Genomic DNA, 114610 nt, shown 5'->3' with positions numbered 1-114610 from the left:
CACCGCCCTGTGTGTTTTGAGTTTTGCTATCAATGCTTTTATATCGGATGTTTGTATATGTTCATTACTCTTAAATTTAATTTCGAAAGAATTAAACAGAGGATTTTCGCCAAAACCTTTTAAAATAAAATCATCTGACTTAAATATCTTTTTCAGGTCATCCATAGCTTTTTCCTTTGGTATGAATTCAACGGATTTTACAAACTTACCTCGTTTGGCTTCACTTTCTATGGAGGTTATCTCATCCCTTGCAGCATCATCTTTGAGCACAACAAGGGTTGAAAGTTTTTCCGGTATTTTTGAAGTAAGCATCTCAACATTGTACAGGACAAGTAGGGTGGCAAAAAAAATAAACAATAAAACGCCCAGCGTTGCCATTGTCAGGAAATTTATCCATTTTTCCCTGAAAATACTCTGTAAAGCCATTTTAAGTGAAAACATTTACGTAATCTCTTCTTTAACCAGTGCGCCCTCTTCAAGGAAAAAAACTCTTTTACCGGTGTTGGTAAAAAGTGACCTGTTGTGGGTAGCTATTAGTATTGTTGTGCCCTTGTTGTTTATATGCTTAAATATTTTCATAATGTTTTCTTCATTTTCCGCATCAAGATTACCGGTCGGCTCATCGGCAAGCATAACGGTAGGTTCACCCACTATGGCACGAGCCAGGGTTATTCGTTGCTGCTCACCTCCTGAAAGTGTTGCAGGGTAGCTGTCTGACTTGTGCCGGAGGTTTACCAGCTTCAGCACATTGTGGACACGCTCTTTTGTTTCCCGCTCCATTATGCCCCTTATCCGTAGTGTAAGGGCGATATTGTCAAAAACAGTTTTATTATTTAATAACTTAAAATCCTGAAACACAACACCGATGTTACGCCTTAAAAATGGAATTGTGGCCTCCTTGAGGTTAGAGGTATTAAACCCTGCTATTGTAATAGTTCCCTCATCCGGAGCCTCGGCAAGGTACAGGAGTTTAAACAAAGTGGTTTTCCCCGCACCACTGGGACCGGTAACAAAGGCAAGCTCCCCTTTTTTTATTGAGAAACTGACATTTTTTAAAGCTACCTGTGCCTCGTAGTACTTAGAAGCCCTGTCCAGTACTATCATCTATGCCTGTTTTAGTCCTTTCGCCATTTAAGCATTTATTTACCAATAAACTATATTATAACAAATTATGTTTAGTAATTATTAAGTTATGATTTTTTTATTTTTTTAGAAGAGAGTTTCTTTGGAGCGCCCTATTGCCCGAGACCATGGTTTTTTTAAAAAATTCTCATACAAATTTCCGGGCAAGTCTGAAGAGGCCGTAGAGTTTCAGGTCAATGTATGTATTTTCGTTTTCAAGGGCATATACGTTTTCATAAAAGTTTTTGACCGGCAGGGTAATGATTTCTATTTCCTCTGTGTGGTCAAGGTTTTGGCCGGATGTTTTTTCCGCATCAGTTGCAACAAAAACAGTAAGTATCTCGGTTGAGGCGCCGGCGGAAAGCGGTCCGGTTGCAATTGATTTCATATTTGGAGTACTGTAACCTGTCTCCTCAAGAAGCTCTCTGTGTGCCACAGCCGCCAAAGATTCCCCTCTATCGCTTAATCCGGCAGGGAATTCTATTACGTATTTTTCAACAGGAGGTCTGAACTGTTTTACTACCACTACCTGTCCATCTTTTGTAAAAGGCACCACTGCTATGATACCGTTACAGTTATGCCGTTGAAAGGCCTCCCAGATGAAATGTTCGCCTTTTGAGTTCTCCAGTCCGATTAGAACAGTTCTCAAAAACCTGCCTGTCCATGCTATTTTTTTATTTGTTACCTTAGGCACGCCGGCATCCTTTTTTTAATATATTGTTATTTAGCGATTTCAGAATCAGTATAACAGCTTTTGAAAAGTTTTTAACAGCCGTCGCTATATCCCAGTTGTCCTTATTTCTGTCAGCGACAATATTGCTGATACCTCTGACCTCTATAACAGGGATATCGTACTTAGTGCAAACATGGGCAATTGCCGCTCCCTCCATGTTTTCACAGATTACTGCATGTTTGTTTTTGAGCATAAGCGCCCTTTCGATGTCACCGGTGCAGGAAGAAACGGTTAAAAAGTTGCCCTTTGCCGTGTGGATTCCCGACAGACCTTTTGAAATTACATCATAAGTTTTTTGGGTAAGGAGGTTGTTCATGTCAAATGTGTTATAAAAAAGTTTTTTACCTTTTTTTACCAAGGGAATGCCCATCTGGAATGTATCTAAAAATCCGTCTCTTAACAAGACTCCTTCATCGCCGTATATCTCGCATGTTGAAACAGCCACATCACCAACATTGAGGCCGGAGTCAGGGTAAGCTCCTCCGATACCTGTAGAAATAACAACATTGGGCGCATACGTTTTTATGGCCAAAGACGTCTCACATGCAGCATTTACTTTGCCCATCTGCGTTTCAATGCAGAACACTTTTACGCCGTTTATGCTCCCATGACAAACACTACCGGAGACCGGACGGCTTTCTGAAGAAAGGGCCCTCCGTATGTTTTTGCCCTCAAACGAGACAGCATATAACACTACTGCCACCAGATTCTGCGGCCAACCAAACACCATATTGTAATATAGCATTATTTTGACAAAACGATAAATCTGGTGTAATTTATGGATAATGACCATGGACGATGTTGATGTAAGGCTCATGGAGTTTTTATATACTCTTACCCAAAAACTCCTTCAACTCATCTACCGAACCGGCTTTTTTTATGAGATTTTTAAACTCTTCCAGCTTATCCACAGTACTTAGAGCTCTAACCATATTCATTAGCTCAAGTCCACCAATACCAAATTTGAGTTCAAGTCCTAACTCTACAGCCTCAAGCAACCCCTCCAGCTTGCCCTCAAGTTTGCCCTCAAGCTTGCCCTCAAGCTTGCCCTCAAGTAACCCCTTTTCTACACCTTCCAAATAAAGTTCATCTTTAGTTATGTCAATAGTTACCGGCATTTTATTAACCTCCCTTATTATGGATTTTGTCAAACCTCTTAGCCTTGACAATTGTAGTAATTTCATAACATAGCTTTCTCTGTCCTCAGGTGGTAATTCTAATAACTTTGCAAGAATTCCCTTTATGGTTTCATCAGCATTGTCTGTTTTGCAGAGTATTGCTAAAATATTATCGCCTGGGTCATTACTTTCAAGCAGTTCCGTGCAATCAATATCCCGTATGTCAATTATCTTATAGGTGAAATGCAGGCCTGGAATTTTAATTTCGTTTCTCATGTTTAGTTTCGCCTCACCTACGTACAAAACCAATTGAGTAACAGGTTTCCTATATTCGCAGAATATCACACACAGGTAATCCAGCTCTCTGCAATCCATATTTTGGTCATTTTGTGCTTGTATCTCCATATGAAACAGTGATTCATCAGGAAGCTCCACCAGCAAATCGGGTTGTCTGTATTTAACTTGTGGAAATTGAACGTCCAGAAATTTTGCCGTTTCAAATCCTGTCAACATCTTCATGAACCTTCGCGGCAACCCTTTCATAACGCTCTTTAATGTAATGTCGTGATGCTGCGGCATTTAAAATCCCTTATCTTTCGTTTTTCTATAATAACATAATTGTTTAAGAAAAAACGTTGACGCTCTAATCAATCGGCAGTCGCTGTGTTTATTTCTGACTGCAACTTGGTACTAATAGCAGCAAAGATATAAAAACAACGTGTTCATGTCTTGACCGGGCAAATCCATGTAAGCACATAGTGGGGGGGTATATTACTTCATTACAAGGGGGCCCACTCAAATGCCTATTATTGAAATACCGGCGGCATTGGCGGCCTCAACCATCGCAGCTCTTTGAATCATCAGGGTGTGCTCCGCCTCTAAAGCCAGTACACGCGCTTTAACCTCAATCATTGCATTTATCGTGTTGAGGCCGCAGGCCGGATAATCAAATCTTTTATCCTGATTCGGTTTGCTTACCTTTATTATGACGGCCCCCGGGCCTGCAAGCGTCCCACCCCGTGTAATTGCCATATCTGTGCCCTCTATCGCCTCAACCGCCATGACGGCCATGTTTCTCACCACCACCGTTTGACCTATATCCAGTCTGCCAATCTCCTTTGCCATAGTAAAACCAAATTCCACATCTTTTACCTCTGCATCAGTAAGACCCTTTTTGGTCACCACCGCCTTTGGCGTCAAAAGCTCCGATGTAAAATCCGTAACATCAAGCATCGTGATGCCCTCTTTAGCAAACTCCGCCACCAGCCCAAGCAGAATAGAATCATCACTGCGGTCTTTTAATTTCACAAGAAATGTCACTGCTCTCAGGTCAGGTTTGATCTTGCCTTCATAAAGAAGCGATTTAGGCACCTTGCCCCCCATTACCGCCTCCTTTACTCCTGACTTTTTCAGCGTATCTATTATTGTGCCAAGCTTACCCACACTTACAGGTTTAAAATGCTCGACATAATCACCCAATCTCTCATCCACAAGCGGCTGCAGGCCAACAGCAAACACCTCATACCCTTTTAGATGCGCCCCCTCGGCTATTGCCCTGGGTAAGTCCCCCTTGCCTGCTATTAAACCTAAAAGCTTCGCCCCCACTTTACCTGCAAATCCCCCGCTTATTTCTTGAAATAAACTCTGTCAACATAACAATATCCTCATTATGGCCTAATTCAATTTGTACTTTCTCCAGCGCCTCTTTTAGTGTGAGTTTATCCCTGAAAAGTATCTTATATGCTCTCTTTAAATCCTGAATCCTCTCATCTGTAAAACCATGCCGCTTCAGTCCTATAACATTAGGGCCATATAACCGTGCCCGCGGCCCCGAGGCCATCATAAAAGGGGGAATGTCCTGCCCGATTCCACTAAAACCCCCTACCATCGCATATGCCCCTATCCGTGTAAACTGGTGCACAGCCACTATCCCGCCAAATACAGCAAAGTCCTCCACCACCACATGCCCTGCAAGCGTTGCTGCATTGGCCATCACTATTGAATTACCCAGCTTACAGTCATGGGCTATATGAACGTATGCCATTATAAAGTTACCGTTTCCTATTACAGTAACCCCGTCTCCACCGATTGAAGCTCTGTGAATCGAGGTGTATTCCCTTATTATATTGTTATCGCCTATGACGATTTTTGTCGGTCTGCCGTCATATTTCAAATCCTGAGGAGGAAGTCCTATGCATGTGTAAGGATAAATCCGGCAATTCTGTCCTATCTCCACTATCCCGTCTAAAACAATGTTTGACATCAGTTTTGTACCGGCGCCAACTGTTACATCATCCCCTATTATGCAGTTAGCACCAACCACTGTATCCTCAGCAAGCCTTGCCCCCTTTCCCACTAAAGCACTCGGATGAATATCAGGCTTCATGCTCATGACTCCTTTTCTATGACCATTGCAGTAAATTCAGCCTCTGATACAACCCCGCCATCTACCGTAGCTTTGCCGATAAACCGCCACACTGTACCCCTCTTTTGTGTTACTTTTACCTCCAGAACCAGCGTGTTTCCAGGAACTACCGGTTTTCTGAATTTGGCTTTCTCTATACTCATAAAATAGACGGTGTTTCCCTTTACTCCGGATTGAAAAGCTAAAATGCCCGATAACTGCGCCAGTGCTTCTATTATAAGCACTCCGGGCATCACAGGATTATCCGGAAAATGTCCCTGAAAAAACGGTTCGTTTATCGTAACATTTTTTATACCACGGGCACTTTCATTAACCACTATCTCATCCACCCTGTCAACCATCAAAAAAGGATACCTGTGAGGTAATGTCTTAAGTATTCCCGATATGTCTATCATGTTGTCACCCTCCGATAGGTTTTAATGAGATTTATGCTTTTAAATTTTGATGCGCCCTCAGGCGGCATCCCCTGACAGGCTGTTAAGCTTTCTCTCAAGTTCCTGAAGTTTTTCATAAACTTCAGGAAGTTTTGTAAAAATAATGTGGGCTCTCTTATACCGGCTATGAGAAAAACACGGAGACCCCATGTACATGCCTTTGGAAAGTTTTCCCTTGACCCCTGACTGGGCGGCTATCATCGTGCCGGATGAAATCTCCGCATGGTCGGCCACTCCCACCTGCCCGCCCAACATCACATAATCTCCAATAACAGTGCTACCTCCTATCCCCACCTGTGCCACTATTATTGAGTTTGCTCCTATTTTTACGTTATGGGCAATCTGGACAAGGTTATCTATCTTTGTGCCGGCCCCTATTACCGTCTCACCGGTTGTGCCCCTGTCTATTGTTGTATTAGCCCCTATTTCCACATCGTCCCCTATTTTTACTGTGCCGACATGCGGCACTTTCACGTGCTTGCCACCATCCTGCTCATACCCAAATCCATCCGAACCGATTACCACCCCGGGATGGATTATCACACGGCTGCCTACTGTAACTCTTTCACGTATTGTTACATTAGGATAAATCAGACAGTCGTCACCTATCTTGCTTCCCGCACCTATGAAAACACCAGGATATACAACCGTCCCGTTTCCTATGGCCGCCCCACTGCTGATATATGAGGTAGGATAGATAGTTACCCGCCCCCCCAGTAATACATCAGATGCCACAAAAGCTCCATCCATCACACCCTTAAACTCATGTGCAGTTATATAGAAAAACTCCAGCAGCTTTGCAAAACTTACAGCGGGGTTTTTTACAATCACCTGGGTTTTATTCAGCCCCGGTATTTCCTCCCTTACAAGAACCGCCGATGCCTCTGACTCCCTGAGCCGTTCTATATAATTACTCCGGCTAATATAGGTTATATAGCCTGCTTTAGCCTCATCTATACCTGCTGCACCATCTATTTCAAGCTCTGCATCACCCGCTGTAAAACCACCGGTTACACGCACTATTTCCTTTAATTTCATCTAAATAAAATATTTGTTACTTTTTCTTTTCATTGAGTTTTTTGATTATTTTATCGGTAATATCTGCAGCGCTGTCTGAGTATATCACCATAGAATTGTCAAGAATTGCCGAATATTTTTCTTCTTTGCCTATTGTCAATACAAGCTCTTTTACAGATTTAAAGATATCCTTGGTTATTTCCTGTTCACGCTTTCTTACCTCATCCTGAGCCTCTGACGCTAATCTCTTGTACTCCCTTACCATAGACTGAAGATCATCCTGTTTCTTCTTCTTTGCGTCCTCTGACAACACGCTGGATTTTTTTTCAAGTTCCTCTTTGGCTTTTTCGATGGCTTTTTCCTTCTCATCTATTTTCACCTGATGGGATTTTACATACGAATCCAGTGTCTCTTTTGCTTTTTTACCTTGTTCAGACTCGGTAAATACCTTCTGAATATCTACAAACCCTATCTTAGAGTCAGAAGCAAATACTTTGCCCGCGGTAAAAACCACAAAAACTGACACTAAAACCAACAACAAAAGTCTCTTCATCACTACCCTCCTAAGTATGTTTTGTTTAAAGCCTGTTTTAATGTTAAACCTTTTTTAACTAAAAGAAACTACCAAAACCAAATTCCACTCTGCCCGTGCTCTCCCCCTCTTCTCTTCTGAGATTATAGCCATATTCCACACGTAGAGGACCAAAGGGTGATATCCACCTGATCCCCAGACCGGTTGTGTATTTCATGTCGCTTAAAGTCTTAGAGCCGTCCATAGCAGTTCCAATGTCAACGAAATACACCCCTTTAAGTTTAATCTCGGGAAGTAACGGAAAAATTATTTCATTGTTATTTAATATCTGGCTTGTACCTCCGATATAATCTCCATACTCATCCTTTGGCCCTGCATCTCCAAATGCTACACCTCTTATTGTGCTGATTCCACCGACATAAAAGCGCTCATAAACCGGCAGTGTTTTACCGAATAACCCTGTTCCATAATCATACCGAAACCTTGTCGAAAATGTAGTCTGCCCCACGAAAGGAAAAAACCATAAAGAATTCACTCCGGCTTTAAAAAATCTGTTTGTACCCAGCAAGCCCGCCCCTGTTACATAAGCGGAGTTCACTGAGCCGGTGGTAGGGTCAATATGGTTATCTCGTGTGTCTCTGCTTATTGAGGGTGTCAAACTGCCTGTTGTAGCACTTCCGTCCTGATCTTTTATTAATCTCGACGCTGAATTTTTAACATCAAATACGGTGGCTTTTTCAAATTTATAGGTTGCCCCTATAGTATAGTATTCAGCAAATCTCTTACCCAAACCAAAAGTTATACCGGCAGCCCTTCTGCTGTATAGTGAATAATCCCTGTCCATTTTATATATGCTTGATGTGAAAATCCATGGTTTATCCAAAAACCACGGATTCTTATAAGTTATCTCATAAAGAGAGGACTTTCCTCCGATTTGTGCACTCACCTTAGCTGAATTACCTGTGCCAAATAGGTTTGTCTGGGTTACGGAGACGATACCTATGAGCCTGTCAACAGAGCTGTAACCACCGCCAATGTTTATGAAGCCCGTCATTTTCTCCTTTACTTTTACATCTATATTGGCCACATCGCTGTCAGGCTCCGGTTTCGGTGAAAACTCCACTGATTCAAAAAAATCAAGATTATTAATGTTCTCATAACTTCTTTTGAGTTTTGCGCTGTTAAACAAGCCGCCCTCATCTAAAGTTATCTCACGCCTTATAACTTTATCACGGGTTTTGGTATTGCCTGAAATTTCAATCCTACCGATATGGTAAACCTTGCCTTCCTCAATGTTGAGCGCTATACTGACCGTGTGGTCTTCCTTCCTGGGCATAAACTGCGGCGTTACATTTGCCGTGGCAAATCCGCGTTCGGTGTAGTAGGAAGCCACAGAACTTATGTCCTTTGAGAGTTTACCCTTACTAAACATATCGCCTGGTTTTAATTTAATACGCTCCTTCAGCACATCCTCAGGATATGTCTTGTACCCGGAGAGGGTTATACCGGTTACCTTATACGGCTGCCCCTCCGAAAGCTCAAAAACAATTGTTATAGCCTGATCTTTTTCATTTACCTGCACCATGGGCTCGCTTACTTTTATATCCAGATAACCATTGTCAAGGTACAAGTCCTTAATTTTTTGGATATCCTCATTAAGCACATCTTTTTTCAGATAGCCGGTGCCGGTAAAAAAGGAAAAGATATTCCACGTCCCTGTATCAATGGCTTTTTTAACCTTACCAGCGGAAATGTCCTTGTTTCCTGCAATTTCTATCTTGCGGATTTTTATCTTCTGGTTTTCCTTTATTCTGAAGGTTACCGTAACCTCATCTTCCTTTTCATATCTTATTACTGGATATATCTCTGAAAGGTAGTATCCCTCCTCGTTGTAGAATGCCTTCAGCTTTTCAGTGTTGTCCTCAATCAGAGAGTAGTCGGCAAGCGTCCCTACATTTAAGGTTGCCTTTTCTTTAAGCTTATCATCATCAAATTTTTCATTTCCATCATAAACAATCTTAATTATGGTAGGTTTTTCTTTAAGCTTATATATAAGCTTAAGGCCACCCTCGTAAAAAACCATGTCAACATTGACATCATCAAAATACCCCATCCTGTATATAATCTGGATGTCCTCGGAAACCTTCTCCCTCGCAAGAGGTTGATTGATTTTTTGGGTCAGTTTGTTGCGCACTGCGCCGTCCTCGATTCTCCTCAGGCCGGTTATGTCTATGGATACAACGAGAGGTTCCGCACAATAACCCCCCACCGCCGATGCTATTATCAGCATCAACGTTATAACTATTACTCTTTTATTCATAATTGCTCCCTTGCCATATTAAATATTCTCAGACATGCCATTATAAAGCATACATTGTCTTTGTGTAAAGTAGGTAAATTTATTTTTTCCAAAAAACTTTACTTTTTTAGCAAAGCACTTGTTTTTTTCTTTGAAATTTTGTATATTGTCATTCTGTAACCATATAACTGTAAGAATCTTTAAGAATAGATTAATAAAAAAAGGAGGTTTTAAAGTCAGTATGTCCATATTGGAAAAATACACGACAGAGCCAAAGATAGCCTATTTTACTATGGAGATAGGTCTCAAAGATGACATACCCACCTACAGCGGTGGGTTAGGCATATTAGCAGGCGATACGATTAAATCCACCGCTGATTTGAGGCTGCCTGTGGTTGCCGTTACCCTTATGCACAGAAAGGGTTATTTCACTCAGGATTTTGATGACAGCGGCTATCAGATAAGCAACCCGGTGCAATGGGACCCGGCAACATATATGACTCTTACCACCGAGAAAGTCACTGTGAGAATTGAGGGACGCGATGTCTATGTACAGGCATGGATTTATTTTGTTGAAAGTCTGAGGGGTGGTGCAGTTCCCGTGTTGTACCTGGATACGGATATGCCGCAAAACTCTCCTCAAGACAGAGAGCTGACTCATTGTCTCTACGGCGGGGACACATCATACAGAATCAAGCAGGAGATAATACTGGGTATCGGCGGTGTCAGAATGCTCAGGGAACTCGGCTTTACCGTTAAGAAATACCATATGAATGAGGGGCACGCATCGTTTCTGACACTGGAGCTTTTGCACGAATTCAAAAAAGACATCGAGAGCGTATGGGATGAGTCACTCATCTGGGATTTCGAAAAGGTTAAGGATGTCTGTGTCTTCACCACACATACTCCTGTAGAGGCCGGCCACGACAGGTTTACCTATGAGCTTTATAATAAAGTGATGGGGGATTATTTTCCTGAAAGAGTTCTTAAAGCACTTGCAGGGGATGAGATTTTAAACATGACTTTGCTGGCTTTGAATCTGAGTAATTTCGTAAATGGCGTGGCCAAAAAACACGGGGAAGTCTCACAAAGCATGTTCCCAGGTTACAGGATTAATGCTATCACAAACGGAGTTCACTCCTACACATGGACCTGCGAACACTTTAAAAATGTCTATGACAAATATCTCCCCGGCTGGGCAAATGAACCGGAGATTTTTGTCAGGGTGGAGACAATTCCTGATGACGAAATCTGGAATGCACACATGGGGGCTAAAAAAGAACTGATAGACTATGTTAACAAGAACTGTAATGCCGGTATGGACTATGACACTCTGACAATTGGTTTTGCAAGAAGGTTTGCCACATATAAGAGGGCAAACCTGCTCTTTAGCGACATAGACAAACTTATAAAGATAGCCGCCGGAAAGGTTCAGTTTATATTTGCCGGTAAAGCTCATCCAAGGGATGACGCAGGGAAACTTCTGATTCAAAGCATATTTAACTATGCGCGTGACCTCAAAGATAAAATAAAAATATGCTTTGCAAAAAACTACAAGATGGACCTCGGTCTGTTGTTAACCGCAGGGGTGGATGTGTGGCTTAACAATCCCCTTCGGCCACTTGAGGCCTCCGGCACCAGCGGCATGAAAGCAACACACAACGGAGTGCCAAACTTCAGCGTTTTAGACGGCTGGTGGATTGAGGGACACATAGAGGGATATACGGGCTGGTCCATAGGGCCTCCCTCCACAGAGCTTGAGCCCGATGAGAAAATGAATGACATAGACGCCGCAGACCTCTACTACAAGCTCGAACACGTTCTGATTCCTACCTACTACGGTCCGAGAAAGAACTGGATTTTCGTTATGAAAAACACTATAGGCAAAAACGCCTATTACTTCAACACACACAGAATGATGAGAAGATACGTCACTGAAGCCTATATAAGGTAGTGTTGACGATAATTTTTTTAAGGGGGGGTGGAGATAATCTGAATCCGCCCCCTTTTTTGTTTTTTGTCCTTTAGTTTATAATTATAGTGCTTATCATACTTTAGGGGAGAGTACGCCACGGAGCTTGTGACGATGCCGACAAAGTTAGACGATTGAAGGCTGCTTGGTATTAGCTGATTATTTACACAAATAAAACAGATAGTTTCTCAAAAAACTCTTCAAAAACAGATACTTACGATGAGTTCCTTAGGAGCAGGAGAGCAGGAGAGAATGGCTGAAAAAAGATTTTACATACTCTATCCACCCATAACGAAGATGGAGAGGTATTCCTCTAAGGTGGGCAGTGTAGGGGGAGAGCAAATCCCCCTTGGGATATACTACATAGCCTCATACCTGCGTGAAAACAGCTATGAGGTCGCCGTAACCGACGCTGAGGCACTTAAACTTACCGAGGATGATATCATCAGGGAAATCAGGGACTTTGCTCCCTCCTTTGTAGGAATAAGCTCAACAACGGTAGCCTTTCACAGGGCATTAACGGTGGCAAAACTTATAAAGGAAACTTTTCCCGGCATAATTACAATATTAGGCGGCCCTCATGTTACCTCAAATCTGCAGCATGCCATGTCTTTCGACGCCTTTGACTATGGAGTCTGCGGCGAGGGTGAGGCAACAGCTCTTGAGCTGTTAAACGCCCTGTCAGAGGGAAAATCTATAGAGGGCATTAATGGCATATCGTATCGCGCCAAAAACGGAGAAATTATCAGCACAGGCCGGCGTGAGTACATCGACAACCTTGATACCCTGCCATACCCTGCATTTGATCTGATTGCCGACATTAATCTCTATAAGCCGCCGCCTTCAAATTATAAAACCCTGCCCGTGGTAAATATAATCACATCACGGGGCTGCCCAAGCGGCTGCACATTTTGTGATAAAAACATATTCGGCAGAATGTACAGAAAACGCTCGGCTCAAAACGTTTTTGACGAAATTCATTACCTGTGGGAAAAGTACCGGATACGGGAGATTGCCTTTGTTGATGATACTTTTTTAGTCAATAAGCAGCGCATTTACGACTTGTTTAACTTAATAAAAGCCACCGGATTGTTTTTTCACTGGACGTGTATGGCAAGAATAAATAACGTGGATTTTGAATTTTTGAAGTTTCTGAAAGACAACGGCTGCTGGAACATTGCCTTTGGCATAGAATCCGGAGATGAGGAAATATTAAAGGTGATAAAAAAAGACATATCACTGGAGAAAACCCGGCAGGTAATCGGCTGGTGTCATAAGCTTGGTATCAAAACCAAAGGGTTTTTCATAATAGGCCACCCGCTTGAGACTATTCAAACAATGAACAAGACAATAGAGTTTGCCCTGAGCATTCCTATAGATGCGGTAGTTGTGACAATAAACACTCCTATACCGGGCTCACCCCAGTACGCAGAGGCGCACAAGTACGGCTCTCTTGATACAGCGGACTGGTCACAGTTTAATTACTGGCGTCCGGTTTTTGTCCCCGCCGGATTAACAAAGGAAATCCTGCTGGAAAAACAAAAGGAAATGTACACACGGTTTTATATGAGGCCGCATATCTTGTTTGAATACTTCAAAAGCCTCTTTGGCAGAGGCGGCATTAAACGCCTTAAGGCTATTTTACCGTCGTTTTACCTGCTGATTCAGAGTAAATTCAAGAGGACTTATACTAAGTAGCGTTCATAGACGTAATACCAAGTTGCAGTCAAAAGAGTAACGAGGCGGCTGGGAGAAGGGGACACCTCCCCTTACAGGGGATTCCCATTTAGGGGAGACGCAGCGGAGTTTTCGACGATGCCAACAAAGTTAATCGAATGACTGCAGCTTGGTATTACCATTTAACTAAAGCGGACGCCCATGTGAGGCCGCCGCCGAATGCCTCAAGGAGTATATAATCACCGTCTTTTATGCGTCCGGTTAGTACCGCCTCATCGAGAGCGATAGGAATTGAGGCGGCTGAGGTGTTGCCGTATCTGTCAAGATTTATCATGACTCTGTCAAGACCAAGGCCAAGGCGGCTGGCTGTTGCAGATATAATTCTGAGATTTGCCTGATGGGGAATAAGCAGTGCTAAGTCTTTTGGATCAACACCGTTTTTTTCAAGGGCGTCAACAACGAGTTTTTCAAGTGTTCTGACTGCTACCTTAAATGTCTCGTTTCCCTTCATTTTTATGTAATGAAGCCTGTCATTTATGGTTTGAGCGGAGGTCGGGTGCTTGGAACCGCCTCCCGGCAAAAGTAAAATATCCGACAGCGCACCGTCTGAGTGGATGTCAACTGAGAGCACTCCGTTGTCACCCTCGTGTGCCTCAAGAATAACCGCTCCCGCTCCGTCACCAAATAAAACACAGGTGTTTCTGTCCTGCCAGTCTGTAAACTTTGTCAAGACCTCTGAGCCGATCAGAAGAATTCTCTTGTATAAACCGGCCTTTATATAGGCATTAGCGGTTGAAAGCCCAAAGATAAAACCGGAGCATGCGGCATTTACGTCAAATGCTGCGGCAGTGGCGGCCCCAAGCATTTTCTGAACATAACATGCCGTGGCAGGTATCTGCATATCACCGGAAATTGTTGCTACAATTATCAAATCAAGAGTGTCTGCAGTAAGACCGGCACGCTCAAGAGCAAGCTTCGACGCCTCATAGGCCATATCTGATGCCGTCTCGTGTTGCGCTGCAACTCTGCGTTGCCTTATTCCGGTTCGCTCCACTATCCAACTGTCTGAGGTCTCAACCATTTTTTCGAGGTCATTGTTAGTCAGAATTTTTTCAGGCAGATAAGAACCTGTTGAGATTATTCTTGCTTTAAGCAAATTTACATCCCTTCTACATCAGTTTTTTCTGAGTTATTAGAGGCTATTTCATAGGATATTATTTTATTTATATCCTGCAGTGCTAGTTGATATGTCATATTCAACGCATTCTTTATGGCTTTTGCAGTAGATCTTCCGTGACAAATAACACATGTGCCGTTTATTCCTAAAAGTGGAGCGCCTCCGCTCTCGTCATAGTCTGTGTGTTTTTTAAAATTTCTAAATGCCGGCCTCAGACACAAGAAACCCAGCTTGCCAAGGGTTAGATTGGATATTTCATTTCTCAATATTTGAATGACGGCCTCTGCCAGCCCCTCGCTCACTTTTAATACCGTGTTGCCGATAAAACCATCACAAACAATCACATCGGCAAGACCCTTAAAAATATCCTTACCCTCAATGTTTCCTATAAAGTGGATATTTGCCGATTTTAATAACTTAAAAGCCTCCTTGGTCAGCTCATTGCCCTTTGTGTCTTCCTCCCCTATGCTAAGAAGAGCAACCTTAGGCTCTTCAACGTGATAGACTAACTTATAATAGGCACTTCCCATAAGTGCAAACTGAAGTAAATTAATTGGCTTACAGTCAACATTGGCGCCGGCATCAATAAGTAGAAAACGTCCTTTAATTCTTGGCATTAGCACAGCTATTGCCGGCCTGTCCACACCAGGGGCTTTCTTAAGAATTGTCAGTGAGGTTGCCATGGCAACACCGGAATGCCCTGCGCTTAAGGCGGCATGCGCCTCACCGGATTTTACTAATTCAATCGCAACTCTTATAGATGAGTTCCTCTTTTTTCTCAGCGCAAACGCAGTGGATTCATCCATACCAACCACCTCTGAGGCGTGTCTTATTTCGATGGCTCCGCTGCGGTATTTCTTCTTGGCAAGGTGTTTCTCTAAAACATCTGCTTGCCCGACAAGGATAATCCCTATTTCCGGCAGCTCGTTTACAGCCTCCACCGCTCCGTCAACATTTATTCCGGGAGCATTATCTCCCCCCATTGCATCTAGGGCTATTTTCATTTCTCTTACTCTTTAAATTCTTATTCTTTTTCTTTTACTGCCAGGATGCTTTTGCCGTTGTACTTCCCGCAGCTCATGCATACACGGTGTGGAACTTTTACCGCCTTACAATCAGGGCACAGTATCAGCGCCGGAGCTTTACCCTTCCAGTTAGCTCTTCTTTTGTCCCTTCTTGATTTGGAATGTCGCGATGTAGGATTTGCCATTAACCATACTCCTTTTAATTTGTTTTTACTTTTGTCAGTAAATCTTTTAGTTTAAAAAAACGCTCCTGTTCATGTACTCTTTTGCAATTACAACTCTCAGTATTTAGGTTTATTCCGCAACCGGGGCACAGCCCGCGGCAGGTATCTGAGCATACTGCACTAATAGAAATATTGAGAATTATCTGTTCCTGCAACAGTGCAGTTATATCTATCTCATCGCCGCTATAGAGGCACAAATCCATCTCGCCTCTGGTAAGCTCAACACTGTCCTCTGTCTCCAGAGCCCTTTGCGGACAGTATAACAAATTAAGGTCAAGTGACAACTCACTTGTAAATTCAGTTAAACACAGTCCGCACTGAAACCCTAACAACACTCCCGTATGTCCGCTTACCATTACCTCTGTGCCGTTTCGTTGTAAATATATCCGCCCCTTTACAGGGCCTCTCGTCTCCACTCCTTCCATCTTTACAGTCATATCTATATCAAGACTCATCCCCTCATCGGGGATATCCATCACTCGCACTTTCATGTGAAACACCCTCTTACAATAATCGTATCTCTAAACTGTAGAGATGAATTATAATTTTAATAATTAAAACTTGTCAAGGTAAACAATAAATGCTATAATCTGTTCAGTGAATTTTTAAAAAATAAAATTTAAAGACGGCTAAGAGATGGAAGAAATAAACGAACTGATAGAGCAGAGAAAGAAAAAACTATATGAGCTTCGCTCCCTTGGGGCTGACCCATTCAATGAAAGATTTGATCCAAAGGACTCGGCAAGAGATTTAGCGGCAAAGTATGAAGTAAAAACACATGATGACTTTGAGGCACAGCGTATTAACTGTAGTGTGGCAGGCAGGATTGTAGCAATAAGAAACTTCGGTAAGGCCTCGTTTTCTCACTTACAGGACGGCTCCGGCGAAAAGATTCAACTGTATTTTGCTAAAAATATTTTATTCGATAAATACCAGATATTTAAGAAAACAGATATCGGGGATATTTTAGGAGTCACTGGAAGGATTTTTAAAACCAAGACCGGTGAGCTGACTATAGAGGTGGAAGATTTTAAAATTCTTTCTAAATCGTTGCGCCCATTGCCGGAGAAATGGCATGGGCTGAAGGATGTTGAGATTCGCTACAGGCAGAGGTACGTTGATTTAATAGTTAATCCGGATGTGCGTAAAACCTTTGCCATTCGTAGTAGATTAGTGAAAGCTATACGTGATTTTCTTGAAAGCCGCGGTTTTATTGAGGTAGAGACCCCCATGATGCACCCTATACCCGGAGGGGCTGCTGCAAAACCGTTTAAAACCCATCATAACGCTCTCTCAACGGATTTATATCTGAGAATCGCCCCTGAGTTATATCTAAAAAGACTCCTTGTCGGCGGGTATGAGAGAATATTTGAAATTAATAAAAACTTCAGAAACGAGGGAATCTCTACAAAACACAATCCTGAATTTACCATGCTGGAGTTTTACGCGGCATACAAGGACTATAATTTCCTTATGTCTTTTACCGAGGAGATGTTTTCATATGTGTTAAACAAGGTGGTTGGAGCACAGAGGCTTAATTACGGCGATGTAGAGCTTGATTTTACGCCACCGTGGAAACAGCTGTCTTTTTTTGATTCACTAATAGAAAGTGGGGTTCCTGAGGGGGTACTCAAAGATGCCGGTAAGGCAATGGATTGGGGCAGGAAAGCGGGCATGGATATTCCATCTGGAGCGTCATACACAAATATAATAGATGAGATATTTAAGGTAAAGGTGGAGCCGGAGTTAGTTCAGCCGACTTTTATTACCGATTATCCTGTTGAGATATCCCCGCTGGCTAAGAGACGCCCTGATAAGCCGGAGTTGACAGAGCGTTTTGAGCTTTTTATTATGGGACGTGAAATAGCCAATGCCTTTTCAGAGCTAAATGACCCGATTGATCAAAGACAGAGATTTACGGAGCAGGTAAGGGCAAAAGATAAGGGGGATGAGGAGGCGCACTGGATGGATGAAGACTTCTTACGTGCACTGGAATACGGCATGCCGCCTGCCGCCGGCGAGGGCATAGGTATTGACCGCTTTGCCATGCTGGTAACTAATTCCCACTCCATACGGGATGTTATCCTGTTTCCTTTGCTCAAACCAGAGAAGTGAAACTCCCTTATTATTTTACTATAGCGCTTAGATACCTTAAGTCTAAGAAAAAACATAAGAGTGTTTCTTTTAACACGGTTATATCCATCGGCGGTGTGGCCCTTGGCGTTATGGCATTAATTATAGTGCTCTCGGTAATGAGCGGATTCCATGAGGACCTGCAGCGGAAAATCCTTGGAGTTAACACCCATCTGCTGGTACTAAGCCATGAGGGCAAAATCCCCATGTATGAGGAGTTGGCGGCAAAGATAAGGACATACCCTAATGTTGTAGCCACGGCTCCGTTTGTGCTAGGCCAGGTGATGGTAGCACAGGGGAAGCGTGCTCAGGGGGTGTACTTGAGAGGGGTTATTCCTGAGCTTGAAAAAGACGTAACGGATTTAAGGAAATATGTTAAAAACGGCTCAATTGATGCTCTTAACACTACAGAAAACGGTATTGTGATAGGCACTGAACTTGCAGGAAATCTGGGTGTAACAGACGGGGACTTTGTAAACATCATATCTCCAATAGGGGATATAGGCCCGTTGGGGATGGTGCCAAAGGCAAGGAAATTTCAGGTAGTGGCTGTTTTTGAGATTGGAATGTTTGAGTATGATTCAAGCCTTGCGATAACAAACATGTTGGCGGCACAGAATTTTTTTGGTCAAGGAGATACGGCAAGCGGCGTACAAATTAAACTGGATGATATATACAAGGCGGCAGAGGTACGTGAGAAGTTAAATACAACACTGGGGTATCCGTACAGGGCACGGGACTGGATGCAGATGAACAGGAATCTGTTTTCGGCACTTAAGCTTGAGAAATTTGCCATGTTTGTTATTTTAACCCTGATAGTGATAGTGGCAGCGTTTAACATAATATCCACCCTTATTATGAATGTGATGGAAAAGGAGCGTGAGATAGCAATTTTGAAAGCCATGGGAGCAACGAATTCCGGCATTATGGCGATTTTCATGTTTCAGGGTTTTCTTGTCGGCGCAATCGGCACGCTTATCGGAGTGACGGCAGGAGCTGTAACCTGCTATCTGCTGGATTCCTATGAATTAATTAAACTTCCTCCTGATGTTTATTACTTGAGCCACTTGCCGGTTAAGTGGAAATTGTGGGATTTTGTGCTGGTATCCGCATCTGCGTTAAGCATTAGTTTTCTGTCAACAATTTATCCGGCGTGGCAGGCGGCCAAATTAGACCCTATCGAACCGCTGAGGTTTAAATAACAGTGTTTAAGCTGATAAAGCGTATTATATACATGGCGATATTTTCCCTAATAGGGTTTTATGTAATAGCGTACGTATCCGGAGGTGAGAATTTCCGGTGGTTTGGCCAGAAGTCGGAAAGCACCGGTAAGGTCATTAAAGATTTATCCGAACGGGCGGCAGAGAAGGCTGATGATATGAAAAAATCAGACGGATTATTAAAAGGAATCGTAACAAGCGCTTTCAATAAGATAAAATCTGAGCTCAATCCCAGGCCTGCCGTCAAAGAGGAAACTAAAGACAACAGTACAGCGAATGAGGACAACAACACAGCTCCGCAAAAACCCCGCAAACGGCACCCTAAATCTGAAACGGATGAGAAAAAACATGGTTACAATATCTGACCTTACAAAATCCTTTCAAACCGATGCAGGGGTGCTTGAGGTTTTAAAAGGGATTCACATGGAGATTGCTGACGGCGAGGTGATTTCCATAATGGGAGCCTCAGGAGCCGGCAAAAGCACCCTCCTTCACATAATGGGCACGCTGGACAGGCCAACCTCAGGCTCAATCGTCTTTAACGGGCAGGATGTGTTCAATCTTGACGATAAAAAACTGGCCTCATTCAGAAATAACACTATAGGATTCATCTTTCAGTTTCACAACCTTTTGCAGGAGTTTAACACGCTTGAAAACACGATAATGCCTGCACTCATCTCCGGTCAAAACAGGGCGCTTGTTACAGAAAAGGCAATTGATTTATTAGGCGGCCTAGGGCTGAAAGAACGTTTGCATCACAGACCGGCTGAGCTTTCAGGCGGTGAGCAGCAACGGGTTGCCGTAGCACGAGCATTAATTTTAGACCCTCTGGTGGTTCTTGCCGATGAACCAACGGGTAATCTCGACACTAAAACAGGTGAACATCTGATAGAGCTTCTGCTTAAAATGAATCAGGACAAGGCAACTACATTTATAATCGTCACTCACAACGAGACTTTCGCCAAAAAAACTAAAAAAATTTATCACATGGAAGATGGACGGTTGCTGGACTAGGAAAAGAGAAAGAAAAAAAAAGAAAGAAAAGAAAGAAAGAAAAGAAAGAAAATAGTTAAGGGAAAGGGCTTTGCCCTTTCCCTTAAAATCCCTTTCCCACAAGGGGAAATGATTTCCCCTTGACCCCTCAGTTAGACGATTGAAGGCTGTTCGGTATAAATTCTACCTATCTGTTATCTTAATTTCTTTTATTGTGATTTTACCTAAATTTGATTTAAATTCCGCATCAAACTGAAGTGTTTTTATGTTCTTAATATTAACCGGCATAAAGTCTTTATCGTCACCGACAAATTTCTTTATTGGTATTTTGATTATAACACCGGCTTTGGGATCACCGCCCATATAAGACTCAACATTTACAAGTGGTGTACTGGATCCGTCAAAGTCTAAAAATTTTATTTCGGGTGAACCTCCTTGGAAATCCCCGCTGAAACTTATAACCAGATAACCGTTTAGGTAAGCTGATAAGTCTTTCTCAGGAAGACTTTCAGTTCCCCACCCACACCATACATTACTTTTATTGTCCCATTTCCATTTTATTGTTCCGTTTTCCTTGTCAACTTTAACCAGATGTATAGGAGCATTAGTGCCACATTTTGAATATGCTATGTCTATTGTTCTTCCGTTGTTAAATATCACGCTTTCTTTTGCATAAGAATTACCATTAACTACAAGGAATGCAACAAATAGTACTCCTGTTATAAAGACATTCTTTTTAACCATGACGTTACCTCCTGTTTTTTAGTTATTGCTTTTTAAGTAGTTTTTTTAAGTCTGATATTTTCTCATTTGCCTCCCTATCATTTGCATCTAGTCTTATAACTTCTAAGTAGTCATCCAATGAATCCCTATAGTTTTTTGTATCAAACTCTGTTTTTGCAAGATTTTTGTAGAAATTAATTCTCTCTTCTAATTTGGTACTTGACAGAGAACTGATAAATGGCTCCTGCTTTGCGATGTTAACAGTATTTGTTTCCTCAACTTGTTTTTTTATAATTTGATTTGGTATTGAGTCTATCTTGTCAAAGCCAAAGATAATTAATAAGATCATCCAGATCGCATCAAATAATGTTTTTACATAGTTCTCCTTAATGAATTTCAAAACATCATCGCTAAAAGTTTTTATTAAACATTTCAATCTGCCGATAATGTTATCGCTTGTTGATTTACTATTTTTTCCTGTACTTTCAGATTTCACGTCCTCAGCCATCCTCTCAACCTCCTAATTTGAAATTTATACCAAGTAGCAGTCAAAAGAGTAACGAGGCGGCAAGGAGAAAGCGACCTCCCCTTACAGGGGATTCCCCTTTTAGGGGAGCGTACGTCAAGGAGCTTTCGAGCAAGCCAACAAAGTTAATCGAATGAATGCAACTTGGTATTAGAAACAATTTACAGAAATATACCCATTACCTTTTACCGTTAAAACTACAGACTTTATCAATTATGGATACAGTGCCATATTATAGGAATTATTATACATAATTGTCAAGCCTGCGAATTGCCTCATCAAAAAACTATACGAAAGAGAAACGTTGGCTTAAGTAAAAAACTTTACGAAAAAACAGTATCAATGGGTCAGAGAAAATGGACGGTGGAAGAAAACTTATACCAAGTAGCAGTCAGAAGTAAACACAGGCGGCAAGGAGAAAGCACTATGCTTTTAAATTAGAATTGGACCTCTAAACGTCCTGCCCGACCGCAGGGAAAAATACTTTTATTGTTGTGTGGTCATGTTCTGAACTTTCAATTTCAATTGTACCTTTATGATTTTTTATAATGCCGTAACTTATTGAAAGACCCAGCCCTGTTGCCTGCCCGACTTCTTTTGTTGTAAAAAACGGTTCAAGCACACGTTCTCTCACACTTGGAGACATCCCCATCCCATTATCGGCAACGACGACAACAACAGAAGCCGTTTCGGTATTATATTTAACGGAAACATTAAGGTGTTTAATGTACTCGGAGGCTTCAATAATTTTAGCATATATCAACCTGTCCTTTTCATCCATCGCATCTCTTGCGTTAGTGATAAGATTTATCCACACCTGCTCAAGCTGGTAAGGCTCTCCGATAATTGAGGGAAGGGAAGGCTCAAAGTCTTTTATTACCTCTATCTCATGAAGGCGTAACTGCTCATCCAAAAGGCTGAACGCCGCATCAATTGTATCAACAACATCTACTTTTATAAATTTTAAGGTGTCTTGTCTGGCAAAAGTTCTGATATGTTGAATTATCTTTGTCATTCTTTTTACCGACTGCTCTATGTCATCAAGGCCGGATTCAATTTCGGCCTCTGTCAAGCCGCCTTTTTCCAGCAGTTTGCGAAAACTCTTGGCAACCAAAGCTATGCCACCCAGCGGTTGGTTAATTTCGTGTGCCAGCCCGGCTGACATCTCACCAAGGGTGGCAAGTTTTGATGTTTGAAAAAGCTGCATCTGCATTTGGTTAAGCTCACTGGATCTTTCCTGTATCCGTCTTTCCAGTTCCTCATTCATCTTGGAGATAATTTCCGAGGATATCTTCAGCTCCCTGTTTCTGTATAACCGGGTTCTGTTGAGATGTATTCTCTCTATGGCTTTCTTAACAGAGAAAAGCAATTCGTCGAGATTGACGGGCTTAGTTAAATAATCTATGGCCCCGGCACGAAGTGACCTGATGGCATGTTCATTATCATTAGCACCGGTTACCATAATACCCTCGATGTCCTGATAGTATTTTCTTGCCGTGGTTATCACCTCTATGCCGTCCATATCACTCATGTTTATATCTGAAATGACAACGTCTATTTTACTGAATTCTATTATCTCCAATCCGCCCAATCCGCTTGTAGCAGTAAAAACCTCATACCCTTCCGCCTCAAAAAACCTCCTCAACCTCTTTACAACCAGCTCATCATCATCAATCAGTAAGAGAGTGTTCTTGTTGGAGAGGGTGCTTTTTTCTGTAAGCTTCTCCTGCGCCCTTCCCAGTGCCGCAAAAAGCTCCTCAATATTTATAGGCTTTTCTATATAATCTATAGCACCGTGCTTTAACGACTGAATGGCTATATCCTGAGTCCCAAAACCTGTAATTACTATTATTTCACAATCCGGTTTATTTTCTTTAACTTTTTTGATAAGCTCAATTCCGGTAATATCGGGAAGATTAAAATCAACAAGAATAATGCCGGCATTTGTTGTATTTATTTTCTCAAGGGCGGTTTTACCGTCTGCTGCAGTGAAAACTGTAAAAAAACCTCTTAACAACTCTTTCTCCAACAGATTGGTAAGCATCTTATCGTCATCAACAATAAGAACAGTTTTTGCGCTGGAATTCATGTTTTATCTCCTGCTACGCACGCTCTCCACGCACAGCCATTAAAACATAATTTTCTTTTACCTCACCGACTATTGTAATCAGTGTAAGGGTTATGAATGAGTATAAGCCGGTTTTTATAGTTTCCAGCCGTCCGGGTGTCATAAAAAGAAGGTCTATTGAATCAGATATCTGCTTGATGGAAATATCTTTTATACCTGTTTTTTTCATATTCTCAAGCAGTTTTTCATCAATCTTCTCAGGGCTATAATCTATCATGTCAAGCATTGCCTTGTTTATATAAATCAATGTAAGGTCTTTTTTTATAACCATGATAGACATCGGAATGGAATCTAATAATCTTTGGGCAAAACTCATAGCTTGCTCTACAATGGTTTTATGAATATTTATTATTACCTCTTCCTCATCAGTAATCTGGGCTATAATCTGTCTGGCCAGTTCAAGTTCGCGGGTGCGGTATTTTAATACTCTGTCACTGTTGAGCTTTTCTATCGCCTTTTCTATTGACACTATCAACTGGTCAAGGTCAACCGGTTTTCTCAGAAAACTCATCGCTCCGTCTCGCATTGCCTGTATGGCACTTTGTTCATCACCGTAACCGGTAAAAATTATTGCCTCAAAATCATCACTGAGTGCTCTCATTCTATGCAGAGCCTCAAGACCATCCATTTTAGGCATCTTGATATCTAAAAGGGCTATGTCTATTTTTGTCTGTGAAAAGAGACTTAGTGCCTCCTCACCGTTTGCAACATCGAAAATTTTCCAGTTTTCCTTTTCCAATACTCTCTTAAGCCGCTTACGAGGCACTTCCTCATCCTCGGCAAGAAGAATGTGAGGCGAGACTAGTTCCTTTTGTCTCATGTCGATCCTTTCTTTTGCTCTCCCAAGAGCCATACTTAAAATGTCAAGGTCTATCGGTTTTTTCAAGTAGTCCAGAACACCTTCACGAATAGCTGCAATGGCCGTATCAACCTCTCCGTAGCCGGTAAAGACAATTACCTCCGTCTCAGGGCAAAGGCGCTTTACTGTATGGATTACCTCCATGCCGTCAATGTCAGGCATTTTCAGGTCAGTTAACACTATTTGAGGGTTCTCCGACTGAAAAAGCTCTATTCCGATACGCCCGTTTTCCGCCTGTATTACCTCAAAGCGCTCTTTTTGAACGTACTTTGTTAATTGCTTCCTGGCTGTTTCATCGTCCTCTATTAACAATACTTTATACATAAAGTACCTCCATACTGTGCTGTTAAGTTTGTAATTCCACAGCAGGCAGCACTATTTTAAATGTTGTTCCGCTGCCGGCCTCACTCTCTGCCGACAACAACCCGCCGTGTTCTTCTATTATTTTTTTTGACACTGACAAGCCTAATCCTGTACCCTTTCCAGGCTCGTTGGTAGTGAAAAACGGTTGGAATATTTTGTCTTTAATTTCTGAAGGAATTCCTGACCCGTTATCCACAACATCTATAACAACAGCGCTTGTACCTGAGGACAGCCTGAAACTATCAGCCTGGTATGTACTGATTTCAAGTAATTTTTCCGCTTTACCGCTGCTCTTCAGTGCATTTTTTGCATTAGAAACTAAGTTAATTATAACCTGCTCAAGCCTTATTTGGTCGCCTTTTATTTGCGGCAGGTTTGGTACAAAGTTTGTCTTTATTATTATATTATTAGACCTCAACTGTTGCCCTAAGAGTTTAAAAGACCCCTCTATTATCGCATTAATATTTAACAGCTCTGTTACCATGTCATCAGAGCGTCTCGTAAATATCCGCATATGGTCAATGATAGCAGCCATTTTGTCAACCTGCTGTACTATGTCGGCAAGATCGGAACTAAGCTCCTCAGCATTATGCCTGCCCTTTTGTATATCTTTGATGATTGACTGACATATTATTTTTATGCCGTTTAACGGCTGGTTAAGTTCATGGGCAACACCTGCGGTAAGCTCTCCTAATGCCGAGAGCTTTGCAGTTTGGACAAGCTGCGCTGTAGCCTCCTTTAATTCATTATTGAGGTTTTCCAAATCCACCGCCTTTTTCTCCAGTAAATCTTTTGATTCCACTATTTTGTCAAAAAGACGGTGAAATCTGCGCTCCAAAGCACGTATCTGATCACCCCTGATTAATTCCGGAAGTTCTATCCCTAACTGATGTTTTGAAACACCTGCTATAAAACCGTCCAGCCTCTTTATGTGCCTCATCATGTAGATCATTATAATAATAAATGACACAATGAGAGTGAACGCTGTAATTATATTATATCTGAGGCTGCGGGAGAGTATATTTACACTGAGCCCTGCAAATGTGTTTTTTGATAACAACGAGACAAACGAATACCTGTTTTCGCTCTCACCATAATCTAAGAAGGACTTTCCGGTAAACATATACTCCACACTTAGATCATTGAGGCTCTTACCAAGGGGTATTTTCTCCGGCGTATTAGTGGCTATGATGCTGTTTTCATTTTCGCTAAATAAAGCTACAATGTTGTTTTTATCATCAAAACCGACGGAATCTTTCAAAAAGCCGTCATTTACCCTGTGAACAATTACGAGTGTGCCGGTTCCTTTTCTGTTTTCATCCTCTATGTCTTTTGAGGCAATGACATAATTGACGCCATCCAGATATGTCATATAGGAATGACCGCTTGAGGCCTCTATCACATAATTACTCAAAGAAAGCAGAGAGGCCGGGACAGGGTCTGAATATTCCGTATATGCCTCTCTTATCTCTCTGTTGCTGTCAAAGAGCATGGCATACTCAATTTCCGGATAATATTTTAGAACAGACACTTTGGGAAGCCATGGCGGAATTTCCCTGTAATACACTTTAAGCGGTATTTCATCGCTCCACCGGGGTTGTTTAATATAACTGATTAAGGAATGGAAGTTGGCCAATGCCTTAACACTACGGTTATAACTATAAAAATGTTCATCAAAGTTCTTTCTGTCCTGCCGATGTTGAATCTCTAATTTTTCAAACAGTTGTGTATTTAATAACTCCTTTAACGCCCTCCTGTGAAAATGATCCAACACGGTGCTAAGAGCGATTCCTATGATTATCGTAACGGCGGCAATCTTTACAGTGAGTGAAATTCTTTCCAAGAACCCATTGTCATTTTCTTTATCTTTTATAAGCATATGCACAGTATTCTAATTACGCTCAGTTGCGGCCTTTTTAAAAACCATCTTATACGTAGTACCGTTTTCTGTTTCAATTTCAATGGTGCCCCTGAGTTTTCTCTTCATCAGGTCATGCACTAACTGCATTCCAAGCGACTTTGCCTTGCTTAAATCAAAATCTTTAGGAATACCGATACCGTTGTCACCAACAATTAGAATATAGTTACCTCTGTCATCCTCATTAAAACCAACAAATATAGTACCCTGTTTGCCGCCGCTAAAAGCATATTTCATAGAGTTTGAAACTATTTCGTTAATTATAAGCCCGCAGGGGATTGCAATACTGAGGTCAACTTTTTTAATGTTGACATCCAGCTTTATAAGCGGAGGGTTTGAATGAATTTCATAGGAATTAACAAGCTCAGAGCAAAGTTCTGCAGCATATTCAGCAAAATCAAAAGTTGACAGGTCTGAAGATTGGTATAGTTTTGTATGAATCATTGACATTGTCCTGATGCGGTTATAGCTGTCAATAAAGATATTGCGGAGCTTTTCATCTGTCATACTTTCAGATTGAAGGCTGAGGAGACTGGTAATAATTTGAAAATTGTTCTTAACCCTGTGGTGGATTTCCTTCAACAGCATATCTTTATATTCAGCCGATTTGCGCCATTTTTCCATTTTATGCTTATAAAGAGCCATTTTCAAGGTTACATGTATCTCTTTGTCATTGGAAGGTTTGATGATGTATCCATAAGGTTCCGTTATCTTTGCTCTTTCCAACAACTTTTCGTCAGCGTAGGCCGTCATAAATATAATTGGAATTTCAAATCGTTTAGTTATCTCAGCGGCGGTATCAATTCCGTCCATATCGCCTTGTATTACGATGTCCATCAGTATTATATCAGGTTTATCCGCCTCTGCCTTTATTATTGCTTCCCCAGAGGACGGTACAACGGAGGTGACAATAAACCCAAGCTTTTCCAGTTTGCGCTTTAGATTCATTGCTATTATGCCCTCATCCTCTACTATCAGTATTTTAGCGTTTTCCATGTTTTTTCTGCTCCTGAGCTTTTTCAGATTCTCTTCTTATATTGAAGTTCCTTAAACCGGAGCTTAAACTCTGTGCCGGCTTTTACATTTATTTCCAGTTTGCCGCCAAGTTGATATTCCGCCAATGTTCTGATTAATTTTAACCCCAGAGAAGACGATTGGTTTATATCAAAACCTTCCGGTATCCCCTTTCCGTTATCTTTGACAACTAATTCGTACATTTTTTCGCCGATGCTTTTCATAGAAATCTCTAAAGTGCCGGATTTTGTCTCAGTGAAGGCATGTTTCATGGAATTTGTCACAAGTTCATTAATAATCAAACAGCATGGCATGGCGGTATCAAGATTTATCAGTATCTCCTCAATGTCAATATTAACAATTATCATTGAGGGGTCAATGCAGTATGAGTTAACAAGGTCAGAGACGAGGTTTCTAGTGTAATCGTTAAAATTAACTTCTGAGAGATTATCACTTTGATACAACATCTTATGTATGAGAGACATGGATTTTATCCTGTTTTTCATCTCATTGTACATATCAATGAGTTTTGCATCATCAGAGTCCTCAATTTGAAGCTCTATCAGGCTTGAGATTATTTCCATATTATTCTTAACCCGGTGGTGTATCTCACGTAGTAAGAGGATTTTTTCCTGAAGTGAGGCCTTTATCTTCTCCTCGTAGAGTTTCCTGTGGGTTATATTCTTAAAGATATGAATGGAGCCTTTAAAGTCTCCGTTCCTTTCAAAAATAGGTGATGCAGTTACCTCAAAATACTCATTTAGTTCCTCATGATACACCTCTTTCAAGCAAGCGTCTTTGCTGTCACGGGTTTTTACGTTAAGACAATGTACCAGATCATTTTCCAGGCAGTCAAAAATCTCATAACATGGTTTGTTGCAGGGAATTTCAGGGTTAATTTTGAAAGTCTCTGTAAATGCCCTGTTACACTTAATGATATTATAGTCTTTGTCATGTATGGAAAGCATATCACTGACACAGTTAAAAGTGATTTCCCATTCATTGACTCTGTATTCCAATTCTTTGACATAAGAATCTATCTTTAATTTCATTTGCTGCTTTTCCAGTGCTTTTTCAATCTCAATATGCAGCTCATCATATTCCACAGGTTTTTGTATATAGCCAAAGGCGCCTTCCTTCATCGCTTCTATGGCAGTTTCGACACCACCGTGGCCGGTTATCATAATTACCTCGACCATACTGTTTTTAGCCTTTACCTCTTTTAAAACATCTATACCATTTATCTTTGGCATTTTAATATCGGCTATTATGATATCAGGATTTTGAGCTTCAACCATTTTGAGGCCTTCAATGCCGTTTTCCGCTGAATAAACCTCATAGTTATCCAGCAATAGAAGCTTCTTTAGTCTTTCCCGTATTATTACCTCATCGTCTATAACCAGTAACCTCGCCATATTCTCATCCTCTGAAAACAACTATCGGTTATTAAATGCTAATTTAAGTAAACCAATGAATGCGCAATGATAGCTAATAATAGTTAAAATTTGCGCCGAAAGTCAATACAATCCTGATAGTTAATAAGCCTGGATTGGCAGAGTTTTATTTGCTTAACGTTTTTTGTTAAAGTTAAATCTCAATTCTGAACTCACACCATCTACCGGAGTTTCTTACAGAAAGAGTGCCTTTCATATTTTTCTCCGTGATAACTTTTGCGATGTATAAGCCGAGCCCGGTGCCTCCGTCCTTATCTTTGGTTGTGAAGTAAGGGTCAAAGATTCTACTAATGATATCTTCAGGCACACCGCCTCCGTTGTCGGCGATAGTTATTACTATTTTCTTAGTTACCGATTCGACAAATGCCCTTATTCTGACGATGCCGTCTGTGATTTGCTTCTGCTCAAATACATCTCTGATATTTGTTAGTATATTTAGTATGACTTGAGCAAATTCATTTGGGAAAAGGTCAACTGTTAATTCACTATCAAATTGCTTATCTATCACAAATCCTTTTTGTATAAAATAACCCTCAAGCAGTGATAGTGTGTTGTCTATCGCCTCTGTTATATTAAGTTCCTTTTTCTGTGGATCATTTGTGTAGTAGTTTCTGAAATTGTCAATTGTTTTTGATAACGCTGTCAGCGCAGACATAACAGATTCTATATTTTTATTTAAATATTCCTCATTCAATTCATTATACCGCCAGCTATCCCCTATGTCCTGAACTAAAAGGCCAATAGTTGTGAGAGGTTGTCTCCAGTGATGAGCAATATTAACCAGCAGCTCGCCCATTGCTATATGCCGGGAATGTTCATACATTAGTTGATCTTTTGCTCTGTTTTTTTCAACCTCTTCATCTACCCTTTTTTCGAGATCAAGTGTAAGTTGTCTTAATTGTGTCTCCATTGCTTTACGTTCCGTGATATCCGTTCCCACGCCTGTCAAGCAATTCTTACCATCAATTTTAATTAGCAATCCTGTAAAACAATAAGGGATATCCCGTCCATCTTTTGTATGCAGACCGGCATCAACAAAGGCAATGCCGGTTTTAAACACAGCAGCAATCGCTGTGTTAATAGTATCTCTGTCCTGCCCTGTGAAAAAATCAAGGGGTGTCATTTTTGCAATTTCCTCGTAGCAATAGCCTGAAACCGTCTCTAAGTTTTTATTCCACAGTATAAACTTGCCGGTGTTGTCAAAAAGATAGAACAGTCCCGGCAGCGTGTTAATCACTGATTCTGAAAACTTCTTCTCCTCCAACAGCTTTTTTTCAAGCTCTTTCCTCTTTGTTATATCCTGATGAATTGTGATCCAGACTGTCCCATATCTCTTATGTTGAAATGTTGACACTGTAGCATGGCACCAAAACAAAGTGCCATCCTTTTTTATATTCAGAATTTCACCTTTCCAATATCCGGTCTCATTTAATATTGACATTATTTGTTTCGCTTTATCCTCAGGTGAGACTTCGGTGGGGGCATTAATTAAAGAAACGTTTCTGCCTGTAAGCTCGTTTTCATTATAACCAAACATGGCGTTGAATTTGGGGTTGGCATAGACAATTGTGCCGTCTGAGACATTTATGATAGTAGCTCCCTCCTCAATGTTTGCAATTATTTCACCTTGCAGGTAGAGCTCCTCTTCCAACTTTCGCTGCTCTGTGACGTCACGTGCAATGGCATAAATCCTGCCGTTTTCAAGCACCGGACCTGCCAGCCACGACAGTATTTTATATGAGCCGTCTTTGCAGATATAACGGTTATCAAAAGTTTCAGTAATTAAACCATTAAGCTGTTTTTCCACTTCTAAAACGGTAGCCTGTCGGTCATCGGGATGAATGAATTCAACAAACGGTTTTGCGTAAATCTCCTCTTTGGTATAACCCAGTACCTTCTCAAACATTAAATTGACCTGTGTAAAGTATCCGTCTGCTGAGGCAATACAAATCAGGTTGGGAGATTCGTTAAAGAATCTCTCCCTTTCATCAAGCAGTACCTTTTGTTTTGTTATATCCTCCACCATTGCAAGATGATAAACGGGTTTCTCTCCGCTCATCCATAAGGGAACACATTTAAGATTAACCCACACAACATAGTTATCTTTGGTTTTGTAGCGTTTTTCCATGGTAAACATGCTAATCTCACCGCTTATCAAACGCTTCATGTTGTAAGTGTCCGGTTGAATATCGTCGGGGTGGGTAATATCCTGAAATGTTTTACTTAGCATTTCCTTTTCAGTGTATCCGACAATGTTACAATACGCCGGATTAATTGAGACAAACCGCCCTGTTGCAGACTCTATGACGGCAATCCCGATGGGAGCTTGTTCAAAAATTGCTTTCATTTCTTTTTCCATTAATGCTCACCAACCTATAAAAAATCTGTCATTGTTGACTCCGATTGGAAATTTGGAAATATAGTTTAAACTCTTCTCAATATTATAGTAAATTCCGCACCATTGTCAATATTCCTTGCAGTTAACCTGCCGCCCATGTTGTGCTCAATTATTGTCTTAGACATATAAAGCCCCAATCCTGTGCCCGCATCCGGTGATTTCGATGAAAAATATGGGTCATAAACCTTATCCATAATATCGGCAGGTATGCCGCCGCCGTTGTCACTTATTATAACACATATGATATCGTCACTCTCCGAGAGCAATATCTTTATGATTCCCTTAAACTCCATTACCTGTCCAAATGACTCAGCCCTACTTACTATTGCATCCCTTGCGTTATTGATTAAATTCAGTACCACCTGCTTAAACTCGTTGGGGTAGCCGGTTATTGTCAGATTAGCTCCCACCACTGCGGCCTCAACAATAATGTCTATATTACTCTTCTTTTTATATAATGTTCCAAACATGCCTATGATATCATCTATCGCTTTCTTTATATTGAAACGTAGCGGTGTTTTTGAGGGCATTAAAAAGGTGCGAAAATCATCTACAGTTTTCGCCATAAACGAAATCTGCTGCTTTACCGCCTCGGTGGATAAGGCCATTGATTCCTTGTTGAGTTCACCAAACTCATGGGCATCTTGCAAATCCTGCACTGTAAGAGATATGGCATTTAAGGGCTGTTTCCATTGGTGTGCTATCATTGCTATCATTTCACCCATTGAGGCCAGCTTTGACTGTTGAACAAGCATTTGCTCTTTTTGGTATCTGAGTTTTATTTCCTCATCAACCTTTTTTTCCAGGCCTGCATTCATTTCTATCAGCTCATTAGCCTTCTCACTGACTTTTGCAATCATGGTCTTAAATGTTTTAAGAAGCGTATTTATTTCACCACCGGTTACATCGGGAAATTTAATATCATAGTTACCATCTCCAACCGCAACTGCCACATTGGTAATTGCTTCAAGAGGTCTCGAGATACTTTTTGTAATTATCACTATTATTGATAAAATAACGACAAGACTAAAGGAAAGAAAAAGAATGCGCCTCTTTAAATATCTCCGTATGGGGAGAGTGACCTCGTCATAGTCGTGTTTAATCACCATCGCCCAACTAAGCTCCGGCGTAATAATCAGATATCTGTATGCGGCAAAAACATCCATCCCTCTGTAATCTGTCGTTACAATGCCGCCCTCATGTCCGTTAAAGACAATGTCTAATATTTTTGACTTTATTCTGGCCGGCTCATGGAAAATTACATTATTAGTACGTGCAATATACGTAAAATCCTGACCTGCCAACTCTATGTCATTAATATAAGTTGAATCTACATCGGCATTCAATATAGGCTTAATAAGGTCATCCATGTACATATTCATTATCAAAAGATAAGCCTCTTTTTCTATTGTCAGCCCATAAACATATTTTATAAGTAACCTACCGGTTTCAGCTTCTTTTATAACAAAAAAATGGTAGATGTGGTGACACTTAGAAACATCTCTAAACCAGCTTTCCTGATTAATATTAACGCCGACCTCACTTAAATCAGTGGATACCATTAAAAGCCCTGTTGCTTCTGCTATTTGTATTGATTTATAAAGTCTGTGAATTTCACTGATTTCATTTAATTCATTAAGTAAAGATTTAAAATTATTGTTATTCTTTAGTAAAGACGATAGTTCATCAGTTTTCAAGTTAGCTTTTGGCAATAATTGTTTAATTACCGCAATGTCTGCTCTTACAGATTCATTTCCTGACAAAGCTGAAACATCATCTTTCAGTTCGTCTATAAATCTTATTAAATATGATTTTTTTACGTCAGCCTCAATGTTTAGTGTGTTTAAAAACTCATGCTGACGTTGATAGTACATTCCATTTATGTCTGTAAAGGGGATTCCATAAATATTAAATACTTCTATGATTACAAAGATTAAAATAAACAATGTGCCGAAATATAACAGCATCTTACAGCGCAGATTCAAATCTCTGAATTTCATAGCGCCGGAATTATTCATTTGCTTTATCCTGTTGTGAATATTGAAATTCATTTAATCTATACGCCTCAGCCTTATCAAGGACTTTAATAAGAGCAACATTTGTAAAACTGTTATATGCTTTATTCCAGTCGGTATCATAAGGAAGCAAGCCGATTTTCTTTAGAAATATAAACTCATTATACATAGGGCCCCCCTCGCTTGTTATTTTTTCCGGTATAATTGGAGCCGATGTAATATTTGACAATTCCTTGAGGCTTAATTCATCTATCAATTCTTCAGTTAAATTAAGCGGCTGCGTAGTGTAGAGGTTATTTACCGATTGAATAACCCATGAGGCGGCTCTGATGCGGTTTTCCCTACTGCGTAAAAGCCATCGGATTGCACGAACTTCAGCCGCTAATATGTGATACACCGCCTCCGCTTGTTTTTCGTATAAAGATTTCCGGAAAGATATGTACCCGGTTGTCAGCATTTTATGAATTGCAAAGGTCTCAGTATTTTCTCTTGTAGATAAAGTGGTAACAGGTTCCCAGGCTGAGAAGGCAAATATCTTATTATTTTTTAGTGCCGCCGGCATTTCAAGTGATTCCAAAGGAATAAGAGTTACGTCCTTTTCACTAAGCCCCTCCTGAGCCAAAGCCGCCAATAAGGCGTAATGAGCGTTTGAGCCATATGCATAGCCTATTTTTTTGCCCTTTAGTTCTTTAATTAAAACCGGTTGTTTTGCTATAACGGCTGTATATCCCATTTGAATCAATGAGGGAATAACCACATCGAAACTTGATGCAAGAATAATTGTTGGCATATCTCCGCTGATACCTACACTTAAGCTGCCGTTTTTCATAAAATAGTTGACGTCGGAGCCCTTCAAAAATGAATAAAATCTCATTTCAAGTCCTAATCTGCTTAGAGATTGCCGAAGAATTGTATCCCGCTTAAGCGCCTCTGTTATGACCCCTGTGGGAGAGTATAGAGGCTGCACCCCTATATTAATAATGTTTTCATTTACTTCAAATTTATATTTGGAGTATATCGGATGATTGGATAAATCACTGCTTTGTAGGGGCGCAGTTGAGCGTCTGTCTAAAATCGGAGATTTAACAGCAATAAAAATAACAAGCAAGGTAATTGCTGATATTATTATAAGTCTCTTATACGTGTTCATGTTTACAGCCAAAAACTCCTTTCACATTGATTGTACAGCAATACGGTAATGAGAGTAAAGCATGAGAGTTTATTAAGCCGGCGTGCGCTAAAAAACCGGATTACGACTTTCTAAAACGACATAAACACACTCAGAGAAGTAAATTGTCCCCACCCAACCTCAGGATTTTTGCTATTATAATTTAGTGGCGGGAAAGACAATAAATAAAATTTCTATCAGGAGACAATTATGGTTCATAAAATGACTATGATTTATTGGAAAAAAGACAAATTTTGGTTAGGTAAGATTTTGGAGTATCCCGATATAATGACACAAGGTGAGACTATCGGGGAGTTGGAAGAAAATATAAAAGATGCATATCGCTTGATGGTATTAGAGGACGTTCCCTGTGATTTTAAAATGAAAGAAATTGCGGTATGAAACGAACGGAATTTATCCGGGGGCTCTTAGATGCAGGATGTATTTTTCTTAAACATGGAGCAAGGCACGATTTATATATTAACCCTGTCGCAGGAAAAAAACAACCGATCCCAAGGCATAATGAAATTGATGACATATTAGCAAAACATATTAAGAAAAAGTTGGGAATTTCATAAAAACCACACAGACGACAGCCGTAGGATGTATTTATACAGAACGTAGTTTTAAACTCTCAAACCCTTAGCCCCGAAATCCGATATAGAAAATCCGAGACTGTACAACAAACTGTGTCAATACTGAGAAAGTCAATGGAAGAAGGTGATATTGGGTATGAGTTTTTGTCACCAGATAATTAACGCTATATCCTTTAATTTCAACATCGTTACTCGTTTTTTTTACCTCTATGTCGGATTTCGGGCTTAGCAATTGACATAAACACACTCAGAGAAGTATCCTATGCTTCTACTATCTTTTAAGAAGAGACAGTGACTTGACAAACAATGTTATAGAAGTTAAAAACCTTGTAACCTATTACGGGGACAGGTTAATAATCAAAGACGCCACGGTTGACATTCCACGCGGGATGACAACGGTAATTGTCGGTGGAAGCGGCTCAGGGAAGACAACAGTGTTAAGGCACCTGATAGGTCTGCTCAAACCCCACAGCGGTGAAATTCTCGTAAACGGCACTGACATAGCCAAACTGAATGAGGAGCGGTTAAATGAACAACGCAAGAAAATGGGCGTGTTGTTTCAGGGTTCAGCACTTTTAAACTCCCTGACACTTGCAGAAAACGTGGCGCTCCCGCTTGTTGAGCATACAAAACTGAAGGAATCGGTTGTCGGCATAATAGTCAGAATGAAGCTGGATTTGGTGGGGCTTTCCGGGTTTGATGATTTCTTTCCGTCTCAGCTTTCAGGGGGCATGAAAAAACGAGCGGGGATAGCCAGGGCTATGGCAATGGATCCGGAAATCCTGTTCTTTGACGAACCCTCCGCCGGTCTCGACCCTGTTACCGCTGCAGGCCTTGATGAGCTTATTAATAAACTCAACAAGGTGTTTAAAATGACGGTTGTTGTCGTTACCCATGAGTTACCCAGTATTTTTAAAATTGCAGATTACGTGATTATGCTCGACAAGGGTGAGATTATTTTCACAGGCTCTATTGAGGACTTCAAAGAGTCGAAAAATCCAAAAGTTCAGGCCTTTTTGAAACGAACCCCCGAAGTGGAAACGCAATCACAGGGCGATTACTTCAAGATTATCGCAGGGGGTTGAGCCTCATAAAAAATTTGCCTTCACCTTAGCTGTCATTTGCAACCCCGATTGGGAATCCAATGTTATACCAATTCTAATTCATTTGTCTAACTTAGACGATTGAATATAACTTAGTATTACTTTTTCTTAAAGAACTTAAAACCGGCTTAAGCTTTATCAAAATAATCCGATAGCTATTAATAGTGGATTTTAATATAAAAAAGAATTGTATAACTAATATACATATTGAGTATGTCGCAGACTTAAAATTAATATGTACTAAAGTAACCCAAAAGGGGTAGAATAAAGTGACTAAAGGTTTTATAAAGCGATCGCATAAAACCAACGGAGGTTGAGCATGACAAGTATGGGTACAGTAGAAAGAGAGAAAGGTTTTACCCTAATAGAGGTAGCGATTGTACTGGTCATAATCGGCATCATAATCGGGGCTATAATGAAAGGTCAGGATTTAATGGATAATGCCCGCGGCAAGAGGTTTGGCGTAGAAATACACAAATGGGAATCAGCGATATATGCGTATTTAGACATAAAGGGTAATTTGCCCGGAGATGGAACACCAAGTGGGTTGATAGGTTCCGGCTCTGGAAATCCGCAGACTGATATCTCTAATGCAAATTTTCAAAATCCTCCCAACAACTCTTTCGTTTTAGGCCCAAACACCTACTATGTATATTTAGGAAGTGACTCAACAAGCGGCAAAAACTACCTTATCGCTTGCAAGTCTTCAAACTGTGGCACCGCCCTTACTTATACAATAAAATCAAATCAAATTGCGTTGAAGTTCTTTTCGACTTACGATACATCCATTGACGGCTCATCGGATGCCGGAGCCGGTAAAGTTGCAGGAATAAGTGCCGCCCCGACAATCGCCAATAATTCTTTTACCTCTCTGACTGTGCTCAGTGCCACAACAAACTGGACCTCGGTCAGCACAATTTTCGGTATGGCTTATGAGCTTAACTGATTGTAACAGTCTCCTGAAATTGTTGTAGCAGCCGCTTAAATGCTTAAAAACAGTCAAAGGACGGAAAGCAGACTACGTCCTTTTTGTTTTATAATAGAAATAATACCAAGTAGCAGTCAAAAGAGTAACGAGGCGGCAAGGAGAAAGCGACACCTCCCCTTAACAGGGGATTCCCATTTAGGGGAGACGTCAAGGAGCTTTAGACGAAGCCAACAAAGTTAATCGAATGACTGCAACTTGGTATAAGATAAAAAACGATAAAGCCTTTACACTGATAGAGCTGGCTATTGTGATGGTGGTTATCGGGATAATGTTTAGCATGGGGGCGGGGTTGGTAAGTTTGCTTATAAAAAGAACCAAAACTACTGAGACAAAAGATAAAATTACAGCGGTAGTTGCAGGGGTTGCAGGCTATGCCGCCACTAATAACAGACTGCCCTCTTCAGGAACTATATCAAGCGATTGTCCGCAGTCCTCAAGTGACTTTGTCTCCTCAATTTCAAACCAGTACGATTCCTTTGGCAAATGTATCAAATATATCTATGACGACAATTTGACTGCAACCGCCAATTCCCCCTACGAGGGGATATGTGGGCGAAGAACAACCTTTTTAACTGTAAGAAAATGTACAGATGCCGCCTGTGCTTCATACTCTGATGTTCAAAATACCGCTTTTATAGTATTTAGCAGCGGGGCAAATTATAATAACCAGACAGGGCCTTCTTTAGCTGTTACGTCGGCTACAACCCAAAACATCTATGAGCAGCTCCTCCTTGTGGATAACTATGTTACTGATATAAACAAAACAGAAACTTATGACGATTTAGTCCAATACGTAACTCTTGATGAGCTAAGAACAAAAATCGGCTGCAGCGGTTCACAACTTAGCATTATAAACAATGAATTACCCTTTGGGAATGAAGACTCAGCATACAATGCATCTCTTTATGCCCAGGGCGGCACAGGCTCAGTTTACTACCAGTGGTGTTGGAGCAGCAGCTCGTCCTCTTTACCCGGCGATCTGACTCTTACCTGTGCAGGCACACTTGGTAAAAGCACCGACAGTTGTGCCACAAATGGATGGCAGAGCTGTTCAAGTGTAACTATAGCCGGAACTCCCGGTGTTTCAACGACAGCAAACAGCTACAGCATTACTTTTTATGTAAAAGACAATGCCGGCAATACGAGCCAAAAATCGCTTGTGTTAACGATTAATCCGAATTGATTAACGGCAATATGATGAAACTATCTAATCAAAAAGGGTTTTCCTCTGTTGAGATATTTTTTTTATTGTTATTTATAGGTACAATGGCAACAGTTGGAATAGTGGCATTAAAAGGTAACGTCAAAAAGGGAAAGATTTTTGATACAAAGAAAGGCATTAATTCATTAGTGGCGGCGGTTATTGGTTATGCCGCCCAAAATAAGGCGCTTCCGCCTGATCTCTCATACGTAGATAATTCCACTGACGCCTACAACAAGTCCTACGTGTATGCCTATGATGCAACGGTGCTGACAAATGTTTGTGGAGCTGGTTCAACATCAATACAGATAAGTTCCGCTATAACAAACGTGGCCTTTATAATAACAAGCGGCGGGGCAAATCACACGGTTAATTCCACGCCAAACACAACCGGCTCCTACAGCGGCACTGTGACAATCTCAGGAGATGACATATACGGCTATGCCACGCTTGAGCAATTAAGAACACGGGCCGGGTGTGTGGCCTCAAAACTTTACATTATGAATAATGAACTGCCTAAAGCATGTGTGGATGGCTCATATACCGCCAATGTTTATGCCGGTGGAGGGCAGCCTGCGACTGTCTCCCCATACTACACATGGAGCCATAGTGCAACCCCTGCAGCCTCGTGGTTAGACAACACTTCTGTTTCTAATTATTATACACTTACAGGCACTGCCCCATCCACAGTCGGCACATACTCCGTGAGTTTCACAGTAACTGACGGCCTCAACACATATAGCCGGTCTTTGCCTTTAAAAGTGATTTTATGCACAGGCGGCACAGAAACAACATCAGATATTTCTTTCAGTGATCATCTTAATTATTTTGCTACAGTTGAGGGCAATAAAAATGTTGTAAAGTCAACAACAGAGGGCAACACTAAGCTGGTTTTAGGTGGTAGTGGTGGAGGTGCCGACGATTATGGTTATGGCTGCACATGGTTTCCGGATGAAACAAATGTGGTATCTCCATGTACTGCCATCAGTTGTCCACTGGATAACAGAACAACACGGGCATATTTTGAATTTAAAACTGCCAATAATGATACAAACTCACAGAGCACAAAATATGCCGGAGGTTTCACCTTTACACTTATGCAGGGTGGTAATGCCGCAACAGTGTGCGGGGGGGCGGATAGTGCTTTAGGGTATGGCTCCTATGGCACCAGAGCAGGCATCTCCGGTGACAGTGCAGCGACGGAATTTGATATTTACTACGATTCATTAAGAAACGATCCTGCATATTATAACCATGCCGCTTTAGTTTTTGAGGGAGACAATGTCCACGGTAATACTAACGGAAGCATTACTAACCCCTCTTGCAGCAGCTCTGTGGCTGAAGAGGGTTGTTATATAAACACCGGCAGTGTTACATGGATGGAGGATCAGGAAAAGCGATACGCCAGAGTGGAGCTACACACCCGTTGCAATTCCACCTGCTCAAGTTGCAACAGCAGTGGTTCTTATGCGTTGTATAAACTCTGGGTTGAGGACTCAAAACCCGCTAATCTGGATAACCTTACAGCCAACTACACCGGCACATCGGTAAAGGCCCGGCACTGTTTCCTGTTTCCGGATAATCTAAAAAATGCTAAACTGGGATTTACCACTGGAGTTCCCGACACCGGTAAGAGTAATAAATTCACTATCTCTGATTTTATAATTAAATTTGATGCAAACTGACGGCAAAATAATTATCGGGGTAACTATGACTTATAAAGGGGGGCTTTTTCTGATAGCTTTTATATTTAACTGTAGATTTCTGGAGCCGTTATATTCATTGATTGTGGGGGTGATGACGGCGTCCACTCTGCCGGTGCCTGAAACAATTGAGAGCTGGTCGCCAAGGTCAAAACCAATGGCGTCAAATTGTATGCTTTTGTCACCAAGCTTTAGTTTCAGATGATTCTTTCCTACTATTTTAGGTGAGTATGGGGTAAGTCCCTTGATTCCAAAAAAAGGCTCGGGATTTCCGTAACCGAATGGAGCAAGCTTAGAGAGTTCATTTAATAGTTTAAAGTTAATATCCTTGAGTGTGCAGTCGGTGTCAATCATAATCATGGACTGAGCAGTGGAGCCGGCGGATGTGCGCCCTATCACCTCATTTAAGGCGGCAGTAAATTGAGGTATCATTTCGAGGTTAAGTTTAAGGCCGGCAGCCTGCTTGTGTCCGCCAAACTGTATCAGATACTCTGAGCAGTCACAGAGGACTTTATAAATATCAATTTCAGGCACGCCTCGGGCTGAACCCTTAGCTACTGAGTGTTTAACAGAAAACACAAAAGCAGGCACACCAAACTTATCTGTAAGTTTGGAAGCTACAATTCCCAGCACTCCCTCATGCCAGTCCTCATCATAAATAACTATTGCCTTGTCAAAACCCTCCAACTCAATTTGATTCAAAGCAGACTCATAAACTCCCTCCTCAATCCGTTGACGCCTGAAATTAAGGGCATCCAGATTTGCCGCTATCCTTTTAGCATCTGAGTCCGAGCCGGTTAGAAAGAGCTCTACAACCTCCGAGGCATCTGCCATACGTCCTGCTGCATTAATTCTGGGGATTGCACAGTAGGAAAGAAGATCAACGTCTATTGTTTTACCTCCTGCCGAGGCAACCTCAAAAAGGGCCTTAAGACCGGCTCTGTTACCATCCATCAGTACTCTTATGCCATCTTTAACAATAAGCCTGTTTTCATCCACAAGCGGGGCAACATCAGCTACTGTACCTATGGCAGCAAGGTCAAGAAGCCCTGTCACCTCTCCGATGTTGGATGCATACAGTGCAAGGGAGAGCATAAGGGCAATTCCAGCTCCGGTGAGCATCGAATGGGGATTATCAGCAGGCATAATTTTTGGGTTTACTACCGCAAGGGCTTTAGGCAGCACAGGCTGCCCTGATTGTTCATCAAAGGCAGGCTTGTGATGGTCTGTTATTATCACGTCAAGGCCGGCCTCTGAGGCTTTGCCGGCAGCTTCAAAAGAAGATATCCCACAGTCAACAGTTACAATCAAAGAACACCCATAATCACGGGCAAGATCAACTGCCGCAACATGGAAACCATAGCCATGGTTAAATCTGCCTGGGATAAAATACCTGGTTTTAGCTCCAAGCTTTTTAAGGGTTTCAACCATAATGGCCACAGCAGATGTGCCGTCAGCGTCATAGTCACCGTGGATAAGTATGGTCTCAGAGCGCCGTATTGCCAGGCGTATGCGCTCCACAGCTGTGTCCATGCCGCTTAGCAGGCCTGGGTCTGACAATAAACTAACGGTGGAATCAAAAAAACTCCTGGCTTTTTCAGGAGTTTTGATGTTCCGGTTTATTAAAACCTGTGATAGGATTGAAGAGACATTAAGAGACCGTGCGAGGTAGTCAACATACTCGCTGTTTGTGCGCATAACGAGCCATTTCTTATGTAATGCCTGCACTGTTATTTTTTCACAAGTTGTTTATCTCCTACCCAAAGCAGCACTACAGGGCTTGCCACAAAGACAGAGGAGTATGTGCCTATGATTACGCCAAGCGCCATGGCCAAAGCAAAGTCATGGAGCACCTCTCCCCCAAAAAAATACAGGGCTAACGATGCAATAAACACTGTCAGGGAAGTTACCAGAGTTCTTGAGAGCACCTCATTTATGCTTCTATTTATAACTTTTGTAACCGGTTCTTTAATCATGGCACGAAGGTTTTCCCGTATCCTGTCAAAGACTACAACTGTGTCGGTAAGGGAATAACCGGCTATTGTTAAAAGTGCCGTTAAGAGAATTAGGTTAATTTCATATCCCAGGACATAAAAGATGCCAAGCACCGCCAAAACGTCGTGAAAGGTTGCAAAAGTGGCCCCTATGCTGAAGCTGAACTGAAAACGCCATCCCACATATATCAGAATTCCCACTACAGAGGCGATAATTGCCCACATAGCATCTGTGCGCAGGCGGCTGCCGACCTTTGGGCCTATTTCTGAGACCGAATCCACAGTCAGTTTTTTATCCCGAAGCCCTTTGGTCAGAGACTCTATGACTTTATCCGACACACCGGCTGTTGTGGAAGCGGCGTTTGTGTCGTGTGTTGCAGGAGAGGTTTTTTTTATAACTACCAACACCTTTTTAACCGCTGGAAACTCCTGTAAGTCAGCCCCCACAAGGCCGCCCGCATCAAGGGCCTTCCTCACATCATGTAATGTTACAGGCTGGTCAAATTTTACCTGTACCGCCGTACCGCCGGCAAAATCTATACCAAGGTTTGCCGTCCCACGCACCACAGCAATTATCGCAAGTATCCCCAGTATTGAAAAAGCACCTGATACGGCAAATGCTATAAAGCGTTTGCCCATAAAATCTATATTGGTTTTTTTGATAATCTCAATCATATGCTTAACTTTTGAACCTCCCTTTCGGCGTTTATGAAATCAAAGACAGCCTTTGTACCTATCAGCGACGTAAAGAGATTTATTGCTATACCAATACTCAGAGTTACGGCAAAACCCTTAATGGGGCCGGTCCCGAATTGGTATAAAACGGCAGCCGTTATCAGGGTTGTAACGTGAGAGTCCACAATGGTTAAAAACGCTTTATCGTAACCGGAGTCAACCGAGGCCCGTGGGGTTTTACCCGCCTTTAACTCATCCCGCATTCGTTCAAACATCAGCACGTTGGTATCAACCGCCATTCCAATAGCTAAAACTATACCGGCAATACCAGGCATAGTCAGGGTGGCATTAAGGGCGGCCATGGCACCAAGCAAAAACATTATGTTTAAGACAAGGGCAAGGTCGGCTATCAAACCTGAGAGCTTATAGTAGATTGCCATAAACCCCGCTACCATAATGAAGGCCGCAATGGCGGTCAGCTTACCGGCTGCTATAGAGTCTGAACCAAGCGATGGGCCAACAGTTATGTTTTGAAGCATATTGACGGGAGCGGGCAGCGCCCCTGCCCTCAGCACTATGGCAAGGTCCTTGGCCTCTTCCATTGAGTAGGAGCCTGAAATCTGGGCATTGCCGCCTGATATCTTTTCCTGTATCACAGGGGCTGAGTACACATTACCGTCCAGAATTATGGCAAGGCGTTTCTTTACATACTTACCGGTGATCTCCTCAAACAACTTAGCTCCGTCTGAGTTGAAATTCAGAGACACATATGGGCTGTTGAACCTTGTATCAATCTGAACCCTCGCCTCTGATATATAGTCACCGGTCATAAGGGAATCTTTTTTAAGCAGAATCGGTTTTTTCGTAACCTCTCCGGTTTCCTTATTGGTAATTCGCTCAAATAAAATTTCATTATCCCCTGCTATCTTGTCTTTAAACTTAGCCATTGTTTCGTCCTCCTCGAAGGACTTGATGTGAGCAGGCAGTTCTGCGGCAAGGGGGGAGTCGTCATCAACAAGTTTAAACTCCAGTTGTGCCGTTTTTCCTATTAATTCAATGGCTCTTTTGGGTTCCTTTACCCCGGGCAATTGCACCACTATTTCGCTCTCTCCCTGTCTCTGAATCACAGGTTCGGCCACACCAAACTGGTCTATCCTGTTTCTTATGGTTTCAAGGGCCTGTTCACAGGCGTTGTCTCTTATGGATTTTGATTCTTTTTCCGATAGGGAATATACTATTGACGTCCCTGAGTCTGTGACTGAAAGGTTTGGATAACCGTTTTCTATAGCTTTTCTTAGCTCCGGGGATGCGGGGCTTACCGTTATGTTTTTGCCGTCAAATTTCACATCGGCGTGAAGATTTTTGTTGTCTATAAGTTTCTGAATTCCCTGAGAGATTCTTTTTGTGGTTTGTGCAACAGCCTTTTGTCCTTCTACTTCAAATACAAGGTAGAGGCCTCCCTGAAGGTCAAGTCCCAGTATTATGCCTTTTTCCGGGGAGAGCTTCTTAATTGCCGGTGGCAAATCCTTATAAAAAGGCATATTAGGCAGCAGAGCGGTAATTGTAAGTAAGAGCGCCAGCCCTATCAGTAAAAATCGCCACTTTACAGATTTTTTCAATTTCGCCTCCTCACTTTATCAATCACCATCATTAGCGCCGCGTATGGTTGTTATAAAAGGTTTGCCGAATTTTACCTTTACGTTTTCAGAAATCTTAAGCGTAACCGTGTTTTCCTCCACAGACTCCACAACTGCATAAATTCCGCCGGTTGTTATCACTTTATCGCCTTTTTTAAGGCCGGCAAGCATTTCTCTGTGCGCTTTTGCCTTGGTCTGCTGAGGCCGTATCATTAAAAAGTAAAATATTATGAATATTACCATAAGAGGCAGGAAACTCATGAAGATATCCGGAGCTCCAGCCTGTCCACCCTGAGGCGGTTGCCCCATTGCCCACGCTATTGATAACATATACTATACACCTCCAAAATTTTTAGCTCATATTCTAACTCTTAATGTGCATAAAAGGCAAGAAAATAAAAAAAATTTATAGTAGCAAAGTGAAGCAGTGTGCCTAATTCCAATTCTAATTAAAAGTAAATGCAGGCGGCTGGGAACAAGCGGCGCCTCCCCTCACAGGGGATTGGAGCGTACGTTAAGGAGCTTTTGATAAAGCCAACGAAGTTAGACTATTGAATGCAGCTTGGTATTAAACCGGAATATCCATCTTTCGAGGTCAAATATTCTTTAATTTTCCTGTGGCTTTCGAATATTTTATAATCGGGGCGACTGGATTCGAACCAGCGACCACACGGTCCCGAACCGTGTACGCTACCAAACTGCGCTACGCCCCGAATACTGCCCTATCCTATACATTTCCGGTTAATGTTGTCAATACCTGTCAATAACAAATCAAATCGCTGCTACTTGCCGGGCGCCGGTGAGGGAGCCGGCTTAGGTGGCGGCGGCGGTGTTAGTGCAAGTGTTGGTTTTGGCGGTGGTACCAAGCAGAGCCTTCAGTATTACAGCAGATTTAGAAATGTTTATATGTTTTTTAGCTGCGATTGATGGCGCTTTTTTATTCTTTTTGATATAATAAGGTCATGCAAGTAATTACGGTACCGGATGAATTAAGAGACAGGCTTGGAAATGAGGCTGCTGTTGCCCTTGCCGCTTTAATCAATGAAGTAAATACAGAAGCGCGCAAGGACTCGTTGTCCTTTGCTGATGAACGACTGGAAAGAAGACTTTCAATAGAGACAGGAAAGATCAGAGAGGACATGGCACGCTTTGAGGGCAGACTTAATGAGCGTATTACCTCCGAAATAGCTAAAGTCAATGAAAGTATCGCTAATGTTAATGAGCGTATTACCTCCGAAATAGCTAAAGTCAATGAAAGTATCGCTAATGTTAATGAACGTATTACCTCCGAAATAGCTAAAGTTAACGAACGTATTACCTCCGAAATAGCTAAAGTCAATGAAAGTATCGCTAATCTTAACGAGCGTATTACCTCCGAAATAGCTAAAGTCAATGAAAGTATCGCTAATCTTAACGAACGTATTACCTCCGAAATAGCTAAAGTTAACGAGCGTATTACTTTTGAATCAGGTAAAATACATGAAAGAATTTCAAATCTTGAGGGAAATTTGCGTATAGACATTGAAAAAAATGGTAAAGAAATCGAAAAAGCCGGTAAAGAATATATAAAATGGATGTTTTTGTTCTGGATTGGCCAACTTGCCGCTACAGTAGCAATGTTCAGATTCTTTCTCAAATAAACAGTTCTGATGTTTTTTCTATCTGTGTTAAAGAACATTTTTTTATAGACTGAAATAATATAGATAATTTATACTGAAGAAGGTCAAAGCAAAATGGCAAATGATTTTCATTTATACAAAAAAGGTGGTAGTGTATAGCAATGCTGCTTGTAGTGTCACATTCAATTGTTTTACACAGGGTTCTTGAACATTATCTTAAGAAAAATTTCCCTCATATTGTCTGCGATAAAGTTTTCAACGATATTGATGCAGTGAGCAGATTACAGGGCAATGAAAAGTATGAGCTTATTTTAAGCGACTGGGATGATGATTACGTTGATGGGTATAAGCTGTTGACTTTGGTAAGAGAAAATCCTGTAACAAAGAGCGTTCCTTTTGTGATAATTTCTGAAAAGCATGATAGTGAAAGTATCATAAAGTGTGTAAATGCTTCAGTGTCCGGTGTTGTTAAAAAACCGGTTGATGCTGATGTTATTGAACAGAAGCTTAAACCTTTTTTTGAGAAGCTGAATATACAAAGTTCTGACATTGTAAAAAAACAGGTGAATATACAAAGTTTAAACATCCCGCCATGCCCGGCTATTATCAATGAGCTTCGTGGTGAGTTGAAAAGAACAACACCGGCTTTGGATAAAATCGTTGAGTATATAAAGAAGGATGTAGCACTTACGGCATCCTTAATAAAGCTGGCAAGCTCACCAATTTATGGTGCAGGCAAAGTTGAGAGCGTTTTAAGGGCTTTACATGTGTTGGGTTTGGAAAATTTTACAAATATGGTTTTAGCGGCTTTACTACAAAATTCCATTAAAGACTCAGGCATAGTTACAGAGACGTTTTGGCGGCACTCTCTAACCTCTGCAGTGCTGTGTTCTTTCATTGCAAATAAGAAATATCCCAAACTTGTTGATACAGCATATCTTGCCGGATTATTTCACGATTGCTCCATTCCGCTTTTTCTAAAGAGATTTCCGGGATATGAAAAACATGCCGACCTGGCATTATCCAACTCAACGGAGGGAATTGGGCAGGAGGAGCAGCACTACAGCACCAACCATGCAGAGGTAAGCGCCATTGTGGTAAAAACATGGAAAGTTCAAGACTGCGTTGTTGAGGCAGTCAGGTATCACCACAGTGTTGATGTCGGCACACCGCGTAATTCCGGTTATTACCAGAACGTCAGAGAGGTATGGTCAATTGTCGTTTTGGCTGAACACATAAGCCAATACTACGGCTACTCCGGCATGTTGCCGATAAAGTCTGACGAGGATTTCTTTAATGTCTATGAAAAAGCAATGGTTGAGCTGCATATGGATGTTTTAGACATTAAGGATTTAAAAGACGATGCCTTCTCAGTTATAGAAAACATTTCTGAGACTTTTTAGCCGATGTTGATAGATTGATAAATCTAAAGAGCAGTTATGACAAACAAATGAACATTAAAACATAATAAAAACAAGGCGGTACTTTGTATGATGATGCTTGTAATATCACACTCAACAGCTTTGCACAGGACTCTTGAACAATATTTGAAGAAAAATTACCCGGGCATTACTTACGAGATAATATTTAATGACATTGATGCCGTAAAAAAACTACAGACAAGCCATAACTATAAGATTATTCTAAGTGACTGGGATGATGACTACGTTGATGGATTCAAGCTGCTAAAGCTGGTAAGAGAAAATCCTGCAACAAGGGATATCCCTTTTTTAATGATTACTGAAAAACATGACAGCGGCAACATTATTAAGTGCGTTAGTGCCGGAGTGTCAGGATATGTTAAAAAACCAATTGATAATGAAATTATTGAACAGAAGATTAAACCTTTTTTTGTCAAATTTAACTTACAGGGACCTGAGACAATACAAAAACAAATAAACATAAAAAATTTAAATATTCCCCCGTGTCCTGCCATCATCAATGATATACGTATGGAATTAAGAAAGCCTGCTCCGGCTATAGACAAGATAGTAGCGCATATAAAAAAGGATGTTGCTGTTACAGCAATTTTGCTGAAGTTTGCAAACTCACCGGTATATGGCTCAGGCAAGGTAGATGACATTGTAAGGGCTCTGCATGTGTTAGGGTTAAAAAATTTTGCCGATATGGTTTTAGCCGCACTGCTGCAGGTTTCTCTCAAAGATACCGGAATTGTCACCGAAACTTTTTGGAAGCATTCATTAGCCTCAGCAACACTATGTTCTTTTATTGCCGGCAGGATGTATCCTAAACATGTTGATACTGCTTATCTTTTGGGCCTCTTTCATGATTGTGCTATGCCGCTGCTTTTAAAAAAATTTCAGGGATATGAAAAATATGTTGATTTGGCAATATCCAATACAGTTGGAATAATTGAAAAGGAAGAGGAGGCTTTTAGTACAAACCATACAGAGGTAAGCGCACTGATTGTAAAAAGCTGGAAAGTGGAAAACATAATTGTTGAGGCGATAAAGTATCACCACAGTACTGAACTCGGCACATCGCGTAACTTAGAATACTATACGGGGGCAAAAGAGCTTTGGAGTATTATTGTTTTAGCTGAGCACCTTTGTCAGTTTTTTGGTTTTTCCGGTCCCTTACCCATAAAATCAGACGAAGATTTTCTTAAAACGTATGAGAAAGTAATGATAGAGCTGCACATGGAAGTTCAGGATTTAAAAGATTTAAAGGACGATGCATTTACAGTTATAGAGAAAATTTCTGATACTTTTTAGAGTTGAAAAACAATACACCCTTCCATAGTTTATAGAAATGGACAAACATGCCTTCATATATGCTACAATGGCACATGGTAATATCAGGTAAAAAGGATAGTTTTTGAGAATATCGCTTGGCAATAAAATAAACTCTCTGCTTTTGCTTATGACATTAATAGCGGTTGCAGAGCTTCTTGCTATTTATTACTATCAATCGGCGCAAAGATATGACGTTTCGGTAATTAACATAGCCGGACGCCAGAGGATGCTCTCCCAGGTAATCGGCAAATACATCCTGTCGGTGGCTTATGGAAACCTCAATGATTTAAAGCCTCTTGACGATGCAGTTGAGCGCTATGACAGCAGCCTTTCGATGCTATATAAAGGCACTAAAGCCTCAAATGGAGTCTTTGGGCATAATGCCACGGTGGTTATATCCCCTGCCCCAAAAGAGCTGGAACCACTGTTTAAGGAAAACATCAATATCTGGGAGTCGTTTAAAAACAACATCGATACGATAAAAAATGGAGGCAGCTTTACCGATGATTTGAAATATACACTAGTCAACAACAATGCACTGCTTGATATCAGCAATAGAATTACGCTTGGTTTTGAAGATATTTCCAACAGAAAACACAGGCGTTTAATGAACGTGCTGTTGATGATGACGGCAATAGATATCTTGATTTTCCTCTTAGGCGGCTACAATGTCTATAAGCTAATAAGACCGCTGAGTGAGCTTTCAAAATCAGCTTTTAACATAGGAAAGGGGGATTTTCAACAGAGGATTACCCTTCCAAAGGCCAATGACGAGATAAGAGACCTTGCTGCTGCATTTAATACCATGTCAGAGAGTCTCAACGAAACAACGGTATCTAAGGACTATATAGACGGTGTGGTCAATGCAATGGTGGATATGCTATTTGTGGTGGATTCCTCGGGGATAATAAAGACAATAAATAATGCCGCCGGCAGTATGCTTGGTATTGACAGGGATGAGCTTATCGGCAAGTCTGTTACAGAAATATTTATTCCTTCCGAAAAACTGATGGTTGAAGGTAAGCTCAAAGAAGCTATGGCAATGGGCACTGTCGGCAAAGGCGGCTTAGGCAACGTGGAGGGCACTTTTATAACCATAAGCGGAAGCAGATTTCCCGTGCAATGTAGTTTTTCATTTATGAGGGTATCAGAAAGAAATGACATAGTCTGTGTGGCTAACGACATTACCCAGAGAAGGCGCTATGAGGAGGATCTGAGGAAATTATCCACAGCAGTGGAACAAAGTATAAGTTCTATTGTTATTACAGACATAGAGGGCAACATAGAGTTTGTTAACCAGAAGTTTACAGAGTGTACCGGTTATACTCTTGCCGAGGTCAAGGGTAAGAATCCGCGCATTCTTAAATCCGGCAAACATGACCAGGCGTTTTATAAAAACATGTGGGATACTATAAAGGCCGGCAATGAATTCAGAGGCGATTTGTGTAATATGAAGAAAGACGGAACACTCTACTGGGAGTATCTGTCCATATCTCCGATAAAAAACCCCGGCGGGGAGATAACACATTTTATTGCGGTTAAGCTGGATGATACAGAGCGTAAGAAAATGGAGGAACACCTCAGACAACTTGCACACCACGACGTACTTACCGGTTTGCCTAACCGCACCTTGTTTGAAGACAGAATTAATCAGTCTATTCTGCAAGCCAAAAGAAATGACTATATGTTTGCGGTGATGTTTTTGGACCTCGACAGGTTTAAGCTTGTCAACGACACACTGGGACACAATGTTGGAGACCTGCTGCTTAAGGAGGTCTCATGGCGGCTTGAGGACTGCGTAAGGAAATCCGACACTGTAGCGCGCATGGGTGGTGATGAATTTCAGATACTGGTTTCAAAAATAGTTAAGCCCTCAGACTTGATAACCATAGCCCAGAAGATAATAAAAACAATAAATGAACCGTATGTGCTTGGTCAGCACACGTGTCAGGTTGGTGTCAGCATTGGTATAAGCATCTTCCCCAATGACGGTGACACGCTGGAGGCCTTGAGCAAGTGTGCAGATGTGGCAATGTATCAGGCCAAGGAGCACGGAAAGAATGATTACAGGTTTTATGAGCCCTCTATGGATAAAGCTATAACGGAGCGAGTGACACTTGAAAAAGCTCTTATTACGGCTCTGGAGTCGGAACAGTTTCTGCTTCACTATCAACCACAAATAGATATGGCTACGGGCAGGATAGGTGGTTGTGAGGCTCTGATAAGGTGGCAGCACCCTGAGACCGGACTGGTATCTCCGGCAAAATTTATACCGATAGCGGAGGAAACGCGTCTGATCGTGCCTATAGGCAAATGGGTAATAGCCACTGCCTGTCGTCAGGGCCGCAAATGGTTGGATGCCGGTTTCTCACCAATTCGTATTTCGGTAAACCTCTCCGCACAGCATTTTAGACAAAAGGAACTTTTAAAGACTATAACTGATGTTTTAGATGAGACAAGAGTATCCCCTGAGCAGCTTGAGCTTGAAATTACGGAAAGCGGCCTTATGTCAAATGTTGAAGAAAGCATAAAGGTTATGCATCAAATCAGGGACATGGGTATAAATATTTCTGTGGATGATTTTGGTACAGGGTACTCATCTTTGGTTTATTTGAAACGTTTTCCTCTTCAGACGCTGAAAATTGACCAGAGCTTTATCCGTAACTGTCCATATGATGCTTCTGATGCTGTTATCACCTCATCTATAATCTCAATGGCTCACAGTCTCAATATCAAAGTTATAGCTGAAGGGGTCGAGAACATCCAGCAACTGGAGTTATTGCGTACCTTTGAATGTGACGAGATTCAGGGGTTCCTTTTCAGCAAGCCTGTTACAGCCCATGAGTTTACTGAGCTTCTTGAGGACGAACATGTCTATAGTCTATAAGAGTAAATAGCGCAGCGTGTGGTAATGGGCATTAAAAATCGTACTACACGCAAAAAAACAGAACCAAAAATCCATTGTCGGAACAAATCGTTACGTGAGGTTAAAGCACATTGTATCAATAAGGAGTGCAGACTGCGACAGAAGGGTTGTAAGGGATTTGAGGGCTGTCCCGGATACAAAACTATTTAGACTTGCAAAGGGTATTTTTATGATATCAGGCACACTGGAAGTAGAAGAAGTAACAGCACTTGCAGAGGCTCTTGTAAGGGAGGCGTCAGAGAGGCAAATCACTATATCAACAGCCGAGTCCTGCACAGGCGGGATGATAGCGGCATTTATAACAACGGTGGCAGGCAGCTCAGAGGTGTTTTTGGGGGGTGTTGTATCTTATAGTAATGATTTGAAAATGAAAGTACTTGGAGTCTCCGGCGATACGCTTAAAACTCATGGGGCGGTAAGTGAGGAGACAGCCCTTGAGATGGTAAGAGGGGTAAGGGAGCTAACTGGAGCAACGTTGAGTGTATCGGTAACCGGAATTGCCGGCCCCGGCGGCGGGAGCAAGGAAAAACCTGTCGGACTGGTTTTTATTGCGCTTAAGGGGCCTGAGGGGTTTGAACAGGTCGTGAGGCGCTGGTTTTCCGGAGACAGGATGCAGGTAAGGGTTGAAACTACAAAAGAGGCCATCAGGCTCCTTAAATCCCGTATCACACAGATGGCCACTGATAATGTTGACCCTTAAAACCCGCGTTTCAAACAATTCGTCCACTTGCGCTCTATATCCGTTATTGTGTATAATTGGTAATACCAAGTAGCCTTCAATGTCTAACTTTGTTAGTATATAGCGAAAACCATAATTCCATTCATTATTTTTAGTGGTTGAGATTGCCCTCCCCTGAAGCACACGGTAAAGCATTGTTTGATAAACTCAGCGCTATCAAGGTACTCGATCCGGCTTTAATATTTAATCTGAGAGTCTCGTAAGTCTGCTTACGTCTGAGTCTTCAAAGGCGGATTTCATATTATTTGCAAATATCCCTGTTAGAAACATCCCGATAAGCACATCGAACAATATACCTGCCTCTACAATTAACGGCATCTCGGGAGCAAGCGACAGTGACATCATAAATGCACCGTTTTCAAGCACCAGAAATCCCATAACATGGCTTATGATTTTCCTTCGAGTGGTTATTATAAGCATACCGATTATTACCGCTGACAGCGATACGCTGAAATTAAGCACATTGATATTGCTTCCGGCATTTTTCAGTATTGACGACAGCACAAACGAAAGTGACATTATGATTGTTGACAGCATTAACATCGCAAAGCTGCCTATAAAGGGGTCGGTTTCCCGTTTTATGCCCATACTCCTAATCATATGATATATAACCATGGGCAGCACTGCGGCCTTTACCACAATGGTTTCAAGAGCAAGAAAGATAGTGTGGCCAACGTTTAAAGACCCAGACTGTGCAAGGGATGCAAGAAAAAGCATAACTCCCTGCACTGACAGTATCATAACAAAGGCTGAAATACGGCTTGTTGTTGCTATGTATAAAATTGTGACTCCAAAAAGTATAACTGAAATATGATTAATCATTTATTCACACCAATTGTCAAAACTGCCAGCACGATGAGGGCTATCCCTGTGGCTCCAAATAGAAACTGAGGAACATGAGTCAACCTGAAGCGTGCAAAGACCGATTCGAGCAGCCCAATGGTGGCGGCAATTGCAAACATTATAAACATATACAGAATCAGAGACGTAACGGGGGAGACCCAGGCCGGCACAATAATCCCTGTTATGAGGGTGCCAAGAATGGATATTCTAAGAAATGAGGCCAGGGTCATAAATGCCAAATCAGGGCCGCTTACTTCTAACGTCAAAGCGCCGGTAATCATGGCGGGCTCATTAAGTGTCGCCGGGTCACTAACCGGCACTCGTCCGGCCTCCGCCAGTATAAACATCAGAAGCACAATATTGCCGCAAATGGCAGGAATGAGCAAATATGAATCTGACCAGATTTGTGCTAATTCAACAAACGACCAGAAAAAACCGCTTTGAACTGTGTCAGTCACGGGTGTTGGGATTACTGCATAAATTTCACTAAAAGAGCTCTTGCCGGTAAGTTGAGCCAGGGTTGCAATGATTATAAAAAAAGCAGGCTCAATCAGTGCTGACAGAGTAATCATCCTCCCTGCTCCCATACCGCTGAAACTGCCACCGGTATCAAGAGCTGATATAAGTGTAAAGAATCTACCGGCGGCTAAAGCACAGACAAAGAACACAAAATCGCCTTTAAAACTTATGAGAGCGGCTCCACTACTTATGGGAACCGGCAAAGCAGCAGCTAAAACCGAGGCAAGAGCAATTGACGGTCCGGCTTTGAAAACATCTGAGGCCGCTTCACTCACTACCTGTGATTTTTTAAATAGGCGGATGATGTCAAAAACCGGCTGCAACAGCGGCGCTCCGTACCTGCCACCCCACAAGGCCTTAACCTTAACTATTATGCCTGCCATGATTAATGCCATTGCAAGCATCAAAATATACCGAGACAGAGCTTGTACCGTCACAGCAGTCTCCAAAGGGAAATAATCAACAATGCAATCAGTGTTATCAGAACATAAAACAGGTAGTGTCCTATATGGCCTGTCTGTATCCACGCAAATAAGTTATAAAAGCGGTTTAGGGCTTTAAATATATTTCCAGCTATGTAGTGTTCAATAAAATCAATGTACTTTGTTTGATGGTGAAGCCTCTGTTGAGGGAAAAAATAGTCCTTTTTTGAAAGTTGGGAAACTCCGGGCATCCGGATAATTGTACTGAGCCGGGCCTCAGTGTCCTCATCCTCAATCTGTTGGCTATCGGCGGCTTTAAGTGAAAAAAATCCACCGTCTGTTTCTGTCTTTGCTACAAGGGGCAGGATGAGATTAACCAAAGGAGCAGAGAGTGATAATGCACTGTACTGCATCCTTTCATTAATATTTTCATAACCGCAGTTCCACGTGGGAGCTTTCAGAGTTGTACGTTTCCTGAGTAAAAGATGCCTACAACCAAATATAACAACAATCAACAGCAAAAATACTAACGATGCCCTTGACACAGATGATGCGGGCTCAAGGACATTTATAAAAGTAATGTCAGAAAAACCTGAGATCAGCACAACAGACGGTCTTATAATGGATAGTACCGGCATGGGAAAAACTCCTATAACAAGACAAACGGCTGCCATAAACACCATTGGCGCAAGCATCGAAAGTGAGCTTTCCTTAGCCTGAAACTCAGAACGTGGAAGTCCCTGAAAGCATATACCAAAAGCTCTTACAAGTGCTGCAAGTGAGAGTGCTCCAACTGAGGCAAGTGCCGCCGCTGTCATGACCTTTGCAGTGATTAATCCACCGGATGATACGGCCTCTGAGGTTATTAGGCTGAGATAGATAAAAAACTCACTAACAAAACCGTTAAAGGGCGGAAGCGCACAAAGTGACGCAGAGGCAGCCAGAAAACAAAAAGCTGTAACAGGCATATTTTTTATAATACCGCCCAAATTGTTCAGCTCACATGTACCGGTGTTTAAGTAAACACTACCGCAGGCAAAAAACGCAGTACTCTTGGACAGCGCATGATTAAGGATATGAAACAGTGCCCCTGTAAAGCCCAGAAAAGATAAAACGGGTATCGCATATGATTTCCCCAGCATTCCAGCGGATATCCCGATTCCGATAACTCCGGTGTTGCTGATAACAGAGTATGAGAGGATTTGTCTTAAGTCCCTTTGAGCCAGAGAGTTGATGACGGCATAGAGGGCGGTTATGACGGAGATTGCAAGAAAGGCATATGCTACATATGGAGAGGGGGATTCTGTAAGAGTTATAATGCGCAGGATGCCATAGACAGCCGTTTGGATAATGACAGATGCCACGATTGCCGGCACTGCACTGTGCGCCTCACCAGCTGCATTGACAGTGGCAGAGTGAAATGGGATAAATCCTGCTTTAAAGGTAAAACCAGTTAAAAAAAGACAAAGCAGCGGAGTTTGAAGTTTTGAAGACGATGCAAGCACGTCCTTGTAAGTGCTGAAATCCATACTTCCTGCCGCTGCTATGAGCATGACAACAGGGATAATCAAAAAAACAGTACCGATATGCATAGCGATGAGATAGTAAACGGCAGCTTTTTGCACTTTCGGTTCATGGCGGCCATGAAGCATTAAAAACACGGTAAGCAGAGTCACAAATTCGAGACTAATCAAAAAACCAACAGAATTTTTAACTGTAAACACAAGCATAACGGAAATAAACAGGAAATTAAAGAAAGCAAAGCTGAATTTCCTTTTTTTATCTTCCACCGGCAAATATCCTTTAAGATATATTGAAGTGAGGAAAAAGATAAGAGATGCGATGCCGAGAAAAAAAGCTGAAAGAGAATCAACCTCAAAGTTAACTATACCCATCGGCATTTGGAGATAGAGTGTATAGGCTGGCACATCGTTAAAAAAAACCGGCGGGATGGAAATAAACAGATTACCAATGAGGGCTGCCGCAATAGTCATAGTTGAAATATTGCCGGAAATTTTCGGATATTTTCCTGCAATTAACCCACCTGCTGCCAAAATGGCAATGGATACAAAAAAAACGGACATATGTTTGCCTTCCTAATCTGCCTGCTATCTGTTTTTAATGGAACACTCTGCTTCTGAGCGTACGTATGATACAGCAGGCCGGAGAACATGTCAATAGTATATTGCCACAGCTCCTTGCGGGGGTTGGCAATTACGGTGCGTAAGACAATTTTTATAAGTCATTATACCAAGTTGCAGCCATAAAATTGCCAAACCAAATGTAATTTTATTTACATATAGAATTAGTTTATGCTATCATATCATACAATAATCTTAGTAATTATTTGTACTAATACAGAATAGGCGGGCTTTGAGTAAGATATTGAGGTAATGTTACCGGATGCTTGGAAAGATATTATTGGTAGATAGGGACAATAAAAGGAGAGGCAAACTCTCTGTAATGCTTGCGAGAAAACAATATCTTGTACACCTTATAAAGACAGGAATGGCCGCTTTTGAAAGAGCCTCTGCTGAAAACTACGATATAATATTCATTATGCCCGGCACCGATGATCTGGAATCTCTGGTTGAACTGAGATGTGCTGTGCCAAATACCAGGGTGATTGCAATTAACTCTGTTTCAAACGGTAAAAGCACAGAGATAATTAACAGAGGGCTAAGTGACTTTAAAATAAGACCCTTCACACTTGATGAGATAGTAGATTACACAGACCGGCTAATGGAACAACGGCGGTTTGAGCAAAAGATAAGTAAACTGAACTTTGACCGTGTTTGTGTTGCCATATCCTCTCCGATAAGAAGGAGCATTTTAAAACTGCTTTATAAATCCTCATCCATCAGGTTTATTGATATGCTTAGAGAGATCGGTATGGCGGACGAACATCAGAAAGTGGTTTTTCACATTAGAAATCTAAAGCGTGCCGCTCTGATAACCCAGGATGAAATCAGAAATTATGTGATTACAAATGAGGGCACACTGGCTGTAAAAAGCATAGAATTATTTGAAAAAAGTTTTGCTGGATTTTCTATTGAAGAATAAGTCAAAATATCTGTGTTAATAATTAAACTATCGGGAAGGTAAATAATGGACGATCTTGAAAAATTAAAATCTCTGATTCACCACTGGCAACACCACAACGATGACCATGCTAAATCGTATTTGGACTGGGCTGAGAAAATGGCTGCCATGGGGCGTGATGACCTCTATCATGTACTTGTCAGGATATTTACTGATGCAAGGAAACTTAATGAGCTTTTTGATGAGGCGGCTAAAATTTTGAAATCTCAATAAGCAACCTCTCAGACTCCTTCAACTTTATCATGGTTATATCCATGTTTGTCATCACACCTTTTTCTAAACAACTTGGTATTAGTCAATCAGCCTTCGCTTTAACCGTTTTACACCAAGGTAGCCAAAGACCAACGTAAAGAGCACAATATAAAGGAGGTCTAAGACAAGAACCGGTTCTATTTTTAAAAAGCAGAAGGCTCTGGAGAGCCTTACGGAATGGGTTAATGGTAAGATTTCAACGACAGGCCGCATCCACCCGGGCAATTGAGTAACGGGAAAGACTGCGCCGCAAAAGAAAAACATCGGCGACAAAAGCCCGGTCATGTAAAAGTTAAAATATGCTATCGTCTTAACAAACGAGGTAATAAACATAGAAAGTGCGGCAAACATAAAACCCGTCATAAAGCCTATAACTGGAGCCATCAGCCCCCCAGGCAGCTTGATTATTCCAAACGGAGCTACTACAGCCAGCACGGCAAACGAAAAAAACAACCCCTTAGTGGCCGCCCACAACATCTCCCCCACAAGCAGGTTTTCCACACTTAGCGGGGCAGAAAGCATCCCCTCATAAACTTTATTAAATTCCATTCTGATAAACGTCCCGAATGAACATTCAAACGCCGCCGTCATCATAGAGGTTGTCACAACAAGGGCTGTTGCAAGAAATTCCACGTACCTTATGCCCCCAATTTCGGGCATATACCGGCCAAGCCCCAACCCCACACCCGTTAAAAATATCAAAGGCTCCACAAACGGCGGAAAACCATTGCTAAATAGATTTTTTGAGTACACCCTTACGTGGCGGGACCACACGGAAAATACCCTCGTAAAAACCCCAGGCATATTCATCACAAGCATTTTTCAGTAACTACAGACAAGCGCCGGGCTTAACCTTTTTTAATATCTCAGACGCTTTTTTGAAATCCGTCTTTATCTGCTCTTTGAGGGCATCCGGGCCGGAAAACACTTTTTCATCCCGTAGTCTTTCAATAAAATACACCCTCATAGTCTTACCGACTGCATCACCATTGTAGCCAAATACGTGGACCTCATAACTGGTCCGGTTCTCTCCAAAAGTCGGGTTACACCCGATGTTGGACGCACCGTCATAAAGAGCTCCATCTATTTTTACTTTTACGGCATAGACTCCGCACCTGGGCACCAACTCATCCGGCAGGGATAGATTTGCCGTTGGAATCTGCAAAATACTTTTGCCACGCCCTGTGCCGGTTATAATCTCCGATTGTATAAAATACGGCCTGCCAAGGTAACAGTTGGCATGTGCGATATCCCCCTTTAGCAGGTTATGCCGTATCACACTGCTGCTTATAACCGTCCTGTCTCTCTTAACATTTCTGACTACATGAAACTTAAACCCATACTTCTTGCCCCGCCGTCTCAGTGACTCAGTTGTGCCCTTCTTGCCCTTGCCAAACCTGTAATTATGCCCGACTATTACACAAGCGGCGCCTATTTTACCTACAAGTACGTTTTCCACAAAATAATCCGGCTCTATCGAGGAAAACTGCTTGTTGAAATCTATACACAGAAGCACATCCATGTCGGCCTTTTCTATAAGCTCCGCTTTTATATCAAAAGGGGTTAGAATTTTTATCCCCTTCTGCGGATTTACAACCTTTATCGGATGAGGGTCAAAGGTAATCACAATAGATGTGCCGTCTGAGGCGGCCGCAGCCTCTCTGACCCTGTCCAATATTCTCCGGTGACCGGTGTGCACTCCGTCAAAGTTGCCAAGGGTTACTATCGGATTAGGATATTTTTTGGTTAAATTATCCAGACCTCTTATTACTTCCAAAATTGTCTCCTTATAAATTAGTATAAATTTTTTAAACTATTCATTATACAATTTCCCCAAAAAATAGTGTTATAATCATATATGCCATCTTTAAAAATAAAAACATATCCGGCTGCCGTGCTTATGGGAAAGGCAAAACCTGTTGAAAACATAGACGGAAATCTCATAAAGCTCATAGAGGATATGAAGGAGACTATGCTGGAGTATGAGGGGCAGGGGCTGGCAGCTCCCCAGGTTGGCCGCTCCACACAAGTTATTATTGCAGACCCCTCCATCAAAGAGCCGCAGAGATACAAACTAACCATCATAATTAACCCTGTAATTGCCTATGCCGAGGGTAAAATGGAATCCATCGAGGGATGCCTTAGTATTCCTAAGTCAACTTTCACCATTGACCGTGCCATGAGGGTTTTTGTAAGGGGGATAGACACAGAAGGTAATCCTCTTGAGATTGAGGCAAACGGTAATTTCGCCCGCATTCTTCAACATGAAATTGACCACCTACACGGCATACTTTTACTTAACAGGATTAGCATTGGCGACAAAGCCGCTTATGATAAGAAAAATTTAAAGAAAAAAAAGAAATAAGTTTTTTTCAAAAACCCTGTGGGAAACCATTAAATGAATATAGCGTTTTGGGCAACTCCATTGTTTTCAGTCCCCGCCCTTGAGGGGTTAATAAGTAGCGGACATAATGTTTCACTTGTTGTAACCCAACCGGATAAGGGCAAACCGTCAAAATTAATAAAGCCTCCGGTTAAACAGGCGGCGGAACGGTTTGGTATCGAGGTGATTCAACCACAGAGCCTTAAATCGGAAATCTTTATTAATAAATTGAAAGTATGCCCTATAGATGTCAATGTTGTAATAGCATATGGCAAAATTCTGCCCTCTGAGATTTTAAATATGCCGGTGTTTAAATCAATAAACGTTCATGCCTCAATACTTCCCAACTATCAGGGAGCTGCGCCGATTCAGTGGGCAATAATAAACGGCGATACGGAAACCGGCGTAAGCACTATGCTTATGGATGAGGGCATTGACACGGGTGCGGTCTATTACACAGAGAAAGAACCCATCCGGCAGGACGATACATATGAATCTCTGAGCATGAGGCTCTCTAAGTCAGGCGCTGATTTGCTGATTAAAACACTAAAGGATATTGAGGCCGGTGCAGTTTTCCCCACCCCCCAACAAGGTAACCCCACCTATGCAAGGATTCTGAGAAAAGAAGACGGACTCATTGACTGGAAAAACCCAGCCCTGCACATTGTAAATATAATCAGAGGGCTTTACCCGTGGCCCGGGGCATACACGTTTTTTAACGGCCGGAGAGTGAAGATTATGAGAGCAAATGCAGTGCAATTACATCAGAGTAATGCCACCGCCTCCGCCGTGATTTGTCAAAGTGCAAGAGACGGCCTTGTTGTTGCTTGTGGACAGGGTGCCCTTTCAATAACAGAGCTTCAGCCGGAGGGCGGGAAAGTTATGTCCTGCACTGATTTTATAGCTGGAAGGGTGAGGAGACCGGAGGATACCATCTATGTGGGTTAAACTTAAAATCCTGTGGATAAGATTTCTGCGTGCCTTTACACTAAAAATACTATATCCGTTTCTTATGTTGCTGGGGGCATTCATAAAAAGCAAAAAAGAATCATTTCAGGACTTTATTATAAATCTGAACAATAAACTTGTGAAGAAACTCGGCATTAAGACGTCAAAACTATTAATTATGCTTCCTCATTGTCTTCAGATTGACAAATGCGACATAAGAATCACCAATGATATAAACAACTGTAAGAGGTGTGGCAGGTGTAATGTCAAAGATTTAATAACAGTGGCTGAGGAGTGTAATCTTAAACTCTATGTGGCAACAGGCGGCTCTATAGCAAGAAAACTGGTAAAAGACATAAGGCCGGACGCTATTGTGGCCGTTGCCTGCCAGCGTGATTTAAGCAGTGGGATTGCCGACTCACATCCGCTTCCTGTTATTGGAGTACATAACGAAAGGCCCTTTGGCCCTTGTTACAACACTAAGGTCAGTGTTGAAAAAGTACAGGAAGCTATAAGGGCATTTATTCAATAAACATTTTTTTAATTACAGACAATTTTGTTGACATAACAATAATAAAAATGCTATAACCAAAGAGGCAATTTTAAAATTACTACAAATAAAAATAAATACAGGAGGATATGTTAATTATGGCAGCACAAAAAAAGAAAATGGCAATAATAGCAAGCAAGGGTACGTTGGATATGGCCTACCCTCCGTTAATTCTTGCCTCTACCGCCGCAGCTATGGATGTTGATGTACAGATATTTTTTACACTTTATGGTGTGGATATAGTAAATAAGAAAAAGAATCGTAATCTTCAGGTAGCTCCTATAGGCAACCCTGCAATGCCATCTCCGGTTCCGATGCCTAACATAATCGGAATGTTGCCTGGTATGACCCCTATGGCAACTATGATGATGAAAAGCATGATAAAGAAAATCAACTGGCCGACAATCCCTGAGCTTCTTGATGCCTGCCGCGAGGTAGATGTCAGAATGATAGCCTGCACTCCCACACTTGAGATGACAGGTCTTACAAAGGATGACCTCATAGATGGTGTTGTTCTTGCAGGAGCAGCTGAGTTTTTGAATTTTGCACTTGATGCCAATATAAGTTTGTTTATATAATATTAAACAAAAGTTAAGGATACAGTTTTAACTTAAGTAGGGTGGGAACACATAATGTTTTGTAACGAATAAAGCGGAGCGATTCCGCTTTATTCGTTAAGGAGCAGCCATTATGACATCTAAAAAATCGGTATTTATTTTACTTATAGTTTTAATTTCAGCCTGTTTTACCTTAACTGCAAATTGTCTGAATGCGGAGACCTCAATCAGATGTGCTACAACGACAAGTTTACAAAATTCAGGCCTGCTTGAGCACATTCTTCCGCTGTTTAAGAAAAAGACCGGCATACGGGTGGATATTGTGGCGGTGGGAAGCGGTGCCGCCATAGAGATAGGTAAACGAGGAGATGCTGATTTTGTTTTTGCCCACGCTAAGGACCTTGAGCTTAAAGCAGTACAGGAAGGATATTTTATAAATAGAATGGAATTTATGTACAATGACTTCATCATAGTCGGCCCGGCATATGACCCTGCCAAAATCAAAGGAACTAAAAAAGCCTCGGAAGGTTTTGATAAAATTTCAAAATCCGGCAGCTTGTTCATTTCACGCGGGGATAATTCCGGCACCCATGTTAAAGAACTCAGCATATGGAAAGTGGCAGGTGTTGACCCCAAAGGGCAGTCGTGGTATTTGGAGTCAGGACAGGGAATGTCTAAAACACTGCGTCTGACTTTTGAAAAACTTGCCTATACTATTACAGACAGATCCACGTGGCTTGCCAGTAGAGATAAACCGGAACTAACCCTGCTATTAGAGGGAGACCCTGCACTTATAAATTACTACAGCGTAATGGCGGTAAACCCTCAGAAAAATCCCTCAGTTAAATACAAAGAGGCCATGGGATTTATAAATTGGCTGACCTCACAGGAAGGCACTGATACTATCAGGGAATTTAAGGATTCAGCGGGAAATCAGCTTTTTTTTAGTATAGAGAAAAAATAATCTCTATTGGAAACAATATTAAAATCGTTAGTCAGGGCTTTTTATCTTATCGTTTCTTTGGATAAGAGCTTTACAGATATTATAGTATTGTCTTTCAAGGTATCCGGCGGGGCGCTTGTTTTAGCGTCTTTAATCGGCCTTCCAGTTGGAGCTTTTATGGCTCTGCAGAAGTTTCCTCTAAGAAACACTCTTTTTGGCATAGTAAATGCGCTTCTTGGGCTTCCTCCGGTGATGGTCGGTTTACTTTTGTATCTTTTCCTTTCAAGACGAGGCCCCCTGGGGTTTCTCAGTATCCTCTATACCCCGTATGCAATGGTTATAGCACAGAGCATTTTGGCATTTCCCCATGTGTGCGCCATAAGCGCATCTGCCATACGGGAGGTAAACCCTCGCTTAGGGGTTCTTTGTGAAACCCTTGGGGCAACTGAATTTCAAAAAGCGTTAACCATAATCAAAGAGGCGCGCTTTGGAATCATCACGGCTGTAATGGCCGCCTTTGGCAGGGTTATATCTGAAGTCGGTGCGATTTTGATTGTCGGAGGAAATATCCTTGGCGTTACACGCGTTATGACCACAGCCATAGTGCTTGAGACTGATAAAGGGAATTTTGAATTAGCGCTTGCTTTAGGTATTGTGCTGCTTAGTGTTTCACTTATTATTAATGCGCTTGTCAGCAAAATTCAAAACCGGCATATTCACTCCTCACAAGATAAAAGGGGCTTTTTTGATATCAGGTGATATGATTAAGCTCAGCCTTAGCATTAAAGATATTCATAAATCATATGGCGGCAGGGAGGTACTGCGGGGTATCAGCTACCGGTTTGAACCCTCTATGTGCTACGGCATAGTCGGCGAAAACGGTGCAGGGAAGTCAACACTGCTAAGAATCTGTGCGCTCATTGAAAAGGCGGATACCGGTACAGTTGTTTACAGCTCAGGCGATAAAATACTCCGGCAGGATATTAACCTTAAAAGACGTATGACTCTGCTTTTGCCGGAAGTTGGGGTGTTTAACACCACAGTTTATAAAAACGTAGCATATGGGTTAAAAGTACGAAATATTAGTGATACCGGCGGTATAGTAAATGAAACACTCGATATGGTGGGACTCAAAACGAAAGCCCGTCAAAATGCCCTTACACTATCTACCGGTGAGACCGCCCGAATGGGCATAGCGCGGGCGCTGGCTATAAACCCTGAGTTTCTGTTTCTCGATGAACCCACAAACGGAATTGACGCCCAAAATTATGAAATAATAAAAGATATTTTGACAGAAATAAAAAACAATTTAAAAACCACAATCCTTATTGCCACACATGACGACAAGATCAAAGAACAGATTTGTGATACTGTGTTAGTTATAAGAAACGGCAGGACTGTTGATGAAAATAAATAAAAATGCTTATGTAGTTAACTGCTATGTTGAAATGTCAAGCCTTCTTTTTTTTCTTTTCTAAATTTTCTCCAAAAATTTAGAAAAGAAAAAAAAGAAGGCTTGACATTTCAACATAGCAGGCGGATGGGGGGAAGGCTACGCCTGCGTTTACTTTTGAATTAGAATTGGAATTACTTCCCCGTAATTTGATTTTACTTAAAAAAATAGGCTATACTGTTTATAGGATTTTGAAAAACATTATATATTGCGCAAAATAAGGGTGAGTTATGTCTTTGGATGTTAAAGATACGCAGTGTATCAATCGTTTAATAAAAAGAAAGAAATACTTTCTTGTCTTTAGCATATCAAGCACAGTGATGGGGCTTGGGCTGCTGAGTTACCACCTAATCAGCAAAGACTTAAACGGACCACGCTTTGTGCTGATTATTTTTATACTGCTCTTAGGAAGATCAAACCTCCGCCAATACAGAATATCTCAACTGCTGGATAAAATAAAACCGCTCATAGGTATTACTAAGGAAAGAGAGCCCTAAGACATGCCGGCAATTAAAGTTGAAATATTGGAAGGTCCTCAGAAGGGTAAACTATTTACATTCAATCAATTTGACACAATAATCGTTGGACGCTCTAAAAATGCCAACTTGCAGTTAACAACCGCCGATGGATCAATTTCCCGCAGCCACTGCAAATTTGAGTTTCGCTCAGAGCAATGTGTTGTCAGCGATTTAGCCAGTAAAAACGGCACTATTGTTAACGGCAAGAGCATATCTTCTAAAACTCTGAATACTATGGATGTAATAAAAATCGGAGATGCTTTGATTAGAGTAACCATTGAAAAAACTGACTCAAGCCCTGTTTTCTGCAGGTTGTGCGGCATAGAAATTGTCAATGTGGTTAGTTATAACAATAAATCAAATACCGGCAGCCCTTTGTGCGCCGACTGCATGGAAAATGAGCTTGATACAATGGAAAAGGCTGACTTCAATCCGGATTCCAGAATAGATATTCCAGCTTTGAAAACTTTTTTGTGCAACCGGTGCTCTAAAGATGTCTCAGAACGTGCTAATTTTGACGGCGCAGCATTTGATTTTCTGCTGTCTCTGTATCTCTGTCCGAATTGTACCAACACACTTGAAAATAAAACCCAGAGTTTTGAGTATGACGACATCTATGCAACCATCGGGGAGTTGGGAAGGGGCGGGATGGGTATCGTCTATAAGGCTGTTCACAGAAGTACCGGCAGGGTGTGTGCAATAAAAAAAATTCATCCTTCCGCCCTGGATGACCCCAAACGGATGAAACTCTTTGAACGTGAAATGGCTGTTCAGTCGGAGGTTATTCATCCTAACCTCATTGCCATTACTGATAAGGATGCTGTCGGCTCCACATACTATTTTGTTACCGAATTTTTGCCCGGAGGGGATGTGTTACAGCTTATGAAAAACACCCCCGATAAGTGTCTCTCTCCGAAGTCAGCCTGCTCGATTACTGTTGAAATCCTTAAGGGACTTAATGCCCTGCATAGCAGGGGCTTCATCCACAGAGACATTAAACCTTCCAATATTCTGCTGTCACTGCCAAATCAGGACGGCTCTTTTGTTGCAAAGATTTGTGATTACGGTCTTGCCAAGTCTTTTGAAAAAGCAGGGGAATCCTCTTTCGATATAACCAGAACTCACGGCGGTTTTGCCGGTTCCCTCATGTACATGTCCCCGGAACTTATTAAAAACTACAAGTATTCAAAGCCTCCGGTTGATGTCTATGCCGCAGCCGTCACTCTTTATTTCATGCTGACAGGCAAATATACAGTTAATATACCTGCGGATATTGCACAAAAAATGGCCGCCGGTGACGATAATTTTCAAAGACATCCAGTTGATATTGTTTTAGAAGACCGCCCTGTTCCGATACTTCAACGCAGAGCCGATATTCCTGAGGCCCTGGCAGCAATCGTTGATAAGGCAGTTACAAAAGACATCGAGGAAAGTTATCAGGATGCAAACTCGTTAAGATTTTTATTAGAGAAGGTGATGGAAAAGGAAGGTTGGAAGTAGAGAACTTATCGTTGGAGGGATAAAATGAAAAATATAGTTAGATTAATGTTGCTGCTGCTTAGTGTTTTTTTGATATTGTCATGCAGTGAACAAGATGCTGATAAGAAAAGCCACGCAGACCAAATCCAGGAGCTGGCAAAATCCAGAAAGGACGCCTTAGACAAATCTAAGGAGTTGGCACAGAAAACAGAGGTGGAAAACCTTCGTAAAGCCCTCAGCAGCTTCAATTCAACTGAAGGCAGATACCCTAAGGACCTTGCGGAATTGGAGCAGTTTGCAGGTGTAACAATAGATAAAGGAGTCTATCTCTATGATCCAAAAACCGGAGCCCTGTCTCTTAATACCAAGTAGCAGTCAAAAGAGTAACGAGGCGGCAAGGAGAAAGCGACACCTCCCCTTACAGGGGATTCCCCTTTAGGGGAGACGTCAAGGAGCTTTCGACGATGCCAACAAAGTTAATCGAATGAATGCAACTTGGTATAAGTGATAAATTAAGATTCTCTTATGGCTACCAAAAAGGAACTGTCAACAATATCCGGCAAAGAGAGCGGACTCTGGTCTAAAAACGATGTAATAGATAACAGATATGAGGTGCGCAACCTTGCCCGCGGCGGAATGGGCGAGGTCTATTTTGTTTACGACCGTGAAATCGGAAGAATGATGGCGGTTAAGACTCCGCTGCCTTCCGTCCTTTCCAACGAGGAGGGACTTAAGCGTTTTTACAGGGAAGCTGAGGCGTGGATAAGTCTGGGCATTCACCCTAATATCTGCTCCGCCTACTATGTACAAGTTATGGAGGGAATTCCCCGCCTTTTTGTTGAATACGTTGATGCCGGAGCTATGGATAAATGGCTCAAAGAAGGACGCTTTTCAACTCTTACCGAGAAACTCGACATTGCTATTCAAATAGCTTACGGGATGGACCATACCCATTCACTGAAGTGGACGGATGAGGACGGAGCCGCTCAAACCGGCCTTGTTCACAGAGACCTTAAGCCCGCCAATATTCTTATGAGCAGATATGGCACGGCATTGATTACCGACTTCGGCCTTGTGGGATTAGGCAGTTGGGGCAGTGATGAAATTCTTACCATATCAGAAAAAAACAAGAGCATGATAGACCTCGTTTCAAGCCAACTGCAAAGTGGTGAGGACTCGCTAAATCCGTGGCAAACTATGACAATCGGAGGCGTTCCCTTTGGCACTCCTCAGTACATGGCCCCCGAACAGTTTGAAAATGCACACACTGCCGGTATCCCTGCTGACATCTATGCTTACGGCTGCATACTTTATGAATTATTTTGTGGCCGCAGACCGTTTCTTCTCACTGATGAGGAAAGACAAGCCGTGATTTTTTATCAACTTATGTTATGGCAAAAAAAACACACAAAAGAGCCGCCTCCAATCCCACTTGAGCTGACTGCAAAGATAGATGACGAGCTGTCCTCTCTTATGCAGGAATGCCTTGCTAAAACCACAAACGGCAGGCCTGACAGCTTTAAAGAAATCTCAAGCAGATTAATCTCCATATACAGCCGTTTAACCGGTACACCATATCCGCGCCCTGAGGCCAAATCCGACACACTCAAGGCGGATTCCCTCAACAATCAGGGCGTCTCTTATGCAACCATTAACCAGTTACACAGAGCCGAAAACAGTTGGAACGATGCCATCTCCATTGAGCCGGAACATGTGGAGGCCACATTTAACTTAACCCTGCTTAAGTGTAAGACAGGGCGGTTGACCGGGGATGCAGCCGTATCTGAGATGTCAAACTACCTTCAGAGTATTCATCACCCAGGACAGGGGAAGTTTCTGATGGGCAAACTCCACCTCTTTCATGGAGATGAGTACAATGCCCTTAATCTGATAAACGAGGTTTTATCCGTGGGTAAGGAATCAGTGGAGGCTTTAAAATTACAGGCATTGTCCATAGCTACCCGTGAGGTAACAAGACATGATACAATTTCCCTGAAAAAAGCAGCCGATAGTTTCAAGTGGTTTTTAGATAACGGGAAAGAGGACCCGGTAGTGGCCACAGGGTTTTGCCATTGCCTCAGGGAACTTGGAGAGGACTATAGCGCCTTTTATGACACTATGAGAGAGCGCTTTAAGGAACTGCCTGACTCTTTAGATGATGCGGTATATAGGTATCTACCCGGATTTTCAGTGCAAAGGACATATTTTGACGAGTTCAGAGAGCCCACAGCCATTGCGGTAACCAAAGACGGCAAAGCTATCTGCGCCGGTATGAGTGACGGGCACATAAACATATATGATATAAAGTCAGCATCTCCGATAGCGGTTTTTAAGAAAAACACGGCAAAAATTACAGCGATAGATATAAATATTAAAAAGGACAGAATTGCAGCCGGATATGAGAATGGTTCAATTAACATATTAAATGCCGGAGACGGCGAGGTTATCCATACTTTTTCCGGACACACAAAAACGATAACGGCGGTACGTTTTTTAGCGTCAACTGTTTATGTAATATCCGCCTCCACAGACGGCATGATTTTAATGTGGGACATGAAAAATGCAAAAGGTGCAGGGGCATTTAAAACTGAGAAAAAACCGGTAACAGCCCTTGCTCTCTCACACGACTTAAAACACGTTTATACCACACACAAAGGAGGACCGCCGTGTGTGTGGGAAACTAAATCCGGTAAACTTAAAAATACATTTTCCGGACACTCAGGGGGCGGCTCATCAATTGCCTTAAGCGGCAACGGACAACTTGCCGTAACCTCAGGGGACAGGGAAGCGGTAGTAATTTTGTGGGATACGGAAACCGGAAAGAGCATTCACACTTTTTCAGGCCATACCGGTAAGGTTTTATATGTCGGTATGAGCGCTGACGGCCGGTTTATGCTCTCTGCCGACGAAAGAAATCTTAGAGTGTGGGATATGAAAAGCAAGCTCACTTACTCAATTTTTAAATACAGAGGGCCATTTAAGTGTGCAGCTTTGGGTGTAGGTGAAAGCAAACTCGCAATAGCTCACAACAATGAGATAATGGTAGTGAATTATCAAAACACTTACAACTTGTCATACACACTGGTAACCCCGGCAACAATCAGGGAGGAAGAGATCAGATACGAGTTTTCAAAGAGGCTCACCGATGCCGCCGCTGCAATTAACCGCTCTGAATTTGACGCTGCGCTTAATCTCACAGAGGGCGCAAGAAGCCTCACAGGATATGAATACAATGCGGCGGCAATAGAGTTGTTAACTTCCATCCCAATAATATACACAAGGACACTTCTCAGAGACGGCTTGAAAATCAGGGATTTTTCACAATTTAAGGACAGCTTAAACGCTCTGGCCATAACCTCTGACGGCAAGTATTTAATTGCAGGCGGTAACGGCGGCACTGTTGACAGTATAGAGATTTCAACAGGGAAAATGACAAACATCACAGAGAGCACAGGGCGTGAAAGCATAAGGACACTGGCTGTTGATTACACATCAGGGTTAGTGTGCTTTAACAGCGGAAAAAATAACGTCAGAACATGGGATATAGGTAACAATAAGTTGCAAAGTGATATTACAGTGCACTGCGGCCCTGTTAATGCCTTAGCATTAACCTCTGACGGTCATTATGCCTTCTCTGCATCCTCCGAAAGAACAATCCGCCTGTTAGATACGTTAAACGGCAGGTACCTTGGCCGTTTTGAAGAAAGCGCCGATGAGATAACCACTCTTGCGCTCCTTAAAGATGAAATGACTCTTATCAGCGGTACAGTAAACGGATTACTTATCTTTTGGGACAGTGTAACCGGAAAGGTAAAAGGCAGCACAGAGGGCCACAGAGGCGCCATAAATTCTATATCATTTAGTGCAGACGGACAATATGTGCTCAGCGGTGGAGATGACGGATTTGTATGCATCTTTAGCGTTAAAACCATGAGCCGGGTTAAGCGGCATAAGATATCCGCCACAGAAGTTTTAGGCGCAGTGTTTCATCCGGGCGGGAAATATTTTACAGCCTGCACGCATGATGATACGATATACATTTATAGCGTTGAAAGCGGTCAACCGGTGGTAACACTCTCCGGACACAAAGACGGTGTGAACTCTTTGGTTTTTAGCCGTAACGGCTGGTATCTGTACTCAGCGGGCAGAGATGCTACAGTGATAAAGTGGTTTCTTGACTGGGAAACAGCGGAGGGGCCTGACATATACAGCAATCAGACGTTTAATCAGATGACAACGGAGTATCTGCATTTTGCCGCTCAGAAAAGAGAGCCGTCCAGAGCTGAAGCTGCGGAGGATGCCGTGGGAATTGCCGTCTTAACCGCCGGAATTAAAAGTGCAGGATTGGAATTTCTCATTGATGACACATTTAGTGAAAAATTAAAGCAGACGAAGGCAGCTTACGGAAAATCGGCAATCATGCGTCCATCGCTCATACAAGCTGAGATCGCCCAAAAACCGGCAGAACTTGAAATAAAAACCCGGATGGAAAAGAAAAAGCTCAGCATGATGACAATGGCCTTAGCTCTGTTTGTGGCTGTCCTTGCAAGCGCTTATTTTATCTATCAAAACACGGTTACAAGATATAGTGCAACAGAAATTAATAAAAAAGAACAAGAGGATAATTACTTTCCTATAGTAACTGAGGCGTTAAAGTCTCTGGAGAGGCAAACCTCAGGGTGCAAACCTGCCGAGATTGATTCTTACAGGGAAAGTTACATGGTATTTATAAAAAAGAACAGGGCGTCGGTGCAAGCGTCACATCCAAAGAGCCTTGAAAATATAAGCTGCCTCATATCATACCGCACTGATGCCTCAGTGGTAAAGACATTGATTTCAGAGATGATTCGCACTACAGACACGGCAGACTCACAAGCATTAGGTTATTTGTTGACTTATATGGGAAACAATGCCTTACCGGCACTTTCTGCAATGTTGAGAGATGACGGTTTTGTCAGTGGCAATAAAGGCGGAGCCAAACAGATAGTTTTTATCTTGTCAGCCATTGCAACGAATGAGGCGGTTAATGAACTGCTTACACTTATTTCTGAAAAGCCTGAACTAACCGGTATAACATCTCCGTTTTTAGGTAAGATATTTGCAACCGGCAAAATAGCGTCCCCTGATGCACTATCTGTCGTTGAAAGTTTACTTAGTAACACAGATTATAAAGTGAGAAAAGATGCAGTTTCGGCACTGCGGTATTTTAAAGGTTCAAAAGCAAAAGAACTTGTTGCAAAGGGTTTATCCGATTTAAATAGTGAAGTAGCGGGAGAGGCTCAAAAAATATCTGAAAAATTTTAATAATAAACATAAAGTTTTTTCCGTAATACAAAAAAGTTGCAAATATATATGATATGCGGTTATAATACAGATGGGGTAATTGATATAAACACTACCTGTTTGGTTTAACTATGAAGTATATGTTTAAATACGTAAAACATAAAGGAGGAAAATATGATTGATGCAAGAGATGCCGAATTGAGCGTCAGAGAAGCCGGAATGTATGTAAACAGTGGTTATGCCTACGCAAGGAGGCGCCAACACGATAAAGCACTCAGCGAATTTGCCAAAGCACTTGAGATAGACCCAACCAACATTGATGCACATTACAATACAGGCACATCGTACGCGGCAAAAGGAAACATTGAGAAGGCACTTGAATATCTTAACAAAACCATCGAGATGAACCCGGATGATGCGGATGCTTATTTTAATCGTGGTGTTACGTATGGTAAAAAGGGAGACTATTTCCATGCAGCCGCTGATTTTAATAAGGTTCTTGAGATAGACCCAAATGATGCAGATGCGTACTATGTACGCGGGTACTGTTATTTTAACATGGGAAAACGTGATGTTGCCCAGACTGACTATGTAAAGGCTGCACAGCTAGGTTTAAAACTTGCTCAGGACTATTTAAAAGGCAAAGGGCAGAAGTGGTAAAACGCCGCCTCTTTAAAAAAGTCTCTTAACCATATCATAAATTGAGGACTTCCGGTAAGAACCGGTTAAGAATAACGGAACTTAGGCTTATTAATTCAGAGCTCTAAGTTCCGTTTTTTTCTACATCTGATAAAATTTCAAAAAAAATTACGTTATTGTATCTTAGAGGCACAATAGGTTATTATCTATAACAATGCTTTCGGGACTATTAACGACAGGAATTGGGAGCTTACCTCATCGTAGCGCCGATGAGGGCTGTCCGCTCATATTAGATACCTTTGATATACCGTTTTGGCCGCAATTGCCACAGGCCTCGTTTCTTGAAACTATGGTGCCTCAGTACGCTGAGGGGCTGCCGTTTCTCGAAATTGACTCTGCTAAAGAGCGCTACTACATTAAGAGAAAAGCTCAGGATGAATTAAACACTTTCTATGAAAAATACACGGAAAACCCCTCCATTGCCATATCTGCTGAATATGCAGTCGGATTTTACAAAATGGTGGAATTGTTAAAGACAAGAGGCCGCTATGACTGCCTCAAAGGACATGTGACCGGGCCTCTGACCTTTACCCTTGGAATCAGGGACGAGGATGGAAAATACCTGTTTTTTGATGAGGAATTAAGAGAGATTGCCCTTATGCTTCTCATCGGGAAGGTTAAATGGCAGACGGATATTTTAAAACAATATGCTGATAAGGTAATAATATTTATAGATGAACCTATTTTTACAGCTTTAGGCAGCAGCGCCTATCTGGGCGTATCCACTAAAGAGGCCGGCCGGCTTATTGAGGAAATAATAACCGGTGTTCGGACGGCAGGCGCTGTCGCAGGTATTCACACCTGCGGAAAGTGCGACTGGGATGTTGTTTTTGATGCAAAGCCGGATATTGTTAATTTTGACTCATTTGACTACTTTGACACTATCGCTATGTACCACAAAAGAATTTCAGAGTACATTTCTAAAGACGGCATCCTTGCCTGGGGCATGGTCCCTACCACGCCCTCTGTTAACAATGAGGATGAACACAGTATTATTAAGAAGTTTGATGAAAGGTTAAACTCTTTAACTAAAAACGTTGACAGAGACCTGTTGATCTCTAACTTAATGCTGACCCCCTCATGCGGCACAGGCGCTCTTACAGTGCACGAGACAGAGAGGGTATTTCGGCTTATTAAAGCCTTAAGAGGACATATTGTCGAAAAATACGGAAGGTAAAGCAATGTTTATATCAATAGAGGGCACGGACGGCTCCGGCAAAACAACACAGGTAAAGCTGGTTGCCGAGGCCTTGAGGACGGAAAGCGCTTTAGAAGTGGTGGAGACATTTGAGCCGGGCGGTACAGAAATAGGCATGAAAATCAGGGAAATTCTCCTTGACACTAAAACCGTTAACATGTCTCCGGTAACGGAGCTGATGCTTTTCTATGCGGCACGGGCACAACACGTGGCGGAGGTGGTGCAGCCTGCTCTGCGGCGCGGCGCATTTGTCATTACAGACAGATTCAGCGATTCCACTGTAGCATATCAGGCCTACGGCAGGGGGATAAGCACGGGGTTTATCAAGCAGTTGGACTTACTTGTGCTAAAGGGGTTTAAGCCTGACCTCACTTTTGTTATTGACCTTGATGTATCCACAGGGTTAGGCAGAAACAAGGCGGTATCAAGTGTGGACAGGCTTGAAATGGAGGACTTGTTGTTTTATGAAAGAGTGCGGGAGGGGTTTCTGGACTTATCAAAAGCCGAACCGCTCAGGTTTAAGGTACTTGATGGAGCACTTCCAGCTGCAACACTTACACAGCGGATACTGGAGACCATAAGACAGAGGTGCAATTGCCTTTAGGAGGCCTTATAGGGCACGACAGAGCTGCACACATGCTTACCTCAATGCTGAAAAGTAAAAAGGTGCCCTCCTCGTTTCTCTTCTACGGCCCGCCGGGTACCGGTAAGACCTTTACAGCTTTTGCCTTTCTTAAATCAATGAATTGTAAAGTTGAGGGACCTCTGGATTTCTGCGGAAGCTGCCCATCCTGTGTTAAAGTGGATAAACACATTCACCCGGACTTAAAGGTGACAGCTTTAGAGCAAAGCATCATAAAGATAGAAGTAATCAGGGAGATAGAGGAGTTTTTAGCCACAACTTCCATGGAATGGACACAAAAGGCTCTCATTGTGGAAAATGCCGATATGATGAACGAGGCCTCAGCCAATGCTTTTTTAAAGACCCTTGAGGAGCCTCCCACCGGCAGTGTGATAGTGCTGATAAGCTCAAAGGAAGAGGCACTGCCCGATACCATAAGATCACGCTGCCTGAAAGTACCCTTTTGTCCGCTTAACCTCACCGGCATGCAAAGGGTTGCCGCAAGGAGCGGTAAGCAACCGGATGAAATCCAGCTCAGGCTCTCTCAGGGCGACATGGGCAAGGCAGTTGACTCCGGTGTTGTGATAAAGAGAAACAATGATTATGCAGTGTTTTCAAAAATTATCACCGGTCTCCAGAAACCGGTGTCAAAACTTGAGGCTCTCAAAAGCCGTGATGACTTGCTTAAGTGGTTACATTCCTCATCGGTATTTCTAAGGGATATGGCAGTCCTTAAATGTGATGCCAACTCCCCATTTGTGGTAAACACCGATATGAGACAGAAGCTTATTGAGTTAAGCACAGGGGTTGAGTTAAAAAGTATCATGGATGCTTTTCAAAAACTCACAGAGCTCTCAGATTACTTTATATTAAATCTCAATGTTGGGGTAACATTTAATTATGTATGCTCACTTTTAGGTACTTTATCAAAATCAAAACCGGAAAAAAGCAGGTTTATAAGGAGTTGACAGCAAATGCCTGATGTAATAGGAGTACGTTTTAAGAGATGTGGAAAGATTTATGACTACGAGCTGGAAGCAATACCGATAGCACGAGGTGACCTGGTTGTAGTGGAGTCGAGCTTTGGTTTAGCCATAGGCAGTGTGGTGACGGAAGCTAAGAATGTGGAAGTTCCACATAAGGAACTTAAAAAGGTCATAAGATGTGCAACAGATGAGGATTTAAAAGCAAAAGCCGACAATGACAGTGTGGAGAGAGAGGCGAGGGAGTATTGCCAGCAACGTATAACAGCGCGTGAATTGCCGATGAAACTTGTACTGACGGAGTCAACCCTGGACAGAAAACGCATAGTGTTCTATTTTACCGCTGACGGAAGAATAGACTTCAGGGAGCTGGTAAAAGACCTTGCATCAAAGTTTAGAACACGCATAGAGATGCGCCAAATTGGGGTCAGAGACGAGACAAAGGTGATAGGCGGCCTTGGCATATGCGGCCGTGAGGTCTGCTGCAACTGCTTTCTTTCCAATTTTGCCCCTATTTCCATAAAAATGGCTAAAAGCCAGGATTTGGTCTTAAATCCGGGGAAGTTATCCGGGCTCTGCGGAAGGCTGATGTGTTGTCTTGGATTTGAGGTTGAACCAGGCAGTGAGCCAACCGGAGACGTTATAGAGTTGCGTGATGACGGCACAACGGCTATAACAGCCGTGATTGATGGAAAAAGTCTTACCTCTGAGACCATTGAAGACGTCTCGATACTTGCTTTTTTGGAAAAAGAGATTAAAACGGAAAAACCGTCACATAAATATGAAAAATTTGACTTACCGGAGAGTGATGTGCAACAGCAGGCTTCAGAGCAATCCTTCCACAGGAAAGAGCAGTCACCCCCGCCTGCATTAAACGAATCGGCAAAATCCTCCATGGCTGTGAAATCAAATGAGCCTGCGCCCTTTAAAGAACAAACCCCTGTCAAAACGGGAAGCGATAGAGAAAAACGCTTTGACCCGCGCAAAAGAAGATTTCACAAAAAACCTTCTCATACTAAAACTGCCGGAGGCGCTACACCTGCTGAAACCTCTCAGGAACGAACCACAGCCGTAACTCCGCCTCAGGGCCACGGTACATCTGAGCAGGAAAGCAAAAAGAGAAAATTTCATTTCAAAAAACACAAGAAAACTCCACTAATAACAGAATGATTAAAAATCGGGGATAGATTTAAATGCCGGAGAGATTTTATATAACCACACCAATTTACTATGTCAACGACATACCACACATAGGGCATGCCTATACCACTGTGGCAGCTGATATTGTGTCCCGCTTTAGCCGTATGGCGGGAGCCGATGTGTTTTTTCTGACAGGCACTGACGAGCATGGTCAGAAAGTGTTACAGGCGGCGGAGCTCCGTGGTGTGCCGCCTAAAGAGCACACCGATATTATGTGCACTAACTTCAAAAAACTCTGGGCTGCTCTGGACATTACAAACGATGCCTTCATAAGAACCACTGATGAAAAACACGCAGATATTGTTAGGGAAATGCTCCAGAAGCTTTACGACCGTGGTGAAATAGTGAGACGCTCCTACGAGGGCTCATACTGCACACATGATGAGCGCTTCTGGACTGATAAGGAGATAATTGACGGCAACTGCCCTGAGTGCTCAAGGCCGGTTGAAACTATAAGAGAGGACAACTACTTTTTTCTTATGTCCAAATACCATGACAGGCTGACAGAGCATATAAATAAAAACCCGGGCTTTATAAGACCCGAGACAAGAAAAAACGAGGTGCTGGGATTTCTGAATTCTAATCCTCTGGGGGATTTATGTATCTCAAGGCCCAAAAAAAGGCTCTCATGGGGCATCCCCCTGCCCTTTGATGATAACTATGTGACATACGTGTGGTTTGACGCCCTGCTTAACTATTACTCGGCGCCCGGTTATTTGGCGAAAGAGCACGACCAGACTTACTGGTGGCCTGCCGGCTGTCATATTATGGGCAAGGATATTATCACCACCCATGCCGTCTATTGGCCTGCCATGCTGATGGCTTTAGGGCTTGAGCTGCCTGAGATGATTTTTGCGCACGGGTGGTGGACAATTGACGGAAAGAAGATGTCAAAATCACTGGGTAACGTGGTTGACCCGCATAAGGTTATAGAAACTTATGGTGCCGATGCCTTCAGGTATTTTCTGTTTCGGGAGGTAACGTTCGGGCTTGACGGCGATTACTCGGAGAGTGCACTGATTAAGCGCTTTGACACAGACCTTGCAAATGATCTGGGAAATCTTGTAAACAGATCATTTGCTATGCTAAGTAAGTATTATGATGCATTGGTGCCGGTGCCGGCAGATGTGGAGGTTGAGTTAAAATACATGGCGGAGGGAATTTCAGAGCGCCTCAGAGAGCATTTGAAAGTGCTGTCGTTTAACAAAGCCCTTGATGCAGTGTGGGAGCTGGTCTCTTATTTAAATAAGTACATTGACTCAAACAAGCCCTGGGTGCTTGCCAAAGACGGCGATACAGCACAGAGGCTTACAACCGTAATGTACTCACTTATCGAGGGTATAAGATTTATATCGGCGTATTTGTATCCTTTTATGCCAAGATTCGGGGCACGTCTCTATGGCCATATAACCGGAGAGCCGATAGATTTAATGAGAAATCTCTCCGGAAAGTTAAAATGGGGAATGCTTAGGCCAGGCACGGTGGTAACTACGATAGAGCAATTGTTTCCAAAAATTGAAAAAACATCAAATGAAAGGAAAGAGAAAGTGGAAGTAAAAGATACCGGCAGGGAAACTGCGGCGGCACTGGTGCAGGATGTGACAGAGGAGCTTATAAACATAGAGGATTTTGCAAAGGTTAAGCTTAAAGTTGGAAAGATATTGTCGGCGGAGGCTGTACCAAAATCCAATAAGCTGATAAAGCTGAGTGTTGATACCGGTGAGATAAGGCAGGTGGTAGCAGGTATCGGTAAGCACTACAAAGCAGAGGAACTTGTTGGAAAAACAGTTGTGGTTGTGGCAAACCTTAAACCTGCTAAGCTTATGGGAGTGGAGTCTCAGGGGATGATTCTTGCCGCCTCTGAAGGTGATACCTTGAGGCTTGTTACCCCCGAGGGTGATTCAGCACCGGGTGCAGTAGTTAAGTAGTTGTTTATATTCTATAAAACAAATTTATATGCCGTGGTTTTATTCCGGCGGATGTTATACCAAGTAGCAGTCAAAAGAGTAACGAGGCGGCAAGGAAAAAGCGACCTCCCCTTACAGGGGATTCCCCTTTAGGGGAGACGTCAAGGAGCTTTCGACGATGCCAACAAAGTTAATCGAATGACTGTAACTTGGTATTAATAAAAACTCTCAAACTGCCGATTATATATACATGGAATTTAACGATATAAATTTTTTGATAGAAGAAAACAATTACGAGCTTATACTAAAATCGAGGGAGAGAGTTTTAATGAGAATACTAATTGCGGAAGATGATTTTACAAGCCGTACACTGTTACAGCATTTTCTGGCTTCTTACGGGGATGTAGATGTTACTGTAAACGGAGCGGAGGCAGTGGATGCCTTTATACTCGCAATAGATGAGGGTCGGGCATATGATCTTATTTGTCTTGATATCATGATGCCTGAAATGGATGGTGTGGCTGCTCTGCAAACAATTCGTAATAAAGAAAAAGCTATGGGAATAACATCAGATGATGAGGTGAAAATAGTTATGACTACCTCATTGGATGCACCTAAAGACGTACTTGAGGCCTATTACCGTGGTGTAAGCAGGTGTAACTATTATCTTACAAAACCTATTGATACCAGAAAATTATATGCATTGCTTGTAAGTTACGGTTTAGTTAAACAATAGGGCATATCAAAATGTACTGCTGTGCACTTTCTACAGTTTAGACAAATTTAAATAATAAAAAATTGGCGTTTTTTTCTGTAGCATAAAATCTCATAATTAAGTTATAGTATAAATAAGAAGAGGGAATACAAATTGGCGTTTTTTATTGACGGTAATCATAGGTGTGTGAGGGGGAGAAGTTTAACAAAGAGCAATTTAAGTCTATTGAGGTGACAGTGTAATGTTGCATAAGGATGTAGATATAAAGCATGCAGAAGAGATAGTAAAAGGGATCGGGATACCAGTACAGTCGGTTATAGTAAACAGTTTGTACAAAGAAATCAAGAAAGCAATTCCTGACATAAGAAAAATCGTAACTTTAACAAGCGAGGATGTTGGATTATCTGCCTCAATACTGAAAATAGCTAATTCATCCTTTTTCGGCGGAGGCGGAATAAGCTCTATCGAATATGCACTAAATATAGTAGGTTTAACTAGTTTTTTTAATATAGTTATTTCGTCTATTTTTCTTAATACATATAAGGAGGTGACAGATAAGAACATATTTAGCAAGTTTTGGAACCACTCTATGCTTGTGGCTAAATCGATGGGTATGATTGCAAGAAAAATAAAAAGTATTGATGAAAATGATGCCTATATTACCGGTTTATTTCATGACTGTGCGATTCCACTGTTTGTAAAAAAACATTCCGACTACAATGTATTTTTTGAATTGGCCCTTGGCGGTGAACCAGACATTACGCTCAGAGAGGACGAGAAATACCAGACAAATCACTGTATGGCTGGATTTATCCTAACTACATCATGGCGCCTGCCGGACGTTGTAAGTCAGGTAATAACCCGCCACCACAGTATGGATATATCATCCCATAAAAAACTCTATACCAGAAAAATGGCCTCATGTGCGTATCTTGCCGAGTATCTTGTTATTCATTGCGGCGCTATGACGGAAAGTGTAGCAAAACATGTTGCCGGCAGTGCCGGCGGCAGCCCCCATAAGAACCTGTCCTTAGATGAAATGGTGAGGGATAATCCTAAATGGGAAAGCATATTTGCAGAGCTTGGAATAGATGGGACAAAACTTGCGGACTTTCAACTTGAGTTGCAAAACGCCGTTGGCCACTCTACAGAAGATTAATGTAAACATCTCTTGTATCAATATTGCAACGAAGTGTGCTTTTTTTTGCTCAGTAATTTTTTCTCTGAATTTACAACTGTTCTTTTATATTGGCTTTTTTATATAATTATATTAGGCATATGATTTGCTATATGTAGCTTTAGGGGAAGTGTTCGGTTAGCTAAATCTGATGCAAAAGAGGAGAAATGTACGACAACGTGAGCAACAGTGAGGTGTGGTGTCAGATCAAAGGTTGTTTTCTGTCTGTGGACTGCTGCATGGACAATCAGAAAAAGAAAGGGGCCGGCTGTTTTTGGTGTGGCTACTATACCAGCGAACTAGCCAGTTGACCAACTGAAGTTAACAGAATACTCCGGCGAAACCTCTTAATACCAAGTTGCATTCAATCGTCTAACTTTGTTGGCCGGCGGCGGACATGCTATTAGACAAATGAATTAGAATTGGAATTAACTGATCCCTGATTCTCCTCCACATAAGCGAGATATTGTTTAAACAAGCCGGGATTTATATCTTTCATGTACTTTCTGAGTTTTGTCAGTTCCACTGCACCGACGTGCTGCAGGCGTTTGTTATTGTCCGAAAGTATCAGGCATTTATAAAATAACCGCGCTCTTATCACATCGTTGTTGTCTTTCTGATACTCTTTTTCTAATTCTAAAAACTCATTAACATATACCCGTAAGTCTTCCAGCAATTTTATCGTCTTAGGTGGAAAGACTCTCTGGATGCAGCCGTAGCTAACTATCCAGTGAAGCGTTACATACTCTGCATTTAAACCGTTTATTAATTCCATGATTTCCTTATCTTTTAAGAAATATAAATCAATTCCGTAGGGGCCGATTTCAAATGCCTCCCTCAGGCAAATCCTCGAGGCCGGCAAATCCTTATTCAAAAAATGGATGTAGCCGAGATAGCCGTACAATTGTGAAAGGTTGGGTGACTGTTGTACAATTGCTTTTTCAAGTTTCTGTTTTGCTGTTTTTATTCTTTCAGCATAGAGATAAAACAAGCCAACAGGCTCGTCATTTATAGATAAAATTCCATCAGGCTGTTTATCTAATTCAAGACATAACCGTTTAAAATAATTCTTCTTTATGGCCGGCAAATAAACAATCTTTAATTCCAAATTGTATATTAAGCGTTCAAAATCACGCCACGTTGAATATAACTTTTCAGGTTCCGGCAAACTCTCGTGCTTAACAAAAAAATCACATATAATGCTCTCCGTCTCAATATCCATGGAAGGGTAGGCCTTTCTAAATATGCCTGTTTCGTTTTTGGCTTTTATAAAATCAAGATTCTCTATTAACGCAATAATGCGGTTTTTACTCATATACGGAGCATCAAATAACGAAAGTTCATCCATAGCGTATCCTATGTTTTGAGTTTATATGATTTCAAAGCTGAATACACAGGCCCAGCCGGCAACAACTCGCTTTTCATAAGATGTACGGTGTTTACAACCATATTCCCGAAATTTTTATCTTTAAGATGCTGTATTTTCAGAGAGAAACCGGTTAAACCATCCGGTGTTCTCACTCTCCCGATTGTCATGTGTGGTGAAAATTTTCTTTCTTCTCTCCCAAAGCCGGCATCTGTCAAAGTGTCCTCAATCCTGTCCTGTAGCTTATTTAAAACTGCCCCTGGGTCAGTTATTCCAGCCCAAATAACCTTTGGCCGCCTCTCATTAGGAAATGCTCCAATTCCCTTTAGCCCGATTTCAAAACACCCATGCTCCGGCACTATCCTGCTGAGTATCTCTGTAATTTTGCCAACCTCATCCTCAGATATGTTTCCCATGAATTTTAGTGTTAAATGGAGATTTTTTGCGCTTACCCACTTAACGCCCCCAATAGTTAAGGCCGATATGGTGGATGAGATGTTTTCACGCACCGTCTCATCAATATTAATCGCTATAAATGCCCGTACTTTCATAGCAAGCCGCATTGAGGAGTATAACGAGACGCACCGGAGCTTGTGACAAAGCCGGCAAAGTTAGACGATAGAAGGCAACCCGGTATCAAAATCTTATACTCGTTGCTATCTGAAGCGCAACATTAACATAGAGCCCTGCCGCCACGTCATCCATCATCACGCCAAGGCCGCCGCTTAAAGTCTTCTCCACATAGTTTACAGGTGGCGGTTTAAAAATATCGAAAACCCGAAACAAAAAAAACGCAAGCATATAAACTACCATCGTGCCGTCCACATACAACACCGATACAAAATATCCGACCACCTCGTCTATTATAATATGACCTGAGTCCTTTTTGCCCAGTGTCTTCTCAGCCGAGTGTGCAGCCACAGTTCCCACAACAAGCAACACTATCGTTATAACTAACAAGAGGCGATTACCCGGCCTGAAGATAATTACAAACAAAAAAGCTGCGAAAGTTCCAAATGTCCCCGGCGCTATGGGAACAAATCCTATCTTCCAAAGTGTTGCAATATGCTGTAGAGCCGTACGCATACTACTCTTCAATAATTTTGTAAGTGTACTCTATAGGTACGCCACCCTCCAACGTTGCCTTTACGGAACAGTACTTGGTCATTGAGAGCTCAACCGCTCTCTGAGCGGCCTCAGCGGACAGATTTTTGCCCTTAAAAACATACTCCACAACTATTTTGTCGAATTTCTTTGGATGGCTCTGCACTTTATTGCCGTTTACGTTTATTTCAAAACCGGTGATTTTCTGCTGTTTCTTTTTCATAATTGAAATTACATCCATGGCTGAACAGCCGCCAAGGGCTATCAGCAACAGCTCAGACGGCCTGAGTCCGGTGTCGTCCCCGCCATGTTCGTGGTCGCCGTCTATCACTATTGCGTGGCCGCTTGAGGCTTCCCCAACAAATCTCATCCCACTGACATAAGTAAGTTTTGCTTCCATTTTCCCTCCTCTGAATCAGGTTGTTAATTTATTTTGGCATCCGTTACTCATTTACCAATAGTCTCTTTATGCTGACAGCCCTGCCTGTCTGATTATCTATATCCAGCAGCACCGCACAGAAAAAGCAGCTGCCCTTTGCAACCTCGTACTTTTGGGGTATCTGATTAAGAAATTTTTCTACTATTTGGTCAACACGTACTCCTATCACTGAAATAGCAGGCCCCACCATGCCAACGTCTGTAATGTATGCAGTGCCATGGGGGAGGATCTTCTCGTCTGAGGTTTGAACATGCGTATGGGTTCCGACAACAGCACTTACTTTGCCATCAAGATAATAGCCTATTGCCTGTTTTTCAGAGGTCGCCTCCGCATGCATATCCACTATTATTACACTGGTTTCTTTTTTTAGTTTTTCAATCTCCGGTATTACACTTCTGAAGGGGCAATCCACCTGATTCATAAAGACCCGTCCAACCAGATTTATAACAGCAGCCTTCAAGCCGTTTTTAAAGCTATATACAATGCTTCCAAACCCTGGAACATCCGGCGGGAAGTTCAACGGCCGCAGTATCCTGTCTTCATTACCTAGGTAGTGCACCGCCTCCTTTTTGTCCCACACGTGGTTACCTGTGGTTATTATGTGTATGCCGAAAGAGAAAAGCTCTGAGGCTGTTTTTTCTGTTATGCCAAAACCTCCGGCAGCGTTTTCACCATTTGCAATTACTAAATCCACCCTCAGATTATCCACCATACCGGGCAGGATGCTCTTTAGAAGCATCCTGCCCGGACGGCCTATTACGTCCCCTATAAAAAGTATTTTCACTTTGCTGTATGTCTTAACGTGCGTACTCTACAAAACGCGACTCTCTTATTACGGTTATCTTTATCTGTCCGGGATAGGTCATCTCCGATTCAATTTTCTTGGCTATTTCCCTTGATATCAAATAAGACATATCATCTGAGGTTTCATCAGGTTTGACTATTATACGTACTTCCCTGCCTGCCTGTATAGCATAGCATTTTTCAACACCGGCATAGGACATGGCAATTTCCTCGAGCTTTTCAAGACGCTTTATGTAGTTTTCTATGCTCTCACGCCGCACTCCGGGACGTGCCGCAGAAAGGGCGTCCGCTGCCGTTACAAGTGCCGATTCCACACATATCGGGTCACCGTCTCCGTGATGGACAAGCATCGCATTTATTACCCGCTCGTCCTCACCGTACTTTTTAGCAATAGCCGCCCCTATCTCATGGTGGGCGCCCTCAATTTCCTGATCCACCGCCTTTCCTATATCATGAAGCAGCCCTGACCTTTTGGCGAGCTTTACATCAGCCTTTAGCTCCCCTGCCATCATACCGGCAAAGTAGGCAACCTCTCTTGAGTGCTGAAGCACGTTTTGCCCGTAGGAGGTTCTGTACTTAAGCCGCCCCAGAAGCTTTATAAACTCAGGATGAACCCCTGTCAGCCCCAGGTCAAAGACTGCCTTCTCTCCCTCTTCCCTCATAGCATTGTTTACTTCCTTTTTGACCTTCTCAACAATTTCCTCTATTCTTGCAGGGTGAATTCTGCCGTCTGTTATTAAGCGTTCCAGAGAAATTCTTGCTATCTCACGCCGCACAGGGTCAAAGCCTGAAAGGGTTACAGCCTCCGGCGTGTCGTCAACTATGAAATCCACCCCTGTGGCAGCCTCAAGCGCCCGGATGTTTCTGCCCTCTCTGCCGATTATACGTCCTTTCATTTCCTCATTGGGTAGTGTCACTGCCGTTACCGTGGCATCACTTACATAATCGGAGGCATATCTCTGAATAGCAAGACCTATGATGTTACGGGAGCGTTTTTCCACATCTTCTTTAGTCTCCTGTTCTATCTGCTTTATAAGTTTAGCCTCATCAAAACGCAACTCTTCCTCGACTTTTTTTAGCAATTGCTGTTTCGCTTCCTCTGAGGTTATGCCGGAGAGCTTCTCCAGCTTCTCTGTCTCCAACTGAATCAGTTTGTCATAGTGTTTTTCCTTGTCTGCTATTGTTTGCTCTTTTTTCGTGAACTCTTTCTCACGTTTTAACAGCTCACCTTCACGTTTTTCAAACTGGTCGAGTTTTTTATCGAGACTTTCTTCCTTATGTCTGAGACGCTTTTCCATTTGGTTCATTTCAAATTTCTTTTCTTTTATTTCACGCTCCGCCTCTGACTTTGTCTGGTACTTAATGTCCTTGGCCTCGATGAGTGCTTCTTTTCTAAGCCTTTCAATGTCTCTTTCCGCTTCTTTGACTATCTCTTGCCTTCTTTGATCAAGTTCCTTGTGTTTTTTGTTTAAAGCTCTTTTAAATAAAAGCGAGAGCAGTGCTCCCACTACCGACCCTGCCGCTATGGCTATTATTATATAAACTACATTGGTCATGTGTCCTTACGCCTCCTGTCTGCTGATCTTTTTTTTAACCCACTGTTGTACCAGGTTGTGGATAGCTCACTTAGTTTTGTATATCTTTGTTGAGTCAAAAGCTTCTGATTATTGTGATAAGCAGGATATTGGCAAGGCTGGATATCCATGCTGAACCCTGAACTCTGAATGCCTATGGGAGTGCAGACCGATAAAGGCTGCTTAAAAGACTGTACATAGCGCTGCCCGGCTCTCTGAGGCATACAACTACAGCCCTCTGTTGCGCATATCGGCGGCACATTTCCGCCCTGTATTTTAAATAGTTCCAACAACTCCCGTCCCTTTACTTAAGCTAACAGGAGACCATCTGTATAACCGGAACTATGGACTTTCTGAGGAATTTATCTCATAACAACTAATTGTTTGTTTTATGTATGGTGTAATTAGTTTGTTTACAAAATAACAAAATAAAAACATGCCGTTTTCCGCTCCGGCGTTTATGTTTATTTTCCTCATTTTTGGTCCGGTTATTTCCTTTAGATCTGCCATATTTAGTATTTTAAAACCCGCCCTTGCGGTGAGAGAGGAAAAATTAGATCCCTTGTTTGCAAGTGGGCGCTCTATGGTATGGCCTCGGTTTCCGGTTACCCGGCATACACCTGCCACCACCAGAATCAAGCTCCCATAAAAATCTAATTGTCGGTCTAACTTCTCCATCTGCTAACACCAGCAGGGCAGGCGCTGTGCCTATCTCCTGCTATATTACCTATTATATAACAAATAGATTATAAAAAGAACAATTTATTAATAATAGTTCTTAAAAAAGACATTCTACAGGGAAGAATGCTCCCCCCATAGTATCCTTATTTTCATACAACGCTTCCATATTGTTACTTTTTCAACTTCCCTGAGACCTTATCCACAATCATAAAAGACGCCCTTAGAAACTCATCGTACATACTGATTCCCACCAGAAACGCAATGCACATAAAGGCAAACCCCAAAACAAAAAACCAGTGGTTAAACACAAGAAAAATATCAGGGAATGTCACTTTGCCAAGGTTAATGAAGCCGACTATGTGGTCAAGTTTCGAGCCGTCAAAAATCTCTGCATAAATTATTGAACCAACCACTATGCCAAGCATTGTTGCAAATGCATCCAAATGCCCCTCACCCAGGGACCCTGCTGCAATGGCGGGACAGTACCCGGCTATTGCAAGCCCGGCACCAAAGATTATGCCTCCAAAAAGTTGAGCAAGAACCACTGTTGCAGGCACATGTAATTCTATAATGCCCAGGTCCTTAAACAAAAAAACAGCAATCATGCCAATCATAAGCAGGGGAGTGCCAATTCTCCAAAATGTAAAATCCTGAAGCCTGAACATTCCCGACACAACGTCATACTTGCATAACCTGCCCTTTTGCAAAATAATTCCAAGTAAAGAGCCAAGTATAAACCCGCCGTACAGAGATGTAGGGCCTGAGACAGAGGCAATTGTGGAGGGGTCAAAAGTATCTTTAAGTCTTAATAGAATCTGTTCCATTTGGTGTTATCCCCTCCTAAAGGTAAATGTTTTAAGCCTGTAGAAAGCAGCCGTAGTGGCAAGACCTCCCATCCACAGAGACATCATAAAAATAAAACCTGCCGGTGTCAGTTGAATAACGCCTGCTATCAACATTCCAAGAGTGCATCCCATGCCGAGCCTTGAGCCGAAACCTACCAGTATGCCGCCTATAAAGGCCCAAAACAATCTTTTTGAAACCGATGGCCCAATTGTGCTTTTCCACATCTGCGGTACCAGCGAGAGTTTAAACTGACCCGACAGCAGGGATGACAAAAAACTGCCGAACACTATCCCGACAATTAAAGTCACTGTCCATTCAAGATAGGGTTCATATGCTTGCCAATAGGCGACTTTTTGTGCGTGCTGCGGAACAAATACATACTCAATTATAGAGCCTATAGTGGTGTAACCGCGGGAAGAGCCTAATGGACGGTCAGACATATAGAACGAAAGTACCTCCAAAAGAGCAAAAAGTATCCCTGTCCCAATCGGCATCCACTCTTTTCTTCTCATAAAAAACATACTCTTACTCTCCTCTGCTTTTTACTTTATCGTGCCACAGAGGGATTAGCCCCTCTGAGGCAACCGCTTAATTATAAATTAAATCATGATATTTAGTCGCTTATTATTTTTTATTTTACGACATTTTAAAAAATAATATAAACTCCCGTCAGCCGCAGTGCAGTAATACCAAGTTGCAGGTTACATCGGTAAAAGATAAAGTTTTTTTACACCTTTCTTTATTAATACTTACTGTATCTGTTATATTAAATATTGTGGATTTTTTGAACCTTTCAAAATTCCGAAGGCCAAGCAGATATATTGGTGGTGAGGTTAATATAACGAAAAAAAGGGGGCTCGTGAAGTTTGCCCTCTGCTTTCCCGACCTCTACGATATCGGAATGTCTAATTTGGGCCTTAAAATCCTCTATAAAATCATAAACGATATCCCTTACGCCTCCGCTGAGCGTGCTTTCAGCCCGTGGATTGATCTGCAAGAGTACCTGAAAAGAGAAGCCGTCCCGCTTATGTCTATTGAAACCAATACCCCACTTAATAAATTTGACGCCGTAGGCTTCACTCTTCAGTACGAACTGTCCTATCCAACCGTCCTTAATATGCTCTCTATGGCTAACATTCCAATTAAAGCCGCAGAGCGTGACAATTCACACCCTGTGGTAATTGCAGGCGGCCCCTGTACGGTTAATCCAGCTCCGGTTGCAGAGTTTTTTGACGCTTTTGCAATTGGTGATGCCGAGGATTCAATAAAGGAGATCACAGAGGCAATTTATCTGTACAAGTCCGGGGGAGACGGAAAGAGGGAAAGTCTTCTTAAAGCCCTCTCCGAAATTGAAGGCGTTTATGTGCCCGCTTACTCAACCAAACCCGTTAAGAGACGATACATTTTAAACCTTAACGATTCGCCGTATCCATGTGCCTTTCCTGTGCCATTTACCGAGGTCGTTCATGACAGGATAAACATAGAGATTGCCCGGGGGTGTAGTTGCAGTTGCAGATTTTGCCAGGCCGGAATGATCTACCGCCCTGTCAGAGAACGTGACCCGGAAACAATTATAAAACTTGCCGCCGAATCCATCGCAGCCACAGGCTATGACGAGGTATCGTTTACCTCCCTTAATTCCGGTGATTATTCAAACCTGACCTATCTGCTTAAACTCTTTAACCGTAAATTTAAGGATAAAAATATATCTTTCTCGCTCCCCTCACTCAGGGTAAGCTCAGTGACTGAAGAGGTCATAAAAGAAATCAAGGTGGTGAAAAAATCAGGTTTTACAATAGCCCCGGAGGCAGCCACCTCCCGCCTCAGACTGGTCATTAATAAAGACTTCGAGCAGGAGGATTTTGAACGCACTTTGTACTCAATATTTAAAGAAGGCTGGCTTAATCTTAAAATGTATTTTCTCATAGGAATCCCTACCGAGACTGATGCAGACGTAGAGGCAATTCCTGAGATGGCCAATCTTGCCCTCAAAGTCGCCAAAAAACACACCGGACGCTTTGTCAATGTTAGTGTGGGAGTCTCTCCCTTTGTTCCCAAAGCCCATACGCCGTTTCAGTGGTGTGGGCAAATCCCAATGGATGAAATTATCCGGAAGAAGGAATACCTCAAGCGTACCATGTCACGAAAAGGTTTAAAATTCAAGGGACATGACGAGAAGATGTCCCTCCTTGAGGCGGTCATCGCCCGTGGGGATGAGTCTGTCTCAGCGCTCGTAGAGGCCGCATGGAGATTCGGCGCAAGACTGGATGCCTGGACCGAAGTGTTTGACTTTAACAACTGGCTCAACGGGGCCGAAAAAACCGGACTTGATTTAAACTCTCTTGCTGAAAAAACACTTGAGCCCGGCTTACCCATCCCATGGAATATGATTGACACGCAGATAAAGGACGACTTCCTGTACAAAGAGTACGAAAAAGCGCTCTCGACCGGCAAAACGCAGGATTGTAAGGTTACGTGCCACGCTTGTGGTGTGAAATGTAAAAGCGGACAGTATCTCTCTGAGGTCAGAGAGGATGAAATATCGGAGAGGTCAACCGACACTTTTAAAACCCGCTATAGCCCTGTAAAGGTACGAGTTATTTTCTCTAAAACCGGAAACATGAAATACCTCTCGCATCTGGAGCTGCTTACCACTATTCTTAAAGCGCTGCGCAGAGCTCAGGTTCCGCTTGTGTATTCAAAAGGATTTAACCCCTCCCCAAATGTGGCCTTCTCACCGGCTCTCGGTGTTGGGATTTCCGGAGAGCGGGAATTCTTTGACATGGAAGTACATCCGCCGTTTAATCTGAATAGTTATAAACAGATTTTAGCTGCACATATGCCGCTGCCTGTTGTTGATATGTTCTTTATCCCTCTCAATACGCCCTCCCTGTGTAAGTTTATAACCGCTTACAAGTATGAGATATTAAATTGCGGCGTTAGTGCGCAAGAAATAGAAAGCCGAATAAACAGTGAGGAAAACAAGTGGATTTTACCTGTTTTAGTGAAATTTGATATAATAGATGGCAGGCTTGAGGTTTTATTGAAAGAAACAGAGCAGACTACAGTTAAGTTATCCGCCTGTGTTAAGGCCCTGACGGGTAAAGAGTTAGAGGACACAGAGGTGTCAAGAAAAAACATGTATGGGTGGCAAAACGAATGGGTTGAGCCATCAATCACAGAAGTGCAGTTAAGGAAATAAATGGCAAATGAGATAATAATTAACCACACGCTTGATGAGGTGCGGGTAGGGGTGCTGGAGGGCGGACAGCTTGTTGAGTTCTATGTTGAACGAAAGAAGGAGGCCAGCCTTGTCGGCAATATCTACAAAGGTAAAGTGGTAAAAATACTGCCCGGTATGCAATCGGCCTTTGTGGATATCGGACTTGAAAAAGCGGCTTTTTTGTATGTGGCTGATATTAAAACCGAATCAGATGATTTTACCGCTTTTTTGGAGGAGACCGATGTTCCTATTGAGCTGCCAACCCGAAAGAGTCGCGGTGAGCTTACAATCAGTGAACTGATACAGGAGGGGCAGGAGGTAATAGTACAGGTATCAAAGGACCCCATCGGTACAAAAGGCGCAAGGAGTACATCTTACATTACAATTCCCGGGCGTTATCTTGTGCTTATGCCGACAATTGAACACATCGGGATATCCCGCCGGATAGAAAACCCCGAGGAGAGACACCGCCTTCGCTCCATAGTGGAGTCTATAAAACCAAAGGGCTACGGCCTTATCGTAAGGACAGCCAGTGAGGGCGCTAATCAGGAAGAGCTCCAACACGATATGGAATTTCTAATGCTTGTGTGGGACAACATTCATAAAAAAAAGGAAAAAGTCTGTGCCCCTGCTCTGCTTTACAGCGATTTGGACCTGAGTTTCAGAAGTGTCAGGGACCTCCTCAGCAATGACGTTGAGCGCCTGGTTATAGACTCAAGGGAAGAGTATGAAAACATCCTTGATTTTGTAAAGAACTTCTTCCAAAAGTTATTAAACAAGATTGAGCTGTATGACCGCAAAGAGCCGATCTTTGATGCATTTGGTATAGAGCTTGACATATACAAGGGGCTTGACCGTAAGGTGTGGTTAAAGTCAGGCGGCTACATTGTAATAGACCAGACCGAGGCAATGACCGTTATAGATGTAAACACCGGTAAGTACGTTGGTAAGAAGGATCTTGAAGATACGATATTAAAAACCAACCTTGAAGCTGTAAAAGAGATAGCCTATCAGATACGCCTCCGTAACCTGGGCGGCATAATCATAATAGACTTCATAGACATGGAGCTGCAGGAAAACCGTGACAAGCTCTACCTGGCCTTTGTGGAAACAATGAAAAAGGACAGAGCCAAAAACACCATATTTAACGTATCTGAGCTTGGTCTGATTCAGATGACAAGAAAGCGGATACGTGAAAGCCTTGGCCGCACACTTTGTGAAAGCTGCCCGATGTGTGAGGGTAAGGGGTTTGTCAAATCGGCAAAGACAATCAGTTATGAGATTTTCAGAAGATTAAAGAAAATTCCGATTCATAAGGGAGCCAAGGTGGTCATATCGGCTCACCCGATAGTGGCCGACTATCTGTCTGATGAGCAAAGGGCGGGCCTTGAGGAGTTTGAAGTCACCCACGACGTGGCTGTAATAGTAAAGGCTGATTCAAGGTTACACAGGGAAAATGCAGACATATCCGTGGTATGATTCAAACACCGGACTCTGATCTTTTAGGGAAAAAGTATTCTTCCTTAATTTCTTATTTAAAATCATTAAAAAGTGTTGTGTTGGCGTATTCCGGTGGAGTAGATAGCACTTTCTTGCTGATGGCGCTCTCTGAGGCACAAATACCTGCACTTGCCGTTACCGCAAAGTCTCCCTCTATGCCGCTGGATGATTACGACCGTTGTATAAGTATGACAATGAAATATAAAGTTTCCCACAAGATAATCGAAACGGATGAGATGGCGGATGAGAGATATGTATCAAATACTCCTGAACGTTGTTTTTACTGTAAGAGCGAGTTGTTCAAAAAACTAACAACCCTTGCTGAAGCCGGAGGCTATGACTGTGTAATAGACGGCTCAAACTCTGATGATGTTACCGATTACAGACCTGGGTTTAAGGCAAAAGAGTGTTTTAATATAAAAAGTCCGCTTATAGAGACCGGATTGAGAAAAGCTGATATAAGGGCAATATCGCAGCATTTTGGATTAAGCACGTGGGATATGCCCTCATCACCGTGTCTGGCCTCAAGGCTGCCCTATGGTGAAAGGGTGACGGAGGACTCACTCAGAATGGTAAGGGATGCAGAGAGTGTGTTAAAAGCCCTTGGCTTTAAGGAACTCAGAGTGAGAAAGCACGGGGATATGGCACGCATAGAGCTGCCCGACAGTGACATAGAAAAGTGTGCCGGAGCTGAGATGAGATGGAGAGTCGTTGAGGAGCTGAGGGCACTGGGATTTCTCTACGTATCGTGCGATCTGGAGGGATACGTAAGCGGCAAGTTAAACCGGGCACTTGAAGGTGGCCGGCAGTGAACGACACAGAGTTCATACATAACATCAACCTGTGTGTAAGATGTGGCGGCTGTAAGGTTGAGTGCCCAACATATTTTGCATCTACAAAGGAGATGGAAACGGCAAGGGGCAGGATGCGTCTGCTTAAGGCTTTTTTAAGCGGAGAGATACCGCCGGGTAAAAAACTGAGCGAAAAGATTTTCAGTTGCCTCCTCTGTGGAGACTGTTCAAATCGCTGTCCATTAAATATAGACATCTTAGAGGTGATTTACCATGCAAGGTATCTTCTTAAAAGTTATGATAAAAAGAGGAGATTTTATCGCTCTCTCACAAAGATAGCCTTTAAAAATACCGATTTCTCGATAAAATTATACAAACCCTTTCAGAGATATTTCAATAAGCGTATGTCAGTGGAAGGACTGATACCTGAGGATGTGGAGTTTTGTGAAAATCAGTTTAAAAAGACAAATATTTTCTTAACAAAAGAGAAAATAGGGCGGGTTGCAGTGTTTTCCGGTTGTACTGCCAAGCATGTGTATCCTGAGCTTTCCTACTCATTGGCAAACGTACTGAATGCCTTAAACTATGAGGTGGTGTTTCCCAACACGGAGGTCTGCTGCGGCACACCATTTAGGTCTCTTGGGCTAAGGGACAGTGCCGTTAAGTATGCCGAGAAGAATTACAATACTTTCAGCAAATTAAATGTGGATGCCATTGTATCCCTGTGTCCAACCTGTGTTGTGACCCTTAAGAAACACTACAAGCTTCTTATAGGCAAAGAGTTAGACAACGTGTATGACATAGCAACTTTTTTAAGTGGAAAACTCTCAAGCCGGATTACCTCAAAGTCCGGCATTGATCTTGACGTATCTGTGCATGATTCGTGCCATGACAGAAACGAGCTGCACACTGGGCGGACTACAAGAGCGATTTTATCGGAAATGGGGGCAAAAATAATCGAACCACACAAACAAATGTGTTGCGGCTTCGGAGGCACGTTCAGTTTTTTCTACAAAGACATGTCAAACGTAATATTAAAAGAAACTTTAAAAGGGCTGGTTCAGACCGGTGCAAAGGCTTTTGTTACAACCTGCCCAAACTGCATTTTTCAACTCAGTAAACTCATGAGAGACAAACCCATATACCATCTCATTGAACTTATCGAGGAAGTCCTTATGAAAGAGCAAAAAAAGTAGAAAAGAATGATTAATACCAAGTAGCAGTTAAAAGAGTAACACAGTCGGCTGGGAGCAAACGACGCCTCCCCACACAGGGGATTCCCTTTTAGGGGAGATTACGCCCCGGCACTTGTGACGATGCCAACAAAGTTAGACAAATGAATTTAACTTGGTATCAGAGATGGCTTCACCTTGCACAGGGAGCTCTGCTTTTAGCTGTCCGCAGGCTGCAAGGATGTCACGCCCTTTACTCTTTCTTATAAATACGCTTATGTTGCCCCGTGCTACAATCTCCTGAAATTCTAAAACACTGGAGTCATCCGGTCTCTTAAAAACCGAACCTTCATATTCGTTAAACGGTATAAGGTTAACCTTTGCACGTATTCCTTTTAACAGTTTTATTAGTCTTACGGCATCATCAGAGCTATCATTTACACCTTTTAACATTACGTACTCAAAGGTAATTCTTCTGCGCGGCGGTATTGGAAGTCCACGGCAGGCACTAAGCAAAGCCTTAAGGTTATACTTTTTGTTAACCGGCATTATCAGGTCTCGTACAGTCTCTGATGTAGCATTTAATGAAACAGCAGGGTTTACAGCAAAGCCATCCCTGTAGAGCCTCTCCAACTCCGGCACCAGCCCGGACGTTGACAATGTTATCCGGCGTTTTGATATACCCATTAATTCGGTCATGATTCTTATAGCTCTTGTAACCTCATCATAGTTATTTAAGGGCTCACCCATCCCCATCATCACTATGTTGGTGATTTTCTGTTGAGGCTCTATATCACGGCTGACAGACAGTATCTGATCGCATATCTCATGAGCTTTTAGATTTCTCTTAAACCCTAAAGATGCAGTTAGACAAAACTTACACCCCATGGCACATCCAACCTGGCAGGAGACACAGAGTGTCAGCCTGTCATTGTCAGCAATCAGAACGCTCTCTATGGTCAGACCGTCCTGTAGTGCAAAGAGATACTTGCGTGTGCCGTCATGGGAATCCAGACGTTTAATAATGCGAGGGTTGCTGATAAAAGCACTGCCCTTGAGAGTTTCTCTCAAAGGCAGTGAAAACTCAGTTATATCATCTATTGAAATTGACTTCTTTACATACACTCTGTGGAGAAACTGCTTAACTCTGAATGCAGGTTCCGACAGAGAGTAAAAAAAAGCAGCTAACTGCTCCTCAGTTAAAGCCTTAAGATCAACTACGTACCCATCTCCCAGCTTTTTAAATAATCTTTTTGAGTCTTTGTAAGTTTGTCTATTTTAATGCCCATGGAGATAAGTTTCAGTTTAGCTATTTCTCTGTCAATATCCTCAGGGACTTTATAAACAGACTTATTGAGTTTCTTATAGTTTTTGGCAACATATTCGGCACAAAGAGCCTGGTTGGCAAAACTCATATCCATAACCGATGACGGATGCCCCTCAGCCGCTGCAAGGTTGATTAAGCGTCCCTCGCCAAGAACATAAATTCGCTTTCCTCCACTTAAACTGAATTCCTCAACAAACGGCCTTATCAGCCGTCTTGAGGTTGATTGTTTTTCAAGAGCCTGCAACTCAATCTCAGCATTAAAGTGGCCTGAATTACACACTATGGCGCCATCTTGCATGGTTGGGAAGCATTTTTCGTTTATGACATTGATATTACCCGTAACTGTAACAAAAATATTGCCGATCTTTGATGCCTCAGCTATGGTCATAACCTCATAGCCGTCCATGGTAGCCTCAAGGGCTTTTAACGGGTCAATCTCCGTCACCACAACACGGGCACCCATACCCCTTGCCCTCATGGCAACCCCGCGGCCACACATTCCATACCCACAGACTACAAATATGCACCCCGCTATAAGGCGATTCGTTGCCCTTAATATTCCGTCAAGTGTGCTCTGGCCGGTTCCGTAGCGGTTATCAAAAAGGTGTTTTGTCTGGGCGTCGTTTACGGCTATTATCGGATACTGGAGCACCTTGTTTTCAGCCATTGCCCTCAGACGAATTACCCCTGTTGTCGTCTCCTCAGTGCCTCCTATTACGTGCTCAAGAAGGTCCTTTTTTTCCTTATGGAGAACAGAAACAAGATCAGCCCCATCATCCATTGTGATGTTGGGTTTAAATCCAAGCACATCCATAATGTGTCTGTAGTAGGTGTCATTGTCCTCACCTTTTATAGCAAAAGTGGGAATTTCAGAGTGAGCGACAAGGCTTGCCGCAACATCATCCTGAGTGCTTAACGGGTTTGATGCACACAAAATCGCCTCAGCCCCTCCTGCTTTAAGGGTTTGCATCAGAGTTGCCGTCTCTGTGGTTACGTGTAAACAAGCTGCTATACGAATCCCCTTCAGAGGTTTTTCCTTGCTGAAATAATCTTTTATCTTCCTCAGGACAGGCATTTCTTTTTCTGCCCACTCAATTCTCAACTTGCCGGACTCTGCTAAATTAATATCTTTTACGTCATGCTTAACCATTCATACTCCTCCAGGGATTTTTTGACGTCTTATCAGTCGCCACAGCTCTCTACAGGCCGGCTGCTTTTCTAAGGGTTTCAGCCATATTGGTTACTTCCCATGTAAAATCGCTGTCGTTTCTGCCGAAGTGCCCATAGGCGGCTGTCTTTTTATATATCGGTCTTCTGAGATTTAGTTTCTCTATAATTGCCTTTGGCTTTAGATCGAAGTTATCACGTATGATTTTTACCAGTTTTTCGTGGGCGATCTTACTTGTACCGCCGGTTTCCACAAGTATAGATAACGGCTCGGCTATTCCGATGGCATAGGCAATCTGTACCTCGGCTTTAGTGGCGATTCCTGCTGCTACTATATTTTTGGCTATATATCGTGCCATGTACGCACCTGAGCGGTCAACCTTTGTCGGGTCTTTACCGGAAAAACAACCGCCGCCGTGCCTGCCTACCCCTCCGTAGCTATCTACAATTATCTTTCTGCCGGTCAGGCCGGTATCTCCCATAGGCCCCCCTACTACAAACCTGCCGGTAGGGTTAACATGATAGGCTATTTTTTCCTCATCCAGTAATTTTTTGGGAACTACAGGTTTGATTACTTTTTCAACAATATCCTCTTTCATCTCCTTCAGAGTGATATCAGGGCTGTGTTGTGAGGACACTACGATATTATCAATCCTGAAAGGCACGCCGTCCTTATACTCAACAGTAACCTGAGTTTTACCGTCAGGTCTCAGATAGGGCAACACATCTGTTTTTCTAACCTCGGCTAATTTCATAGCCAGCTTATGTGAGAGCATAATGCTAAGGGGCATCAACTCTTCCGTTTCGTCACAAGCATAGCCAAACATAAGCCCCTGGTCCCCTGCCCCACCTGGGTCAACACCCACTGCTATATCAGGAGACTGCTCATGAATTGACGTTATCACAGAACATGTTTCATAGTCAAAACCATATTTAGCCCGTGTATAACCAATATCTTTTATTGTGTTTCTTACGATAGAGGGAATATCCACATAACAGTTAGTTGTTATCTCTCCGGCTATAAATGCTAAACCAGTAGTGACAAGAGTTTCGCAAGCTACTCTGGCATTGGGGTCATTTCCTATTATTGTGTCCAGTATGGCGTCAGATATCTGGTCGGCCACCTTATCGGGGTGTCCCTCGGTTACTGACTCCGAAGTAAAATAATAATTCTTTTTAGGCACTTCAACCTCCTTTTCATTATGCTTTTAACATCCAACGTTAATTATAACATTTTTCTTAATGTAAAATGAAACGGGTTTTTGCAAAAAAAATAAGCTGGTATTTTTTTATTTGCTTAAAGTATATTGAGGGTGAGTAAGGGGATTCGAACCCCCAACCCCTGGAGCCACAGTCCAGTGCTCTAACCGTTGAACTATACTCACCATCACAAAAATATTGTAAATATTTTTTATAGAGTTAGTCAAGCGGAAAATCTGCCTTTACAAATCTTCATTCTTTGATTTGTTAAGTAATTCGGAGTAATGGTTTCTGAGTTTATCGAGTTCCATACGTTGTCCCTTAAGTTCGTTTATCATATCACAATACATTTTTTTTGCTGCGCTTAGGTCCTTTCTCCACAGAATAACAATAAATATGAGCAAAAACAAAGCTATATAGTACATATCATTCCCTCAGTAATAAAAACAGGGAGGTTTTTAACCTCCCTGTTTTTAAATAATATGGAGAAGTGCGGCTGCCCTACCACTTAGTTATAGACTGATTTTCTTTGTCTTTAAAAGCACCGAGACTTATCATTACTAAGTCAACAAAATACCAGATTCCAAAACCACCCATTGTGACTAACATTATGATGCCGGTGCCTACCTTATTTACATAGAAACGATGGCCTCCAGCCCAACCGAGGAAGAAGCACAGTAATAATGTTACTAAACGGCTTTTCTCTGATCCCTGTTCATTCGTCATGTTTTTACCCTCATCATGTTTTTTTGATTGAGGTTCTTATGAACCCCCGTTATCTGACTTCATGATAACCTATTATTTTGTACGTGTCTGTATCACACGATACAAGCGGATATTTTTTTTGATACAGAGTTTAATTTAAACGTATATAGTCCAAATAAGACTTGTCATGTCTTAGAACAACGGTTATTTAACCCCTTTTTCATTTAAGAAAACTGCGAGATGTTTGTCTTTATCAAGGATGTGGTCATTAAGCCATTTCTTCAGGAAATTCATAACTTCCACGGTGACAACCATCTTGCCGGCTTCAAAATCACTCTTTAGGTCAACCACCTGTTTGGTCAATTTATCGTGTTCGGTCTTATGTTTATTATTGTCTGAGTACTTATACTTTTGTATTAAGTTTTCCTCCATTGAGAAATGACTTTTGGTATATTCAATTAATTCATTTAATGTTTTTCCTAAAACAGTAATACCCTTACCGGTTGCCATTGCATTATGGAGTTCATTGATTATATCGATTAGTTTTTTATGCTGGTTGTCAATTTCGGTTACATTAACTTTCAGTTTATCAACAAAGTCTATAAATGGCATAATTCACCTCACAGTAATTTACTAAACGCACAGTATATTTTCTGACTAATGATACTGAATGTATGAAGTATATGTCAATATTATTCCCGAAATCCGACATAGAGGTAAGAAAAACGAGTAAAGGAGTTGAAATTAAAGGAGATAATAAGAAGTAAGAAATCACCGGAAGGGTTAAGAAAAAAAAGCTCTTTACTGGATCGAGTGGGTAGAAAAGTAAGAAGTATCCTCTGTCGCCTGAACCACAGTAGCCTACAGATAAAGGGGGGTGTCAATGGAGGTTGACAGCTTGCTCAAATTTTTTCTATTCTAAGGTAGAAAGAGTAAGGAGGTATTCATGGCAACATTATTTTTTGATACGTTGAAGGTATTTGAAACATTGAAATCATCCGGCTTTTCAGATGAACAGGCAAAGGGCTTGTCGGACACACTGAAGGTCGCACAAGAAGCAGGTGCTGAACACCTTGCTGCTAAGGCTGATTTGCAGGCTGCAAAAGCAGAGCTAAAAGAAGATATAAATAGACTTGATACAAAAATCTCAGACACAAAGGCTGAAATACTCAAGTGGATGTTTATTTTCTGGGCGAGCCAAATAGGGGTTATCTTCGCTCTTTTTAAGTTTTTTAAATAATCCCCTCGAAATAGTCTTTTAACGCTTCACTAATCAAAGCAACATCTTAAAAACCACTTTTAGCGGGCTGCCTGTTTTTCTATATCGGATTCCGGGATACTTAACTCTTTTTATTTAGCAAATCACCTGCGAGATTAAAACAGAGCGCCGTTGAGGCGATAGCCAAACCCGGAAAAATCACCATCCATGGTTCTGAGAGCAGGTAAGCCCTGTTTTCACTTACCATGTTGCCCCAGCTTGGAACAGGGGGCTGCGGCCCCAGCCCCAGAAAACTCAACGACGCCTCGGTTAGAATATAGCCGCTGAACTTTAACCCAAACATTGCTATCGCAATAGGTAAACACTGAGGCAAAATGTGAAAGACTATGATACGCATACTACCGGCCCCGATTGAGCGTGCCGCCTCAACATAGGGCATTTCTTTTATTTTTAGTACCTGAGCGCGTATAAGACGTGCAAAAGCCGCCCACCCCACTATTGATATTGCCGTCATTACTGTAAAGACGCTTGGTGGCAGTAACACGGAAATCCCTATTGCCAACAGTAAAGACGGAAAGGAGAGCGTCAAATCCACTATCGCCATTAAAACCGTATCCACTATTCCGCTAAAATAGCCTGATACGAGTCCCACAAAAAACCCAATTGACAAAGCAACGGCTGCAGCTACAAATGATACGCCCAGTGAAATCCTCCCTCCATAAAGCACACGACATAAAACATCCCTTCCCTTACTGTCCGTACCAAACGGATGTTTTATTGTCGGCCCCTCTTTTATGCTATCTAAATCTATCTTAAATGGATCATATGGGGTTAGAAACCCTGCAAAACCTACAGCCAACACTATAATTGTTAAAATTATCAGCGGGATTGATTTAACAGTCATTCTCATGACACCCTGATTCTCGGGTCAACGTACCGGTAAATAATATCCACTGCTGCATTTATGAAAACAAAAATAAAAGTGCCGGTTATTATGCACCCTAATACGACAGGGTAATCGCGCTTCAGGATGCCATCTACTGTAAAGCGTCCTATCCCATCCCAGCCGAAAATCGTCTCAGTCAGCACTGCACCATTTAGAAAACTTGCAAAATCAAGCCCTATTACGGTTATAACCGGTATCAGGATGTTTTTTAGAATGTGAATGAAATTAATTCTAAACGGCGTTAACCCCTTTGCTTTCAGTACCTTAACAAAGGGCATATCGAGGGTTTCAACAACAGATGCCCTTGTGATTCCGGCAATACCCGATATAACCGGCAGGGAGAGGGTTATGGCTGGAAGAATCAGGAATTTTAATCCTCCGGTGCCGGATGGAGGCAGTAGTTTTAGTTTCAAACTCAGGACTAACATTAAGATAAGTCCGCTCCAAAATACCGGCATACTCATGCCTGCCAGAGAAAGTGTTGAAAGCAGCTTATCTGCAAACTTTCCAGTATTTAGGCCGGCTACAAAACCCAGAACAGTTCCCAGCACCGTTGCCAGAAAAACTGCTGAGGCGGCAAGTGTCAGCGTGTTTGGTAGTTTTCTGAGTATCTCATCCAGCACATCCCTGTTTGAATAGTAAGAGCGGCCAAGGTTTCCCTTAAAAACGAGAGCAACGTATCCGGCATATTGAACAATAAAAGGTTTGTCAACGCCAAGGGATGCCCTTATCCTTTGCAGGTCTTCAGGTTTTGCGTGTTGACCGACAAGCCCCTCGGCTGGATCGCCGGGCAGCATGTTTATAAGCAGAAACGTTATAAAGGTTATTCCTGAAATCAGTAAAACCACCACAGCCGCTTTTTTTATAATAAACCTCAGCATATCCTAAAGCATCCTGAGTGCAATTATACCATAACAGTGAATTATAAACAGAGAAACGTAAAGACCACTCCTTCCTCACCGTGTATAGTAGAAAAAAATGGATAGTCTGCTGTAATCTGAAATTTCCGCTCAAAAAACCACTTTTAGCAGGCTGCCGGATTTTCTATATCGGATTTCGTGTATTAATTTTGAATTTGTTTTTAACAATTGAATTAGTGTATAGTTTTATGATAAGGCAATGTGACGACTTTGTGGTTGCTTTTAGCAACACTTTTAGTAACTCAAGAAAATATACAGGAGGAAAATATGCAGAGTGTTGTAGCAAAGGGCATAACGCACGGTGTATATGTAATAACGGTAAATGCAAAAGGTAAGGTAAACGGCATGACTGCAAGCTGGGTCTCACAGGTCTCTTTTAGTCCTTTGATGTTGATGGTTTCAATTGCTCCGGGCAGATATTCTAATGAGCTGATTAAAGAGTCGGGATATTTTGCAATAAATGTGCTTTCATCGGAGCAGTCCAAAGAGGCCAGGCTTTTTGGTTTCAGCAGCGGCAGGACAGTTAATAAGTTTAAAAACATTCCGTACTTTAATGCACCAAACGGTTCACCGGTTATAGAAAGTGCCATGGCGTATTGTGAGTGTAAACTTAATAGTGTGTTCTCGGCAGGTGACCACGAACTTTTTGTCGGAGATGTTGTATCAGCGAAACTTATGAAAGATGTTAAGCCGTATCTGTTTGTCTGGGATGAGTTTTTTTAAATCGGTTTAATTAACATGTTTATAAAAACACCGGTACAGTTGACTTTTCAGATAACTATCGTTTAGGCTATACATACATGTATAAGCGGTAAGGGAAGTGGAGTATGAAAGAATCTCACGCTGCCCCGCAGCCGTGGTGGGAACGAAAGCCCTCTCTATACAGCCACTGGGATAAAACCTGGGAAGGCGGGTTAGTAGGACGCCCTAAGCCGGAAAACCTGGCCGCTTAAATTTAAAAGGAGATATTTTGTCTCCTTAGCACTACGAGGGTGGTCATATGATGTTTATGTTTTTTATTCTGTACAACATGCTGCAGTTATCCTCTTATCTAAAACACAAAGGCGGCGCACATCGTGAAAGAACGTAAACTAAAAAAACGGAACTTAAGGGAAGCTCCCGCTGTTGTAATTGCCGCCTTTGGCACAACTTCACGCGGAAAAGCCGCATACGACAGGTTTGATAAAAAGCTCAGGGAACATTACCCCGGCCACGAAATCCAATGGGCATATACATCGGAGATAATACGTGAAAAAACCGGAGTCCCCGGCATTCTGCAAGCTCTGGCTCAATTAGAGGACCGCGGCTACAGAAAAGCCGTCATTCAGCCGCTTCAGATTTTTCCCGGCACCGAGTATCAGATGTTAATAGAGACCTGCAACGCCTTTCCGGGAATGCGTATCGTTGCAGGGGAAACACTCCTTCACAGATGGCAGTACGTGCATGAGGTTTTTGAGCTGATAGCCGGAAGTTTTCTTAAACACGATGAGGGTTTCAACATTGTTGTCGCTCACGGCACACCTCTTTGCACAGACCCTGCAAATATCCTCTACCTCTCCCTTGACTCATACATTACACAGAGGTTTAATAATACATTTCTTGCTACCGTTGACGGCATCCCGGACAGAGTATGGGCGCTGAATGAACTGTTTGCACACCCTGAGGCTGAAAACAAAAAACGGGTGAGGTTAATTCCCTTTATGTTTATCTCCGGGCTGCACTTTGAACACGACCTGATGGGTGATGACAACAGCTTTAAAACCGCCCTGCAAAGCAGAGGTTGTCAGGTGGAATGTCTCAATGTAGAGCACGAGGCGGAGGTTTACTCCAAAGGCCTGGGTTTTTATGAGGGAATACCTGAAATATTTATAAAGAGAGTAGAGCGTGCCATGTCTCTTATGGAGATTTACTGATATGGTTGTTAAAACCGTGTTTTTGTTAACACTTCTGCTGATACCTGTCATTTTACCGGTACATGCCTACGCAATGCACATTATGGAGGGATTTCTGCCTCTATGGTGGTGCCTATGCTGGTATGCTGTGGTTTTACCATTTGTAGCGCTTGGAGTACGCATGATAAAAAAGCAAGCTCAGGAAAATTCATCATTTAAGTTGCTGCTTGGTGTCTCAGCGGGATTTTTATTTGTAGTGTCTGCTATGAAAATCCCATCTGTTGCCGGAAGCTGCTCGCACCCTACCGGGATAGGGCTCGGAGCAATACTATTTGGCCCTCTGCCTATGGTTGTGCTTTCTCTTATAGTTCTGGTGTTTCAGGCCCTGCTTTTGGCCCACGGCGGCGTTTCCACCCTTGGGGCCAATGTGTTTTCAATGGGAGTAATCGGCGCCTTTGTTTCTTTTGGCATATATGCTCTTATGAAAAAAATAAAGATGCCTATACAATTGTCGGTTTTCTTAGCCGCAGCTCTGGGTGACTTATCCACTTATATGGTAACGTCCCTCCAGTTAGCACTTGCCTATCCCACAGAGAACAACTATATTACATCGTTTTTAAAGTTTCTGTCTGTTTTTGCTGTTACCCAACTGCCCCTTGCAGCCTTAGAAGGCATCGTCACCGTTTTTGTTTTCAATTATCTCAGGAATTTTCAAAAAGACAACATTATACCAACCTATACAGTACAAAAGGAAAACAATACCAGATGAAGATAAAAATTATACTCCTTAGCGCTCTCATTCTCTGCATAGCCACTGTTGGCATAGTCTCTTACGGTACCACCGGTTTTACCGGAACCGATGACCAGGCGGAGCAGTTGATTACTACAGTCCAACATGACTATAAGCCATGGATTAAGCCGCTATGGGAGCCCGGGAGGCTGGAAGGTGTTCTGTTTTCAGTTCAGATACTAATTGGTTTTACGTTAATAGGTTATTTTCTGGTGTTCAGAAAAAAGAAAAAATAAGTTACCTTGCTGGATACGTACGCATATACAAATAAGTTGTGTCAGACCCATCCGGTGGAAAAAGTGTCATTTGCCCTGTCACTCCTTATGATTACCCTTATAAGCGATTCCCCGTTTGTATCTGTTATGACAGTGGTTATCATGGCCTTTGTATCTCTGTTCAGAGCGAATATCCCCCCTGGTTTTTATTTTAAATTCCTGCTGTCTTTTGCGTTTTTTGCTTTAACCACATCTGCTCTTACAGTACTGTCTTTTTCATCATTTCAAACAGGGCTCACAAAGGCTGCTCTTATGACAGCCCTTGCTCTTTTTTTTAAGGCTCTGGGTTCCGTGCTTTGCCTTTTTTTTATTTCCACAACGACTCCGTTTGTTCAGATAGTGTCCTGCTTGCAGAGACTCAGGATTCCGCCTGTGCTGATTGAAATTTCAGCCCTTACCTACAGGTTTATTTTTGTTTTGTTTGAAGTTTCAAGTAAAATCACAAAATCTCAATCCTCACGCCTTGGTTATATTTCCCTTAAATCCTCGTACCGGAGTCTTGGAATTTTGATTTCAAGTCTTTTTATTAAAACACTCAACCACGCGGCAACTCTGGAAAGGGGACTTCAGGTCAGAAATTTTCAGGGAAGCCTCAAAGTACCCGACAGAGAGTACTCATACTCTAAGATAAATGTGTTTTTTATAATATTAACAGTATCGTCACTGATTCTGATTTCAATTTTAACAAGAAGCTTAGCAAGGTGAACACACCACTTATTGAATTTAAAAATGTCTGTTATACATACCCTGACGGCACGGCTGCGCTTACCGGTGTTAATCTGTCAATTGAAAAAGGGGAAAAGACTGCACTTATCGGCCCAAACGGCTCAGGGAAATCCACACTGATTTTGCACCTTAACGGGCTGTTGAAACCTGCCGGCGGTAAGATTTTCTGCGGCGGGGTGGAAATCGGCTATAGTAAGGGCGATTTAATTAATCTTAGAAAGCGCATCGGGGTGGTCTTTCAGGACCCGGAGAGTCAGCTTTTCTCACTGACCGTGTATCAGGAGGTATCATTTGGCCCTGTGAACATGGCTTTGAGCATAGAAGAGGTAAGGCGCAGAGTGGAACAGGCGATGGCAAAAACAGAGGTGACACATTTAAGGGACAAGCCTGCTCACTTTTTAAGCCTTGGAGAGAAGAAGGCAGTCTCCATAGCGGACATTATCGCCATGGAGCCGGAGTTTATCGTGTTTGACGAACCCACCTCAAGCCTTGATTACAGACATAAAACCCGTATTATGGAAATACTGAATAATCTGCACGACAGCGGTGTGACGATATTGCTTGCAACCCACGATATTGACCTTGTCTATGCGTGGGCTGACCACGTTTATGTCTTAAACGAGGGTAAAATAATAACAGAGGGCAGCCCTGAGGCCGTTTTCTCAAAACTGACAAAAAACAGCTCCGTTGGCATTGCAAAACCCGTGGTTATGGAAATGTTTCAGGCACTCTCAAATGCGGGCTTACTGTTGAACAAGACAACCACCATACCTAAGACGAAAGAACAGTTAATTGAATTAATCAGGTCCTCAACAGGCACTTAATATGTACAAGTTACGCCTTCAACACACGTTGATGTTACATCATAAAGAACCAGACTTCCATCCCTTAAAAAATGCCTTTTCAATAAGCACGAATTTTCATGGTTATTTTTTTTATTTCAATTTAAAGGCATTTGCTAAAAGTATCCATTTATGCTATATATAACATACATAAAACGACAAGAAATTTATGAATATTAGTAACTTATTAGCGCCATATAATCCGTGGCGGCAAGATGGCAATGTTGATAATGCTTTTAAGCACCTGCCACAGTTTAAACGTCCGGTTTTTGAAGACATTTTTTTTGCACTTAAAAATGTACCTCAGATTATTTCAATAACCGGGCCCCGCCGTGTCGGGAAAAGTACTCTTATTCGCCAAACAATCAAAAAACTAATTGCTGAGGGAGTACACCCGCAGAGACTAATTTACTATTCAATGGACGATCCGGCCCTACTCCTTACCAATACAGACCATGATAAGTTTTTCACAGCCCTCATGGAACACAGTGTCAGCATGGATGCCCCTGACACAACATATGTGTTTTTGGATGAAATTCAGCGTTTCCCCGGTTGGGAGCTTTTCTTAAAGAAATACTACGATCTTGACTATCCGATACGGTTTTGCATCTCAGGGTCAGCCACAACTCCAATATTTAAAAAAAGCAGGGAAAGTCTTCTTGGCCGCATTAAGGATTTCCATGTGCTGCCGTTTTCATTCAGGGAATTTCTGTTGTATCATAATCTTGATCTTTCAGTTGTTTTGAATAATATATATAAGACCGGTAAAACTATTCAGGGAATGTTATCAGAACATTTTAAGTATGCAGACCTTGAGGAAGTTCACGTTCCTCAGATTGAAGAGCATTTAAGAGATAACATTTCATACTATTTTGAGATATTTCTGAAAGAGGGAGGTTTTCCGGAGGTCTGGAGCCTGCCCGACTGGGAAACCAAACAATCGTACCTGTTTGACAATCAGGTAAAAAAAGTGATTCTTGAGGACCTTGTGCTGACGGTAGAGCTTAGAAAACCGGAAATGCTCAAGAGGTTTTATATTTCACTTTTGGAAAATCCGGGACGTGAGATTAATTTTCAGAAATTAGCAAGTGATTTGGGCGTCAGTCGGGCAACAATAGAAACATACTTTCCGCTTCTTGAAATGACAGACCTGATTCGTCATATTGACCGGTTCAGCAAAAGCTATATAAGCACACGACGTGGCAACATTAAGTGTTATCTGACAGACCTTGCCCTCAGAAACGCAGTGCTGCGTATAGGTGACACGCTTTTAGAAGATGAGGCCACAGTGGGGTTGTATGCCGAAAACCTCGTATTCAATGCCCTTAAAAAATGGCAGGGTGTTGTTAATATCGGCTACTACAGGGATAAAACACGAGAGGTTGATTTTATTGTATCTGCCGGCGCCGGCAGATATTTACCGGTTGAGGTTAAGTACAAAAACAATATTAATGCAGGACAACTTAAGGTTATAAGAACACTATGTAAACAGTTTGACCAAAACGGCATCGTAGTTACAAAACAATGGGATGACTTTGGAAAAAGAGACTGCCTGTTTTACATCCCGCTTCCGCATTTTCTTCTTTTGTTTGATTAACAAGTCCTTTAAAGGGGGACTGCTACTTGGCATTAGTATCAGGCATAAAACCATTTGCTTTTTTTTATTTCTAAATAGTTAAATAGAAGAGATGTACAAAATAATTCTCTGTAACATATATTTATGTCTGTAGGCAGGCTGATAATAGGCGGCCTCAGGGGCGGCTCAGGGAAGACTACGCTGTCTTTGGGGCTTTTAAAGCACTGGAGTGACAGCCGGCGCCGCATTGTTCCTTTTAAAAAGGGTCCGGATTATATAGATGCCGGATGGCTCTCTCAGGCTGCCGGCCGGCAGTGTTATAACCTTGATACATTTATCATTCCGCAAGACAAAATCCTGCAATCTATATCAAATAACTCTAAGGAGGCCGACTTCATTGTAATAGAGGGAAACAGGGGGCTCTATGACGGTGTGGACTCAAAGGGCACTTTCAGCACCGCCTCTCTTTCCTTACTTCTTGACGCACCGGTTATCCTTGTTGTTGACTGCATAAAGGTTACTACAACTGTGGGTGTAATTGTAAAGGGTATTGTTGAGTTTGACCGCAGAGTCAGAATAAAAGGCGTTGTGCTTAACAATGTGTCAAACCAGCGGCATGAGTCGGTTATCGTTGAAGCAGTGGAAGGCTACTCCGGTGTACCGGTTCTTGGAGCGCTCAAAAAAGTATCCAGAGTCCTTTTGCCTGAAAGACACATGGGGCTTGTAACCGCCGAGGAACACTTACAGGCTCAAAGGGCTCTTAACGAGATGTGTATGCTTGTAAGGGACTGTGTGGATACCGATAAACTATGGGAAGTGGGCATGGACACAGACACACTATGCCTCCCTCCGCCGGATGAGGCAGTATATGTCAACAGTGAAAAGGTAATAATCGGCATTATAAAAGACGCCGCTTTTCAGTTCTACTATCCTGAGAATCTGGATGAATTAAGAAAAGCAGGTGCAAAGCTTATAGAGTTAAGCGCTGTTGCGCAAACAACGCTGCCCGAGCTGGATGCTCTTTATATCGGAGGCGGCTTTCCTGAAATAAACGCTATAAAACTCTCGGAAAATGCAGATTTCAGGAAACAGCTAAAAGAGGCCATAGAGAATGGCCTTCCCGTCTATGCCGAATGTGGCGGACTGATGTTTCTTGGCAGCAGCATAACCATCGGCGATACAAGATATCCGATGACCGGAATCTTTCCGTTTGACTTTGAAATGGAGGCAAAACCTCAGGCACACGGATACACGGTAGTGGAAACGGTTAAAGAAACTCCGTTTTTTGCTAACAATGTGTTGCTTAGGGGACATGAGTTTCACTACTCAAGAGTAAGTGTTTCAAGCTCAAGGCAACTGGATTTTGCTTTAAAGATGAAAAGGGGTAAGGGGATTTTTAACGGTCAGGATGGAGCATGTTATAAAAATGTATTTGCCTGTTACACGCACCTTCACGCCCTTGGAGCTGATGAATGGGTAAAGGGTATGATAAATGCCGCAGAGCAGTACAAAAGAGCAAGGGGGGGATAGATGATGGAGAGCTTTTTAAAGAATCTTAAAAAAAACGAAATATCTATAAGGCAATTAAAACAAAAGATAAAAGCCCACATAGAGAGAAATGAGTTCTCAGAAATAGAGGAATTTGTAAAAGAAGACAAAAGAGTGCTGAGTGCATTGGTGTCTATGTCTTACGATAAGACATTGGAGGGCAGTTGGAAGGCGGCGTTGTTAACCGGTCAGATAATAGGGCGCATGGCGGAGACGGACTCACAGGAGGCGCGCGGTCAGGTGCAGAGGCTTATCTGGAATATGAGTGACGAGTCGGGCACAATCCCGTGGATGGTGCCTGAGATACTGGGTGAGGTGGTTAGGGAAAATCCAAGGCCATTTACAGACATACCGGCCATAATTGTCGGCTACTCACATTCAGAGACTGAAGATAATATTTTTCTTGCCGGTGTGCTGTATGCTATTGGACGAATTGGAGAGATTCACAAAGAGTACATCGCCGATTTTCCCTACATACTGGTGAAAGAGTGCTTTCTGCATAGAGAAGCAGATGTGTGTGTAAATGCGGTAATTGCAGCCAAAAGGCTTGGCATGACAGGGCTGGATGATGTATTGTCTCAGGTTAAACAAAGACATGAACTCGTAACTGTTTACTATGACAACAGACTCAGGACGTTAACAATATCAGAGATGACCAAAGAGTTATTTCCATAAAAAGGGAGAATAAATGGATAAGTTATTAATAAGAGGGGGCGGGAAACTTCATGGGGAGGTGGAGATAAGCGGAGCAAAGAATGCAGCGCTTCCCATCATGGCTGCAACGATATTAAGCCCTGCACAAAACATCCTGTACAACATCCCTGATTTAAAAGACATAAAAACCATGTCAACAGTGCTTCAGAGTATGGGGGGGGAGGTTAGCAGGGATGGAGCGGCTCTGAGGATAAATACCGGCGGGGTGGAAACAGTGGAGGCACCTTATGAGCTTGTAAAGACCATGAGGGCATCGGTGTTGACCCTTGGGCCGCTTATGGCGCGTTTTGGTTATGCAAAAGTGTCACTTCCCGGAGGATGCGCCATAGGGGCAAGGCCGATAAACCTTCACCTGATGGGGCTTGAGAAAATGGGGGCGGATATAACCCTCTCACAGGGATACGTAATTGCAAAGGCTAAGCGGCTTAAGGGCGCCACAATACCATTTGACACGGTGACGGTAACAGGTACGGAAAATTTAATGATGGCCGCCGTGTTTGCAGATGGAGTAACACGGCTTGAAAATGCAGCCCGTGAACCGGAAGTATGTGACCTTGCAGCAGCTTTAATTCAGATGGGAGCTCATATAACAGGCGCAGGCTCATCCATTATAGAAATCGAGGGAGTGAAAGAGTTGAAACCCGCCAATCACAGAGTGATACCCGACAGGATAGAGACCGGCACTTTTATGGCCTTTGCCGGAATAACCGGCGGTGACATCCTGATTAAAAACTGTGAGGTTTCACATGTTGGACTGGTGATGGAAAAATTCAGAGAGACCGGCATTGTAATAAAAGAAGACTCCGGAGGACTCAGAGTAACAGGGCCGCAATCGGGCACTCTTAAGGCTACAGATATTAGAACACAGCCATATCCGGGCTTTCCCACAGACATGCAGGCACAGCTTATGGCCATGATGTGTGTGGCGGACGGAACTAGTGTCATCAGAGAGACAATTTTTGAAAACCGTTTTATGCATGTGGCCGAATTAAGGCGAATGGGGGCCAACATTGAGGCTGAGGATAATGTGGCTACCGTAAAGGGTGTAAGCAAGCTACTGGGTGCTCAGGTTATGGCAACCGACCTCAGGGCAAGTGCATCCCTGGTAGTAGCGGCACTTGCCGCTTCCGGTGAGACTGTAATAGACAGAATTTACCATCTTGACCGCGGCTATGAAAAAATAGAGGCTAAGCTTTCAAGTATTGGGGCTGATATTCAGAGAATCAGGCAATAGAATTATTGCGTTATTATGACAAGAAGGGCTTTTTTGGTTAACCTCTTAAGGGGCGGCATGTTGTTTACCGGACTGAAGGGCTTTTATAATACAACAAGGTATCAGTTACAGCTTAGCAGGGCGGATTTAAAAATACGCAATTTGCCGTTATTTTTCAGAGGCTTTAAGATAGCACTTCTAAGTGATTTTCACAGTTCTTTTTTAGTCGGTGAGGCTGTTATTTCAAAAGCAAGGGAAATGGCTATGAGGGAGAGGCCGGATATGATAGCCTTAACAGGGGATTTTGTAACCGGCACAAATGAGGTCGGGGGCAGCAAAAGCGAAAGTCTGGAAAAGTTTGATGTAAAATATGTCGATAGTTGTGCACGGGCACTTAAAGGGCTCAGTGCACCGTTAGGGATTTACGGGGTTTTAGGAAACCACGACTTCTGGTGCGGCAAGGAGGCGATTGATGCAATTTACTCCACCTTTGAGCGGCAATTAGGTGTAAAATGGCTTAGGAACGAAAACGTCACCTTAGCAGGTGACGGCGGACAGATAGACATCCTGGGTGTTGATGATTACTGGGAAAAGTCCTGCTCCCTCAGAGATGCTTTTAAGGGGCTTAGGGATGATACCGTTAAGGTTTTGTTAAGCCATAACCCGGATATCAATGTGGAGATAGAGGCACATAGAAAGAGGGTGGATGTTGTACTCTCAGGGCATACCCACGGCGGGCAGGTGGTACTTCCAATTGTTGGTTCGCCGTTTCTGCCGTCCACAATGGGACAGAAGTACTTAAGAGGTATTATTAAAGATGACAGCCGTCAAACATGTGTTACAAACGGAATCGGAATCAACATAGTGCCCCTTCGCTATAACTGCCCGCCTGAGGTGACACTTATAACCCTCTATGGAGAGTAATATATGAAAACAGCGTGTGTTTTAATGCTTTTAATATTAATTATGTTTACAGACGTATCAGAGGCACAGTTTTCGGCTATAAAAGCCACGGTCAGAAATCAGGAAGTTTCAGCAAAACTTGCAGAGGCTCAGAGAGTTTTAGATGAGGGAAAGACCGCTAAGACTTTGGCACTGAAAGACGTAACCCTGTATCAACATAAGATAAATGTCATTAGAACCAGAGCGGTAAGTAAAGAACGTAGGGGGATGAGACCTCAGGAGGCTGAGGAACTCTCCAAATTGCTGGACATATTGATAATTGAAATTAAAGTCTCTGTAACGCCGCCCGGGGATGACTGACAATGTTAGCGGAATGAGTTTTTATTTACCCCGTCTGTCTTTATCTGCTTTAGAAAATTGTTGTTTTTCCTGCCGGGTTTCTGTTATTGTAGAGACGCAGGTATGATAGATTTAATAGAAAGCATGACGGCAAGGCTCTTGTGGGAGACGAAGGCTGTGCGGGTATCGCTGGATAGCCCATTTAAACTTACCTCCGGCAACTACAGCCCTATATACGTAAATTGCAGGGCTTTGATCTCTGATGCGCCTGCTATGGACATCATATCGGCATTTTGCCACTGGATACACGTTGAAAATGCACTGGAGGCTGATTTAATAGCAGGCGGGGAAACTGCAGGAATTCCATTTGCCGCTTACATTGCCCATCGACTTGCCAAGCCGATGGTGTATGTTAGAAAGAGCCCAAAGCAGCATGGTATGGGAAGCGTGGTTGAGGGGACGGTGAGGATAGGGCAGAGTGTGCTTTTAATTGAAGACCTTATAACTGACGGCGGCAGTAAAGAGAAATTTGTATCCGGTTTAAGGGAAAACGGCCTTATCGTCAACCACTGTCTTGTTATTTTTGACAGAGAACAGGGCGGGGCCGATTTTTTAAACTCCATGGGGGTGTCTTTGCACCATCTGTGCACTATGTCGGCGGCAATCCAAAGCTGGGTTAAGATGGACCTTGTTAAAGATTCTGAAAAGGATGAGATACTGTTTTATATAAACAACCCTAAAGGCTGGCACGAAAAAAGGGGTTTTCATTTTATAGAAGATATTACCTCCTGAGAAACTCACGCCACACTCAACCTCCAGTTTTATAGTACAATACAGAAGTGACATGTTATGAAAAAACCCACAACAAAGGAAAAAATACTACAGGCTGCCACAGAGTTATTTTCGTATAAGGGCTATACCTCTGCGACAACCCGTGAGGTTGCTAAAGAAGCAGGTGTTTGCGAACTAACCGTCTTCAGATATTTTTTAACAAAAGAGAAGCTTTTTACAGAAATACTGGAGAGTTATCTAAAACCGCCATATGCAGAGGAAATGTACAAACAGACTGATGGTTTGTCTAAAAGGGAAATAATTTCAGGACTTTGGAGCAGACTATTTAAGCATTTTCAGAGCAGTAAAAAAATACAAACCATTGTGCTCTCGCAGTCTTATAAAAACAAGGAGGTTGCACAGATGAGCAAATGTTATTTTACCGATATAGAAACACTATTAACAGACTGTATAAAAAAAACCGGTATTTTGGAACACACAGAAGCTGTCAACTTTGCAGCTGCCACCCTACATGGGGCATATGCTTTTTTTGTTTTAGAGGAAATTATAAAAGGACGGAGTGTTGATGATACTGAGATCAAACAGAATGGAAAATTATTTGCCGACATTATTAATGTTTAAAGAGATAGTTTTTTTTACATCACTCTACGTTTGTTGCAAAAATGCAACATAAAATGATTATCCGTGGCGGCGGTATTTGTGTGATACAGCCATTTAACAAGCCGGTTAACCCTTATATTTAAACAGGTTACTCAACTGTTGCAAAAAAGCCTCAAATTTAAAGTCTTTTTCTTAAATCTGTATCTTTAAAATCTTATCAAAACATGGATTTATGAATTATTTATCAGCATATTCATCATCCGGCATGAATATTGCATATATATAGTAACTGCAATAAAATAGGTTTCATAACCTAAAACTGTGATAAGCGCAATGTATGTTTTGTAATCACAGGCAAAAACGGGGGTAACAATTATGCAAATGCGACTAAGCTGTTTTTCGATGTCTGCGGGGATGTTGGCAATAATTCTGTTTCTGGTTGGCATGCACCACTTTGATACGGTGTCGGTTTTAACACAAAAAAATGTGCAATTATCGAGAAAAATAAACACGTTGGAAACATCTTTTCTTACAGATTTAGAAAAAGGCGAGTTTGAGGTAACCGCCTATGATGTATCTTTAAGGAGCACAGGTAAGTGGAGCCGCTTTCGCCTGACAAAAAGCGGCACAACACCACATAAGTACAGAACCGTGGCGGTTGACCCTGCGATAATCCCGATTGGTTCTCTTGTGTATATAGAGGGAATCGGCTGGCGGATAGCCGAGGACACCGGCAGCAAGATTAAGGGTAAAATGATAGACGTGTTTTTTGATACAACTGAGGAGGCCATGGACTTCGGAAGGCAAACTCTCAGGGTGTATTACTATAATTCCAATTCTAATTCAAAAGTATAACGCAGGCGGCAAGGAACAAGCGACGCCTCCCCTCACAGGGGATTCCCCTTAGGGGAGACGTCAAGGGGCTTTCGACGAAGCCAACAAAGTTAATCGAATAAATGCAGCCTGGAATTAGTCTTTACTTTGATAGAAATAATCCCGACTTTTATGTTAGCCTAAGTATAATCAATAATATAAAGAGGCAAAATGCACCAACACTAT

The 114610-nt window shown here is 42.3% G+C and carries 109 protein-coding genes, 2 tRNA genes, 1 other RNA gene and 1 riboswitch; of the genes, 59 read left to right on the top strand and 53 right to left on the bottom strand.

The features are described 5' to 3' along the window. The 11 genes from H7844_04870 to bamA all read right to left on the bottom strand — a co-directional run. A partial coding sequence (locus tag H7844_04870) for a permease-like cell division protein FtsX (protein MEO5356614.1) occupies positions 1–441 on the bottom strand: 441 nt, incomplete at its 3' end. Continuing rightward, the gene (ftsE, locus tag H7844_04865; GenBank protein ID MEO5356613.1) at positions 442–1104 is read right to left on the bottom strand and encodes a cell division ATP-binding protein FtsE; all 663 of its coding nucleotides are present in this window, start codon (positions 1102–1104) and stop codon (positions 442–444) included. A 166-nt stretch (positions 1105–1270) separates the two neighbouring features. After that, positions 1271–1816, bottom strand: coding sequence for an NUDIX hydrolase (locus H7844_04860; GenBank protein MEO5356612.1), 546 nt, complete (start codon positions 1814–1816; stop codon positions 1271–1273). Beyond that, on the bottom strand, positions 1809–2558 hold the full coding sequence (mqnB, locus tag H7844_04855) for a futalosine hydrolase (protein MEO5356611.1): 750 nt from the start codon (positions 2556–2558) through the stop codon (positions 1809–1811). The genes H7844_04860 and mqnB overlap by 8 nt, the downstream gene beginning before the upstream one ends. A 121-nt stretch (positions 2559–2679) precedes the next feature. Continuing rightward, positions 2680–3486 (bottom strand): hypothetical protein, encoded by an 807-nt coding sequence (locus H7844_04850; GenBank protein ID MEO5356610.1) that lies wholly within the window; start codon positions 3484–3486, stop codon positions 2680–2682. A 282-nt stretch (positions 3487–3768) separates the two neighbouring features. Beyond that, entirely contained in the window at positions 3769–4578 is an 810-nt protein-coding gene (gene lpxI / locus H7844_04845) for a UDP-2,3-diacylglucosamine diphosphatase LpxI (protein ID MEO5356609.1), read from the bottom strand. Position 4579: 1 nt separating this feature from the next. Continuing rightward, positions 4580–5359: an acyl-ACP--UDP-N-acetylglucosamine O-acyltransferase gene (gene lpxA / locus H7844_04840; GenBank protein ID MEO5356608.1), complete on the bottom strand. Its 780-nt coding sequence runs from the start codon at positions 5357–5359 to the stop codon at positions 4580–4582. 2 nt (positions 5360–5361) lie between these two features. Further along, the gene (gene fabZ, locus H7844_04835) at positions 5362–5793 is read right to left on the bottom strand and encodes a 3-hydroxyacyl-ACP dehydratase FabZ (GenBank protein ID MEO5356607.1); all 432 of its coding nucleotides are present in this window, start codon (positions 5791–5793) and stop codon (positions 5362–5364) included. 57 nt (positions 5794–5850) lie between these two features. Next, complete coding sequence (gene lpxD / locus H7844_04830) at positions 5851–6870, bottom strand: UDP-3-O-(3-hydroxymyristoyl)glucosamine N-acyltransferase (GenBank protein ID MEO5356606.1); 1020 nt, start codon at positions 6868–6870, stop codon at positions 5851–5853. A gap of 16 nt (positions 6871–6886) precedes the next feature. Further along, complete coding sequence (locus H7844_04825) at positions 6887–7402, bottom strand: OmpH family outer membrane protein (GenBank protein ID MEO5356605.1); 516 nt, start codon at positions 7400–7402, stop codon at positions 6887–6889. Between the two features lie 58 nt (positions 7403–7460). Then, positions 7461–9701 (bottom strand): outer membrane protein assembly factor BamA, encoded by a 2241-nt coding sequence (bamA, locus tag H7844_04820; protein ID MEO5356604.1) that lies wholly within the window; start codon positions 9699–9701, stop codon positions 7461–7463. 220 nt (positions 9702–9921) lie between these two features. Between bamA and glgP the strand changes: the two genes are divergently transcribed. Together glgP and H7844_04810 are read left to right on the top strand one after the other, a co-directional pair. After that, a complete protein-coding gene (gene glgP, locus H7844_04815; GenBank protein ID MEO5356603.1) occupies positions 9922–11634 on the top strand; it encodes an alpha-glucan family phosphorylase in 1713 nt (570 codons plus the stop codon). Between the two features lie 270 nt (positions 11635–11904). Beyond that, on the top strand, positions 11905–13350 hold the full coding sequence (locus tag H7844_04810) for a B12-binding domain-containing radical SAM protein (protein MEO5356602.1): 1446 nt from the start codon (positions 11905–11907) through the stop codon (positions 13348–13350). 154 nt (positions 13351–13504) lie between these two features. Here the strand turns inward: H7844_04810 and H7844_04805 are convergent, their stop codons facing one another. Genes H7844_04805 through H7844_04790 form a run of 4 tightly spaced genes read right to left on the bottom strand, consistent with a single transcriptional unit; the run spans position 13505 to position 16246 of the window. Further along, positions 13505–14485 (bottom strand): ketoacyl-ACP synthase III, encoded by a 981-nt coding sequence (locus tag H7844_04805; GenBank protein MEO5356601.1) that lies wholly within the window; start codon positions 14483–14485, stop codon positions 13505–13507. A 2-nt stretch (positions 14486–14487) separates the two neighbouring features. Next, positions 14488–15510, bottom strand: a complete 1023-nt coding sequence (plsX, locus tag H7844_04800; protein ID MEO5356600.1) for a phosphate acyltransferase PlsX — start codon at positions 15508–15510, stop codon at positions 14488–14490. Positions 15511–15530: 20 nt separating this feature from the next. Then, entirely contained in the window at positions 15531–15716 is a 186-nt protein-coding gene (rpmF, locus tag H7844_04795) for a 50S ribosomal protein L32 (protein MEO5356599.1), read from the bottom strand. Positions 15717–15730: 14 nt separating this feature from the next. Then, positions 15731–16246, bottom strand: coding sequence for a DUF177 domain-containing protein (locus H7844_04790; GenBank protein ID MEO5356598.1), 516 nt, complete (start codon positions 16244–16246; stop codon positions 15731–15733). 145 nt (positions 16247–16391) lie between these two features. On the opposite strand from H7844_04790, the gene lysS reads away from it, so the two are divergent. The 4 genes from lysS to H7844_04770 are packed head-to-tail and all read left to right on the top strand — an operon-like array spanning position 16392 to position 20122. Next, positions 16392–17870, top strand: a complete 1479-nt coding sequence (lysS, locus tag H7844_04785; protein ID MEO5356597.1) for a lysine--tRNA ligase — start codon at positions 16392–16394, stop codon at positions 17868–17870. Then, positions 17867–19090: a lipoprotein-releasing ABC transporter permease subunit gene (locus H7844_04780; GenBank protein ID MEO5356596.1), complete on the top strand. Its 1224-nt coding sequence runs from the start codon at positions 17867–17869 to the stop codon at positions 19088–19090. Before lysS ends, H7844_04780 begins: the two co-directional genes overlap by 4 nt. 2 nt (positions 19091–19092) lie before the next feature. Continuing rightward, positions 19093–19473 (top strand): hypothetical protein, encoded by a 381-nt coding sequence (locus H7844_04775; GenBank protein ID MEO5356595.1) that lies wholly within the window; start codon positions 19093–19095, stop codon positions 19471–19473. Continuing rightward, positions 19457–20122 (top strand): ABC transporter ATP-binding protein, encoded by a 666-nt coding sequence (locus tag H7844_04770; GenBank protein MEO5356594.1) that lies wholly within the window; start codon positions 19457–19459, stop codon positions 20120–20122. Before H7844_04775 ends, H7844_04770 begins: the two co-directional genes overlap by 17 nt. 162 nt (positions 20123–20284) lie before the next feature. Here the strand turns inward: H7844_04770 and H7844_04765 are convergent, their stop codons facing one another. The 10 genes from H7844_04765 to H7844_04720 form a co-directional block, all read right to left on the bottom strand. After that, complete coding sequence (locus H7844_04765; GenBank protein MEO5356593.1) at positions 20285–20845, bottom strand: hypothetical protein; 561 nt, start codon at positions 20843–20845, stop codon at positions 20285–20287. Between the two features lie 22 nt (positions 20846–20867). Further along, a complete protein-coding gene (locus tag H7844_04760) occupies positions 20868–21332 on the bottom strand; it encodes a hypothetical protein (protein MEO5356592.1) in 465 nt (154 codons plus the stop codon). 469 nt (positions 21333–21801) lie between these two features. After that, positions 21802–23439: a response regulator gene (locus tag H7844_04755; protein MEO5356591.1), complete on the bottom strand. Its 1638-nt coding sequence runs from the start codon at positions 23437–23439 to the stop codon at positions 21802–21804. Positions 23440–23452: 13 nt separating this feature from the next. Continuing rightward, positions 23453–24661 carry a response regulator gene (locus tag H7844_04750; protein ID MEO5356590.1) on the bottom strand — a complete coding sequence of 403 codons (1209 nt, stop codon included), beginning with the start codon at positions 24659–24661 and terminating at the stop codon, positions 23453–23455. 22 nt (positions 24662–24683) lie between these two features. After that, entirely contained in the window at positions 24684–26579 is a 1896-nt protein-coding gene (locus H7844_04745; protein ID MEO5356589.1) for an ATP-binding protein, read from the bottom strand. A 12-nt stretch (positions 26580–26591) separates the two neighbouring features. Next, positions 26592–27614 carry a response regulator gene (locus H7844_04740; protein MEO5356588.1) on the bottom strand — a complete coding sequence of 341 codons (1023 nt, stop codon included), beginning with the start codon at positions 27612–27614 and terminating at the stop codon, positions 26592–26594. Between the two features lie 23 nt (positions 27615–27637). Further along, complete coding sequence (locus H7844_04735; protein ID MEO5356587.1) at positions 27638–29047, bottom strand: response regulator; 1410 nt, start codon at positions 29045–29047, stop codon at positions 27638–27640. A gap of 172 nt (positions 29048–29219) precedes the next feature. After that, the gene (locus H7844_04730; protein MEO5356586.1) at positions 29220–31445 is read right to left on the bottom strand and encodes a PAS domain S-box protein; all 2226 of its coding nucleotides are present in this window, start codon (positions 31443–31445) and stop codon (positions 29220–29222) included. Between the two features lie 65 nt (positions 31446–31510). Continuing rightward, a complete protein-coding gene (locus H7844_04725; protein MEO5356585.1) occupies positions 31511–33535 on the bottom strand; it encodes an ATP-binding protein in 2025 nt (674 codons plus the stop codon). Next, positions 33495–34649 (bottom strand): ABC transporter substrate-binding protein, encoded by a 1155-nt coding sequence (locus tag H7844_04720; GenBank protein MEO5356584.1) that lies wholly within the window; start codon positions 34647–34649, stop codon positions 33495–33497. The genes H7844_04725 and H7844_04720 overlap by 41 nt, the downstream gene beginning before the upstream one ends. Before the next feature lie 228 nt (positions 34650–34877). On the opposite strand from H7844_04720, the gene H7844_04715 reads away from it, so the two are divergent. The 6 genes from H7844_04715 (at position 34878) to H7844_04690 (ending at position 40240) form a co-directional block, all read left to right on the top strand. Further along, positions 34878–35069 (top strand): type II toxin-antitoxin system HicB family antitoxin, encoded by a 192-nt coding sequence (locus H7844_04715; protein MEO5356583.1) that lies wholly within the window; start codon positions 34878–34880, stop codon positions 35067–35069. Further along, on the top strand, positions 35066–35245 hold the full coding sequence (locus H7844_04710; GenBank protein ID MEO5356582.1) for an addiction module toxin, HicA family: 180 nt from the start codon (positions 35066–35068) through the stop codon (positions 35243–35245). The genes H7844_04715 and H7844_04710 overlap by 4 nt, the downstream gene beginning before the upstream one ends. Before the next feature lie 314 nt (positions 35246–35559). Further along, complete coding sequence (locus H7844_04705) at positions 35560–36348, top strand: ABC transporter ATP-binding protein (protein ID MEO5356581.1); 789 nt, start codon at positions 35560–35562, stop codon at positions 36346–36348. Between the two features lie 337 nt (positions 36349–36685). Next, positions 36686–37312 carry a prepilin-type N-terminal cleavage/methylation domain-containing protein gene (locus tag H7844_04700; GenBank protein MEO5356580.1) on the top strand — a complete coding sequence of 209 codons (627 nt, stop codon included), beginning with the start codon at positions 36686–36688 and terminating at the stop codon, positions 37310–37312. Between the two features lie 226 nt (positions 37313–37538). Continuing rightward, positions 37539–38537 (top strand): prepilin-type N-terminal cleavage/methylation domain-containing protein, encoded by a 999-nt coding sequence (locus tag H7844_04695; GenBank protein ID MEO5356579.1) that lies wholly within the window; start codon positions 37539–37541, stop codon positions 38535–38537. An 11-nt stretch (positions 38538–38548) separates the two neighbouring features. Next, the gene (locus H7844_04690; GenBank protein MEO5356578.1) at positions 38549–40240 is read left to right on the top strand and encodes a hypothetical protein; all 1692 of its coding nucleotides are present in this window, start codon (positions 38549–38551) and stop codon (positions 40238–40240) included. A gap of 30 nt (positions 40241–40270) precedes the next feature. Here the strand turns inward: H7844_04690 and recJ are convergent, their stop codons facing one another. The 5 genes from recJ to H7844_04665 all read right to left on the bottom strand — a co-directional run bounded on the left by recJ (position 40271) and on the right by H7844_04665 (position 45277). After that, positions 40271–41956: a single-stranded-DNA-specific exonuclease RecJ gene (gene recJ / locus H7844_04685; GenBank protein MEO5356577.1), complete on the bottom strand. Its 1686-nt coding sequence runs from the start codon at positions 41954–41956 to the stop codon at positions 40271–40273. A gap of 32 nt (positions 41957–41988) precedes the next feature. Further along, positions 41989–42927 carry a protein translocase subunit SecF gene (secF, locus tag H7844_04680; GenBank protein ID MEO5356576.1) on the bottom strand — a complete coding sequence of 313 codons (939 nt, stop codon included), beginning with the start codon at positions 42925–42927 and terminating at the stop codon, positions 41989–41991. Continuing rightward, entirely contained in the window at positions 42924–44546 is a 1623-nt protein-coding gene (gene secD, locus H7844_04675; GenBank protein ID MEO5356575.1) for a protein translocase subunit SecD, read from the bottom strand. Before secD ends, secF begins: the two co-directional genes overlap by 4 nt. Before the next feature lie 18 nt (positions 44547–44564). Then, entirely contained in the window at positions 44565–44894 is a 330-nt protein-coding gene (gene yajC / locus H7844_04670; protein MEO5356574.1) for a preprotein translocase subunit YajC, read from the bottom strand. A 309-nt stretch (positions 44895–45203) separates the two neighbouring features. Beyond that, positions 45204–45277 (bottom strand) — tRNA-Pro (locus tag H7844_04665). 31 nt (positions 45278–45308) lie between these two features. Between H7844_04665 and H7844_04660 the strand changes: the two genes are divergently transcribed. From H7844_04660 to H7844_04635, 6 genes are all read left to right on the top strand, one after another. After that, the gene (locus H7844_04660; GenBank protein MEO5356573.1) at positions 45309–45491 is read left to right on the top strand and encodes a hypothetical protein; all 183 of its coding nucleotides are present in this window, start codon (positions 45309–45311) and stop codon (positions 45489–45491) included. Positions 45492–45526: 35 nt separating this feature from the next. Continuing rightward, positions 45527–46204, top strand: a complete 678-nt coding sequence (locus tag H7844_04655) for a hypothetical protein (protein ID MEO5356572.1) — start codon at positions 45527–45529, stop codon at positions 46202–46204. A gap of 140 nt (positions 46205–46344) precedes the next feature. Continuing rightward, the gene (locus H7844_04650; GenBank protein MEO5356571.1) at positions 46345–47586 is read left to right on the top strand and encodes a response regulator; all 1242 of its coding nucleotides are present in this window, start codon (positions 46345–46347) and stop codon (positions 47584–47586) included. 87 nt (positions 47587–47673) lie between these two features. Further along, positions 47674–48918, top strand: a complete 1245-nt coding sequence (locus tag H7844_04645; GenBank protein ID MEO5356570.1) for a response regulator — start codon at positions 47674–47676, stop codon at positions 48916–48918. 103 nt (positions 48919–49021) lie between these two features. Then, positions 49022–51826 (top strand): EAL domain-containing protein, encoded by a 2805-nt coding sequence (locus H7844_04640; GenBank protein ID MEO5356569.1) that lies wholly within the window; start codon positions 49022–49024, stop codon positions 51824–51826. Positions 51827–51920: 94 nt separating this feature from the next. After that, a complete protein-coding gene (locus tag H7844_04635) occupies positions 51921–52565 on the top strand; it encodes a CinA family protein (protein ID MEO5356568.1) in 645 nt (214 codons plus the stop codon). 222 nt (positions 52566–52787) lie between these two features. On the opposite strand, the gene H7844_04630 is transcribed toward H7844_04635, so the two are convergent. The 3 genes from H7844_04630 to H7844_04620 are packed head-to-tail and all read right to left on the bottom strand — an operon-like array spanning position 52788 to position 56472. Next, entirely contained in the window at positions 52788–53426 is a 639-nt protein-coding gene (locus H7844_04630) for a hydrogenase (protein MEO5356567.1), read from the bottom strand. Next, positions 53423–54403 carry an NADH-quinone oxidoreductase subunit H gene (locus tag H7844_04625; GenBank protein ID MEO5356566.1) on the bottom strand — a complete coding sequence of 327 codons (981 nt, stop codon included), beginning with the start codon at positions 54401–54403 and terminating at the stop codon, positions 53423–53425. Before H7844_04625 ends, H7844_04630 begins: the two co-directional genes overlap by 4 nt. Next, complete coding sequence (locus H7844_04620) at positions 54400–56472, bottom strand: hypothetical protein (GenBank protein MEO5356565.1); 2073 nt, start codon at positions 56470–56472, stop codon at positions 54400–54402. Before H7844_04620 ends, H7844_04625 begins: the two co-directional genes overlap by 4 nt. A gap of 319 nt (positions 56473–56791) precedes the next feature. On the opposite strand from H7844_04620, the gene H7844_04615 reads away from it, so the two are divergent. Continuing rightward, positions 56792–57451 carry a hypothetical protein gene (locus tag H7844_04615; GenBank protein ID MEO5356564.1) on the top strand — a complete coding sequence of 220 codons (660 nt, stop codon included), beginning with the start codon at positions 56792–56794 and terminating at the stop codon, positions 57449–57451. 45 nt (positions 57452–57496) lie between these two features. Further along, positions 57497–57703, top strand: a complete 207-nt coding sequence (locus H7844_04610; protein MEO5356563.1) for a hypothetical protein — start codon at positions 57497–57499, stop codon at positions 57701–57703. Between the two features lie 78 nt (positions 57704–57781). Here H7844_04610 and H7844_04605 read toward each other — a convergent pair whose 3' ends face one another. Continuing rightward, positions 57782–58546 (bottom strand): ABC transporter permease, encoded by a 765-nt coding sequence (locus H7844_04605; protein MEO5356562.1) that lies wholly within the window; start codon positions 58544–58546, stop codon positions 57782–57784. Positions 58547–58571: 25 nt separating this feature from the next. Then, positions 58572–59519, bottom strand: coding sequence for a bifunctional riboflavin kinase/FAD synthetase (locus tag H7844_04600; GenBank protein MEO5356561.1), 948 nt, complete (start codon positions 59517–59519; stop codon positions 58572–58574). Between the two features lie 81 nt (positions 59520–59600). On the opposite strand from H7844_04600, the gene def reads away from it, so the two are divergent. The 19 genes from def (at position 59601) to H7844_04505 (ending at position 80339) form a co-directional block, all read left to right on the top strand. Beyond that, positions 59601–60107 (top strand): peptide deformylase, encoded by a 507-nt coding sequence (gene def / locus H7844_04595; GenBank protein ID MEO5356560.1) that lies wholly within the window; start codon positions 59601–59603, stop codon positions 60105–60107. A gap of 33 nt (positions 60108–60140) precedes the next feature. After that, positions 60141–61073 carry a methionyl-tRNA formyltransferase gene (fmt, locus tag H7844_04590; protein ID MEO5356559.1) on the top strand — a complete coding sequence of 311 codons (933 nt, stop codon included), beginning with the start codon at positions 60141–60143 and terminating at the stop codon, positions 61071–61073. Continuing rightward, complete coding sequence (locus H7844_04585; GenBank protein ID MEO5356558.1) at positions 61063–61605, top strand: DUF116 domain-containing protein; 543 nt, start codon at positions 61063–61065, stop codon at positions 61603–61605. The genes fmt and H7844_04585 overlap by 11 nt, the downstream gene beginning before the upstream one ends. A 116-nt stretch (positions 61606–61721) precedes the next feature. Then, positions 61722–62201 (top strand): DsrE/DsrF/DrsH-like family protein, encoded by a 480-nt coding sequence (locus tag H7844_04580; protein MEO5356557.1) that lies wholly within the window; start codon positions 61722–61724, stop codon positions 62199–62201. Positions 62202–62313: 112 nt separating this feature from the next. After that, the gene (locus tag H7844_04575) at positions 62314–63144 is read left to right on the top strand and encodes a substrate-binding domain-containing protein (protein MEO5356556.1); all 831 of its coding nucleotides are present in this window, start codon (positions 62314–62316) and stop codon (positions 63142–63144) included. 6 nt (positions 63145–63150) lie between these two features. Beyond that, positions 63151–63882 (top strand): ABC transporter permease, encoded by a 732-nt coding sequence (locus tag H7844_04570; GenBank protein MEO5356555.1) that lies wholly within the window; start codon positions 63151–63153, stop codon positions 63880–63882. A 1-nt stretch (position 63883) separates the two neighbouring features. Next, entirely contained in the window at positions 63884–64540 is a 657-nt protein-coding gene (locus tag H7844_04565) for an ABC transporter ATP-binding protein (GenBank protein MEO5356554.1), read from the top strand. Between the two features lie 266 nt (positions 64541–64806). Beyond that, the gene (locus H7844_04560; GenBank protein ID MEO5356553.1) at positions 64807–65073 is read left to right on the top strand and encodes a hypothetical protein; all 267 of its coding nucleotides are present in this window, start codon (positions 64807–64809) and stop codon (positions 65071–65073) included. A 3-nt stretch (positions 65074–65076) separates the two neighbouring features. Further along, a complete protein-coding gene (locus H7844_04555; GenBank protein MEO5356552.1) occupies positions 65077–66594 on the top strand; it encodes a serine/threonine-protein kinase in 1518 nt (505 codons plus the stop codon). 24 nt (positions 66595–66618) lie between these two features. Beyond that, on the top strand, positions 66619–66945 hold the full coding sequence (locus H7844_04550; GenBank protein MEO5356551.1) for a hypothetical protein: 327 nt from the start codon (positions 66619–66621) through the stop codon (positions 66943–66945). Positions 66946–67098: 153 nt separating this feature from the next. Beyond that, the gene (locus H7844_04545; GenBank protein ID MEO5356550.1) at positions 67099–71877 is read left to right on the top strand and encodes a protein kinase; all 4779 of its coding nucleotides are present in this window, start codon (positions 67099–67101) and stop codon (positions 71875–71877) included. Positions 71878–72030: 153 nt separating this feature from the next. Next, complete coding sequence (locus tag H7844_04540) at positions 72031–72516, top strand: tetratricopeptide repeat protein (protein MEO5356549.1); 486 nt, start codon at positions 72031–72033, stop codon at positions 72514–72516. A gap of 193 nt (positions 72517–72709) precedes the next feature. Beyond that, complete coding sequence (locus H7844_04535) at positions 72710–73732, top strand: hypothetical protein (protein MEO5356548.1); 1023 nt, start codon at positions 72710–72712, stop codon at positions 73730–73732. 4 nt (positions 73733–73736) lie between these two features. Continuing rightward, positions 73737–74357, top strand: coding sequence for a dTMP kinase (gene tmk, locus H7844_04530; GenBank protein MEO5356547.1), 621 nt, complete (start codon positions 73737–73739; stop codon positions 74355–74357). After that, positions 74348–75343: a DNA polymerase III subunit delta' gene (locus tag H7844_04525; protein ID MEO5356546.1), complete on the top strand. Its 996-nt coding sequence runs from the start codon at positions 74348–74350 to the stop codon at positions 75341–75343. The genes tmk and H7844_04525 overlap by 10 nt, the downstream gene beginning before the upstream one ends. Before the next feature lie 6 nt (positions 75344–75349). Further along, complete coding sequence (locus tag H7844_04520) at positions 75350–76528, top strand: stage 0 sporulation family protein (GenBank protein ID MEO5356545.1); 1179 nt, start codon at positions 75350–75352, stop codon at positions 76526–76528. 23 nt (positions 76529–76551) lie between these two features. Further along, complete coding sequence (metG, locus tag H7844_04515) at positions 76552–78486, top strand: methionine--tRNA ligase (protein MEO5356544.1); 1935 nt, start codon at positions 76552–76554, stop codon at positions 78484–78486. Positions 78487–78793: 307 nt separating this feature from the next. Next, positions 78794–79201: a response regulator gene (locus H7844_04510; GenBank protein ID MEO5356543.1), complete on the top strand. Its 408-nt coding sequence runs from the start codon at positions 78794–78796 to the stop codon at positions 79199–79201. Positions 79202–79421: 220 nt separating this feature from the next. After that, on the top strand, positions 79422–80339 hold the full coding sequence (locus tag H7844_04505) for an HDOD domain-containing protein (GenBank protein MEO5356542.1): 918 nt from the start codon (positions 79422–79424) through the stop codon (positions 80337–80339). Positions 80340–80760: 421 nt separating this feature from the next. Here the strand turns inward: H7844_04505 and H7844_04500 are convergent, their stop codons facing one another. The 9 genes from H7844_04500 to H7844_04460 all read right to left on the bottom strand — a co-directional run bounded on the left by H7844_04500 (position 80761) and on the right by H7844_04460 (position 87692). After that, positions 80761–81705, bottom strand: a complete 945-nt coding sequence (locus H7844_04500; protein MEO5356541.1) for a hypothetical protein — start codon at positions 81703–81705, stop codon at positions 80761–80763. Between the two features lie 8 nt (positions 81706–81713). Beyond that, positions 81714–82274, bottom strand: a complete 561-nt coding sequence (thpR, locus tag H7844_04495) for an RNA 2',3'-cyclic phosphodiesterase (GenBank protein MEO5356540.1) — start codon at positions 82272–82274, stop codon at positions 81714–81716. Between the two features lie 85 nt (positions 82275–82359). After that, positions 82360–82809, bottom strand: coding sequence for a phosphatidylglycerophosphatase A (locus tag H7844_04490; GenBank protein ID MEO5356539.1), 450 nt, complete (start codon positions 82807–82809; stop codon positions 82360–82362). Between the two features lies 1 nt (position 82810). Then, entirely contained in the window at positions 82811–83227 is a 417-nt protein-coding gene (locus tag H7844_04485) for an OsmC family protein (protein MEO5356538.1), read from the bottom strand. Between the two features lie 43 nt (positions 83228–83270). After that, positions 83271–84050, bottom strand: a complete 780-nt coding sequence (locus tag H7844_04480; protein MEO5356537.1) for a TIGR00282 family metallophosphoesterase — start codon at positions 84048–84050, stop codon at positions 83271–83273. A gap of 13 nt (positions 84051–84063) precedes the next feature. Beyond that, positions 84064–85626, bottom strand: coding sequence for a ribonuclease Y (gene rny / locus H7844_04475; protein ID MEO5356536.1), 1563 nt, complete (start codon positions 85624–85626; stop codon positions 84064–84066). A gap of 538 nt (positions 85627–86164) precedes the next feature. Then, a non-coding RNA gene (gene ssrS, locus H7844_04470) (6S RNA) lies at positions 86165–86349 on the bottom strand. 146 nt (positions 86350–86495) lie between these two features. Beyond that, positions 86496–87149: a YeeE/YedE family protein gene (locus H7844_04465; protein MEO5356535.1), complete on the bottom strand. Its 654-nt coding sequence runs from the start codon at positions 87147–87149 to the stop codon at positions 86496–86498. A 6-nt stretch (positions 87150–87155) separates the two neighbouring features. Then, positions 87156–87692 carry a YeeE/YedE family protein gene (locus H7844_04460; GenBank protein ID MEO5356534.1) on the bottom strand — a complete coding sequence of 179 codons (537 nt, stop codon included), beginning with the start codon at positions 87690–87692 and terminating at the stop codon, positions 87156–87158. A gap of 338 nt (positions 87693–88030) precedes the next feature. On the opposite strand from H7844_04460, the gene H7844_04455 reads away from it, so the two are divergent. The 4 genes from H7844_04455 to H7844_04440 are packed head-to-tail and all read left to right on the top strand — an operon-like array spanning position 88031 to position 93881. Then, positions 88031–90373 (top strand): TIGR03936 family radical SAM-associated protein, encoded by a 2343-nt coding sequence (locus H7844_04455; protein ID MEO5356533.1) that lies wholly within the window; start codon positions 88031–88033, stop codon positions 90371–90373. Continuing rightward, positions 90374–91873: an Rne/Rng family ribonuclease gene (locus tag H7844_04450; GenBank protein MEO5356532.1), complete on the top strand. Its 1500-nt coding sequence runs from the start codon at positions 90374–90376 to the stop codon at positions 91871–91873. Then, positions 91870–92706 (top strand): ATP-dependent sacrificial sulfur transferase LarE, encoded by an 837-nt coding sequence (gene larE / locus H7844_04445; GenBank protein MEO5356531.1) that lies wholly within the window; start codon positions 91870–91872, stop codon positions 92704–92706. The genes H7844_04450 and larE overlap by 4 nt, the downstream gene beginning before the upstream one ends. Further along, the gene (locus H7844_04440) at positions 92703–93881 is read left to right on the top strand and encodes a (Fe-S)-binding protein (GenBank protein ID MEO5356530.1); all 1179 of its coding nucleotides are present in this window, start codon (positions 92703–92705) and stop codon (positions 93879–93881) included. The genes larE and H7844_04440 overlap by 4 nt, the downstream gene beginning before the upstream one ends. 132 nt (positions 93882–94013) lie before the next feature. Here the strand turns inward: H7844_04440 and rlmN are convergent, their stop codons facing one another. From rlmN to H7844_04405, 7 genes are all read right to left on the bottom strand, one after another. Beyond that, positions 94014–95093 carry a 23S rRNA (adenine(2503)-C(2))-methyltransferase RlmN gene (gene rlmN / locus H7844_04435; GenBank protein MEO5356529.1) on the bottom strand — a complete coding sequence of 360 codons (1080 nt, stop codon included), beginning with the start codon at positions 95091–95093 and terminating at the stop codon, positions 94014–94016. Continuing rightward, positions 95075–96334: an adenosylhomocysteinase gene (ahcY, locus tag H7844_04430; protein MEO5356528.1), complete on the bottom strand. Its 1260-nt coding sequence runs from the start codon at positions 96332–96334 to the stop codon at positions 95075–95077. Before ahcY ends, rlmN begins: the two co-directional genes overlap by 19 nt. Before the next feature lie 49 nt (positions 96335–96383). Then, positions 96384–97535 (bottom strand): methionine adenosyltransferase, encoded by a 1152-nt coding sequence (gene metK, locus H7844_04425; protein ID MEO5356527.1) that lies wholly within the window; start codon positions 97533–97535, stop codon positions 96384–96386. Between the two features lie 128 nt (positions 97536–97663). Next, positions 97664–97736 (bottom strand) — tRNA-His (locus H7844_04420). Positions 97737–97793: 57 nt separating this feature from the next. After that, positions 97794–97976 (bottom strand): hypothetical protein, encoded by a 183-nt coding sequence (locus H7844_04415; protein MEO5356526.1) that lies wholly within the window; start codon positions 97974–97976, stop codon positions 97794–97796. Positions 97977–98052: 76 nt separating this feature from the next. Next, the gene (locus H7844_04410) at positions 98053–98277 is read right to left on the bottom strand and encodes a TM2 domain-containing protein (protein MEO5356525.1); all 225 of its coding nucleotides are present in this window, start codon (positions 98275–98277) and stop codon (positions 98053–98055) included. A 183-nt stretch (positions 98278–98460) separates the two neighbouring features. Next, complete coding sequence (locus H7844_04405) at positions 98461–98868, bottom strand: bacteriohemerythrin (protein ID MEO5356524.1); 408 nt, start codon at positions 98866–98868, stop codon at positions 98461–98463. Positions 98869–99202: 334 nt separating this feature from the next. On the opposite strand from H7844_04405, the gene H7844_04400 reads away from it, so the two are divergent. After that, positions 99203–99496 carry a CCDC90 family protein gene (locus H7844_04400; protein MEO5356523.1) on the top strand — a complete coding sequence of 98 codons (294 nt, stop codon included), beginning with the start codon at positions 99203–99205 and terminating at the stop codon, positions 99494–99496. A 100-nt stretch (positions 99497–99596) separates the two neighbouring features. Here the strand turns inward: H7844_04400 and H7844_04395 are convergent, their stop codons facing one another. Then, complete coding sequence (locus tag H7844_04395) at positions 99597–100379, bottom strand: ABC transporter permease (GenBank protein MEO5356522.1); 783 nt, start codon at positions 100377–100379, stop codon at positions 99597–99599. 2 nt (positions 100380–100381) lie between these two features. Next, positions 100382–101302, bottom strand: coding sequence for an ABC transporter permease (locus tag H7844_04390; protein ID MEO5356521.1), 921 nt, complete (start codon positions 101300–101302; stop codon positions 100382–100384). A gap of 306 nt (positions 101303–101608) precedes the next feature. Here H7844_04390 and H7844_04385 point away from each other — a divergent pair, with 306 nt between their 5' ends. From H7844_04385 to H7844_04315, 15 genes are all read left to right on the top strand, one after another. Next, on the top strand, positions 101609–102064 hold the full coding sequence (locus H7844_04385; GenBank protein MEO5356520.1) for a flavin reductase family protein: 456 nt from the start codon (positions 101609–101611) through the stop codon (positions 102062–102064). A gap of 48 nt (positions 102065–102112) precedes the next feature. Beyond that, positions 102113–102305, top strand: a riboswitch (cobalamin riboswitch). Between the two features lie 112 nt (positions 102306–102417). Next, positions 102418–103254, top strand: a complete 837-nt coding sequence (locus tag H7844_04380) for a sirohydrochlorin cobaltochelatase (GenBank protein MEO5356519.1) — start codon at positions 102418–102420, stop codon at positions 103252–103254. Between the two features lies 1 nt (position 103255). Beyond that, complete coding sequence (locus H7844_04375; GenBank protein MEO5356518.1) at positions 103256–104002, top strand: energy-coupling factor ABC transporter permease; 747 nt, start codon at positions 103256–103258, stop codon at positions 104000–104002. Then, positions 103999–104259 (top strand): cobalt transport protein CbiN, encoded by a 261-nt coding sequence (locus H7844_04370; protein ID MEO5356517.1) that lies wholly within the window; start codon positions 103999–104001, stop codon positions 104257–104259. Before H7844_04375 ends, H7844_04370 begins: the two co-directional genes overlap by 4 nt. Before the next feature lie 54 nt (positions 104260–104313). Next, positions 104314–105003: a cobalt ECF transporter T component CbiQ gene (gene cbiQ, locus H7844_04365; GenBank protein MEO5356516.1), complete on the top strand. Its 690-nt coding sequence runs from the start codon at positions 104314–104316 to the stop codon at positions 105001–105003. After that, complete coding sequence (locus tag H7844_04360; GenBank protein MEO5356515.1) at positions 105000–105848, top strand: energy-coupling factor ABC transporter ATP-binding protein; 849 nt, start codon at positions 105000–105002, stop codon at positions 105846–105848. Before cbiQ ends, H7844_04360 begins: the two co-directional genes overlap by 4 nt. 187 nt (positions 105849–106035) lie before the next feature. After that, the gene (locus tag H7844_04355; protein ID MEO5356514.1) at positions 106036–107463 is read left to right on the top strand and encodes an ATP-binding protein; all 1428 of its coding nucleotides are present in this window, start codon (positions 106036–106038) and stop codon (positions 107461–107463) included. 123 nt (positions 107464–107586) lie between these two features. Next, the gene (gene cobB, locus H7844_04350; protein MEO5356513.1) at positions 107587–108972 is read left to right on the top strand and encodes a hydrogenobyrinic acid a,c-diamide synthase (glutamine-hydrolyzing); all 1386 of its coding nucleotides are present in this window, start codon (positions 107587–107589) and stop codon (positions 108970–108972) included. Further along, a complete protein-coding gene (locus tag H7844_04345; protein ID MEO5356512.1) occupies positions 108973–109665 on the top strand; it encodes a hypothetical protein in 693 nt (230 codons plus the stop codon). 13 nt (positions 109666–109678) lie between these two features. Continuing rightward, positions 109679–110938: a UDP-N-acetylglucosamine 1-carboxyvinyltransferase gene (gene murA, locus H7844_04340; protein ID MEO5356511.1), complete on the top strand. Its 1260-nt coding sequence runs from the start codon at positions 109679–109681 to the stop codon at positions 110936–110938. A 15-nt stretch (positions 110939–110953) separates the two neighbouring features. Further along, entirely contained in the window at positions 110954–111841 is an 888-nt protein-coding gene (locus H7844_04335; protein MEO5356510.1) for a metallophosphoesterase, read from the top strand. A gap of 3 nt (positions 111842–111844) precedes the next feature. Continuing rightward, the gene (locus H7844_04330) at positions 111845–112180 is read left to right on the top strand and encodes a hypothetical protein (GenBank protein ID MEO5356509.1); all 336 of its coding nucleotides are present in this window, start codon (positions 111845–111847) and stop codon (positions 112178–112180) included. A 102-nt stretch (positions 112181–112282) separates the two neighbouring features. Continuing rightward, positions 112283–112951, top strand: a complete 669-nt coding sequence (gene pyrE, locus H7844_04325) for an orotate phosphoribosyltransferase (protein MEO5356508.1) — start codon at positions 112283–112285, stop codon at positions 112949–112951. A gap of 57 nt (positions 112952–113008) precedes the next feature. Further along, positions 113009–113572: a TetR/AcrR family transcriptional regulator gene (locus tag H7844_04320; GenBank protein ID MEO5356507.1), complete on the top strand. Its 564-nt coding sequence runs from the start codon at positions 113009–113011 to the stop codon at positions 113570–113572. 354 nt (positions 113573–113926) lie between these two features. Next, the gene (locus H7844_04315) at positions 113927–114406 is read left to right on the top strand and encodes a 3D domain-containing protein (GenBank protein ID MEO5356506.1); all 480 of its coding nucleotides are present in this window, start codon (positions 113927–113929) and stop codon (positions 114404–114406) included. The last annotated feature ends 204 nt before the right edge of the window (positions 114407–114610 follow it).

The sequence above is a fragment of the Nitrospirae bacterium YQR-1 genome (assembly GCA_039908095.1).
GTDB lineage: Bacteria > Nitrospirota > Thermodesulfovibrionia > Thermodesulfovibrionales > Magnetobacteriaceae > Magnetomonas.
This window is presented reverse-complemented; position numbering and strand designations above follow the sequence as displayed.

Excerpts from the sequence above, each read along its gene's own strand:
- ftsE (MEO5356613.1), bottom strand. The coding sequence starts at position 1,104 with ATGATAGTACTGGACAGGGCTTCTAAGTACTACGAGGCACAGGTAGCT.
- H7844_04850 (MEO5356610.1), bottom strand. The coding sequence starts at position 3,486 with ATGTTGACAGGATTTGAAACGGCAAAATTTCTGGACGTTCAATTTCCA.
- lpxA (MEO5356608.1), bottom strand. The coding sequence starts at position 5,359 with ATGAAGCCTGATATTCATCCGAGTGCTTTAGTGGGAAAGGGGGCAAGG.
- fabZ (MEO5356607.1), bottom strand. The coding sequence starts at position 5,793 with ATGATAGACATATCGGGAATACTTAAGACATTACCTCACAGGTATCCT.
- lpxD (MEO5356606.1), bottom strand. The coding sequence starts at position 6,870 with ATGAAATTAAAGGAAATAGTGCGTGTAACCGGTGGTTTTACAGCGGGT.
- H7844_04825 (MEO5356605.1), bottom strand. The coding sequence starts at position 7,402 with ATGAAGAGACTTTTGTTGTTGGTTTTAGTGTCAGTTTTTGTGGTTTTT.
- bamA (MEO5356604.1), bottom strand. The coding sequence starts at position 9,701 with ATGAATAAAAGAGTAATAGTTATAACGTTGATGCTGATAATAGCATCG.
- glgP (MEO5356603.1), top strand. The coding sequence starts at position 9,922 with ATGTCCATATTGGAAAAATACACGACAGAGCCAAAGATAGCCTATTTT.
- H7844_04810 (MEO5356602.1), top strand. The coding sequence starts at position 11,905 with ATGGCTGAAAAAAGATTTTACATACTCTATCCACCCATAACGAAGATG.
- plsX (MEO5356600.1), bottom strand. The coding sequence starts at position 15,510 with ATGAAAATAGCCCTAGATGCAATGGGGGGAGATAATGCTCCCGGAATA.
- rpmF (MEO5356599.1), bottom strand. The coding sequence starts at position 15,716 with ATGGCAAATCCTACATCGCGACATTCCAAATCAAGAAGGGACAAAAGA.
- H7844_04790 (MEO5356598.1), bottom strand. The coding sequence starts at position 16,246 with ATGAAAGTGCGAGTGATGGATATCCCCGATGAGGGGATGAGTCTTGAT.
- lysS (MEO5356597.1), top strand. The coding sequence starts at position 16,392 with ATGGAAGAAATAAACGAACTGATAGAGCAGAGAAAGAAAAAACTATAT.
- H7844_04770 (MEO5356594.1), top strand. The coding sequence starts at position 19,457 with ATGGTTACAATATCTGACCTTACAAAATCCTTTCAAACCGATGCAGGG.
- H7844_04765 (MEO5356593.1), bottom strand. The coding sequence starts at position 20,845 with ATGGTTAAAAAGAATGTCTTTATAACAGGAGTACTATTTGTTGCATTC.
- H7844_04760 (MEO5356592.1), bottom strand. The coding sequence starts at position 21,332 with ATGGCTGAGGACGTGAAATCTGAAAGTACAGGAAAAAATAGTAAATCA.
- H7844_04755 (MEO5356591.1), bottom strand. The coding sequence starts at position 23,439 with ATGAATTCCAGCGCAAAAACTGTTCTTATTGTTGATGACGATAAGATG.
- H7844_04750 (MEO5356590.1), bottom strand. The coding sequence starts at position 24,661 with ATGTATAAAGTATTGTTAATAGAGGACGATGAAACAGCCAGGAAGCAA.
- H7844_04745 (MEO5356589.1), bottom strand. The coding sequence starts at position 26,579 with ATGCTTATAAAAGATAAAGAAAATGACAATGGGTTCTTGGAAAGAATT.
- H7844_04740 (MEO5356588.1), bottom strand. The coding sequence starts at position 27,614 with ATGGAAAACGCTAAAATACTGATAGTAGAGGATGAGGGCATAATAGCA.
- H7844_04735 (MEO5356587.1), bottom strand. The coding sequence starts at position 29,047 with ATGGCGAGGTTACTGGTTATAGACGATGAGGTAATAATACGGGAAAGA.
- H7844_04730 (MEO5356586.1), bottom strand. The coding sequence starts at position 31,445 with ATGGAAAAAGAAATGAAAGCAATTTTTGAACAAGCTCCCATCGGGATT.
- H7844_04725 (MEO5356585.1), bottom strand. The coding sequence starts at position 33,535 with ATGAATTTCAATATTCACAACAGGATAAAGCAAATGAATAATTCCGGC.
- H7844_04720 (MEO5356584.1), bottom strand. The coding sequence starts at position 34,649 with ATGAACACGTATAAGAGACTTATAATAATATCAGCAATTACCTTGCTT.
- H7844_04715 (MEO5356583.1), top strand. The coding sequence starts at position 34,878 with ATGGTTCATAAAATGACTATGATTTATTGGAAAAAAGACAAATTTTGG.
- H7844_04710 (MEO5356582.1), top strand. The coding sequence starts at position 35,066 with ATGAAACGAACGGAATTTATCCGGGGGCTCTTAGATGCAGGATGTATT.
- H7844_04700 (MEO5356580.1), top strand. The coding sequence starts at position 36,686 with ATGACAAGTATGGGTACAGTAGAAAGAGAGAAAGGTTTTACCCTAATA.
- H7844_04695 (MEO5356579.1), top strand. The coding sequence starts at position 37,539 with ATGACTGCAACTTGGTATAAGATAAAAAACGATAAAGCCTTTACACTG.
- H7844_04690 (MEO5356578.1), top strand. The coding sequence starts at position 38,549 with ATGATGAAACTATCTAATCAAAAAGGGTTTTCCTCTGTTGAGATATTT.
- recJ (MEO5356577.1), bottom strand. The coding sequence starts at position 41,956 with ATGCGCACAAACAGCGAGTATGTTGACTACCTCGCACGGTCTCTTAAT.
- secF (MEO5356576.1), bottom strand. The coding sequence starts at position 42,927 with ATGATTGAGATTATCAAAAAAACCAATATAGATTTTATGGGCAAACGC.
- yajC (MEO5356574.1), bottom strand. The coding sequence starts at position 44,894 with ATGTTATCAATAGCGTGGGCAATGGGGCAACCGCCTCAGGGTGGACAG.
- H7844_04660 (MEO5356573.1), top strand. The coding sequence starts at position 45,309 with ATGTTGTCAATACCTGTCAATAACAAATCAAATCGCTGCTACTTGCCG.
- H7844_04655 (MEO5356572.1), top strand. The coding sequence starts at position 45,527 with ATGCAAGTAATTACGGTACCGGATGAATTAAGAGACAGGCTTGGAAAT.
- H7844_04650 (MEO5356571.1), top strand. The coding sequence starts at position 46,345 with ATGCTGCTTGTAGTGTCACATTCAATTGTTTTACACAGGGTTCTTGAA.
- H7844_04645 (MEO5356570.1), top strand. The coding sequence starts at position 47,674 with ATGATGATGCTTGTAATATCACACTCAACAGCTTTGCACAGGACTCTT.
- H7844_04630 (MEO5356567.1), bottom strand. The coding sequence starts at position 53,426 with ATGATTAATCATATTTCAGTTATACTTTTTGGAGTCACAATTTTATAC.
- H7844_04620 (MEO5356565.1), bottom strand. The coding sequence starts at position 56,472 with ATGTCCGTTTTTTTTGTATCCATTGCCATTTTGGCAGCAGGTGGGTTA.
- H7844_04615 (MEO5356564.1), top strand. The coding sequence starts at position 56,792 with ATGCTTGGAAAGATATTATTGGTAGATAGGGACAATAAAAGGAGAGGC.
- H7844_04610 (MEO5356563.1), top strand. The coding sequence starts at position 57,497 with ATGGACGATCTTGAAAAATTAAAATCTCTGATTCACCACTGGCAACAC.
- H7844_04605 (MEO5356562.1), bottom strand. The coding sequence starts at position 58,546 with ATGCCTGGGGTTTTTACGAGGGTATTTTCCGTGTGGTCCCGCCACGTA.
- def (MEO5356560.1), top strand. The coding sequence starts at position 59,601 with ATGCCATCTTTAAAAATAAAAACATATCCGGCTGCCGTGCTTATGGGA.
- fmt (MEO5356559.1), top strand. The coding sequence starts at position 60,141 with ATGAATATAGCGTTTTGGGCAACTCCATTGTTTTCAGTCCCCGCCCTT.
- H7844_04585 (MEO5356558.1), top strand. The coding sequence starts at position 61,063 with ATGTGGGTTAAACTTAAAATCCTGTGGATAAGATTTCTGCGTGCCTTT.
- H7844_04580 (MEO5356557.1), top strand. The coding sequence starts at position 61,722 with ATGGCAGCACAAAAAAAGAAAATGGCAATAATAGCAAGCAAGGGTACG.
- H7844_04575 (MEO5356556.1), top strand. The coding sequence starts at position 62,314 with ATGACATCTAAAAAATCGGTATTTATTTTACTTATAGTTTTAATTTCA.
- H7844_04565 (MEO5356554.1), top strand. The coding sequence starts at position 63,884 with ATGATTAAGCTCAGCCTTAGCATTAAAGATATTCATAAATCATATGGC.
- H7844_04560 (MEO5356553.1), top strand. The coding sequence starts at position 64,807 with ATGTCTTTGGATGTTAAAGATACGCAGTGTATCAATCGTTTAATAAAA.
- H7844_04555 (MEO5356552.1), top strand. The coding sequence starts at position 65,077 with ATGCCGGCAATTAAAGTTGAAATATTGGAAGGTCCTCAGAAGGGTAAA.
- H7844_04550 (MEO5356551.1), top strand. The coding sequence starts at position 66,619 with ATGAAAAATATAGTTAGATTAATGTTGCTGCTGCTTAGTGTTTTTTTG.
- H7844_04545 (MEO5356550.1), top strand. The coding sequence starts at position 67,099 with ATGGCTACCAAAAAGGAACTGTCAACAATATCCGGCAAAGAGAGCGGA.
- H7844_04540 (MEO5356549.1), top strand. The coding sequence starts at position 72,031 with ATGATTGATGCAAGAGATGCCGAATTGAGCGTCAGAGAAGCCGGAATG.
- H7844_04535 (MEO5356548.1), top strand. The coding sequence starts at position 72,710 with ATGCTTTCGGGACTATTAACGACAGGAATTGGGAGCTTACCTCATCGT.
- tmk (MEO5356547.1), top strand. The coding sequence starts at position 73,737 with ATGTTTATATCAATAGAGGGCACGGACGGCTCCGGCAAAACAACACAG.
- H7844_04520 (MEO5356545.1), top strand. The coding sequence starts at position 75,350 with ATGCCTGATGTAATAGGAGTACGTTTTAAGAGATGTGGAAAGATTTAT.
- metG (MEO5356544.1), top strand. The coding sequence starts at position 76,552 with ATGCCGGAGAGATTTTATATAACCACACCAATTTACTATGTCAACGAC.
- H7844_04510 (MEO5356543.1), top strand. The coding sequence starts at position 78,794 with ATGAGAATACTAATTGCGGAAGATGATTTTACAAGCCGTACACTGTTA.
- H7844_04505 (MEO5356542.1), top strand. The coding sequence starts at position 79,422 with ATGTTGCATAAGGATGTAGATATAAAGCATGCAGAAGAGATAGTAAAA.
- H7844_04500 (MEO5356541.1), bottom strand. The coding sequence starts at position 81,705 with ATGGATGAACTTTCGTTATTTGATGCTCCGTATATGAGTAAAAACCGC.
- thpR (MEO5356540.1), bottom strand. The coding sequence starts at position 82,274 with ATGAAAGTACGGGCATTTATAGCGATTAATATTGATGAGACGGTGCGT.
- H7844_04490 (MEO5356539.1), bottom strand. The coding sequence starts at position 82,809 with ATGCGTACGGCTCTACAGCATATTGCAACACTTTGGAAGATAGGATTT.
- H7844_04485 (MEO5356538.1), bottom strand. The coding sequence starts at position 83,227 with ATGGAAGCAAAACTTACTTATGTCAGTGGGATGAGATTTGTTGGGGAA.
- rny (MEO5356536.1), bottom strand. The coding sequence starts at position 85,626 with ATGACCAATGTAGTTTATATAATAATAGCCATAGCGGCAGGGTCGGTA.
- H7844_04465 (MEO5356535.1), bottom strand. The coding sequence starts at position 87,149 with ATGGAACAGATTCTATTAAGACTTAAAGATACTTTTGACCCCTCCACA.
- H7844_04460 (MEO5356534.1), bottom strand. The coding sequence starts at position 87,692 with ATGTTTTTTATGAGAAGAAAAGAGTGGATGCCGATTGGGACAGGGATA.
- H7844_04450 (MEO5356532.1), top strand. The coding sequence starts at position 90,374 with ATGGCAAATGAGATAATAATTAACCACACGCTTGATGAGGTGCGGGTA.
- larE (MEO5356531.1), top strand. The coding sequence starts at position 91,870 with ATGATTCAAACACCGGACTCTGATCTTTTAGGGAAAAAGTATTCTTCC.
- ahcY (MEO5356528.1), bottom strand. The coding sequence starts at position 96,334 with ATGGTTAAGCATGACGTAAAAGATATTAATTTAGCAGAGTCCGGCAAG.
- H7844_04415 (MEO5356526.1), bottom strand. The coding sequence starts at position 97,976 with ATGTACTATATAGCTTTGTTTTTGCTCATATTTATTGTTATTCTGTGG.
- H7844_04410 (MEO5356525.1), bottom strand. The coding sequence starts at position 98,277 with ATGACGAATGAACAGGGATCAGAGAAAAGCCGTTTAGTAACATTATTA.
- H7844_04405 (MEO5356524.1), bottom strand. The coding sequence starts at position 98,868 with ATGCCATTTATAGACTTTGTTGATAAACTGAAAGTTAATGTAACCGAA.
- H7844_04400 (MEO5356523.1), top strand. The coding sequence starts at position 99,203 with ATGGCAACATTATTTTTTGATACGTTGAAGGTATTTGAAACATTGAAA.
- H7844_04395 (MEO5356522.1), bottom strand. The coding sequence starts at position 100,379 with ATGACTGTTAAATCAATCCCGCTGATAATTTTAACAATTATAGTGTTG.
- H7844_04390 (MEO5356521.1), bottom strand. The coding sequence starts at position 101,302 with ATGCTGAGGTTTATTATAAAAAAAGCGGCTGTGGTGGTTTTACTGATT.
- H7844_04385 (MEO5356520.1), top strand. The coding sequence starts at position 101,609 with ATGCAGAGTGTTGTAGCAAAGGGCATAACGCACGGTGTATATGTAATA.
- H7844_04375 (MEO5356518.1), top strand. The coding sequence starts at position 103,256 with ATGGTTGTTAAAACCGTGTTTTTGTTAACACTTCTGCTGATACCTGTC.
- H7844_04370 (MEO5356517.1), top strand. The coding sequence starts at position 103,999 with ATGAAGATAAAAATTATACTCCTTAGCGCTCTCATTCTCTGCATAGCC.
- H7844_04355 (MEO5356514.1), top strand. The coding sequence starts at position 106,036 with ATGAATATTAGTAACTTATTAGCGCCATATAATCCGTGGCGGCAAGAT.
- cobB (MEO5356513.1), top strand. The coding sequence starts at position 107,587 with ATGTCTGTAGGCAGGCTGATAATAGGCGGCCTCAGGGGCGGCTCAGGG.
- H7844_04345 (MEO5356512.1), top strand. The coding sequence starts at position 108,973 with ATGATGGAGAGCTTTTTAAAGAATCTTAAAAAAAACGAAATATCTATA.
- murA (MEO5356511.1), top strand. The coding sequence starts at position 109,679 with ATGGATAAGTTATTAATAAGAGGGGGCGGGAAACTTCATGGGGAGGTG.
- H7844_04335 (MEO5356510.1), top strand. The coding sequence starts at position 110,954 with ATGACAAGAAGGGCTTTTTTGGTTAACCTCTTAAGGGGCGGCATGTTG.
- H7844_04330 (MEO5356509.1), top strand. The coding sequence starts at position 111,845 with ATGAAAACAGCGTGTGTTTTAATGCTTTTAATATTAATTATGTTTACA.
- pyrE (MEO5356508.1), top strand. The coding sequence starts at position 112,283 with ATGATAGATTTAATAGAAAGCATGACGGCAAGGCTCTTGTGGGAGACG.
- H7844_04320 (MEO5356507.1), top strand. The coding sequence starts at position 113,009 with ATGAAAAAACCCACAACAAAGGAAAAAATACTACAGGCTGCCACAGAG.
- H7844_04315 (MEO5356506.1), top strand. The coding sequence starts at position 113,927 with ATGCAAATGCGACTAAGCTGTTTTTCGATGTCTGCGGGGATGTTGGCA.